Genomic DNA, 115,343 nt, shown 5'->3' with positions numbered 1-115,343 from the left:
GCCGACGGGCCGGGGAAGATCGCGAGGCCGTCGACGCGGCCGGCCGACTCCGCGACCGCGGTGGTGGTGTCGCTCCCGCGGCTGAGCATCACGGGCCGGTCGTGCGCGCGGCACTCGAGCTCGAAGCCGCGCCGGACCTCGTCGACGTAGAGCGGGAAGGCCCGGGGATCCGCCGCGATCTCGCCCGCCTCGTCCCAGGGGATGAAGGTGCGGCCGGGCGCGAACGGCTCCCGCGCGGCCGGCGCGTCGTCGGCCGCCGGCGTCGCGGGCTCGCGCTGCAGCGGCCGGTCGATGAGGAGGTCGAAGGAGTGCAGCCCCAGCGCGCCCGTGCGGCCCCGGGCCAGTCCCCGGGCGGACGCGCTCGGCACGTAGCCGAGCTCGCGCGCCGTCTCGAGCACGCGCTCGCGCGTGGCGACGCTGATCTGGTCGGGCCGGCTGAAGGCGAACGACACGGTCGCGATGGACACCTTCGCGCGTTCCGCGACGTCGTAGACCGTGGGGCGCCGGGGGCTCATGCGACCGTCCTCTCTCCTGGAAGCGTAGGCGAGCGCGACGGAGGCGGGCGAACCGGACCGCCCGGATCGCCGCGCCCGTCCGTCGGGATCAGAGGATGCGGATGCCGTGGTGCAGCGGGTAGACGGGGTCCCCGGAGTCGGAGGGCACGTCCGCGCGCGAGGCGCGCACCGCGTCCATCGACCGCGGGATCTCCACCGGCAGCCGCCCCTCGGGCGCGATGCGTCCGGTGAGCGCCGCGACGACGGCCGCGTCCGAGCTGCCGTAGGCCACGGCGAGCGCGGAGACGAACGGCACGAGCGGCGTCATGATCGCCGGCCGATCGAGGTCCACCACCACCACGAGCGGGCAGCGGTCGGCGATGCGCCGCAGCCGGTGCACGAGCCCGGGTGGGAAGTCGAGCGACCCCTGGTGGAACCACGCCTCGAGGAAGAGGTCGGAGCGCGGCTCGAAGGGCGCGCCGAGCCGCACGATCGCGAGGTCGGCGTCCTCGGGACCGGCCGCCGCATCCGCCCAGCCGTCGAGCGCCTCCGGCCGCATGCCCTCGACGTGCACGCGCAGCCGGGGCCCGTCCACCGGGAGCGGGAGCACCGGGCGCCCCTCCACCTCCCGGTTCTCGAGCACCGTGACGGACGCGGCCTGCGCGCGGAAGCCGAGCTCGCGGAAGTCGGCCCGGCCGACGATGCGCTCGGCCTGGTCCTCGTCCACGAACGGGTCGTCGAAGAGCCCGAGGCGGAACTTCACGAGCAGCAGGCGCCGCACCGACTCGTCGATGCGCGCCTCCGTCACCCGGCCGTCCGCGACGAGGTCGAGCAGCACGTCCACGCACTCCTCGCCGCCGAACTGGTCGCAGCCGGCGTCGATGATGCGCTGCATCCGCTCGTGCGGCGTCAGCTCCTCGACGCCCCAGGCGCGCGCCGGGAGCACCTGGTCGCCCACGTGGTTGTCGTTCACGAGCTCCCAGTCGGTGACCACGACGCCGTCGTAGCCGAGCTCCTCGCGGAGGATCCCCGTGATGACCTGCCGGTTGAACCCGAAGCCCACGGGCTCGATCTCCTCGCCGTCGCGCACGAGCCCCTCGGGCATGCCGTAGTAGGGCATCATCGCGGCCGTCCCGCGGGCGATCGCCTCGCGGAAGGGGCGCAGGTGGTAGTCGAACATGCCGCCCGGGTAGACCTGCTCGCGGCCGTAGGGGAAGTGCGCGTCCTCGCCGTCCTTCTGCGGTCCGCCGCCCGGGAAGTGCTTGGTGGTGCAGGCGACGCTCGCGGATCCGAGCTCCTCGCCCTGGAAGCCGCGGATGTACGCGGCCGTGAACTCGGCCACCCGGTCGGCGTCGTGCCCGAGCGACTGCGCCTGGCGCCCCCAGCGCGGCTCGGTGGCGAGGTCGATCTGCGGGTGCAGCGCCGCCCGGATCCCCACCGCGACGTACTCCTGCCGCGCGGTCTCGGCGAACGCGCGGATGGCGTCGACGTCGTCGAGCGCGGCGAGCCCCAGCGCCTCCGGCCACTGCGAGAACGGGCCCGCCGAGAACGCGACGCCGACGTTCTCGACGAAGGCGTGCCGCGGATCCGTGCTGATGGTCACCGGGATGCCGTGCGGCGTCGACTCCGCCAGCTCCTGCAGCCGGTTGCTCCAGCGCGCCGCCTGCCGGGCGGTGCGGATCTCGTGCACGTTGAAGTGGTTCATGCCCTTGCCGACCACGACCTCGGTGGTGCCGGACTTGGAGATCGCGCCCGGCTCCTCCTTCAGCTCGCCGTCGGCGCCGACCTCGATCACCGTCTGGAACATGAGGCCGGCCTTCTCGGCGAGGCTCAGGCGCCCCACCAGGTCGGCCGTGCGCTCCTCGGGGCTCCGGCGCGGATCCTCGTAGGGCGCCATCACCCCGTCGCCGTCGAGGTCGCGGAACGGCGTGCCGTCCGGGGCGGTGAGCTGCGTGCGGGGCATGGGGGTCTCCATCGGTCGGAGGCGGGAGGGGGTCACTTGAGGCCGGCGGTCGCGACGCCCTGGATGAAGTGGCGCTGCAGCACCACGAACAGGGCGAGGATCGGCGCGATCACGAGCACGGATCCCGCGAGCAGCAGGCCGTAGTCGGTCGCGTTCTGCCCGGTCGAGTACAGCGACAGCGCGATGGGCAGCGTGTACATCTGCTCGCTCTGCGCCGCGACGAGCGGCCAGAGGAAGTTGTTCCACGAGGCGAGGAACGTGAGGATGCCGAGGGTCGCGAGCGGCGGCCCGCACAGCGGCATCACGATGCGGGCGAAGATGCGGAACTCGCCCGCGCCGTCGAGCCGGGCGGCCTCGATGAGCGCCTCGGGGATCCCGAGCATGAACTGCCGCATGAGGAACACCCCGATGGGCGCCGTGATGAACGGGAGGATGAGCGCCGCGTACGTGTTCACGAGGCCGAGCCCCGAGACCATGACGAACAGCGGCACGAACGTGACGACGCCCGGCACCATGAGCGTCACCATCACGGTGAGGAACAGGAGCCGCTTGCCGGGGAACTCCATCTTCGCGAGCGCGTAGCCGACCATCGAGCAGAACACGAGGTTGCCGAGCACCGTGATGAGCGCGACGACGAGGCTGTTGGAGAAGAACGTGCCGAAGTGCAGCGGCCCGAACCACTGCGCGAAGTTGTCGGCGACGGGATCCGCCGGCCACCACGTGGGCGGGCGCTGCAGGATCTCGCCCTGCGTCTTCACGCTGCCGAGCGCCATCCAGACGAACGGGATCAGCCAGACGCAGAGCGCGGCGGCGAGGACGAGGTAGAGGATCGCGCGCGCGCGACGCCCGCGGTCGGTGCGGCGCCGGGGGCGGCGGGGCGAGGTGCCGGTCGCGGCGTCGGCGACGACGGGCGCGGCGGCGGGGGCGGATGCGGTGGTGGTCATGCGCGGGCCTTTCAGTCCTTCGACCGCAGCAGCCGGAACTGCAGCAGGCTGAGCAGGGCGATGGCGAGGAAGAGGACGTAGCTCGCCGCGGAGGCGAGGCCGTACTCGCCGAAGCCGAACTGCCGGTACGTGTAGTACGCGACGGACAGCGTGGAGTCGAGGGGGCCGCCGCGGGTCATCACGAACGCCTCCTCGAAGAACTGCAGGAAGCCGACCGAGATGAGCACGGACCCGAGCAGCAGCGTCGGGCGGAGCAGCGGCAGCGTGACGGAGATGAGGCGGCGCCACGGGCTCGCGCCGTCCATCACGGCCGCCTCCTGCACCTCCTCGGGCACGGCCTGGAGGCCGGCCAGGAAGATGATCATGAGCGTGCCGACGTTCCGCCACACCGCCATCACGACGAGCGAGGGCAGCGCCCACGTGGTGTCGCTGAGCCAGTTGGGGCCGGTGATCCCGATGCCCGCGAGCGCTGTGTTGAGCAGCCCGTCCGGCAGCAGGATGTAGCGCCACACGACCGACACCGCGACGATGCTCGTCACGACCGGCGCGTAGAACCCGACCCGGAAGAACGAGACAATGCGGCCGCGTCCCGAGTTGAGCGCGAGGGCCAGCGCGAGCGCGATGACCATCGTCACCGGGATCCCGACGACCACGAAGAAGGCCGTGACCCCGATGGAGCGGAGGAACGTGGCGTCCGTGAAGAGCTTCGCGTACTGGTCGAGGCCGACGAAGTCGATCGCGAACGGCGAGCGGATGTCGGTCGCCCGGAAGTCGGTGAACGACATCGCGAACGAGCTGACGAGCGGCACGAGCATGAAGACCGCGAACACGGCCACGAACGGGAGGCAGAAGCCCCAGGCGACGAGCGCCTGACGACGGCGCTGCCGGGCGACGAGCGGGGACCGGGTGCGGCCGGGACGGGTCCCGGCCGCACGCGTGACGGTGATGGCCAACGGCTACTCCGCCGAGCCGATGGAGTCGGCGTCCGACTGCAGCTTCGCGAGCGCGTCGGGCACGCTGGCGGTGCCGCGGCGGATGCGCTCGAGCGCGGAGTCCGCGGCGGATCCCACCTTGACCCAGTTCGTGCTCACCGGCACCGACTTGGCCGTCTTCAGCTGCTCGCCGAACGCGGCGAGGGTGGGGTCGCCCTGGAGCGCCGGGTCCTGCCACGCGGACTGCTGCGCGGGCAGGTCGCCCGTGGCCGCGTACCAGGCCGCCTGCGTCTCGGGCTGGCCGAGCCAGCGGGCGAGCTTCCACGCGGCGTCCTGGTTCTTCGCCTGGTCGAACACGACGAGGTTGGCGCCGCCGCTGAACGACGCCGAGGTCTCCTGGGACGGCAGCACCGCGGTGGTGAACTTCGAGGCGAAGTCCGCGCCGCCGACGCTCTTCAGCTGGCCGATCTCGAACGGGCCCTCGATGAGCATGGGGGTGGATCCGTCGACGAACGACGACTCCTGCGCGCCCGAGGACACGTCGACGTCGGGGTCGGCGATGCCGTCGGCGAAGAAGCTGCCGTAGTACTCGTACGCCTCGCGCATCTGGGGGGTGTCGAGGGTCCACTTCGCACCGTCGGCGATCTCGGCGCCGTTCGACCACGGCATCCAGAGCGTGCCCTGGAAGGCGTCGTTGCCGGCGGGGAGGCGGATGCCGTGCTTAGCGCCCGCCTTCGTCTGCATGTCGGACGCCATCTGCTTCAGCTCGTCCCAGGTGGTGGGGGCCTTCGTCCAGCCGGCCTTCGCCGCGAGGTCGGTGCGGTAGTAGAGCACGCGGGTGTCGACGTACCAGGGGATGCCCGCGGCGCGGTCCTTGACGGTGTTCGTGGCGAGGGATCCCGGGAAGGCGCCGCTCGCGTCGACGTCGGTCGGCACGGTGGTGAGGGCGTCGGCGAAGTCGGCCATCCACGTCGTGCCCATCATGGCGATGTCGGGCGTCGTGCCGCCGGCGATCGCCGTCTGGATCTTGTTGTGCGCCGCGTCCCACGGGATCGCGGTGACGTCGACCTCGACGCCCGGGTTGGCGTCCTCGAAGGTCTTGAGGAACGCGGGCAGGGCCTCGCCCTCGGCGCCCATCGCCCACATCGTGACCTTGCCGGTGGCGGGCGCGGAGCCGAGGGTCGTCGCCGCCGCGGCGCCCGAGCCCTCGTCGGCGGACCGGCCGCAGCCGGTCAGCGCGACGGTGGCCGCCAGCACGGTCGCGACCGCGCCGAGACGCATGGATGTCTTCACGTGTTCCTCCTTGAACGAAACGCCCGCGTCGCGAGCCGATGATCTACTTATGCGCATAAGAAGCGCAACGCGTCGAGCATCTCATGGACCCCGTGCAGGGGGCAAGCGCGGGGTGCGCGCTCCCGCGATCCGCGCAGCCGGGAGGCGGTCGGCCCGCTGTCTGTCCGCTGTCGGCCCGATGTCGGGCGGTCAGGCGGGGTCGGCGGCGCCCGGTCTGACCGCGGGCGCGACGGCCGGCGCGTCGAGCACCGGTCCGTCGCCGGCGGCCGCCTCCGCGCGCGCCGACCGCTCGCGGTGCTCCACCCACGCCATCACGCTGCTGTCGACGCGGTCGAAGAGCTGGACACCCACCTCGAGCTCGCCGACGTCCCACACCACGCGGTTCGGCTGGCCCTCGATCGGCGAGCGGGACGGGCCGAGGGCGGCGGTGAGGGCCGCGACGAGCGCGTCGTGCTCGCGGCGGACGAGCGGATCCCGCGGGCCGCCGTGGCGCGCCAGGGAGAAGTGGGTGCTCGTGACCGCGCCCTCGTGGGTGCCGAGGCACACGTGGTCGACGGTGTCGGGGCCGCCGGCCAGGGCGCGCGGCTCGGAGCCGCCCCCGTGCGCGTCCACCTCGCCCGTCGGATGCACGCCGAGGCGGGCCAGCATCCGCTCCGCCTCCGCCGCGTCATCCGGCCATGGCGGCGTCGTGAGGGCGAGGATGAACGCGACGACGGCCGCGGTCGCCCCGTGCGGATCCGGCGCCACGTCGGCCACGGGGATCAGCCGTCCGCCGGCTGCGCGCCCTGCCGCTGCACGACGACCGCGGCCGCGTCGGCCGCGACGACCAGGGCGCCCTCGCAGTCGGCGCCCGCGGCGAGCGCGGAGGCCAGCGCGCCGCAGAACGCGTCGCCCGCGCCCGTGGTGTCGACGACGCGGGAGACCCGCGACGCGGGCACCTCGACGTCGCCCCACATCGCGCCCTCGGCGCCGAGGGTGACGAGCAGCGACGCGGGCGCGCGCGTGCCCGACTCCCGCAGCAGCCCGGCCTCGTGCTCGTTGACGACCACGGGATCCGCGAGCGCGAGCACGTCCTCGGGCAGCGCGGCGAACGGCGCGAGGTTGAGCACGATGCGGGCGCCGGCGGCATGCGCCCGACGGACGCCCTCGGCGACGGTGTCGAGGGGCAGCTCGAGCGACGCGAGCAGCACGTCGCCCGCGGCGAGCGCGTCGAGCGGATGCAGGTGGGCCGACGCTACGCGCCCGTTGGCGCCGGGCGCGACGATGATCGTGTTCTCCCCGTCGTCGTCCACCGCGATGACCGCGAGGCCCGTCGTGGCGCCCTCCACGGTCACGAGGCCGGACACGTCGATGCCGCGGTCGGCGAGGCGCGCGCGGTACGCGGATCCGTCGGCGTCGTCGCCCACGGCCCCGACCATCGCGACCTCGCCGCCCGCGTCGGCCGCCGCGACGGCCTGGTTCGCGCCCTTGCCGCCCCAGAGGCGCTCGGGGTCGGATCCCATGAGGGTCTCCCCCGGCTGCGGGTGCCGCGGGACACGCACCACCTGGTCGACGTTGAGCGATCCGAGCACCACGACGCGGCCCATGGGCACCTGCCTCCCCCGGCCAGGCCGGACGCGCCCGGGTGGCGCTCCCCGCCAGGGTACCGAGCGGATCCGCCGCGCTGGCACCGCCCGGGCGCCGACGCGCCTGCCGCTACCGTGGGGAGGAGACGACGGATCGGAGGTCGCCCGTGCCCGACCCCGACCCGCGCGCGCCCGGCCCCCGCCGCCCGCTCCTGATCTCGCGCTCGTTCTCGCTGATCTGGCTCGCGCAGGCGCTCTCCGCGTTCGGCGAGTACGTGCTGGCGGCGACCGTCACGGTGTGGCTCGCCACGGGTCTCGCTCCCGGCGACCCGGCCCTGCCGCTGTACATCGGCGCCGTCGTCGCGGCGACGAGCCTGCCGCGGCTCCTGCTCGCGCCGGTGGCGGGCGTGCTCGTCGACCGTTGGCCCGCGCGCCGCGTGATGGCCGCGGCCGACCTCGCGCGCGCCGCCCTGCTCGTGCCGCTCCTGGTGATCGCCGCGACCGGACCCGTGCCCGTGGTGATCGGGACGGTCATCGCCACCCAGTTCCTCATCGGCTGCGCGTCCCAGCTCTTCGACCCGGCGCGCGCCGCCCTCGTGCAGGTGGTCGTGCCCGCGGACCGCCGCGCCGCCGCCGCCGGCCGGTCGCTGCTCGCGAGCACGGGCGTGGGGATCCTCTCGGCCATGGCGGGCCCGGCCGTCTATGCGGCACTGGGGCCGGAGCCCGCCATCGTGATGGACGCCGCCTCGTTCCTCGTGTCGGCGGCGCTGGTGCTCGCGGTGCGGGAGCGCGGGGCCGTGGCGGCGGTCGGCGATCCGGCGGGAGCGGGTGCGGGAGCGGGCGGCGGCGGCACGCACGGCGCAGTCGCGAACGCCCGCGCGCGGTTCCGCGGGGAGCTGGCCGCCGGGATCCGGATCGTGAAGGCCTCGCCGCGCCTCCGGATCCTCGTGGCCGGCCTCGCCGCGTACGGCGTGACCCTCGGGGTCAACAACGCGACCCTCGCCCTCGTCGCCCTCACCACGATGGGGCTGACGGCCGCCGAGTACGGCGTGGTGACGGGGATGTTCGCGGTCGGCGGCCTCGTCGGATCCCTCACGGCGCCCGTGCTCGTGGCCCGCCTCCGTCCCGAGCGCGCGCTGCCGGCCGCGCTCGTCGCCCTCGGCCTCACCTACGCGGCCTACTCGACCGTGCGCGCGTTCCTGCCCGCGGCGATCCTCATGGGCGTCGCGGGCCTCGTCTTCGCCGTGTTCCTCGTCTCCCAGGGCCCGATCCTCCAGGCGGAGGCGCCCGTCGGCACCATGGGCCGGGTCTCGTCGCTCACGTCGACGGTGCTGGCCGCCTCCTCGCTCCTCGCGACCGTCGTGACGGCGCAGGTGCTCGCCCTCCTCCCGCCGGACGCCCAGCCCGCCGCATACCCGGTCGCGATGGCCGCGGCGGCCGTGGTGATGGGCGGCGCCGGGCTCGGGCTGGTGGCGAGCGGCCTCAGTCGAGGAACAGGATCCGCAGCCGCCGCGTCGTGAAGACCAGGCCGATGGCGGTCATCACCGCGAAGTAGAGCACGTGGCCGACGACCGCGAACGAGATCGCGCCCGTCGTGAAGCCGCGCACGAGCTCCACCGCGTGCCAGAGCGGCAGCGCCTGGATGACCGTCTGGATCCACGCCGGGTAGACCGACAGCGGGTAGAAGGTCGCCGAGAACAGGAACATGGGCAGCAGGATGAAGTTGATCCAGTCCATCTGCTGGAACGTCTTCATGTAGCTCGTCACCGCCATGCCGAAGCTCGCGAACGCCAGCGCCACGAGCACGACCGAGGGCAGCGCGAGGATCGCCCACCACGACAGATTCAAGCCGAGCACCTGCATCACGACGAGGAAGCCCGACGAGTAGACGACGCCGCGCAGCAGCGCCAGCGAGATCTCGCCGAAGGCCACGTCGAGCGGGCCGAGCGAGGTCGCGAGCATGCCCTGGTACAGCTTCGAGTGGTTCATCTTGAAGAAGACGTTCCAGGTGGAGTCGTAGACGGCGCCGTTCATGGCCGAGACGGCGAGGAGCGCGGGCGCGATGTAGGCGGCGTACGGCACCGGCTGGCCCGTGCTCGTGGTCACGTCGCCCACGAGCGAGCCGAGGCCGATGCCCATGGCGAGCAGGTAGAAGACGGGCTCGAAGAAGCCGGAGAGGACGACGGTCCAGTTGGTGCTGCGCGTGGCGAGCAGGCCGCGGGAGAGGACCGAGCGAGCGTTGCCGGCGTAGAGCGCGCGGGGGCCGCCGCGGCTCCGGCGGGCGGCCGGTGCGGGGGCGTCCGCGGGCATCGTGGATCCGGTCATGCGCGCAGCCTCCTCGTCGCGACGCGGCGCGACAGCGCCCAGCCCACCGCGAGCCAGAGCAGCAGGTACGCGACGTGCGCGAGCGTCAGCCAGAGCGGCTCCTGCATCCCGTAGGTGGCGACCCGCCCGAGCTCGGTGCCGTGCCAGAGCGGCGAGATCCAGCCGATCCACTGCAGCCAGATCGGGAACTGCGTGAGCGGGAAGAACGTGCCCGAGAACAGCGACAGCGGCGTGATGACGAAGCGCATCACCATGGCGATCTGGCCGGTGTCCTGCGTGAGGGTCGCGACGTAGGCCATGAGCATCACGCCGATGGCCATGCCGGTGAGCACGGCGGCGCCGATCGCGAGGACGCCCGTGCCGAGCGGCACCGCGCCGAAGAGCAGCATGAACGCGAAGTAGGCGATGCACGTGGGCGCCATGCGGATCGCCACGCCGATCACCTGGCCGTCGACGATCTGGGCCGGCGTGAGCGGCGACGCGTTCATGGCGTGGAACACGGGGTTCCACTTGAAGCCGCCGAAGATCGGGTAGCTGAACTCCTCGCTCGCGACCGTCATGGCGCTCGTCGCGAGGAGCGCGGGCGCGACGAACACCAGGAAGCTGACGCCGAGCGCCTGGTTCGCGCCCGTGCCGCGGTCGACGACCGTGGCGAGGCCGACGCCGAGCGCGTAGAGGTAGACGTACGGGCTCGCGATGCCGGTGGCGAGGGCCGTGCCGAGGTAGGCGCGGATCCCGAGCAGGCGGTGCTCGGCGGCGTACCAGCCGCCGAAGCGGCGCGGGCGGACGCCGCCGGCGAGGGCGCGCGCCCGGTCGTCGGCGCCGTCGCGGGGCCCGTCGGCGGCCGCTCCCCCGGCGGCGGCGCTGCGGTCGACGACGCTCACTCGACCAGGCTCCGTCCCGTGAGGCGGAGGAAGACGTCCTCGAGGCTGGAGCGGCGCACGAGAGTGGTGATGGGCTTCAGGCCCTGCTCGAGGATCCGGCTGAGCACGGCCTCGCCGTCGGACGCGTAGACGAGCACCCGGTCGGGCAGCACCTCCACGCGGTCGCCGTACCCGGCGATCTCGCGCGACGCGGACTCGTTGCGATCGGAGCCGAAGCGCACCTCGAGCACCTCGCGGCTGGAGTGGTCGCGGATGAGGGACGCGGGCGAGCCCTCGGCCATGATCCGGCCCTCGTCGACCACGACGATCCGGTCGCACAGCTGCTCGGCCTCGTCCATGTAGTGCGTCGTGAGCACGAGCGTCGTGCCCTGCTCCTTGAGGCGGAAGAGGCGGTCCCAGAGGATGTGGCGGGCCTGCGGGTCGAGGCCCGTGGTCGGCTCGTCGAGCAGCAGGATCCGCGGGTCGCTGATGAGGGCGCGCGCGATGGTGAGGCGCCGCTTCATGCCGCCGGAGAGGTCGTCGACCTTGGCGCCCGCGCGGTCGCTCAGCTGCGCGAACTCGAGCAGCTCGTCGGCGCGCGCGGCGACCTGCTTGCGCGGAAGCCCGAAGTAGCGGCCGTAGACGATGAGGTTGTCGCGCGCCTTGAGCTCCAGGTCGAGGTTGTCGGCCTGCGGCACGACGCCCAGCTGCGAGCGGATCTCGGGGCCGTGCGTGTCGGGGTCGAGCCCGAGGATGTCGAGCGTGCCGCCCGTGCGCGAGGAGACCGCGCCGATCATGCGCATGGTCGTGGACTTGCCGGCGCCGTTCGGGCCGAGGAGCCCGAAGGACTCGCCGGGCGCGACCTCGAAGGAGAGGCCGTCGACGGCGACGTGGTCGCCGTACTTCTTCACGAGGCGGTCGGCGGTGATGACGGGGGTGGGCACGATCAGCAAGCCTAGGGAGCCGAGCGCTTTTCCACCATGGGCGGGAATGCGCGGCGCGCGTCCGCCCCCGCCCGGCGGACCCCCGGCGCCCGGCGCGTAGAGTCCTGGAGGCGGTGCGACGCGCCCGATCCCGGGCCCCCGGCCCCGCCGACGACGCCCTGCGGGAGACCGCGGCCGCCCGCCTCGACCACGCTCACCACCCCCGGAGAACACGCATGAGCACCGCCCGCCCCTCCACCGCCGCCCCGCGCGCCCGGTCCCGCAACCCGTTCGCGCGCCGCGACTCCGCCGACGACGGGCCCCGCGCGCGCTTCTCGGAGCTGCTGCCCTACATCCTCGAGCAGCGCGGGCTGATGGCCTTCGTCATCGTGCTCAGCGTGCTCGGCGCGGCCGCCAGCCTCGGCCAGCCGCTCCTCGTGCAGCGCGTGGTGGGCGTCGTGCAGGCGGGCGGCGCGCTCGGCGCCCTCGTGTGGGCGCTCGTCGGCCTCGTCGTCGTGTCCGGGCTCCTCTCCGGCTACCAGCACTACCTGCTGCAGCGGATGGGCGAGGGCATCGTCCTCTCGTCGCGCCGCACGCTCGTGCGCCGCATCCTCCGCCTCCCCATCTCCGAGTTCGACACGCGCCGCACGGGCGACCTGGTCTCCCGCGTCGGCTCCGACACCACGCTCCTCCGCGCGGTCCTCACGCAGGGACTCGTCGAGGCGATCGGCGGCGCCGTCACGTTCCTCGGCGCGATCATCGCGATGTTCATCATCGACCCGGTGCTCCTCGGCCTCACCGTGCTGGTCGTCGCCGTCTCGGTCGTCGCGGTCGTGGGCCTCTCCGGCCGGATCCGCGTCGCCAGCCAGCGCGCGCAGCGCAAGGTCGGCGACCTGGCCGCGAGCGTGGAGCGGGCCATCGGCGCGATCCGCACCGTGCGCGCGAGCAACGCCACCGACCGCGAGATCCGCACCATCGAGGCCGACGCCGAGGGCGCGTGGGAGATGGGCATCAAGGTCGCGAAGGCGTCGGCCGTGGTGGTGCCGATCGCGGGCATCGCCCTGCAGGCGTCGTTCCTCGTGGTGGTCGGCGTGGGCGGGTTCCGCGTCGCGTCGGGTGCCATCGCGGTGGGCGACCTCGTGGCGTTCATCCTCTTCCTGTTCCTCATGATCATGCCGCTCGGCCAGGCGTTCGGCGCCGTGACCGCCGTGAACCAGGCGCTCGGCGCGCTCGGCCGGATCCAGGAGATCGTGAAGCTGCCCGTCGAGACCGACGGCGACGCGGAGCTCGCCGGCCGCCTCCGCGACGACGCGCCCGCCGCGGACGACCGCGCCGACGCGCCCGCCGTGGAGCTCGTGGACGTGCGGTTCGCCTATCCGGTGGCGGCCTCGGCCGACGGCGAGGACGGCGAGGACGGCGCATCCTCCGCGAGCGGATCCGGCGCCGACGACGACGCCGCACCCGGCGCCGACCGCACCGGCGGCGGCGTCCTCCAGGGCATCAGCTTCCGTGCCGAGCGGGGCACGCGGATCGCGCTCGTCGGCCCGTCAGGCGCGGGCAAGAGCACGATCCTCGCGCTCATCGAGCGCTTCTACGACCCGACCTCCGGCGTCGTGCGCGTCGGCGGCCGCGACATCCGGGCTCTCGACCGCGAGGACCTGCGCCGCCAGATCGGCTACGTCGAGCAGGACGCCCCCGTGCTCGCCGGCACGCTGCGCGAGAACCTCACGCTCACCGCGTTCGACGCGACCGACGAGGACTGCGTGAAGGTCCTGCATGCCGTCAACCTCACGGAGGTGCTCGCCCGCAACGAGCTCGGCCTCGACGCGCCCGTCGGCGAGGACGGCATCATGCTCTCCGGCGGCGAGCGCCAGCGCCTCGCGATCGCGCGCACCCTGCTCTCCGCGCCGCCGATCCTGCTGCTCGACGAGTCGACGTCCAGCCTCGACGGCCTCAACGAGCAGCTGCTCCGCAAGGCCATCGACGCGGTCGCCGAGCACCGCACCCTCATCGTCATCGCGCACCGGCTCTCGACCGTCGTCGACAGCGACCTCATCGTCGTCGTCGAGAAGGGCCGCGTGGTCGGCACGGGCACGCACGCGGAGCTCGTCGTCTCGACGCCGCTGTACCGCGACCTCGCGAAGCACCAGCTGCTGGTGTAGCGCTCAGGTCGTCTCCGGGCGTCCCGCCGCGGCCAGGTGCATCTCCCGCGCTGCGAGGAACACCGGCAGCGCGACGGCGAACGCCACGAGCGGCGCGAGCAGCACGTAGATCCACACCCGCCGCATCCGGAGCCGGCGCCCCTCCACGATGATGAAGGTGACGCTCGCGACCGCGGCGATCAGCAGGTCCCACGACAGCGACGACACGGCCGGGCCGCCCGCGCCGAGGTCGGCGAGGAAGTCGCGGCCCTCCGTCATCACGCGGATGTTCGCCGACCAGGTGAGCACGAGGCCGGCCGCCGCGAGGACGAGGTAGACGACGGCGAGGCGCGTGGGGCGGCGGCGGCGGCGTGCGGATCGTGCGGGCATCGGGACCTCCTGGTGGCTGACGCCAGGCTAGGCGCTGGCCGGGGACGCCGTGAGCGCGTACAGCGCCACCGCGCTGGCGGCGGCGACGTTCAGCGAGTCGATGCCGTGCGCCATCGGGATCCGGACGACCGTGTCGGCCGATGCGATCGCCTCCGCCGAGAGCCCCGGCCCCTCCGAGCCGAGCACGATGGCGAGCCGCTCGTGCGCGTCGGCGCGGAAGTCCCGCAGCGAGACCGCATCCGGCGTGAGGGCGAGCGCGGCGACGTGGAAGCCGGCGTCGGCGAGCGCCTGGCGCGTCTCCGGCCACTCCCCCGCGCGGGTCCACGGCACCTGCAGCACGGTGCCCATGCTCACGCGGATGGCCCGGCGGTAGAAGGGATCCGTGCAGCGCGGCGTCACGAGCACGGCGTCCGCCCCGATCGCGCCGACCGAACGGAAGATGGCGCCGACGTTCGTGGGATCCACGACGTCCTCGAGCACGACGACCCGCCGTGCGTCCGCGAGCAGCGACGCGACCGACCGCAGGGGCGGCCGGTCGAGCGACGCGACGACCCCGCGATGGAGCACGTACCCGGTGAGCTCCGCGAGCAGCTCCCCCGGTCCCGTGAACACGGGCACGTCCCGGTCGCCCACGAGCGCCAGGGCCTCGTCGACCGTGCCGCCGAGCGCGAGCACGGACCGCGGCGCGTGCCCCGCCCGCAGCGCCCGCTCGAGCACGAGCGCCGACTCCGCCAGGTAGATCCCGTGGCCCGCGCCCTCCGCCTTCCGGAGTGCGACGTCGGTGCGGTGGCTGTAGTCGGCGAGCCGCGGATCCGCGAGGTCCGTGACCTCGACGACGTGCGCCACTAGCCGGCGAACGGGTCGGGCGTGAGCGTGTACTTCGTGTCCAGGTACTCGTGGATGCCCTCGAGCCCGCCCTCGCGGCCGAGCCCGGACTGCTTCACGCCGCCGAACGGCGCCGCCGCGTTGGAGATGACGCCCATGTTGAGGCCCGTCATGCCCGTCTCGAGCCGCTCGATCATCCGCTGGCCGCGCGCGAGGTCGCGCGTGAAGACGTACGAGACGAGGCCGAACTCGGTGTCGTTGGCGAGGCGCACGGCGTCGTCCTCGTCGTCGAACGGCACGATCGCGACGACCGGGCCGAAGATCTCCTCGCGCAGGATGTCGCTGCCCTCGACGACCCCGGTGAGGAGCGTCGGCGGGTAGAAGTGCCCGGCGCCGTCGCGGGGCTCGCCGCCCGCGCGCACGTCCGCCCCGCGCTCCACGGCGTCGCGCACGAGCCGGTCGGCCTTGTCGACGGCGCGGCCGTCGATGAGCGGCCCCACGGTCACGCCCTCCTCGGTGCCGCGCCCGATCCGCATCGCGTCGATGCGCTCCCGGAGGCGGTCGGCGAACGCGTCGGCGATCGAGGCCTGCACGATGAAGCGGTTGGCGGCGGTGCACGCCTGCCCGACGTTGCGGAACTTGGCCGCCATGGCGCCCTCCACGGCCTTGTCGAGGTCCGCGTCCTCGAACACCACGAACGGCGCGTTGCCGCCCAGCTCCAGCGACACCCGCAGCACGTTCTCGGCCGCCTGCGCGCCGAGCTGGCGCCCGACGGGCGTCGATCCCGTGAAGCTCAGCTTGCGCAGCCGCGGGTCGGCGATGAGCGGGCCGGTGACGCCCGCGGCGTCCGTGGTGGGGATCACGTTGAGCACGCCCGCCGGCAGCCCCGCCTCGGCGAGCAGCTCGGCGAAGCGCAGCGTGGTGAGCGGCGTGAGGTCGGCCGGCTTGATCACCACGGTGCAGCCCGCGGCGAGCGCCGGCGCGATCTTGCGGGTCGCCATGGCGAGCGGGAAGTTCCACGGGGTGATGAGGAGGACCGGGCCGACCGGGTGCTGCGACACGATCATGCGACCGGTGCCCTCGGGGTTGACGCCGTAGCGGCCCGTGATGCGCACGGCCTCCTCGGAGAACCAGCGGAGGAACTCGCCGCCGTACGTCACCTCGCCGAGCGACTCGGCGAGCGGCTTGCCCATCTCCAGCGTCATGAGGAGGGCGAACTCGTCCTTGCGCTCCTGCAGGAGGTCGAAGGCCCGGCGCAGGATCTCGCCCCGTACGCGCGGCGCGGTCGCGGCCCACTCCCGCGCGGCGTCCACCGCGGCGTCGAGCGCGCGCATGCCGTCGGCCGGACGGGCGTCGGCGACCCGGGCGATGACCTCGTCGGTGGCGGGATCCCGCACATCGAACCTCGCGCCGCCCTCGGCGTCGACGCGGTCGCCGCCGATCAGCAGCGCGGTGGGCGTGCCGGCCAGGAGGTCGGTCTCGGACGGGGTGGATGCGGTCATGCTGTCCTCGCTTCTGCGTCGTGCGTGTGCGTGTGCGTGTGCTGCTGCCTGTGCGTGCGGCCGCCCGTGCGTGCGTGCGTGCCCGTGCGCGCGTGCCCGTCAGTCGGCGGGACCGGACACGATCTGCGCGCCCGCATCGCGCAGGCGCTCGAGAGCCGCGGTGCTCGTGGCCGGGGCGACGCCCGCGACCAGGTCCGCGAGCACGCGCACCCGCTTCCCCTGGTGCACGGCGTCGAGCGCCGAGGCGAGCACGCAGTAGTCGGTCGCGATGCCCGCCACGTCGATGTCGGTCACGTCGTGGAGCACGAGGAGGTCCGCGAGCGGCACGCCGTCCTCCGTGGTGCCCTCGAAGATCGAGTAGGCGGGAGCCCCCTGCCCCTTGCGGAGGTGGAAGTCGACCGCCGTCACGTCGAGATCCGGGTGGTACTCCGCGCCCGTCGTGCCCTGCACGCAGTGCTCCGGCCAGGTGGTCGAGAAGTCGGGCACCATGCCCGCGGCCGCGAAGTGCCCGCCGTTGCCGCCCGTGGCCTCATGCCAGTCGCGCGACGCGAAGACGTGGTCGTACCGGTACGGCTCGTCGGCGAGGAGGCGGGTGATCCCGCGGGCGACGTCGCCGCCGCCGTCGACGCCCAGGGCGCCGCCCTCCGTGAAGTCGTTCTGCACGTCGATGATGAAGAGCGCTCGGCTCATGCGCCGCTCCTTCCCCGGGCGATGCCCGATGCCGTGGATCCGCCGCCCGGGACCGGGCCGCGCGTCACTCGTCCCCCAGGTCCGCTCCGCAGCGGTACGCGCCGGCCGCGAGCGCGTCGAGCGCGACCTTCGCGTTCCCCGTCACGTTCCCGATCGCGTAGAAGGCGAAGGTGAGCTTGGTGCCGTCGGCCGCGTCGATGATGCCCGCGAGCGTGTAGCCCGTGTCGATCCAGCCGGTCTTGGCGACGATGTGCCCGCGCGCGACGGCGCTGTCCCCGGTGAAGCGGCTGGCCAGGGTGCCCGTCTTGCCCGCGACCGGCAGCCCGTCGTGCAGGTAGCCGAGCGCCTTCTGCCGCTGGTCGACCTGGATCATGAGCTGGGCCAGCAGGGACGGGGGCACGCGGTTGTCGGGGCTGAGGCCCTGCCCGTCGACGATGGTGAGGCTCGACGTGTCGAGGCCGTACGCCTGCAGCGCCTTCGGGATGCCCTGGGCCAGCGACTGCTGCGTGCTCCCGGCGCCCACCTCGATGGACACGAGGCGCGCGAGCGACTCGGCGAGGACGTTGTCCGAGTTGATGAGGGCGGTCTGGATGAGCGACGACACCGGCTGCGACTCGACCTTGCCGAGCACCGCGGCGCCCGCGGGGGCGGTGCCCTGGGTGACCTGCGCGGATCCGCCCAGCATGGAGCGGAACGTGCTGCCGACGCGCGCCAGCGGATCCTCGCTGCGGGCGGACACCACGGCCCCCGGGTCGGCGCGGTCGGCGTCGAGCTGGAGCGGCGTCATGAAGCTGGAGTAGCCGGCCTGCCGTTCGGTCGCGGCCCACGAGGGAGCCCAGGTCTCGCCGGAGAACAGGGACGTGTCCAGCACGATGCGGGTGATGGGGGTGCCGGCGGTGGCGGGATCCGCCGCCCACGCCGTGCGGACCTGCTGCGCGAGGTCGCTGAGGCGGGGCGCGCCGGGGTAGACGGAGCTGCCGCTCGTGAGGCGCGACAGCGTGGGGTCGCCGCCGCCGACCAGCACGACGGTGCCGGGCTCGGCGCCGCGCACGACCTTGGTGGTGATGCGCCGATCCGGTCCGAGGGCGGCGAGGGCGGCGGCCGAGGTGATGACCTTCATGACGCTCGCGGTGCGCTCCGGCGTGCCGCCGTTCCGGTCGAACAGGACGCGGCCGGTCGCGGCGTCGCGGACCTGGCCTTCGAAGGTGGCGAGCCGCGGATCCTGCGCGAGGGAGGAGAGGGAGCACATGCGGAGGTCGCGGGCGGCGGGCGGGCTCGCCGGTGCCGGCCGCGCCGGGGCGACCGAGGGCGTGGGGCTCGGCGTGGGCGTGGGATCCGCGGTGGCCGCGGTGTCCGCGACGCTCGCCGAGGCGCTGCCCGCCCGGCCGGTGGCCGCTCCCGCGCCCACGGCGCCCGCCGCGAGGAGCGCGACGACGGCCACGACGGCCGTCACCCGACCGGTGCGCCGGCGGCCAGGACGGAGCGCGGCACGCCGCGAGGTGGGAGCCGTCGCGCCGCGGTCCGCGCGCGGGGCGTCGGGGCCGTCGGCTTCGGATCGCATGGGGCCATGTTAGACGGCGCCGTGGTGGGCTCCCCCTGCGTCCGTCCTGCGCCGCGGAACCGGAGGTGCGCCTCCCTGGGGAGGGACGCCGCCGGATCGCATGGACCCGGTGCACGGCAGGATGCCGGTGCGGATCGCCGCCCGGCGGACGGTGCGGATGGGGCGCGGGTGCGCGATGACGCGCGTGGAGCCGCCTGTCAGAATCGAACTGACGACCTTCTCATTACGAGTGAGATGCTCTACCGACTGAGCTAAGGCGGCCCGGCCCGGACTCAGCGAGTACCGGGCACGAATAGAGAGCATACCGGATGCCGAGGGGCCTCCCGTCCACCGAGCGGCTCCGCCGTCACCCGCAGGTGGTGCCGTCCGCGGGCGGATCGCCGCCGAGCAGGTACCCGTCCACGGCCGCCACGATGCAGGGATCGCGCTCGTCGTAGGCGATGTGCCCCTCGCCGCGGTAGGTCAGGAGCACGCCCGACGACAGCTGGCCCGCGAGCGCCTGGGCCCAGGAGTACGGCGTGGCCGGGTCCCCCGTCGTGCCGACCACGACGATGGGCGCGGCGCCCTCGGCCGTCACGGGCGCCGGCGCCTGCCGGGCCGCGTACGGCCAGTTGGCGCAGATGGGGTCCGGCTCGGCGTCGCGGGAGGTGTCGGGATCGGCGAGCTCGCCCTGCGCCGAGCGGATCTCGCGCGCCTCGGTCGCGAGCACCGACGGGTCGCGCTCGACGGGGTGGTCGACGCACTGGATGGCGAGGAAGGCCTCGAAGTAGTTGCCCCGGTAGGTGCCGTCCGGGTTCCGCCCGAAGTAGTTGTCGGCGAGCGCGAAGGCGGTCGACGGATCCCCCTGCATCGCCTGCGTGAACGCCGTCGTGAGGGCGGGCCACTGCCGCTCGCTGTACAGGGCCGAGTCGATGGCGCTGCGCATGACCGCACGGTCGAGCTGGCGCCCGTCGCGGGCGCGCACCGGGCTCTCGTCGAGCGTGGTGAGGAGCGACGCGACCATGCCGATGCCGTCGTCGACGGATCCGCTGAACGGGCAGCCGCTCCCGGCCAGGCAGGCCGCCATGTAGGCCTCGAAGGAGTCGCGGAAGCCCGTCGTCTGCGCGAGCACCACGTCGAAGGAGCTGGCGGCGGGATCCGTCGCCCCGTCGAGCACCATGCGTCCGACGTGCGCCGGGAAGTCCTGGGCGTACTGGGCGCCGATGCTCGTGCCGTACGAGTACCCGAGGTAGTTCAGCCGCGGATCGCCCACGAGCGCCCGCAGCATGTCGAGGTCGTGGGCCGTGCTGCGGGTGTCGATGAACTCGAGCAGGTCCCCGGAGCGTGACGCGCAGGAGGCGGCGAAGTCCTTCGACGCCTGGGTCAGCTCGTCGTCGGCCTGCGGGCTGCCGGGGGCGGCGTCCGTCTCCTGGTAGAGCAGGGCGTCGAGCTGGGGGTCGTCCACGCAGTCGACCGCGGTGGAGGCGCCGACGCCGCGCGGATCCCAGCCGACGATGTCGTAGCCGTCCTGCAGAGCGCGCGAGGTGGCGGAGTCGACGCCCGACTTCACGAAGTCGACGCCGGACGCGCCGGGGCCACCGGGGTTGACGAACAGCGATCCGCGTGGCTCGCCCGATCCGCGCGCCGTGTGCCGCACGAGCGCGAGCTGGATGTCCTTCGCGGGGTCGGGAGCCGACCAGTCGAGGGGCGCCGTGGCCGTCGTGCACTGGGCGCCGTCCTCGCACGGCGACCACTGCAGCGTCTGGTCGTAGTACCTCGCGAGATCGGGGGCGACCTCCTCTGCCGTGGGGCTGGAAGTGGCGCTGCGGGGCGCGGGGATGCCGAAGGCGCCGCAGCCGCTGAGGACGAGGACGCCGATCACGAGGGCGGCGACCGCGGTGGCAGCGCGACGCGCGGTCCGACGCCGACCCTGGGCGCGGGCTTCCCGGTCGCGGGGCCCGACCGGACGCGGGCGCCGCATCATGACCGGCCCGCCGTCCGCGTGCGCGTGAGGGAGACCAGCATCGCCTCCAGCGCGAGGGCCGGCGAGACGTTGCCGTCGATGCGCCGTCGGGCGACCGCGACCGCGTCGAGCACGGCGAGGGAGGCGGCGGCGGATCCGGCGGCGGCCGCCTCGGCGATGCGCGGTGCGATCGCCTCGTTCACGGCCGGCAGGTCGGCGCCGAGCTGGTGGAGCAGCACGTCGCGGTGGAGGGACATGAGGTCGACGAGGATCCGGTCGATGCCGTCGCGGAGGCTCCGCGTGGCGCGCCGCTTCTGGTCCTCCTCGAGCTGCCGGATCTGCGAGCGCAGCTGCGGGGGGATCGACCCGCCCTCCTGCACGCCGAGCGAGCGCAGCGCGCGCTCGCGCTCGTCGGCGTCGCGCTGGACGGTGAACGCCTTCGCGTCCTGACCGGCCAGCTCCAGCAGGGCGCCGGCGGCCCGCACGGCGTCGCCGACGGTGCGGATCCCCAGGGCGAGCTCCAGCGTGCGGCTGCGGCGCTCGCGCGCCTCGGCGTCGGTGGCGAGGCGGTGCGCCATCCCGATGTGGCTCTGCGCCTCGCGGGCTGCCCGGGTGGCCGTCGCCCGGTCGACGCCGTCCCGGCGCTGGATGAGCGCGGCGACGTCCTCGACGGACGGGATCCGCAGCCGCACGCTGCGCACGCGCGAGCGGATCGTGGGGATGAGGTCGGCCTCGCTGGGGGCGCAGAGGATCCAGATGGTGCGCTCCGGCGGCTCCTCGAGCGCCTTGAGCAGGAGGTTGGAGGTGCGCTCGGTCATGCGGTCGGCGTCCTCGACGACCATGACCCGGTAGCGGCCGACCGACGGCGAGTACTGCGACGACGTGACCAGGGCGCGCACCTCGTCGATGGCGATGATGACCCGCTCCGTCGCGAGGACGCCGAGGTCGGGGTGGCTGCGCGCGGCGACCTGGCGGGCCGTCGCCGCGTCGCCCTCGGGCGTGCCGTCGCTGAGCAGCGCGGTGGCGAAGGCGTAGGCGAGGTTCGACCGGCCGGACCCGGGCGGCCCGGTGATGAGCCAGGAGTGCGCCAACGCGGTGCCGGCGGCGTCGCGGGCGGTCGCGCGGGGGCTGCTCGCGGCGGCGAGGAGGGCCACCGCCTCGGACTGCCCGGTGAGGTCGGCCCAGATGGCGCGCCCGTCGGGTGCGGTGACGACGCCGCTCACGCGGGGGCCCCCGCACGGAGCAGCACGGCGACCCGTGCGCGGATGCGCTCGGCGATCTCCTCGCGAGGCGACGACGCGTCGACGACGAGGAACCGGTCGGGCTCGGCGTCGGCGAGGGCGAGGAACGCGTGGCGCACGCGCTCGTGGAAGTCCGCCCGCTCGGACTCGAGCCGGTCGAACCGCGTGCGGGCGGCATCGAGACGCGCGCGTGCGGACGCCTGGTCGAGGTCGAGGAGCACGGTCAGGTCCGGGAGGAGGCCCTCGGCCGCCCAGAGCGACAGGCTCCGGACCTCCCGGGCGTCGAGGACGCGGCCCGCGCCCTGGTAGGCCACGGACGAATCGAGGTACCGGTCCTGCAGCACCACGGCCCCGCGCTCGAGCGCTGGGCGCACGACCGCGTCGACGTGGTGCGCGCGGTCGGCCGCGTAGAGGAGCGCTTCCGCTCGCGGGGCGATGTGGCCCCGCCGATGGAGGACGATCTCCCGGATCTCGGCCCCCAGCTCCGTGCCGCCCGGCTCGCGCGTGGGGACGACCTCCTGGCCCTGCTCCTCCAGCCACGTGCGCAGGAGCGCCGACTGCGTGGACTTGCCCACGCCGTCGCCGCCCTCCAGGGTGATGAAGACGCCGGTCACGTCGCGTCGGATGCCGCCGCGGCGGCCGCGGCCCTGTTCGCGGCCCGGGTGGCAGCAGCCTTGGTGGCGGCAGCCGATCGGGTCGCCGACGTCGTCTTGGCGGCGGTGGTCGACTTCGCAGCCGTGGTCGACTTCGCAGCCGTGGTCGACTTCGCGGCTGCCGGTGCCTTGGCCTTCGCGGGAGCCTTGGCCTTCGCGGGAGCCTTCGCCTTGGCCTTGGCGGGCGCCTTGGCCTTCGCCTTGGGCTTGGCCGGCCCCTTCGCCCGCTTGTCCGCGAGCAGCTCGACCGCCCGGTCGAAGTCGATGTCCTCGACGGACTCGCTCTTCGGGATGGTGGCGTTGGTCTCGCCGTCGGTGACGTAGGGCCCGAAGCGGCCGTCCTTGACCTTGATGCCCTTGCCGCTCACCGGGTCCGCGTCGAACTCCTTCAGCGCGCTCGACGGTCGGCGTGCGCCGTACTTGGGCTGCGCGAAGACCTCGAGGGCACCCGGGAGGTCGATCTCGAAGATCTGCTCCTCGCTCGTGAGCGACCGCGAGTCCGTGCCCTTCTTGAGGTACGGGCCGTACTTCCCGTTCTGGGCGGTGATGGGCGTCGCGGTCTCCGGGTCCTCCCCGACGACGCGCGGCAGGTCGAGGAGCCGGAGCGCCGTCTCGAGGTCGACGGTCGCGAGGTCCATGGACTTGAAGATGGACGCCGTGCGCGGCTTGACCGCGGCTGCCTTCTTCGCGGCGGGCTTCTTGGTGGGCGCCTTCGTGGCGGGCGTCGCCGCGGTCGTCGCGGCAGCTGTCTCGAGCACCTCGCCCGTCGCCGGGTCGACGCCGTCGACGGGAGCCGCCGGAGTCTCCTCGGGCTCGGGATCGAGCTCGGTCACGTAGGGGCCGTAGCGACCGTCCTTCGCGACGACCTGCTTCCCGTTCGCCGGGTTGATGCCGATGACGCGGTCGTTGACGACCGGCGCGTCGATGAGCTCGCGCGCCTTGGCGGACGTGAGCTCGTCGGGAGCGAGGTCCTCGGGGAGGTTGACGCGACGAGGCGTCGCGTCGGGCGCCGCGCCCTCCTCGTGCACCTCCAGGTACGGGCCGTACTTGCCGATGCGCAGCGTGATGTCGTCGGCGATGCGCAGGGAGTTGATCTCCCGGGCGTCGATCTCGCCGAGGTTGTCGATGGTGGGACGGAGGCCCTTGTGGGAGTCGTTCCCGTAGTAGAAGCCCTTCAGCCAGTCGACGCGCTCGGCCGAGCCGTCCGCGATGCGGTCCAAGTCGCTCTCCATGCCCGCGGTGAAGTCGTACTGCACCAGCTCGGTGAAGAACTCCTCGAGCAGCCGGACCACCGAGAAGGCGATCCAGTTGGGCACGAGCGCCGTGCCGCGAGGGGTCACGTATCCGCGGTCCACGATGGTGGAGATGATGGCCGCGTACGTGGACGGGCGCCCGATGCCGAGCTCCTCGAGCGTCTTCACGAGGCTCGCCTCCGTGTAGCGCGGCGGCGGGCTGGTCTCGTGGCCCTTGGCGTCGACGTCGACGAGGCGGAGGTCCTGCCCCTTCTTCAGGTCGGGCAGCTTCGCCTCGCGCGGCTCGGCGGTGCCGTGCCGATCCTCGTCGCGACCCTCCTCGTAGGCGGCGAGGAAGCCGCGGAAGGTGATGACGGTGCCCGACGCGGCGAACTCGGCGACCTCGCCCGCGGACGTGGGGCCCGCCGCGATGACGACCGACGCGGTCGATCCCTTCGCGTCCGCCATCTGCGATGCGATGGTGCGCTTCCAGATGAGGTCGTAGAGCTTGTGGTCGTTGCCGCGGAGCGTCGACGCGAGCTGCTGCGGCGTCCGGAAGGTCTCCCCCGCCGGGCGCACGGCCTCGTGGGCCTCCTGCGCGTTCTTGCTCTTGCCCGCGTAGAGGCGCGGCTTGTCCGGCACCGTCTCGGGGCCGTAGAGCTCCGCGGCCTGCTTGCGCGCCGCATTGATCGCCTGCTGCGAGAGCGAAGGCGAGTCGGTGCGCATGTAGGTGATGTACCCGTTCTCGTAGAGCGACTGGGCGACGCTCATCGTCTGGCGAGCGGAGAAGCGGAGCTTGCGGGCCGCCTCCTGCTGGAGCGTGGACGTGGTGAAGGGCGCCGCGGGCCGTCGCGTGTACGGCTTCGACTCGACGCTCTGCACCCGCAGCGGGACGGACGGGTCGCGCAGCGCCTCGGCGAGCGCCTCCGCGGTCGCGGCATCGAGCGGCCGGGAGTCGTTCTTCAGCGCGCCCTTGTCGTCGAAGTCGCGACCGGTGGCGATGCGGGCGCCGTCGATGCGGACTAGCCGGGCGTCGAACGGGAGCTCCTGCTGGAGCGGCGACAGCGACGCGGTCAGGTCCCAGTACGCGGCGGTGACGAAGGCGAGGCGCTCGCGCTCGCGGTCGACGACGAGGCGCGTGGCCGCGGACTGCACGCGACCCGCCGACAGCCCCGGGCCGACCTTGCGCCACAGCACGGGCGACACCTCGTAGCCGTAGAGGCGATCGAGGATGCGCCGGGTCTCCTGGGCGTCGACGAGCGCCGTGTCGATGTCGCGCGTGCTGTCGCGGGCGCGCTCGATGGCCTCCTTGGTGATCTCGTGGAACACCATCCGCTTCACGGGCACCTTGGGCTTGAGGACCTGCAGGAGGTGCCAGGCGATGGCCTCCCCCTCGCGGTCCTCATCCGTCGCGAGGAAGAGCTCGTCGGCGTCCTTCAGGGCGCGCTTGAGGTCGGCCACGGTCTTCTTCTTCTGGTCGCTCACGACGTAGTACGGCTCGAAGCCGTTCTCGACGTCGACGGAGAACTTGCCGAGCGTGCCCTTCTTGAGCTCGGGCGGCAGGTTCTTCGGCTCGATGAGGTCGCGGATGTGGCCGACGGACGCCTGCACCTCGTAGCCGCTGCCCAGGTACTGGCCGATGGTCTTGGCCTTGGCCGGCGACTCGACGATGACCAACTTCTTCGTGCCGGGCACGTGACTCCTTATATATGCGTTCGCGGGGGCCGGTCTCCGGCCCGGGTTGCGGGATGCGTGCCGGCACGGGATGCGCTCCGGGCGACGTGCGGCGGGGTCCCCGACAAGGCACACCATACACACGAGCACCGACCGTGCACCTAATCCCGGAGACGGTCGGACACGGCGTCCGCCGGGCCCCGCACGGACCCTCGGGCGCTTGCCATGCAGCCGTGGGACCGGTCCTCGGGGTGTTCGCGCTGGTGCTCCTCGCGGGTGCGTTCGGCGCCGTGCTGGTGCGGCGGTTCCGTGATGGCGCGGACGGTCGCTGAGGCGCGCGGGGACGATCACGGCGTCGCCCCGGGCACGCCGGCCGCATCGCCCTCGGGCTGCCCCGCCCTCGCCCGGGCGCTGATCGGCACCCCGAACGGAGGGTGCGGGACGCGCACCCGCACGTCGGCCGTCGTCCCGTCCACCGCGCATCCGACGAGCTCGGTGCCCAGCGGGGCCATGAGCTCCCCCGCGGCGTCGCAGGGCGGGCCGCTGACGTACCCCGCGGCCGCGTCCGCCGCAGCGAGCGCGGCGGAGTCCGCCGCGCCCGATGCGATCGCCCGGTCGACCAGGAGCGCCGAGACGGACACCGCGGCGAGCGCGAGAGCCGTCACCGCCCCGAGCAGGCCGACCGCGAGCACGGAGCCGGACCCCGAGTCCTCGTCACTCCTCATCGAGGTCCTCCGACCGCGCGCACCCCCGCGCGTGCACGGCGATGCCGGCCGCGGCCGCGGGAGCGAATCGGCTGGGCGCCGACAGGTCGACGCAGACGTCGTGCCCCGGATGCTCGACCTCGAAGGAGGCGCCGGACGCGGCTCCCTCGATGCGCGCGGCCGCGGTACCCGAGGACTCGCCCCGGCCGAGGCTCCGCGCCGCCTCCTCGGCAGCCGAGGTGAGCGCCACCTGCTGACCCACCGTCTGCACCGCTCCGAGGCACAGGCCCAGGACGAGCACGACAGCGGGGAGCACCACCGCGAGCTCCGCGGCCGCGGCTCCGATGTCCCCGTCCGCGCCGGCGCGCGTCGGCCCGATCGGGTATCGAGGACACGCGACCCGGCTCATCGGTCGTACGTGAGGGCACGCCGGACGAGGTCGAGGAGCATCCCCCGCACCTCGTCGCTCTGCAGGATGACCACGAGCAGCCCGGCGAACGCGACGGCGGCCATGGTCGCGATGGCGTACTCCGCCGTCGCCGCACCGCCGTCCTCGCTGACGCACGCGCGCACGACACGCCGCGCCGCGCGCACCACGCGCATCGCCGCCCGCGACGAGGCGGAAGGGCCTGAGGCGCCCCTGCACGTGCGGCAGGCGGATGCGCCGCCAGCGCCGCCCGACGCCCGCCCCGACGGCCCCGGGCCCGTGGACAAGCCCGAGGCCGCGGACGCTGACCCCGATGCCGCCGACGTCGCCGCCAGCGGCCAGACGGCACGCTCCCCGTCCCCCGTCGCCCCCGCCTCCATGCGCTCCCCGCGCCCCACGACCACCGCTCCACCGCACTCCTCGATCCGAGACATGTCCTTCGCCCTCCCCTGCCCGAGCTCCTGCTCGCGCCGTCCTGATGACGACCGTCCGTCGGTCGCGTGGTCACCATGCCCCGGCGAGGCGGGCGCTGATCCGCGTGCCCGCGGACGGTGGAGTCCGTCACCGCCGGCCGAGTGTTGAGGACACGACCGCCATGAGCATCGGGACGACGCCCACCGCCAGGAAGGCGGGCAGGATGCAGGCTCCGAGGGGGAGCATCAGCCGTGCTCCCAACCGCGCGGCCGCCCGTTCCGCCCACGTGGACGCGTCGCGGCGCGCGCGGTCCGCCTCGCCGCGGAGGAGCACCGCGACGGGCGCTCCCGTCCGGACCGCTGCGGCCGCGACCGTGCGGACGCGCTCGATGTCCGACCCGACGGGCAGGCCGTTCCGTTCGCATGCGATGCGGACCACCGACGTGGCACGTGGGACCGACGAGCCTCCGGCCATGGCCGTCGCCACGAGGTCGAGCACCAGGCCGGGCGCGGGATCGCCGGGCACGGCCGCCCGGACCAGCTTGCCGTTCCAGCGCCAGCCCACGACCACCAGCGAAACGCCGACCACCAGGCAGGCGGCACCGGGCACGGTCGTGAAGAGGATGCGCAGGGGATCGAACCCGAGCCCGGCGGCGAGCAGGAGCCCCGCCGCCGGAAGGAGCAGCACCGTCCGCGCCGTCGCGACGGGTCCGGCGAGCGCCGTGCCCGCGTCCCGCCGCACGCGCCCGACGGCCACCAGGGCGTCCGCGAGCCGCGTGAGCGCCGCGGCGAGGGGAGCACCCGTGCGGTCCGCCACCTCGAGCGCCGTCGCGAGCGCCCGCCAGGACCGGGCGGTGTCGGCATGCCCGGCTGCCTCGTCGCGGGACGCGGCGCAGGCGATGCGCTCCGACAGGCAGAGGGACCGCGACCCGACCGCGACCTCGCGCACGACCGCCTGCACCAGGCCGTCGGACCGCCTCGGCCGTGGACCGGGCGGCGCGAGCTGCTGCCACGCGCGCTCGGGATGCAGGCCGGCGCGGAGGAGCACGGCCAGGCGACGCACCGTCGCGGCGATCTCCTCGACCTCCTCCACGGCGGCGCCGCCCGCAGCGGCCCGGCTCCGCCGCACCCGCCGCGCGAGGGCGGCCCCGATCACGGCGCGCCTCCGCCCGCCGGGTCGTGACCCGCCGCGACGGCCGGACGAGCGGCGCCGCCCTCCCAGCGGACCGGCATGACGCGGAGCCGCCCGTCATGATCCGTCGTGAGCCGACCGGCACCGACCACACGGCGTCCGGACGGCGTGCGCGCCAGGTGCACCACGAGCCCGATCGCGCTGACCGCCTGCCGGGCGATCGCGACCGCATCCATGCCGGCCAGTGCGCCGAGGGCCTCCAACCGCGACGGCACGTCGACGATGCCGTTGGCGTGCAGGGTCCCCGCCCCGCCGTCGTGCCCCGTGTTGAGGGCGCCGAGGAGCTCCCGGATCTCGCCGCCGCGGCACTCCCCCACCACGAGGCGGTCCGGCCGCATCCGCAATGCCTCCCGCACGAGGCGGGGCAGCGGGAGCTCGCCGGCACCCTCGATGTTCGCCTGGCGCGCCTCGAGCGACACCACATGGGGATGTCGGATCCGGAGCTCCGCGACGTCCTCGACGAGCACGATGCGCTCCCGCGGGTCCGCACGCGCGAGCAGCGCGCCGAGCAGCGTCGTCTTCCCGCTGCCGCCGGCACCCGTGATGAGGAGGTTGGTGCGCCGGCGCACGGCCTCCTCCAGGAGCGCGCGACAGCCGGGCGGGAACGCGTCCGCGGCGTCGAGCGCGTCCATGCTCGGGCGCGCACGGGCTGGGAGGCGGATGGACAGCAGCGTGCCGCGCGTGGACACCGGCGGCAGGACGGCGTGGACGCGCATGCCGTCGCCGATGCGCACGTCGACGCAGGGCGCCGCCTCGTCGAGGTGCCGACCGCCCTCGGAGGCGAGGCGGACGGCCAGCGCCCGCACGGCGGGCTCGCCTCCGAGGTCGACGGCCGGGAGGCGCTCGGCGCCGGAACCGCGGTCGACCCACACCTCTCCGTCCCCGTTGACGAAGACGTCGGTCGTGCAGGGGTCCCGGATGAGGCGGGCCAGCGCGCCGAAGGCGTCCGGCGCATGACGCGACCCCACCGCCGCGATCGCTCCGGGCGGGCGGTCCGGCACGAGCGCGCTCGGCCCCGCCCCGGCGTCCGGTCCGGCGTCCGCCCCGGCGTCCGGTCCGGTGCGCGCGCCCGGACGGTACAGCGCGGCACCGGGAGCGGTGCCGTCGGGCGGGACCCGCCTGGGTCGCGGGACGAAGGCCGCGGCCGTCGTCTCCCCGAGCCCGGATGCCGCCCCGCATCCGGACACCGCCTCGGCTGCCGGCCCGCCCGGCGGACCTGCACGCCGTCCCCGCCGCACCGCGACCCCGCCGACGCCCCTCGATCCCCGCTGCTCATCCATGCGCGGAGGCTAGGCACCTGCACCGCGCGGCCTGCGGCGGTCCTGCGTCCCTCGGGACACCGGCACGCGTCCGCGCCTGGGGAGGGAAAGGCCTGAGGAGGGAAGAGGAGAGGGGAGGGAGAGTAGAGAGGGGCGGCGCCCATCGGGGGAACGGGCGCCGCCACGTGACGACGGATCGGGGGAATCCTGCAGTCGTCACACGTCGGACTTGGCCCGACTTCCCCGATCATACGCCGGGCGCCTCCCGCCACGGGAGGGTTGTGCGTGTTCTGGCCGTTCCCACACCGGTCTCCCGGGCAAGGCGCTCCCCCGGAACCCGCCGGCACCGGCTCGAGCACCGCTAACGTGGTGCGCGGAGAGGATGACGATGTCCACGAACCCCGAATCGACCGAGCCCGGATACCCGGCGACCGCCGCGCGCGAACAGGACGAGGAGGGGACGAGGTCGCCCGCCCGCCCTCCTGAGGTCCCCGAGCCCGGCCCCGTGCACCCGCCCACCGAGGCGTTCCGCGCCACCCGCATCGCCGACGAGTCGCTCGCCGAGGCCGCGGCCGCGGACCGGCTCGGCTTCTGGGCCGATCGCGCCCGCGAGCTCGTGACCTGGGAGACGCCGTTCGACACGGTGCTCGACTGGTCGGACGCCCCCGTCGCGCGGTGGTTCCCCGAGGGCCGGCTCAACGTCGCCTACAACTGCCTCGACCGGCACGTGCTCGCCGGGCACGGCGACCGCGTCGCCCTGCACTGGGAGGGCGAGCCGGGCGACACCCGCGACCTCACCTACGCCGACCTCACCGCCGAGGTCAAGCGCGCGGCGAACGCCCTGCTCGGCCTCGGCGTCACGGCCGGCGACCGGGTCGCCATCTACCTCCCGATGATCCCGGAGGCCGTGGTCGCGATGCTCGCCGTGGCGCGCATCGGCGCCGTGCACTCCGTCGTCTTCGGCGGGTTCAGCGCGGAGAGCCTCCGTGCGCGCATCGACGACGCCGCCGCCCGCGTCGTCATCACGGCCGACGGCGGCTGGCGCAAGGGCAAGGTCTTCCCGCTGAAGCCCGCCGTGGACGCCGCGCTCGTGGGATCCGCCGGATCCGTGGAGCACGTCCTCGTCGTGAAGCGCGGCGAGAACGAGGTGGACTGGGACGACGCCCGCGACCTCTGGTGGCACGAGCGCGTCGCCGCCGCCGACCCGGAGCACGAGGCGGAGGCGTTCGAGGCCGAGCACCCGCTCTTCATCCTCTACACGAGCGGCACGACGGGGAAGCCGAAGGGCATCCTGCACACGTCCGGCGGCTACCTGACGCAGGCCGCCTACACGCACCGCAACGTCTTCGACCTGCACCCCGAGTCGGACGTCTACTGGTGCACGGCCGACGTCGGCTGGATCACCGGCCACAGCTACGTCGTCTACGGCCCGCTCGCGAACGGGGCCACGCAGGTCGTCTACGAGGGCACCCCCGACACCCCGGAGCCGGGTCGCTGGTGGGACATCGTGGAGAAGCACGGCGTCACGATCCTGTACGCGGCGCCCACCGCCATCCGCTCCTTCATGAAGACGGGCCGCGGCATCCCGGACGCCCGGGACCTCTCCTCCATCCGCCTGCTCGGCTCGGTGGGCGAGCCCATCAACCCGGAGGCCTGGCGCTGGTACCGCGACGTGATCGGCGGCGGCGACGTGCCCGTGGTCGACACGTGGTGGCAGACGGAGACCGGCGGGATCATGATCTCCCCGCTGCCCGGCATCACCGCGACCAAGCCCGGCTCCGCGCAGACGCCCCTCCCGGGCATCTCCATCGCCGTGGTCGACGACGCCGGCGAGCCCGTCGGCCCCGGCGAGAGCGGCCTGCTCGTGGTGACCGAGCCGTGGCCCGGCATGCTCCGCGGCATCTGGGGCGATCCGGAGCGGTACCGCGAGACGTACTGGGACCGCTTCGGCGACCGGTACTTCGCGGGCGACGGCGCCCGGCTCGACGAGGACAGCGACGTGTGGCTCCTCGGCCGGGTGGACGACGTGATGAACGTCTCGGGCCACCGCCTGTCGACCGCGGAGATCGAGTCGTCGCTGGTCGCGCACCCCTACGTGGCCGAGGCCGCGGTGGTGGGCGCCTCCGACGAGGCGACGGGACAGGCGGTCGTCGCGTTCGTGATCCTCCGCACGGCCTCGGCGAGCGCGCTCGGCGACGAGGACCCGAACGAGGTGCTCCGCACGCACGTGGCCGACCAGATCGGCGCCATCGCGAAGCCGCGGCGCGTGTTCGTGGTGCAGGAGCTGCCGAAGACGCGCTCCGGCAAGATCATGCGCCGGCTCCTCCGCGACGTGGCCGAGGGACGCGCGGTCGGCGACACGACCACGCTCGCGGACACGCAGGTGATGCAGGTCATCAGCGAGCGCATGGCAGCGGGCTGACGCCGGGACGTCGCGGGACGCGAGGAGGGCAGGGTGCGCGCACCCTGCCCTCCTCGCGTCCGTCGGCGCGGCGGCTACTCGACGAGCGCCACCACGAGCTCGACCTCGACGGGCGCTCCGAGCGGCAGCTCGGCGACGCCCACGGCGGAGCGCGCGTGGATCCCCGCGTCGCCGAGGATCTCCCCCAGCACCTCGCTCGCGCCGTTGATCACGCCCGGCTGGCCGGTGAAGCCCTCGGCCGATGCGACGAAGCCCGTGACCTTGACGACGCGCGCGATGCGGTCCAGGCCGCCGGCGGCATCGGCCGCGGCCGCGAGCCCGTTCAGCGCGCAGGTGCGGGCGTGCGCCTTCGCGTCCTCGGCCGACACCTCGGCGCCGACCTTGCCGGTCGCGGCGAGCGCGCCGTCGACGAAGGGCAGCTGGCCGCTCGTGTAGACGAGGCCGCCGTGCACGACGGCGGGGACGTACGCGGCGACGGGCGCCGCGACGGCGGGCAGCTCGATGCCGAGCTCGGCCAGCCGGTCGGCGATGGCGCCCATCAGGCGCCGTGCTCGGCGCCGGCGACCGGACGCTTCATGTACGCGACGAGGCCGCCCTCGGGGCCCGTGACGACCTGCACGAGCTCCCAGCCCTGCGAGCCCCAGGTGTTGAGGATGGCGGCGGTGTTGTGGATCATCAGCGGCGTGGTGAGGTACTCCCACTGCCCGGGCGTTGCGGTCATCTCGGCTCCTTGCCGGTCGGGTCTGGATGCATGACGGGACGGGCGCGGGCGGCCGGCGCACAGGTCTCACGGGTTCCCATACACCCTTCCCGTACTCTGGAGTCTATGTCTGCTTCCAAGAACACGCCCGGCCGCGTCGCCGCCGCGCTCACGGGCGTCCTCGGCATGAGCGTCGTCGCCGGCGTCCTGGTCGCCGCGATGGTCACCCCCGCCATCGCCGTCACGAGCCTCGCCGCCAACGACACCATCGGCATCTTCGACGACCTGCCGGACTACCTGCAGATCGACAACCTCGCCCAGAAGACCGAGCTCTACGCCACGCAGGGCGGCCAGCCGGTCAAGTTCGCCGAGTTCTACGCGCAGAACCGCCAGGAGGTGGGCTGGGACGAGGTCTCCGACAACGCCAAGGCGGCCGCGATCGACACCGAGGATCCCCGCTTCTACGAGCATGCGGGCGTCGACGTGAAGTCGACCTTCCGCGCCCTCGCCCAGAACGTGATCGGCGGCGGCGTCGAGTCGGGCGCCAGCACCATCACCATGCAGTACGTGAAGAACGTGCTCGTGCAGAAGGCGGAGGCGCTCGCCGAGACGGATCCGGACGCCGGCAAGAAGGCCTACAAGGAGGCGACCCAGGAGTCGACCGCCCGCAAGCTCAAGGAGATGCGGCTCGCGATCGGCCTGGAGAAGAAGTTCTCGAAGAACGACATCCTGCTCGGATACCTCAACATCGCCACCTTCGGCGGCAACGTCTACGGCGTCCAGTCCGCGGCGAGGTACTACTACGGCGTCGACGCCAAGGACCTGAGCATCGCCCAGGCCGCCAGCCTCATCGCCACGGTGAACTACCCGACCGCCCTCCGCATCGACAAGCCCGAGAACGTCAAGGCGAACCAGGCGCGACGCGACGTCCTGATCGACAACATGCTGAAGCACCACAGCATCACGCAAGCCCAGCACGACGAGGCGATCGCCACGCCCGTGAAGCCGGTCATCACGCCGTCGGTCAGCGGCTGCAACGCCGCCCAGCCCTCCAGCGCCGCGTACTTCTGCGACGCGGTCAAGTACACGGTCGAGAACTCGAAGGAGTTCGGCGCCAGCGCCGACGAGGCCCGCCGCAACCTCAACCGCAACGGCTACAAGATCTACACGACGCTCAACCTCGACCTGCAGGCCAAGGCCACGGACGACATGCGCAAGCAGATCCCCACCACCATGAACAGCATCAACGTCGGATCCGCCATGACCAGCGTCGAGGCCAAGACCGGCCGCGTGATCGCCATGGTGCAGAACACCGACTACGGCAACGGCGACCAGCGCGGCGTGACGAGCGTCAACTACAACACCGACAAGAACTACGGCGGCTCCGGCGGCTTCCAGGTGGGATCGACGTACAAGCTCGTCACCCTGCTCGAGTGGCTGAAGGAGGGCCACTCGGTCAACGAGGTCGTCCGCTCCTCGAACGGCACCTGGGCGGGCAAGGACTTCCGCGACTCGTGCACGGGCGGCACGCTCGGCTCGCCGCCGTTGACCGTCACCAACGACGGCGCCGCCCCCGGGTCGAACCGGACCGTCATGTCCGGCACGGCGAACTCCACCAACACGGCGTTCATGGCCATGGCCTCCGAGCTCGACATGTGCGGCATCGCGCAGACGGCGAAGGACATCGGCATCCACCAGGCCGATCCCAAGAAGCAGCTGTCGAACTTCGTCTCGGACATCATCGGCTCGGGCGGCAACAACATCGCCCCGCTCACCATGGCGTCGGCCTATGCCACGGTCGCCAACAACGGCACCACCTGCACGCCCGTGATGATCGACAAGGTCGTCCTCCCCGACGACACCGAGGTGGCCCCGCCGCCCGCGAACTGCCGTGAGACAGTGAGCCCCGACGTGGCCCACACCGCCGCGTACGCCCTCGCCGGCGTCATGAGCGCCACGGGCGCCGCGGGTAACACCAACGACGGCACGCCGCTCATCGGCAAGACGGGAACCACCGACAAGGCGAAGGACACCTGGTTCGTGGGCTCGAGCACCGAGGTCACCACGGCCATCTGGGTGGGCAGCTCCTCGGGGCAGCAGATCCAGCAGCGCAAGACCAACCTGCCGAACGGGCAGCTCATGTCCACCGCTCGCTTCGCCGTGTGGAAGCCGTTCATGCAGGCCGTCAACGGCGTCTACAAGGGCTCCGCGTTCCCCGGCCCGGCAGCGGACCTCACCCGCACGCCGACGGTGCAGGTACCGGACGTGTCGGGCATGTCGCCCGCCGACGCCCAGTCCGCCATAGAGGGCGCGGGCCTGTCCTTCGCGCAGGGCGGCGCGCGCGCCTCCGCGAACGTGCCCGCCGGTCAGGTCGCCGGGTCCGACCCCGGCGCCGGCGCCAACGCCGCGCGCGGATCCACCGTCACGGTGTTCACCAGCAGCGGGCCCGACCAGAGCCAGCCGCAGGGCACCCCGGGCACCGTCCCGGACGTGCGCGGGCAGGACGTGACGGCCGCGCGCCAGACCCTGCGTTCGGCCGGCTTCAACGTGACCGTGGCGCAGGAGCAGGTGCAGGACAGCTCGCAGATCAACAAGGCGACCCGCACGGATCCCGCGGCCGGACAGCAGAGCGGTGGTCCCGTGACGCTCTTCGTCGGGCGTACCTGATGAGCGTCGTCGGCACGATCGCCCGCACGGCTGGCGGCGTCGTCGCGGCCGGCGCCGCGGTCTTCGCCTACGCCTCGTTCTACGAGCGCCGCCGCTTCACGCTGCGGGAGGTGACGGTGCCGGTCCTGCCGGTGGGCGCCGACCCCATCCGCGTGCTGCACCTCTCGGACATGCACATGGCGCCGTGGCAGCACAAGAAGCAGCGCTGGGTGCGCGAGCTCGCGGAGCTCAAGCCCGATCTCGTCGTCGACACGGGCGACAACACGGGCCACGAGCAGGGCATCGTCGCGGTCGAGGAGACGCTCGAGGCGTTCCGCGGCGTCCCCGGTGTCTTCGTGCACGGATCGAACGACTACTACGGGCCGATGATGAAGAACCCGCTGAAGTACTTCACGGCCAACACGCACGCCACGCAGCGGCCGGCGGACCTCGACCTCCCCCGGCTCGAGCGCCTCTACGCCTCGCTCGGCTGGCTCGACCTCAACAACGCCGCGGGCGCCGTCGAGGTCAACGGCACGCTGCTCGAGTTCTTCGGCGTCGACGACCCGCACCGCGACTTCGATCGCCTGGAGGCGATCCCCGGGGCGCTCGACGAGCTCCGGGAGGACGGCGAGGCGTACCAGGGGTCCTCGGACGCTCCGGTGGTCTCCATCGGCGTCGCGCACGCGCCCTACCGCCGGGTGCTCGACTCGTTCGTCACCAACGGCGCCCGCATGGTCTTCGCCGGGCACACCCACGGCGGCCAGGTGTGCGTGCCCGGCTACGGCGCGCTCGTCACCAACTGCGACATCCCGCGCCGCCAGGTGAAGGGCCTGAGCGTCTGGCCGCACGCGGACCGGGCCTCCTTCCTGCATGTGAGCGCGGGCCTCGGCACCTCGATCTACGCGCCCGTGCGGTTCGCGTGCTTCCCCGAAGCGACTCTGCTCACACTCACGGCGGTCTGACCGCCCGCCGCGCGCTGCCCAGGCGTACGCGGGAGCCCGGAACATCGGGTATCGTAGAACCCGGCCCTCGGGCCATCGGGGTGTGGCGCAGTTTGGTAGCGCGCTTCGTTCGGGACGAAGAGGTCGCAGGTTCAAATCCTGTTACCCCGACACACCGCCTCCTCCGGAGGCACCGCATGAACAGCAGCACGACGAAGGGCCGCTCCTCCGGGAGCGGCCCTTCGTCGTCCGAGCAGGCGATGCGGTCGCGGGTCACCGCCCTCCGGGCTTCAGCCGCAGCGCCGGCCGTTCGATGGCGTAGTACGTCGCCGCCGAGAGCGCGAGCGTCACCGCCCCCACCACGAGCGTGTTCAGGGCGAAGCCGGCGAGCGTGTCCGGCAGCACGAGGCCCGCGCGACGGAGGAACCGGATCACCGGCAGGTGCCACAGGTAGACGCTGAACGAGATCGTGCCGAGCCAGGCGATCCACCGGAGCTCGAGGACCCGCGTCACCGGGCCTAGGGATCCCCCGCGCCGCGGCAGCGCCACGAGGAGCAGCAGCGTGGCGCAGGAGGCCGCCACGACGCTCTCCTCGAACGCCTCGACGGGCGCCTCGGACGCGACCACGATGAGCACCGTCGCCAGGATCCCGACCGGAACGCGCCAGCGGGCGACACGGTCGCGCAGGCTCTCGTCGGCGGACAGGGCGAGCAGGATCACGGCCGCCGCCATGCCGTAGGCGAAGAGGTCCGCGTGCACGAGGATGCTGCGGTTCACCACCGCCTCCCACGTCACTCCCCACTCGCTCGCGAGCCGGCCACGGTGCCCGAGCGGCGCCTGCGCGGCCATCGACCAGATCTTGCCGGCCACGCCGACCAGCAGGAGCGCCGCCGCCGGCGCGAGGGCGCGGATCCACGTCGCGCGTCCTCGGAGCAGCCGCGCGGCGAGGAGCGCCACCACCGGCAGGACGACGTAGAAGGACACCTCGACCGCCAGCGTCCACGCGACCTCGATGCCGCTCCGGAGCGTGCGCGGGCTGTACCCCTGGAGCAGCAGCGCGTTGAGGACCGAGTCGACCGGGCCCAGCGTGCCCAGCGAGATGCCGTCGTCGCGCGTCTCCCGCGGCAGGATCGCGACGCGCAGCACGAGGCTCACGAGCAGCAGCACGACGACGTACCCGGGGAGCACGCGGAGCGCGCGGTTGGCGGCGTAGCGGGAGAGCCGCGGCATCGGCCCGCCGTCGACGAGCGCACGTGCGAACGGCAGGAACAGCAGGAAGCCGCTCAGCACGAAGAACAGCGTCACGCCGTGGCTGAAGAAGGCGACCTCGCCGACGAGCGGCACGTCGGTCGTCGGCCGGGCCAGCTGGCGCTGCACGTGGTACAGCAGCACGGCGACCGCGGCGACGCCGCGCAGACCCTCGATGCCCGGCAGGAGCGTGCGCAGGCGTGCGGGTGCGGACGTCGGGGTCCCGGTCATGAGGGCCTTCCCGGGTCGGTGGATCGGCGGTCGTCCAGTCTACGAGGCGCTCGATCCGGGGCCGGCGGCCGCACAGCACGACGGCCGCCGCCCGGAGGCGACGGCCGTCGGCGCGCGCTCCCCATCGAGCGCGGGCTCATTCCCCCGCGGGCGGGGCGGGCGGCGCCGGAGGCGCCTCGGGCGCGGCCGACTGGGTGGGCTGGGGCTTCGGCGCGACATAGGGCCGCTTCGTCAACGTGCTGCTCGGCGAGGGGAAGCCCTCGGCCGGGTAGCGGTCGTCGATGAAGGTCTGCAGCGGCTTGAAGATCCGGTGACGCGCGCTGTCCGCGGCCGACCCGTTGAGGACGTTGCGGCGCATGGACGCGAAGCCCTCCACGTTGCCGACCCACACGGCCGTCGTGACCTCGGTCGAGGATCCGACGAACCAGGTGTCCTTCGATCGGTCGGTCGTGCCCGTCTTGCCCATGATCTCGGTGCCGTCGCGCGGGTTCGACGCCGCACCGGTGCCGCCCATCACGGCCTTGAGCGTGAAGGCGGCCGTGTTGGCGACCTCGGGGCTCATGGCCTGCGCGCACTCGCTCTTCGGGGTCACGAGCTCGGACTCGTCCGGGAGGACGACCTTGTCGATCGCGACCGGCGGGCACATGGTGCCCTGGTTCGCGACGGAGCCGAAGGCGGTCGCCATCTGGAGCGGGGCCACGTTGTTGGCGCCGGATCCCACCACGTCGGACGGGACGCTCGAGAGCTCGCGACCGTCGGCGTTGTAGATCCCCATGTCCCGCGCGGTCTGGCTGATGTCGCACAGATCGAGCTGGCTCGCCATCGCGATGAAGGCCGAGTTCACCGAGGCCACGGTCGCCGCGAGGACGGTCTGGTTCGAGGTGGGACCGGTGTTCGTGTCGTTGGTGACCTGGTAGGCCTTGCCGGCCAGCGGGCCCCCGCACGCGGTGAACTCGTTCTGCGACCAGAGCGTCTTGGACGCGTTGACCGTCTGGTAGATCGACTTGCCGCTCTTCAGCCAGTCGACGAGCGTGAAGATCTTGTAGGTCGAGCCCACCTGGAAGCCGGCGGAGCCGCCGTGGGCCTTGTCGGCCGAGTAGTTGATCTCGGTGACACCGGGCTGGTCGGCCGCGACGCCGTAGTCGGTGTTCTGCGCCATCGCGATGATGCGACCCGTCTTCACCTCGCGGGAGACCACGGATCCGCCGATCTTCGTGAAGCGCGCCGTCGCCGGCACCTGCTTGCGCATCTGCTCCGCGGCGTTGCCCTGGATGTCGAGGTCGAGCGTCGTGTAGACCTGCATGCCACCGCGCTTGAGCACCGCGTCGCGCTCGGCCGCCGTGTCGCCGAACTCCTTGTTCGTGAGGATCTCGTTCTTCACGTAGTCGCAGAAGTACGCGGCGGAGATGGGGTCGGCCTGGATGCAGCCGCTCGTGGAGGGCGTGATCTTCGGCGTGATCGGCGTGGCCTCGGCCGCGTCGTACTGCTCCTGCGTGATCTTCTGCTCCTTGAGCATGTTCCGCAGCAGGAGGTCGCGGCGGGCCTTGTTGCGCTCGAGGTTCGCCGGGTTGTCGATCTTGTAGATCTCCGGCGCGTTGACGGTCGCGATGAGGGTCGCGGCCTGGTCGAGCGTGAGGTCGGCGGCCGAGACGTCGAAGTAGTACCGCGCCGCGGACTCGATGCCGTACACGCGGCTGCCGAAGTTCGCGATGTTGAGGTAGGCGAGGAGGATCTCGTTCTTGGAGTACTTCTTCTCCACCCCGATCGCCATCCGCATCTCCTTGAGCTTGCGGGGCATGTCGGGCTGGGTGGCCTCCTGGAACGCCTTGCGGCCCGCGGCCTGCGTCGCCTTGTCGGAGGAGTCGACCATGTTCTGGGCCTTCTGGACCAGGACGTTGCGGACGTACTGCATGGTGATCGTCGAGGCGCCGGACTGCACCTCGTCGTTGAGGACGTTCTGCGCGAGCGCGCGGGCGGCCGACAGCACGTCGACGCCGCCGTGCTCGTAGTAGCGGGGGTCCTCGGTCGCGATGGCCGCGTCCTTCGCGTACGGGGAGACGGCCTCCCACGGGACCTCCTCGCGGTCCTGCGAGAAGAACTCGGCGAAGGGCACCTGCTGGTCGCCCTTCTTGGCGAACAGCACCGTCTTCTGCGCGAGGTTGTCGATCTGCAGGTTGTCCGGGATGTCCTCGAACACGCCGATGGTGCTGTTGGCGGCGATGCCCGAGACGGCGATCGCGGGGGTCACCATCGCGGCGACGAGCACCCCGGCGATCGTGCTCATGCCGACGAGTCCGAGGAACGCGCCCAACCGGGTCGAGATGGTCAGGTCAGTTTTCCTCATGCTCTGAATCTAACCTGCGCGCCGAGGCCGGACATCCGCCTCAGGTAGGGTCCCAGCTCCCCGTGGCCGAAATGTGATGAGTGCACGTACGAGCCGAATGCGACGGGGGCCGGAGGCTGCGTGCAGGCGGCGTCCCCGGCCCCAGGAGGCGTTGCTAGTCTGCCGCCACATGGATCCCGCCGCCCCCGCTCCCCCACGCCGGTCGGCGGATGGCGGAGCCACGCCGTCGCCCTGGGGCGTGGAGCGGGAACGACGGCTGATGCGCCGGCGGCACCGCCAGGCGGGCGCGCTCCTCGCGCTCTACGTGGGCCTCGTGGCGCTCGTGACGCTGACGCCGGACAGCGTCGACCGCGGGATCTACCCGCTCCTCATGCGGGGGGTGCGCTTCGTGCAATTCCACGGCGTGCCGGCCTTCCGCTACTCGATGATCGAGGAGGGCGCCAACGTCGCCCTGTTCGTGCCGCTGGGGATGCTCGGAGTGCTCGCGTTCGGGATGCGGCGCTGGTGGGCGGTCGCCCTCGCGGGCACCGCGCTGTCGGCGTGCGTCGAGCTCGCGCAGGGGGCGTTCCTCCCCGCGCGGGTGGCCTCCCTCTCGGACGTCGCCGAGAACGGGGCGGGCGCCGTCATCGGCGCGGCCCTCGCGGCGGCCATCGCGGTGCGGACGCGCCGACGCCGGCGGCCCCGGTCGTGATCGGGGCCGCCCGCATCGGGGGTCGTATGCGGTCGCGCCTCAGGAGGCGCGACCTCGGCGCGACGCGGCGATGCCGGCCGCCGCGGCGCCGGCGAGGAGCAGGCCGCCGGCCGTGACCGCGAGCCCGGTCGGCAGCGTGCCGCCCGTGATGGGGAGCGAGCCGGTCGAGGCGGTGGCGGTGCTGCCGGGGACGACCGAGACGAGTCCGCACCAGTGCGAGCCGGATGCCGCGTCCTCGTTGGCGCGCCAGGTGCCGGTCGCGGTGGCCGGGACCGTCAGGCTGCCGATGACGGAGCCGTCGGCCGCCGCGCTGACGGAGACGGCGGGGTCCCCTGCCGCGGCGGGTGCGCCGGGGGTGGCGGAGAGGCGGAGGGCGACGGTCTCGCCGGCGGCGAACGATCCGGCCGCGCCGCTGATCGTCACGGCCTCGCCGGGTGCGACGGCCGCCGGGGTGACGGACATGCCGCCGCACGAGAGCAGCGAGTCCGTGGGCACGTAGTTCTCGGCCTGGGCGGCGAGGGGAGCGGAAACGGTGATGACGAGCGCGACGAACGCGCCCGCCAGGGTCTTGGCGAGCATCTCGGGTGGCCTTCTCGGGTACGTCCGAGGCGGACGTGCGGGGGCACGACGGGTATCGCCTCGGGGCGGTGGTGTCCGCGGCGCGATTTCGGGTCGGCGCCATCAGGCAGACAGCGGGTCGGGTAAACCCACGATCGAGATGCTATCCGCGTCCGGCCCACGCGACCGCTCCCCGGGACGGGATGGGCCCCGGACTGGGGGTGGGCGCCCGGAGACGGCGGAAGGCCCCGAGGCTATGCCTCGGGGCCTTCCATCGCACTGCTCCGTGGAGTCAGGCGATGTGTGTCGTGATGTGGATCAGACCGTTCCACGCTGGCGACGGACCGTGGTCAGCACGACCACGAGCGCGGCGCCGAGGAGCAGCAGGCCGCCGCCGGTCCAGATGAGGACGACGGGGAGCTGACCGCCGGTGACGGGCAGGCCCGAGGCGGAACCGGTGCCGTTGGAGGTGCCGGTGCCGGCTGCCGCGACGACCGAGATCGACGTGGAGACGGTGTTGCCCTGGGCGTCCGTGCCGACGAGCGTGTAGGAGCCCGAGGCGGAACCGGCCGGCAGGGTGACGGTGACGCGGAGGCCGCCGGCGTTGCTCGACGTCTTGGTGATGGAGTTCGACGTGACGGCCATCGGGGCCGTGCGGAACGAGGCGAGCGTGGCGTTGGCCGCGTCCTCACCGGTGATGGTGACGGTGACGGGGCTGTTCGGCGCGAAGGAGCCGTCCGCGAAGGTGAGGACGGTGCTCTGGCCGGGAGCGACGGTCGCGTCGCTGACGGTGACGCCGCCCTCGGGCGTGTACGGGTCCGCGTTGGCAGCGGTGGAGACGGTGAACGTCGCGGCGAGCGCGATGGCCGCCCCGGCAAGGATCTTCTTGAGCATGTGTGGTTCCCCCTGGGTGAGATTGCGCGGTGCAAGGGGGCACTCGACGGACTCGGGTCCGCCGTCGGTCAATCCCCCACTCGCCACACTACCGGGATCCGTCGCAGGAGAGCGAGCGGAATTGCGTTTCCGTGGCGTCGATCACCGGCGTCGTCACGATCGAGAGCGGCGTGTCGGTCTTTTTGTCCCCCAGGGTGTCCACCGAAATGCGGACCTCCTGACCGGGCGCGAGCGTCACCTCGACCTGCGCCACGGCGCGCCCGCCCACGATCTCGGGCTGGAAGCCCGTCTCCTGGTCGTCGATGCGCACGCTCAAGGGGATCGTGCCCGGGGGCCCGTAGACGGCCACGCGCGTCTTGACGTCGCCCGGTGGGACACCGTACTGCCCGCCGCCGGTGACGACGTACGGGAGCGATGCCGCGTCCGCGGGAGCCGTGGAGCGGAGCGTGACCTCGGTGCGGTAGTTCGGGCGGCCGTCGTCGCGGCACATCGCCATGCCCTGCGACGTCGCGAGCTTGAGGAAGTAGTCCATCTTGGCGCCGGTCGCGTCGTTGAGGAACACGCCGAAGACCGTCGACTCGCTGTTGTCGGCCGGCAGCGAGCCCTGCAGCGTGGTGCCGTCCAGCGTCGCCTGCTCGTCCGGTCGCGCGTTCCAGATGAGGATGCGGCGCTCCTCGGCGGCGCGGGTGAGCGCGGAGACGAGGGCGGCCGGCTTCACGTCGCCGGAGGAGACCTTCGAGAAGACCGCCTCCGCGACGCTCGCGAACACCGCGTCCTGCACGTCGGCATTCGGATAGCGGAGGTAGACGTCGTGGAGCAGCAGGTCGACGGCGTCGTCCGAGCGCAGGACGTCCCCGGTCGGCAGCGTGATCGGCCCCGTCGCCTCGAGCAGGTAGGACAGCGCGACCGGGTCGATGCTGATGACGCCGTCGACCGGCTCGCGGTGCTTGAGGCGCCACATCTCCGCGGCGAGCGGGGCGGCCTGGGTGAAGTCGGGCGTGAGGGTGACGTCTTGCATGTACCGACCCGTGATGGTGCCGTAGAGGCCCGCGGTCTGCGTATCCAGCGGGAGCGCGGGCTCGGCGAGGCGGGGGAACGCGCGGGCGGAGTCCTGCGTGCCGAGCGAGAACGCGCCGTCTCCGGTCTTCAGGAGCGCGAGAGCCCCGGGGATGCCGCCCGTCGAGCGCACCTCCGCGTTGTTCTGGAACATGAGGAGGTAGTCGCGGTTCCCGTCCGCGCCGAGCATGGCCGGCGCCAGGTCCGCGACGTGGCGCACGATGGCGAGCGTCTCGGCGGCGGACGTCACCGTCTTGCGCAGGCGGGTCACGGCGTCGGTGACGGGCGCGACGGTCGACCCCGTGTCGATCGCCGTCACGTCCTGGAGCGCGGTGTCGAGCGCGTCGTCCGCCTGCCGCACCGGCTCCTGCGCCGCGATGATGGGGTCCAGGTCGATGCGCCCGTCCTTCGGCGTGAGGCTGCCGAGGTCGAGGGTGCCGGCGATGCCCACCACGGGCTGGAGGGCCTCGCCGCCGATGTGGTCGACGACCGCGGCGACCGACCGGAAGGCGCGGAGGTTCGGGCCCACGCCCGGGACGACCTCCGTGGCGGCCCAGACGGGATCCGACGTGAGGGCGACGGCGCGCGACGAGTGCTCGCGCAGCTTCGCCACGCCGGCCGCCGCGCCGGCGGGGTCGCCGGCCAGGAGGTCGCGCTGCACCGACGACGCGAGCGGCACCGCCTGCTCGAGCTCGGCGCGGGCGAGCAGGGCGCGGGCCGCGATCCAGGCGATCCAGAGGACGACGAGCAGAGCGAGGCCGGCGGCGACCGCCGCGAGGATCCGGCGGCGCGTCCAGGGACGTCGGGAGCGGCGGACGTGGCGGGAGCGGATCGTGGAGGAGGTCACCAGGTGCCCCCGCCGTCGGTGGAGACGCTCACGGCGTCCCCCGTCAGGAGCCACACGTCGCGCCCCGCGGCCGAGAGGGCCACCGCCCCGCTCGCGGGGACGGCGGAGGCGCAGCCGGCGACGCTGACGGCGCCGGACGCCGGCACGATGCGACCGACGCTCGTGCCGCGGCAGGAGTCGGAGGTGCCCGCCGTGAGGATGCCGTCCGGGCCGAGCGCGAGCGCGAGGACGCCGGGCGCGTCCACGCGCCGGAAGTCGCCGCCGCCCGAGCGCACGTGGACGGCGCCCGATGCGCAGAGGACCGCGGCGGCCTGTCCGCTGTCGACGACCTGGACCGGGTCGCCGCACGGGGCGTCCCGCTGGCCCTGGGCGAGGTGCACGATGCCCGGCTGGGCGGGGTCGACGTAGGCCGTCGTGGTCGTCAGCGCCGGCGCGTCGCGCCAGAACTCGCCGCCCGTGAAGCTCTGCAGCGCCGTGCGGGAGCAGGCGGCCTTCACATCGGCGACGATGCTGCCCACGTCGGGGCCCGTGACCGAGAGCGCGAGCACGCGCCGCGCGTCGAAGGTGTCCGTCGTGCGGGTGTCCCAGGTGCGACCCCGGTCGATGGTGGTCTGGATCCGCGCGGCCTCGCCGGTGCAGGAACCGGCCGTGGCACGCCAGGCGACGTCGGCGTTCCCCGCGGCGAGGAACACGGTCGGGGCGGCGACGGATGCGACGGGTGCCGCGGACGGAGAGGCGGACGGCGCGGCGGACGGCGCGGGTGCGGGAGCGGCGGGCTCCGGCGCGGACTCGGTCGTCGCGGCGGCCTCCGGGGTCGGCGCGACGGCGCCGGTGGCCGCGCCGCTGCCGCCGCCGGTGCGAGTGACGGCGGCCGAGACCAGGATCAGGTCGATGACCAGGAAGGCGACCACGGCCGTCACCCCGACCCCGGGGAGCAGGCGGGACAGCGACCGAGGGCGGCGGGAGGGACGGCCGGTGACCGCCATCGGCTTCCGGCTGTCGGACGAGGGCCTAGCCACGGACGGCTCCCTCGGATCGGCGGGCGCAGGGGTCGGAGGAGCGTCCTCCTGGGCGGCGCGTCGGCGCCTCGGCCTGAGCCGACATGGTGTCTCCCGGTGTCGCGGGCATCGAGCGGACGGCGGATGCGGCCTCGCGTGAGGCCGACCCCCGACCGCGTCCGGACGGGGATCCGCGGTCCGACCCCGGTGGGGAGCTCGGACGCGGATTCCGCGCAGCGGGAGATGCGGGATGGAGCGGTGGTGTCATGCGGATGGTACAGGCCCGCACCGGGCTGCTCCCGACGACACGGGCTCGGCCGTCGCGCCCGGAGGCGGACGGCCGGCCGGTCACGCGGGGGCGGGGGCGGTGCCGTCCGCGCCCTCGGGGCGGACGTACGAGTACCCGTACTGGCCGTAGCCGTACGCGTCCGGGCCCTTCGTGGGCAGCATGGTGAGGACGACGCCCAGCACCTCCGCGCCGACGCTGTTGAGCGACTCGATTGCGGCGTGCACCTGGCCGCGGTGCGCGCGACCCGAGGAGACGACGAGGATCGCGCCGCCGGCGCTCTTGGAGAGCACCGCGCTGTCGGTGACGGGCAGGAGCGGCGGCGCGTCGATGAGGACGGTGTCGAACTCCGCCTCGAGCTCCTTGAGCAGCGTGACCATGGTGCGCGATCCGAGCAGCTCGCTCGGGTTCGGCGGGATCTGGCCGGCGGGCAGGACGAACATGTTGCGGTTGCCCCAGGGCTGAAGCACGTCCGCGAGCGTCGCGCGGCCGATCAGCACGTCGGTGAGCCCGACCGCTCCCTCGAGCCCGAGGTAGGACGCGAGCTTCGGACGGCGGAGGTCGGCGTCGATCACGGCGACGCGGGCACCGGCGTCGCTGAGGGCGATGGCCAGGTTGGCGGTGGTCGTCGACTTGTCCTCGGACTCGACCGCGCTCGTGATCACGAAGCTGCGCGCGCGTCCGCCGAAGTCGAGGAACTGGAGGTTCGTGCGGAGGCTGCGGAAGGACTCGGCCCGGGGGCTCCGCGGGTCCGACTGCACGATGAGGGGACGCTCCTTCGCCTTCGGGTCGAAGGCGATGCCGCCGAGCACGGGCGCGTGCGTGACCAGCCGCAGGTCCCGCTCGCCGCGGATGCGCGTGTCCAGGGTGGAGCGGAGCACCGAGACGGCGATGCCGAGCGCGAGGCCCACGAGCGCGCCCAGCGCGAGGTTGAGCGGCACGCGCGGCGACACGGGGGCGGCGGGGATCCGCGCCTCCTGCAGGGTGGTGACCTTCACCTGCGACTGCCCGCCGGTGTTCTCCGCGGTGAGCTGCCCGACGACGTCGGAGAAGCTCTTCGCGACCGCGTTGGCGATGGACGCGGCGGACTCCGCCTGCTGGTCCTCGGCCGCGATCTCGATGATGACGGTGTCGGCCGCGGCGGAAGCCGAGATGCGCGGCGCCAGCGTCTCGGCGGTCTCGTCCAGCCCCAGCTGCGCGATGACCGGCTCCAGCACGACGGGCGTGGACACGACGTCGGCGTAGCTCTTCACCGCCTGCTGCGTGAACGCGTTGCCCTGGCTGAGGTCCGTCACGGAGCCCGCGGACTGCGTCGACACGAAGACCTTCGCGGATGCCCGGTACTCCGGCGTCTGCGCGAGCGAGTAGCCGGCAGCGGCCCCCACCCCCAGCAGCAGCGCCAGAAGGATGAGGATCCACGAACGTCGCAGTATCCGGATGTATTCACGCAGTTCCACAGGCGCTCCCCCTCGTCGGTGCGGTGCCCCCCGACGGCACCTCCGCCCATGCTCCCACAGCCGGGAGCCGTCGTCCGACCTCCTCGGGTGCCGATGTCGTCGATCGCCTCGTGCCCCGTCTTCTGGGGCGGGGCAGCCGCGGGGAGGGAGGCTAGCGTGGACGGCGAGGGCCGGACCACCCACCCGCGCCCCACTCGACCGAACGCTCACCCGAAGAGAAGGTCCGGATCCCGATGCCCGACGTCTGCGCTGCCCTGGTCCCGTTGGCCACCCTGTTCATCACCGGCGTGCTCACGGCATGCGGGCTGCGCTACCTGCGCGACTGACCGCGGCGCGGCGTCCAGCCGGAGCGGTCCCCGATCAGGTGAAGTCGGCGTCCGGTCCCGCCGCGTAGCCGAAGCCCGCCGGCGCGGCCTCGACCGGACGGCCGCTCGACAGCGCTCCCCCGCTCTCGGCCAGGTAGCACGCGCCGCAGAGCGACATGTAGGTCACGTCCTCGCCGTCGATCGCGACCTGGTCGCCGGCGAAGATGAAGCGCTCGCCCACCTGGCGGGCGTTGAACACGGCCTTGCGTCCGCAGCGGCAGATGGTCTTCATCTCCTCCAGGCTGTGCGCGATCTCCAGCAGGCGACGGCTCCCCGGGAACGCGACGGTCTGGAAGTCGGTGCGGATCCCGTAGGCGATGACCGGCACGTCCTGCAGGATCGCGATGCGCAGCAGGTCGTCGACCTGCGACTCGCGGAGGAACTGGGCCTCGTCGACGAGCAGGCACGCGGTGGGGCCGCCGAGCTCCTGCAGCACGCGATCGCGGTGGATCCCGAACTCCTGCCAGACGTCCGCGTCGGGCTCGAGCAGGAAGTCGACCGGACGCCGGACGCCGAGGCGGGAGACGATGTCGCGGTCGCCCTTGGTGTCGATGACGGGCTTCGTGAGCAGGACGTGCTGTCCGCGCTCCTCGTAGTTGTACGCGGCCTGCAGCATCGAGGTGCTCTTGCCGCTGTTCATCGCGCCGAATCGGAAGTAGAGCTTGGCCATCTACCGAAGGTAGCCGTCCTCGGCGGCCCGTTCGATCAGGTCCGCCCGGCGCCCGGCAGCGCGGCCCACGAGGCGGTACTTGGCCCGGGCCCGCCGGAGGTAGGTCTTCGCGGTCTCGTACTGCACGTTCATCTGGGCGGCCACGTCGAGCGTCGAACGGCCCGTGACGTAGAGGCGGAGCGCCTGCTCCTCCCCCTGACTGAGGCGCGGGCTCGTGAACGCGGGCGCCGGCTCCGGCGCGGGGACGGCGGTGCGGGCGGCCGCGACCACGGAGCGCACGGCGGCGACGATGTCCCGGGCGGGCACGGGGCCGGCGAGGAGCGCCGCGGCGCCGGAGTCGAGCACCCGGCGACGCACCTCCGGGCTCCCGGAACGGGAGAGGACGACGACGCTCGCCCCGGCGGCCCGGCAGGACCGCACGCGCCCCTCGAGGCTGACCGCGTCGGCGAGCTCGTAGTCGAGCACGACCACCTCGGTCGGGAAGCGCGGCGACTGGACGAGCTGCAGCCAGCCCGTGGTGCCGACGACCACGTCGACCTCGGGGGCGCGCTCGCGGAGGATCGAGCACACCTCGTCGAGCGCCGGCACCTGGCCCATGAGCACGGCGACGCGGACGGGCTGCGCGATCCCCCGCCCGTCGGCGGACATCGGCCCCGCCCCGGGGAGCCGCAGGGTGGTCATGGGAGAACTGTAGCCAGCGCGCACGGCTCGGCGGCCGCCCGGACCCTCCGCGGACACCGCTGCCGCCGCCCGCCCCTGCCGCGGATGCCGCCGCTCAGAAGAGGGTGGCCTGCGTGCCCGCGGGACCGGCGGGGAGCGCGGCCGCGACCAGGGGCCCCGGCGCCGGCGCGAGGGCGGCTCCGGTCGCCCAGCTCCCGCGCCCTCGGGACGTGGTGGCACGGCTGTCCGCGCCCTCCTGGCTCCACCCCGGTCGCGCGGCTCCGGGCCGGGCGACCTGGCCCTCGATGCCGGGGACGTCGGCCCGGGAGAGCACGCCGCCCGTGCGCGGGTCCACCCGGCCGCCGCCGAGCCCGTGCCGCCGGACCAGCGGGTCCATGCGGGCCTTCAGCCACGACCGGTACGCCTGCGGGGCGTAGGCGCCGCGCGCGTACAGGTCCAGGTAGCGGCCCACCAGGTCCGGGCGCTCGCGCTCGAGCCACTCCAGGTACCACTCCTTCACGCCGGGCTTGAGGTACAGCGCCGAGTAGAGGACGCGCGTGCCGCCGGCCTCGCGGATGCGCGTGAGCGCGTGGTCGAGGTGCTCGACCGAGTCGGTGAGCATCGGCAGGATCGGCATCATGAAGACCGTGCAATCGAGACCCGCCTCGCGGATCGCGGTGACGGTCGCGAGACGCGCCGCGGTCGTGGGCGTGCCCGGCTCGACGGACTGCTGCAGGTCGTCGTCGAGCACGGCGATGCTCATCGCCAGGTCGACGGGCACGGTCGCCGACGCCTCGGCCAGCAGCGGGAGGTCACGACGGAGGAGCGTGCCCTTGGTGAGGATCGACAGCGGCGTGCCGGAGGACGCGAGCGCCGCGATGATGCCGGGCATGAGCGCGTAGCGGCCCTCGGCGCGCTGGTACGGGTCGGTGTTGGTGCCGAGCGCGACGGCGTCACGGGTCCAGGTGGGCTTCGCGAGCTCGCGGGCGAGGACCTCCGCGACGTTGACCTTCACGACGATCTGGTCGTCGAAGTCGCGGCCGCCGTCGAGGTCGAGGTAGGCGTGCGTCGGGCGCGCGAAGCAGTAGACGCAGGCGTGGGTGCAGCCGCGGTACGGGTTGATGGTCCACCCGTACGGCATGACCTTCGACTCCCCCGGCACGCGGTTCAACGCCGACTTGGCGAGCACCTCGTGGAACGTCACGCCCTGGAACTCCGGGGTGCGGACGCTCTGCACGAAATTGCTCAACCGCACGAGGCCGGGCAGTGCATCCGCGCTCGCGTCCGACAGCTTCTGCGCGCTCCATCTCATGCGCCCATTCGAACACACTTTCGAACGCGATGCGGACGGAGGCGGGAGAGGGCGGCCGCACGCGGCGCGACCGCCCCCTGCTCAGTGCTGGAGCTCGAGGACCTCGGTGGTCTCCTGGATGATCTTCGGCGTCTTCTTCGGGTCTGACGCGACGAGCGTGCCGTAGTTCGGGATCATGCGCTTCAGCGGCTTGCGCCACCCGTCCATGCGCTCCGGGAAGCAGCGCTCCAGCACGTCGAGCATGATCGGGACCGCCGTGGAGGCGCCGGGCGACGCGCCGAGGAGGCCCGCGATGCTGCCGTCGGCCGCCGCCACGACCTCGGTGCCGAACTGGAGCACGCCGCCCTTCTGCGCGTCCTTCTTCATGACCTGCACGCGCTGGCCGGCCGTGACCTGGTACCAGTCCTTCGGGTCGGCCGTGGGCATGAACTCCCGGAGCGCGTCGAACTTCGTCTCCTTCGAGGCGATGAGCTGGCTCACGAGGTACTTGATGAGGCCCAGGTTGTCCTTAGCGACGGCGAGCATCGGGATGATGTTGTGCGGCCGGATGGAGGCGAAGAGGTCGAGCAGCGAGCCCTTCTTGAGGAAGCGCGGGCTGAAGCCGGCGTATGGCCCGAAGAGGAGCGAGGTCTCGCCTCCCACGACGCGCGTGTCGAGGTGCGGGACCGACATGGGCGGGGAGCCGATGGCGGCCTTGCCGTAGACCTTGGCCCGGTGCTTGGCGACGATCTCCGGGTCGTCCGTGCGGTACCACTCGCCGCTGATGGGGAAGCCGCCGAAGCCCTTGATCTCGGGGATGCCCGACTTCTGCAGGAGGGGCAGCGCTCCCCCGCCCGCGCCGATGAAGACGAACTTGGCGTGCACCTGCACGGTCGACCGGCCGACGTCGTTGCGGATGCGGAGGCGCCAGCTGCCGTCCGGGTCCTGCGACAGGCTGCGGACCTCGTGGTTGAGGTGCAGGGCCGCGCCGTGCTCGGTGAGGTAGTCGACGAGCTTGTTCGTGAGGGCGCCGAAGTCGACGTCGGTTCCGCCCTCGAAGCGCGTGGCCGCGATGACCTCGTCCTTGTCGCGCTGCAGCACGAGGAGCGGGGCCCAGGAGTGGATGACGGCCGGGTCCTCGGTGTACTCCATGGCCTCGAAGAGGGGGTGCGCGCGCAGGGCGTCGAAGCGGCGGCGCAGGTACTCCGCGTTCTCCTTGCCGCGCACGAAGGTCATGTGCGGGGTGGGGTTGATGAACTCCTTGGGCTCCGGCACGGCGCCCGCGGTGACGAGGTGGGCCCAGAACTGGCGGGAGAGCTGGAACTGCTCGTTGATGCGGGTCGCCGCCCCGATCTCGATCTTCCCGTCCTTCTCCGGCGTGTAGTTCAGCTCGCAGAGCGCCGCGTGGCCGGTGCCCGCGTTGTTCCACGGGTTGCTGGACTCCATGGCGACCTCGCCGAGGCGCTCGAAGATCTGGATGGTCCAGTCCGGTTCGAGCTGCTTGATGAGGGTGCCGAGCGTGGCGCTCATGATGCCCCCGCCGACGAGGACGACGTCTACCGGTTCCGCTGTATCGCTCACCGGATCAGTGTACGCCCGCCTTCTCGGGCCCCCTCGGGGGCCCCGGGGAGTGGTACGGCGACCCTCACGAGCGCGGCTGGGGAGGGATCAGCGGTGTGCCGCGACGACCTCGGCGATCTGGACGGCGTTGAGCGCGGCGCCCTTGCGGAGGTTGTCGTTGCTGATGAAGAGGGCGAGTCCACGGCCCTCGGGCGCGCCCTCGTCCGCGCGGATCCGGCCGACGTAGCTGGGGTCGGTGCCGGCGGCCTGGAGAGGCGTGGGGATGTCGGACAGCTCGACGCCGGGCGCCGTCGACAGCAGCTCGGTGGCGCGCGCGACGCTGAGGGGCGACGAGAACTCGGCGTTGACCGACAGCGAGTGGCCGGTGAAGACGGGGACGCGCACGCACGTGCCGCTGACGAGCAGGTCGGGGAGCCCCAGGATCTTGCGGCTCTCATTGCGGAGCTTCTTCTCCTCGTCGGTCTCGAACAGGCCGTCGTCGACGATGCTGCCGGCGAGCGGGATGACGTCGAAGGCGATGGGGCGCTGGTAGACGGCGGGCTCGGGCAGCTCGACCGCACGGCCGTCGTGGACGAGGCGGCGGAGCGCATCCGGGCCGGCGGCGACCGCGGCTTCGGCCTGGCCCGCGAGCTCCTCGGCGCCGACGAGGCCGGATCCGGAGACGGCCTGGTAGGTGCTCACCACGAGGCGGGTGAGGCCGGCCTCCTCGTGCAGGACCTTGAGGACGGGCATCGCGGCCATGGTGGTGCAGTTGGGGTTCGCGATGATGCCGCGGCGCGCGTCCGCGATGGCCTCCGGGTTGACCTCGGAGACGACGAGCGGGACGTCCGGGTCCATGCGCCAGGCGCTCGAGTTGTCGATGACGAGCACGCCCGCCTCGGCGAAGCGCGGCGCCTGCGCCCGGGACGTGGTGGCGCCCGCGGAGAACAGCGCGATGTCGAGGCCCGTGGGATCCGCGGTCGCCGCGTCCTCCACGACCACCTCGCGGCCCGCGAACGGGAGCGTGGTGCCCGCCGAGCGCGCCGAGGCGAAGAACCGGATCTCCGCGATCGGGAACGCGCGCTCCTCGAGCAGGCGCCGCATCACGGCGCCGACCTGGCCGGTGGCGCCGACGACGCCGACGCGGAGGCCGGCGGTCTCGGGGGCGGGGGCGGATCCGATGGGGGTGGCGTCGGTCACGGGTGTCTCCTCCTGCAGTGCGCGGGCGTGCGGGTCAGCGGCCGGTGCCGGCGTGGACGACGGCGACGTCGTCCGCGTCGAGCCCGAAGGCGTGGTGGACCACGCGCACGGCCTCGTCGATGGTGTCGGCGCGCGTGACGACCGAGATGCGGATCTCGCTGGTGGAGATCATCTCGATGTTGATGCCCGCGTCGGACAGCGCCGTGAAGAGCTGCGCGGAGACGCCGGCGTTGGTGCGCATGCCGGCGCCGACGAGCGCGAGCTTGCCGATCTGGTCGTCGTGCTGGAGGCCCGTGAACCCGACGGCGTCCTTCTCGGCCGCGAGCACCGTCAGCACGCGCTGGGCGTCGGACTTCGGGAGGGTGAACGAGATGTCCGTGAGGCTCGTGGCGGCGGCCGACACGTTCTGCACGATCATGTCGATGTTGGCGCCGGTCTTGGCGACGATGGTGAAGATCTGCGCGGCCTTGCCCGGTACGTCGGGGACGCCGACCACCGTGACCTTGGCCTCGCTGAGGTCGGCGGCGACGCCGACGATGACGGGCTCTTCCACATTCTCTCCATCCGTGGGGTTGTAGACGATGGTGCCCTCGTTGTGCGTGAACGAGGAGCGGACGTGCAGCAGGACGCCGTGCCGGCGGGCGTACTCGACGGCGCGGATGTAGAGGACCTTCGCGCCGGACGCCGCGAGCTCGAGCATCTCCTCGCTCGTGATGCGGTCGATCTTGCGGGCGAGCGGCACCACGCGCGGGTCGGCCGTGAAGATGCCGTCGACGTCGGTGTAGATCTCGCAGACGTCGGCGCCGAGGGCCGCCGCGAGCGCGACCGCCGTGGTGTCGGATCCGCCGCGGCCCAGGGTGGTGATGTCGCCCGTGCCGCGGTTGAAGCCCTGGAAGCCCGCGACGATGGCGATGGCGCCCTCGCCGAGCGCGTCGCGGACGCGGCCGGGCGTGACGTCGACGATGCGGGCGGCCCCGTGCTGCGCGTCGGTGATCATGCCCGCCTGGCTGCCCGTGAAGGAGCGCGCGTCGTAGCCCATGCTCTTGATGGCCATCGCGAGGAGCGCCATGGAGATGCGCTCGCCCGCGGTGAGGAGCATGTCGAGCTCGCGCGGAGCGGGGATGGGGGTGACCTCGTGGGCCAGGTCGAGCAGCTCGTCCGTCGAGTCGCCCATCGCGGAGACGGCGACGACCACGTCGTTGCCGGCCTTCCGCGCGGCGACGATGCGCTTCGCGACGCGCTTGATGCTCTCGGCATCGGCGACCGACGATCCGCCGAACTTCTGCACGATGAGGCTCACGGGCGACTCCTGGGGCTCGGGTGGGCGCGGGCGGCCCGGATCACGATCATATGGGGGCGGCATCGGCGGATCCGCCGCATGACGCAGGGGCGCCGGGTCACTCCCCCACGAGGCGCCGGCCCTCGAAGGCACGGCCGAGGGTGACCTCGTCGGCGTACTCGAGGTCGCCGCCGACAGGGAGGCCGGAGGCGAGGCGGGTGACGCGGATGTCGAAGGTGGAGAGCAGCCGCGAGAGGTAGGTGGCGGTCGCCTCGCCCTCCAGGTTCGGGTCGGTGGCGATGATGACCTCGGTGACGGTGGCGTCGGCGAGGCGCTGCATGAGCTGGCGGATGCGGAGGTCGTCCGGTCCGATGCCGTCGATGGGGCTGATGGCCCCGCCGAGGACATGGTAGAGCCCGCGGAACTCGCGCGTGCGCTCGATGGCGACCACGTCCTTGGCCTCCTCCACCACGCAGATGGTGGCGGGGCTGCGGCGGGGGTCGCGGCAGATGCCGCACGTCTCCTCCTCGCTGACGTTGCCGCAGATGGCGCAGAAGCGCACCTTGTCGCGGACCACCGTGAGCACCTCGGCCAGGCGCGACACGTCGAACGTCTCCGTCTGGAGGATGTGGAACGCGATGCGCTGGGCGGACTTCGGGCCGATGCCCGGCAGGCGGCCGAGCTCGTCGATCAGCTCCTGGACGATTCCCTCGTACATGCGGCGCTAGTCCTGACCTGTGGGGCGGATGGTGGGGCGGGCCTTGCGCTCGACGGGCTTCTCCTCGATGAAGCTCGCCTGGAGGATCTCGCGGACGACGGACTCGCCGTAGCGCTGCGGGGCGGTCTTCGCGGCGGGGGCGGATGCGGGACCGGTGGACTCCCTCGCGTCCGGCGCCGTCGTCGATGCGGACGGCGCTCGCGTCTGCGCGGGCGCCGACGGCGCGGCGACCGCCGGGGCCGGGCGCGACACCGGCGGGGCCGAGTCGGGCGAGCCGTCGCCGGTGGCCCAGCCGGGCTCCGCGGGGCCGAACTCGTCCGGCTCCGGCTCCTCGAAGTCGGGCACGTGCGCGTCCGGGACGACCGCGGATCCGCGACGAACAGGACCGGTCGTGGTCGCGGCGGCCGGGGAGGGGGGCGCGGGGGTCGCGGCGGCGGGTGCCGACGGCGGCGTGGACGGCGTGGACTGCGTGGACGGCGCGGGCGGCACGGGGCGCTCCGGACGCGCCGCGGGGGCACGCCGGTCGGGAGCGGGATCGCTCGCGCCGGGGTCGGACGTGGGGATGGCGACGGTGGCCCATCCGCCGCCGGCCGGCGTGGTCTTCGCGGGAGGCGACGTCCTGGCGCGAGGGGCGTTGGCGGCTGCCGGCGGCGCCGACCTCGCCGCGGGGGTGGCCTCGCCGTCGCGCGCGGACGGTGCGGATGCGGCCGCCGCGGACCGGGGACCGGCTGCCGGCGCGGGTGCCGGGGTCGGTGCCGTGGGCCCGGCGGCCCCACCCGTCGGCGCCGGGGTGCCGGTCGGCGCCGGGGTGCCGGACGGTGCCGGGGTGCCGCCGTGGGGCTCGACGCGGGCGATGAACTTCACGCGGAGGCCGAGCACCTCGAGGATGGCGGTGCGGAGGATGTCGCTGACGCCCTGCCCCGGGACGCCGCGCTCCTTGAAGCGCTCGGCGTCGTTGGCGCTGACGAAGGACAGGGTGAGGACGTCGCCCGCCAGGGCACGGGGCGTGGCCGTGACGGCGACGAGCCACGCGCTGCGCTTCGCCTTCTCCACCGCCTCGACGACCGACGGCCACGCGTCGCGGAGCTGCTCGAACGTGACGGGGCCGACGGGCGCGGGCGTCGCGGGAGCGGATGCCGGCGGCGTGGTCGCGGGCGTCGCGGAAGAAGATGCCGGCGGCGTGGAGGCGGCCGGCGCGGCGACGGCCTCGGTGGTCTCCCGGACCTGCGGGGTCGCGGGCGCCTCGGTCGCGGACGCCTCGTCCGCGGACGCCTCGTCCGCGGGCGTGACGGGCTGCGCCGGGGCGTTGTCGACCGCCGGCACGGGATCCGCCGAGTGCGCCGGAGCCGGCGCCGGAGCTGGCACTGGAGCGGCAGCGGGAGCGGAGGCGACAGCGCGTGCGGGCGCAGCGGCAGCGGCAGCGGCAGCGGCAGCGGCCGGAGCCGGATCCGCCCCCGAGTCCGCGACGCCCACCCGGCGCTCGAGGCGCTCGACGCGGGCCAGGGCGCCGCGGTGCGTGTCGTCGCTGGCGGGGACGAGCACGCGCGCGACCAGCAGCTCGAGGTGCAGGCGCGGCGAGGTGGCGCCCGTCATCTCGGTGAGGGCGGCGTTGACCACGTCCGCGGCGCGCGACAGCTCGACGGCGCCGAACGCGACAGCCTGGGCGCGCATGCGCTCGAGCTCGTCCTCCGGGGTGCCGCGGAGCACCGCGGCCGCGCCCTCGACGGACGAGGCGCCCACGATGATGAGGTCGCGCAGGCGCTCGAGGAGGTCCTCGACGAAGCGGCGCGGATCCTGCCCGGTCTGGATGACCCGGTCGACTCCCGCGAAGGCGCCGGCCGCGTCGTGCCGGGCGACCGCGTCGATGACCTCGTCGAGCAGGGCCGCGTGCGTGTATCCGAGGAGCGCGACGGCGCGCTCGTACTCGACGCTCTCGTCCTCCGACCCCGCGATGAGCTGGTCGAGCAGGGACAGGGTGTCGCGCACCGATCCCCCGCCGGCGCGGACGACGAGCGGCAGCACGCCGGGCGCCACCTGCACGCTCTCCTCGCGGGACAGGTGCTCCACGTAGTCGAGCATCTGCGCGGGCGGCACGAGCCGGAACGGGTAGTGGTGCGTGCGGGAGCGGATGGTGCCGATGACCTTGTCGGGCTCCGTGGTGGCGAAGATGAACTTCACGTGCTCCGGCGGCTCCTCCACGATCTTCAGCAGCGCGTTGAAGCCCTGCGGCGTGACCATGTGCGCCTCGTCGAGGATGAAGATCTTGTAGCGGTCGCGCGCCGGCGCGAAGACCGCGCGCTCGCGGATGTCGCGTGCGTCGTCGACGCCGTTGTGGCTCGCGGCGTCGATCTCGACCACGTCGAGCGAGCCGCTGCCATCGCGGCTGAGCTCGACGCAGCTCGGGCAGACGCCGCACGGGGTGTCGGTGGGCCCCTCGGCGCAGTTGAGGCAGCGCGCCAGGATGCGGGCCGACGTGGTCTTGCCGCAGCCGCGCGGCCCGCTGAACAGGTACGCGTGGTTGACGCGGTTGGTGCGGAGGGCCGTGCGCAGCGGATCCGTCACCTGCGTCTGGCCGATGAGCTCGACGAAGTTCTCTGGCCGGTAACGGCGATACAGGGCGGTGACCACGGTCCCGAGGATACCGGGCACCCCCGGCCGTCCCGCCGCCCGCCGGTCAGGCCTCGGCCGGGGCCTCGACGGACGCGGCTGGGGAGGGAGCGGAGGCGCGGCGCCCGTGCACGCCCCCGCGCTCGCGCATCCGCCGGGGCGTCCGCGACCGCCAGCGCCCGAGGAGCGCGAACCCCTCCCGCCAGGTCGCGTCGCGCACGAAGAGGAAGTCGAGCGCGATCATCGCGAGGGAGAACGGCCACAGGCCGAGCAGCACGCCGATCATCACGTGCATGCCCGTGATGACCACGAGCGCCACGATGCGCGTCGGCCGCCAGAGGATCAGCAGCGGGAACAGGCCCTGGAACGCCACCGCGGCGAGGCTCGCCAGCGCGATGCCGATGCTCGACTGCACGAGGAGGTCGTTGATCCACGGCCACGGACGGTACCCGTCGATGACGAGCGAGTAGTAGGTGGCCGAGCCGTCCCGCCACTCCTCCCCCTGCAGCTTGAGGAACGCGGAGTTCACGTAGATGAGCATGATCTGGTACGCCGACAGCACCAGCGCGGTGTTGTGCAGGAGCACCGGCACGAGCCGCGGGATCCGCGCCACGAGGCGACGCGTCGCGACCACGGCGGACGACGGGCGCCGGGCGCCCGGCTCGGCCTCGCGGCGGCGGCGCAGGGCGTCGAGCGAGAAGTGCCGCGACAGGTCGGCGAAGAGGGCGAAGAACAGCGTGAGCCGCAGCACGGTGTCGCCGCCGTTGCTGAGCAGCGTGCTGTTGGTGGAGAGGCTGATCCACAGCAGCAGGAGGAACGGCGTCACGATCCGCGAACGCCAGCCGAGGGTGAACAGCACCGCGAGCGCCGCCAGGGCGAGGTAGGCGAGGTCGAACAGCGTCGCGTCGGTCTTGGAGAAGATGCCCTCGAAGAACGGGGGCCACCCGCGGCGGCTCGCCTCGGGGTCGATGAACCGGGATCCGACGCCCCAGAGGTAGTGCCGGTCGGCGAAGCAGGTGACGAGCACCAGCAGGATCACGGAGCCGAGCGTGATGCGGAGCGCGGCGAAGCTGTACGTCGCGTGCTCCCGCTCGGTCATCCACATGGCGACGCCGCGGGGCCAGCCGCGCGGGTCGCGGAGCGCGCGCAGCAGCTCGCGGTCCTGCATCACCTGGCGGAACCGAGCGGCCGCCTGGGCGCGCGGGCCGGTGCGAGGGGCCGCGGGGACGGGACGGTCGGCGGGACGGGTGTCGTCCGTGCGGGTGCTCATCGTGCGTACCTCTCCACCACTGCCTGGTAGGCGCCGAGCGCCCGGGGGTCGATGACGTCGTCGACGTGGCGCCATCCGAAGGTGCGGACCGAGGGCGCGAACTGGCGCTCCTGGTCGAGCCGGTGCTCGAAGTCGTTGGGGCGCGTCGTGACGATGCGCCAGCGGACGCGCTCCACGTCGCGGCCGAAGTAGGCCGTCCCCCAGTAGGTCGCGAACTCCTTCAACACGTAGTCGTAGCGGAGGAACGAGACGACGCGACCGCTCGTGCCCTCGGTGAGGCCCGTGAGCTGCTGGACGAGCGAGGTCGGCGTCTTGGCCGCGAAGCCGTCGTCGGTGCGCCGGATGAAGGTGTCCCGCGCGACGGCCCGCTGCTCCTCGCTGAGGGCGAGGTAGCGGGCGCTGTAGGTCTTGAGGAGGTTCGCGCTCTGCTTGTTGGCGCGCGACGCCTGGACGTGCCCGTCGCCCGACTCGTACTCGGCGTCCGTGATGTCCACCCACTCGCTCTTCACCAGCGCGCCCGAGCCGTCGCGCCACTGCGCCTGCATCTGGAGGTAGCGGTTCGTCTTCTGGATGGAGGGGGCGAACACGTTCCACTGCTGGCCGAAGTAGGGGCGGGCCGGGGCGGTGAGCGCGCGGGTCGTGGAGGTCTGCGGGACGACCATGAGGATCGTGGTCGCCACGTAGACGGCGACGACGAGCGCGGCGATCGCGGTGCCGATGCGGGCGCCGCGGGTCAGCGGCCGGCGGTCCCGGGCGTGCGCTCCGGGTGGGTCCGCGGCCGGCGGCGACGCGGTCGCGTCGGTGGCGGGGTCGGCCTCGGCGTCGGCCTCGAGGCCGTCCGCGTCCCGGGCGTCGTCGGTGCCGGTGTCGTGGTGGTGGGTCGTGTCGGTCATGCGCCGTCCCCCTCGTGCGTCGGGTGGGTCCTGTCGGCGGCGGGAGCGGGTGGATCCTGCCGAGCCGTCGTGCTGGTCCTGCGGTTCGTGCTGCGCCGGTCTCTCCGCGGGGCGGACGGCGGGAGCGGGAGGGCGGGCGACCCGGCTGTCGTGCCGGATCACCCGCCCGCCTGCGTCAGCGGTGCGTCACACCTGGCGGCTGCGACGGCCGCGGTGCAGGGCACCGGCGCCCGTCAGCATCATCAGGAGCGCGATGCCGCCGAGGAAGAGCATCCCGTCGGCGTCGCCGCCCGTGACCGGGAGGATCCCGCCGCCGTAGCCGCCGGTCCCTCCGCGGATCGGGGTGCTCGGCAGACCGGCCGGGACCGTCTGGCCGATGACCGAGAACCGCGTGTTCGGCACGTCCACCGGGCCGGTCACGCTGCCCGAGATGGTGACCGAGTGCTGGCCGATCTCGAAGTCCTCGTGGATCGGGAAGGTGAAGGTCACCTGCCCGTTCGCGGGGGCGATCTGGTCCGGCAGCGGCATGGGCGTGGAGTTGACCGTGGCGGAGACCGTCTCACCGGGCATGAACCCGACGGCGGTCACCTCCTGGTCGATGCCCATGCCGCGCATGACCTCGAAGAAGCGGACCGAGGCGAGGGTGCGGAGCTCGCTGCCGTCGGGGCCGCCGTCGGCGGCGTCCGTGGCGTCCGTGGCGTCGGCGGCGTCAGCGGCATCCGTCGCGTCAGCGGCATCCGTCGCGTCAGCAGCATCCGTCGCGTCAGCAGCATCCGTCGCGTCGACCGCGTCGGCCACATCGCTGCCGCCGTCGTTGTCGGCGTCGTTGTCACCGTCGGCGTCGTTGTCGCCGTCGGCGTCGTTGTCACCGTCAGCGTCGTTGTCGGCGTCGTTGTCACCATCGGCTGCGTCGACCGCGTCGGTTTCGTCAGCGTCGACCACGTCGGCGACGTCCGCGGTGTCCGCGTCCGCCACGTCGAGGTCGAACGAGATGTCCGTCGAGTCGTCCGAGTCGTTGGCGTCGGAGTCGACGCCCTCGAGGTCGAGCACGTCACCGGCGTCGATCACGTCCGCGCTGTCCAGGTCGGCGTCGATCGTGTCGGCGTCCGTCCCGTCGAGGTCCGTCGTGTCCACATCCAGGGCATCCACGACATCGACCACGTCGAGGTCCAGCGCGTCCAAGTCAGCAGCGTCCGTGTCGAGCACGTCCAGACCGCCGTCGGCGTCGAGGACGTCACCGGCGTCCACGATCACGTCCGCGGTGTCCGCGTCCGCCACGTCGAGGTCGGCGACCACGTCGGCGACGTCCGCGGTGTCCGCGTCCGCCACGTCGAGGTCGAACGAGATGTCCGTCGAATCGTCCGAGTCGTTGGCGTCGGAGTCGACGCCCTCGAGGTCGAGCACGTCACCGGCGTCGATCACGTCCGCGCTGTCCAGGTCGGCATCGACCCTGTCGGCATCCGTCCCGTCGAGGTCCGTCGTGTCCACATCCAGCGCATCCACGACATCGACCACGTCGAGGTCCAGCGCGTCCAGGTCAGCAGCGTCCGTGTCGAGCACGTCCAGGCCGCCGTCGGCGTCGAGGACGTCACCGGCATCCAGGACATCGTCGCCGGCATCCACGATCACGTCCACCGTGTCGGCGTCCGTCCCGTCCAGGTCGGTCGTGTCCACGTCCAGGGCGTCGACCACGTCGACAACATCGAGGTCCACGGCGTCGAGGTCAGCGGCATCCGTGTCGAGCACGTCCAGGCCGCCGTCCACGTCGAGCACGTCGCCCGCATCCACGATCACGTCCACCGTGTCGGCGTCCGTCCCGTCGAGGTCCGTCGTGTCGACATCCAGCGCGTCCACGACATCGACCACGTCGACGTCGAGGGCGTCGAGGTCAGCGGCATCCGTGTCGAGCACGTCCAGGCCGCCGTCGACATCGAGCACGTCGCCCGCGTCCACGATCACGTCCACCGTGTCGGCGTCCGTCCCGTCGAGGTCGGTCGTGTCCACGTCCAGCGCGTCCACGACATCGACAACGTCGAGGTCCAGCGCGTCCAGGTCAGCGGCATCCGTGTCGAGCACGTCCAGACCGCCGTCCACGTCGAGCACGTCGCCCGCGTCGAGGACGTCCGCACCCGCATCGACGACGACATCGGCGACGTCGACGACATCGAGGACGTCAGCATCGGTGTCGACCGTGTCCGCGTCGGTCCCGTCGAGGTCCGTCGTGTCCACATCCAGGGCATCCACGACATCGACCACGTCGAGGTCCAGCGCGTCCAAGTCAGCGGCGTCCGTGTCGAGCACGTCCAGGCCGCCGTCTACATCGAGCACATCGCCCGCGTCCACGATCACGTCCACCGTGTCGGCGTCCGTCCCGTCGAGGTCCGTCGTGTCCACGTCCAGCGCGTCCACCACATCGACCACGTCGAGGTCCAGCGCGTCCAGGTCAGCAGCATCCGTGTCGAGGACATCGAGGCCGCCGTCGACGTCGAGCACATCGCCCGCGTCGATCACATCAGCACCCGCATCCACGACCACATCCGCCACGTCGACGACATCCAACACGTCAGCATCCGTATCGACCGTGTCGACGTCCGTGCCGTCCAGGTCCGTCGTGTCCACGTCCAGCGCGTCCACCACATCGACCACGTCGACATCCAGGGCGTCGAGGTCAGCGGCATCCGTGTCGAGGACGTCCAGGCCGCCGTCGACATCGAGCACATCGCCCGCGTCGATCACGTCAGCACCCGCATCCACGACCACATCCGCCACGTCCACGACATCCAACACGTCAGCATCCGTATCGACCGTGTCGACGTCCGTGCCGTCCAGGTCCGTCGTGTCCACGTCCAGCGCGTCCACCACATCGACCACGTCGACATCCAGGGCGTCGAGGTCAGCGGCATCCGTGTCGAGCACGTCCAGACCGCCGTCGACATCGAGCACATCGCCCGCGTCGATCACATCCGCACCCGCATCCACGACCACGTCCGCCACGTCCACGACATCCAGGACATCGGCATCGGTGTCGACCGTGTCCGCGTCCGTCCCGTCCAGGTCCGTCGTGTCCACGTCCAGCGCGTCCACCACATCGACCACGTCGAGGTCCAGCGCGTCCAGGTCAGCAGCATCCGTGTCGAGCACGTCCAGGCCGCCGTCGACATCGAGCACATCGCCCGCGTCGATCACATCCGCACCCGCATCCACGACCACATCCGCCACGTCCACGACATCCAGGACATCGGCATCGGTGTCGATCGTGTCCGCGTCGGTGCCGTCGAGGTCCGTCGTGTCGACATCCAGGGCGTCCACGGCGTCGACCACGTCGAGGTCGAGCGCATCCAGGTCAGCGGCGTCCGCGTCGAGGAGGTCGAGGCCGTCGAGGTCGAGCACGTCGGCGTCCGCGGCATCCGCGTCGGCCGCGGGGGCCGCGATCGCGAAGGTCACCGACGTCGGGAGGCCCGTCTGCTCGCCGCCGACGCGCTGACGCGCGCTGGCGGTGAAGGTCCCGGAGGGCAGGTTCGCGAACAGCACGCGGTACCGCCCGGCTGTGGTAGCCGTGGTGGTCAGCGTCTGGTTCCCGACCGTCACGTCGACCTCGGCACCCGGCTCCGCCGTCCCCTCGACCGCGACCGTGGTGGTCCCGGCGGGGAAGGCCTGCGCGGGGTCCGGCGATGTGATGGCCACGGGCTGGACGGGTCCGACGACCGCGGCGTCCGCGCGGACGGTGGCCGACGCGAGGCTGACGGTCGGGCCGCCCGCGGTGGGCAGCAGCCCGATCCGCAGGGCGCTCACCGTGAACGAGCCGGCGTCGAGGCCGTCCGCGTCCGCGAAGTCGCCCGGCCGGTCCTGCGCGTTGACGGTCAGGCGGACTACGGAGTCGACCGCCGCGAGGACGGGGGCGACGGCGGTGAGCACGGCGCCGGTGGCGTCCGTCAGGCCGGTGACCACGCTCGTGCGGCTGACCGCGCCGCCGAGATCCGTGGCGAGCGCCGGGAGGAGCCCGGTCGTCAGGCCGGAGACGAGCGACTCCGTGAGCGCGGTCGTGAGGGTGAGGGGCGGCAGGAGGGCCGTGCCCGCGGTGCTGATGACCGGCGCCGAGTTGCCGGGACCGGTGGGGTTCACCAGGTTCGCGAGCGTGGTGTTCGTCGTGATCACGACGTCGCCGAGGTCCACGGCGGGCACGAGGACGCTGAGCCGCGGCGTCCCGATGTCGGTGCGGATCGTCAGCGCCACGGCGGTGGAGTCGAGCACCGCCTCGAGGAGGCGGTCGGGCAGCTGCCGCGTGAGGATGTCCGTCAGCGCGGCGTTCACGGCCTGCGTGAGCACCGCCGTAGTCAGCACGCGCGTGTCCGCCGGCTGGCCGTCGAGGGTCTGGATCGCGTCCAGGTCGAGCGTGAGCGTGCCCGTCCGGATGTCGATGGTCACCGCGCCGCTCGTGAGCGGCTGCGAGAGGACCGCGTCCACGGCCGCTTGCGCGTTGACCGTCGTGCGGAGGTCGGCCGTCGCGTTGGTCGTGTCGAGCAGCGGGACGCCGAGCGCCCGGGTGAGGATCCCGTCGAGCAGGCCCAGCGTCGCGGGCGAGACGACGGCGCGGGTCGAGAGGCCCGCGCTGACGCCGTCGACGGCGCCGACGAGGTTCGCGCGGAGGCCCTGGATGACCGGGCTGGTGATCGTCGCGTCCGCGGAGGCGATGCCGTACGAGCTCGTCGGCGCGGCGGCCCCGGTGTCCGTCGCGGTGGCGCCGAGCGCCCCGATCCGGAGGTCGAGGTCCGAGAGGACGCCGGCGACGCCCGCGGCCTGCAGCGTCGGCTGGAGGTCCAGCCGCGCCGCCTGGCCGGTGCCGCCGTTGACGGCGACGGCGCCCGAGTCCGTGACGGCGCCCGCGGCGGCGGTCGCGCCCGCGGTGCCGCTGGTGGACACCTGCCGGTCGGCGCCGGCGCGCACGCCGCTGAGGTCGAGGACGGAGCCGAGCGTGACGCCTGCCGAGACCTGCACCGCGGCGAGCTGCTGGAGGACGGATGCCGAGACCGGCCCGTCGAGGCTGGCGGGGTCGTTCGTCCCGCCGGGCGCGTACGCGGTGTACGCGCCGTCCAGGGCGACGGCCTGCGCGAGGCCGGTGAGCGTCACGAGACGCGCCTCCGCCTCGGACTGATCCCCCGCCGCGGCGCCAGCGGGCAGGACGCCCCCGAACGCGACGAGTGCCGCGGTGACCCCGAAGGCCGTCGCGGTCGCCAGCCTGCTTCTGCGGCTGGGCATGTGTAGAGCCATGTGCGTTCCCCTCGATTGCATGGCCGGCCGCGCTCGTGGGGCGCAGCCGTGCGTCCCGCGGGGCGGCCCCCACCACACCCACGGTCATCGAAGGTTCGCATCCGCCCCGGAGGGCGACAACACTGCTGTCTACTGATCTGCCCGGGGCCGGATGCGGTGCCGCTCCAGTAGTCGCCCCAGTGGCGCTACGGGGTGGCCGCCTGCGGGCGGGACGACGACGGGGCCCGTGATCCGGGCGGATCACGGGCCCCGTCGGGTGCCGGTGGGGAGGGCGGCGGGTCAGCCCGCGGTCGCCGCGAGCGACTGCCGGGCGATCTCGAGCTCCTCGTCGGTGGGGATCACGAGCACGGCGACGGGCGAGCCCTCGGGGCTCACGAAGCGGGCTTCCGAGCTGATGAGCTCGTTGCGGTCGTCGTCGATCCCGATGCCCATGAACTCCAGCCCCGCGAGCGACCGGCGGCGCACGAGCGGGTTGTTCTCGCCCACGCCCGCCGTGAAGACGACCGCGTCGACGCCGCCGAGCTGCGCCGCGTACGCGCCGACGTAGTGGCGGATCCGGTGCCGGTACACCCCGAGCGCCGTCTGCGCGGCCTCGTCGCCGTCGGCCGCGGCGCGCTGCACGTCGCGCATGTCGCCGAGCCCGGTGAGCCCGAGCAGGCCGCTCCTGCGGTTGAGCAGCGTCTCGAGGTCGTCGAGCCCGAGGTCGGTGTGGCGGGCGAGGTGGAAGAGGATCGCGGGGTCGAGGTCGCCGGAGCGCGTGCCCATCACGAGCCCCTCGAGCGGCGTGAGGCCCATGGACGTGTCGATGGAGCGGCCGCCCTGAACGGCGGCGGCGGAGGCGCCGTTGCCGAGGTGCAGCACGATGATCCGCGTCTCCTCGAGCGGCTTCCCGAGCAGCCGGGCGGCCGCCTCGGACACGTACTTGTGGCTCGTGCCGTGGAACCCGTAGCGGCGGATGCGGTGGGCGGCCGCGAGCTCCCGGTCGATCGCGTACGTGTACGCCTCGGCCGGCAGCGTCTGGTGGAACGCGGTGTCGAAGACGGCCACGTGCGGCACGTCCGGGAACGCGGTCTGCGCCGCCTCGATCCCCTGGAGCGCGCCCGGGTTGTGCAGGGGCGCGAGCGCCGAGAGGTCGTCGATGTCGGCCTTCACCCGGTCGGTGACCACGGTCGGCTCGACGAACACGTCGCCGCCGTGCACCACCCGGTGGCCCACCGCGACGGGCGGGCCCTCCTCGAGCGACGGGCCGTGCTCGCCGAACGCGTCCAGCATCGCCTGGAACCCGGCCGTGTGGTCGGCGATGGGCAGCTCGCGCTCCCACGAGTCGCCGCCGGCCTTGTGCCGAGTGGATCCGGTCCCCTCGCCGATGCGCTCCACCAGGCCGGACGCGAGCACGGTCTCGGAGCCCATCTCGATGAGCTGGTACTTGAAGGACGACGATCCGGAGTTGACGACGAGGACGACGGGCACGGGTTCTCCTGGGGTGCGGGCGGGACGGGAGGTCGGACGGAGCTGGCGGGACGGACGGGCGCTCAGCCCGCCTCGATCCCCTCGGCCTGGATGGCGGTGATGGCGACGGTGTTGACGATGTCCTGCACGAGCGCACCGCGGGACAGGTCGTTGATGGGCTTGCGGAGGCCCTGCAGCACGGGCCCGATGGCCACCGCGCCGGCCGAGCGCTGCACGGCCTTGTACGTGTTGTTGCCGGTGTTGAGGTCCGGGAAGATGAACACCGTCGCGCGGCCGGCGACCGCCGATCCCGGCATCTTCGTGGCGGCGACCGCCGCGTCCGCCGCCGCGTCGTACTGGATCGGGCCCTCGACCGCGAGGTCGGGCCGCAGCTCCCGCACGCGCGCGGTCGCCTGGCGCACCTTCTCCACGTCGGCACCGGCGCCCGACTCCCCCGTCGAGTACGAGAGCATCGCGATGCGCGGCTCGATGCCGAACTGCGCCGCGGTCGCGGCCGACGAGATGGCGATGTCGGCGAGCTGGTCGGCCGTCGGATCCGGGTTCACGGCGCAGTCGCCGTAGACGAGAACGCGGTCGGCGAGCGCCATGAGGAACACGGACGAGACGACGGAGACGCCGGCGGTGGTCTTGATGATCTCGAAGCCCGGCCGGATCGTGTGCGCCGTCGTGTGCGCGGCCCCGGACACCATGCCGTCGGCGAGGCCGAGCTGCACCATCATCGTGCCGAAGTAGGAGACGTCGGTGACGGTCTCGCGCGCGATGTCGAGCACCATCCCCTTGTGCGCGCGGAGCTTCACGTACTCCTCGGCGAACCGCTCGCGGAGCACCGCGTCGAAGGGGCTGAGCACGGTCGCGCGCCCGATGTCGATGCCGAGGCCGATGGCGCGCGAGCGCACCTCGATCTCCTCGCCGAGGATCGTGACGTCGGCGATGCCGCGACTGAGGATCGTGCCGGCGGCCCGCAGCACGCGGTCGTCGGTGCCCTCGGGCAGCACGATGCGCTTGCCTGCCTTCCGAGCGCGCTCGATGAGGCCGAACTCGAACATGAGCGGCGTGACGACGTCGGAGCGGCTGACGTCGAGGAGCTCGAGCAGCCGGGACGTGTCGACGTGCTGCTCGAACGCGGCGAGCGCCGTGTCCATCTTCCGGGCGGACTCGGGCGAGAGCCGGCCGCGGGTCTGCGTGATGCGCTTCGCCGTCTCGTAGGTGCCGAGCTCGGTGGAGATGATGGGCAGGGTCTGGTCGAGGCCGGAGACGAGCGTCTCGATGGTGGGCGACAGCGCGAACCCTCCGTTGAGCACGATGCCCGCGACGGTGGGGAAGGTCTCGGAGGCGTGCGCGGTGAGCACGCCGAGGAGGACCTCGCTGCGGTCGCCGGGGATCACGACGATGGCGCCCTCGGTGAGGCGCGCGAGCACGTTCTCCATCGACATGGCCGAGACCACGACCCCGAGGGCCTCGCGGCGGAGGAGCGCGGGATCGCCCTTGACGAGCTCGCCGTCGACGGCGTCGAGGAGCTCGGCGACGGTGGGCGCCACGAGGAACGCGTCCTCGGGGATGGCCCACACGGGCACGTGCGGGGCCTGCGCGTGGAGGGAGGCGGGGATCGCCGCGGGGATGGCGGCCGTGATGGCGTCGAGCGCCTCCGGGTCGGCGCGGTTGACCACGATGCCGAGCAGCCCCGCGTGCGCGGTGACCAGCTCGGGGATCGCGAGGTCGGCGATCTGGCGCATCTCGTCGGGGCTGCGGCCACCCGACTCGTCCGTGCGGCGGCCCGTGAGCACGAGCAGGACGGGCGCGCCGAGGTTCGCGGCGATGCGCGCGTTGAAGGACAGCTCGGTGGGGCTGCCGACGTCGGTGTAGTCGCTGCCGACGATGACGACCGCGTCGCACTTCGCCTCGACGGCCTTGTAGCGCTCGACGATGCGGGAGAGGGCGGCCTCGGGATCCGCGTGCACGTCGTCGTAGGTGACGCCCACGCACTCGTCGTACTCGAGGTCGACGCCGTCGTGCGCGAGCAGCGCCTCGAGCACGTAGTCGCGCTCGACGATGGAGCGCGCGATGGGCCGGAACACGCCCACCCGCTGGATCTGGTGGGTCAGGGTGTCGAGCACGCCCAGCGCGACCGTCGACTTGCCCGAGTGCCCTTCGGCGGACGTGATGTAGATGCTCCGAGCCATGCGGCAAGCCTATGGGCGTCGCCTGCGCGGACGCCCGCCCGTGTTAAAGGAGAAGACCCCTCGCGCACCTGCCAGAGCCCGGCTGCCCTTGCTGCGTCTCCGCCCTGGGGGAGTTCACCTGGATGGCACCACGCGAGGAGCCGACACCGAGTGTACCCGACCCGGGGCGCCCGTCGGTCGGCGGCGGCCCGCCCAGGAGCCGGTCACGATCCGCGCGTAGCGTGGAGCGCATGCGCATAGTCATCGCCGGAGGACACGGCCAGATCGCCCGACTGCTCGAACGACGCCTCGCCGATGCGGGCCACCAGCCCGTCGGCATCGTCCGCAACCCGGATCACGCGTCCGACCTCGCCGACGCGGGCGCCGAGGCGCTCGTGCTCGACCTCGAGAAGAGCGACGTCGACCAGGTCGCCGAGGCGCTCCGGGGCGCCGACGCCGTGGTCTTCGCGGCCGGCGGCGGCCCCGACTCCGGCCCCGAGCGCAAGCTCACCATCGACCGCGACGGCGCGATCCTGCTCGCCGACGCCGCCGAGCGCGCGGGCGTCACCCGCTACGTCATGATCTCGGCCATGGCCGTCGACGGCTTCGACCCCGACAGCGACGACACCTACGAGATCTACCAGCGCGCGAAGTCCGAGGCCGACGCCGACCTCCGGGCGCGCGACATCGACTGGACCATCGTCCGCCCCGGCGGCCTCACCGACGACGCCGGCACCGGCCGCGTGCAGGTCGGAACGTCCACGGGGCGCGGCTCGATCCCCCGCGCGGACGTCGCCGAGATCGTCGCGACCGCGCTCATCGACGGCACGGGCGTCCGCGTCCAGTTCGAGGCGATCTCGGGCGAGGAGCCCGTCGCCGAGGCCATCGCGGGCCTCCGCTACTAGCGCGACCCGCACGGGCGCCCGGCGCCCATCCGGATGACGGCCCCCTCCTCCCCGGAGGGGGCCGTCATCCGCTTCCGGGCTTGCTGAGGCACCCGGGTCGTGCCGCACGCGACGCCACGGGTCGACGGCACCCGAAGCCGTCGTCCTCCCGCTGATCGCGCGCATGGTGCGCCGTGGCGCACCGTCCGGAGCATCCCCATGCCCGGACATGTGGAACACGTTAGGCACGCCGGACCGGGTCCCCCACAGTGCGGACTACTTATTTCCGCGGTCCGATCCATCAGTAAGGGCCGGTGTCCCTGGTCCGACCGCCGAGAACGGCGCAAGATGGGGGTCACACGGCCCGCTCCGCCTCGGGGGATGCAGCGCGGGCCACGCTTTCCGCGACGGGGGTCACATGAAGCAGATGACGCACAGCTACGGCAGGTCGGGCGCCCGCCCGGCGACGACGACGCCCGGGAAGGGAGGCCGCGCGCGCGACCTGGAGACGCTGGAGCGCTGGCTCGCCGCCGGCACCAGCGCCATCGTCACGGGCGCGGTCGGGTCCGGCCGCAGCCACGTCGCCGGCCGGGTCGCCGACGCCCTCACCCGCAACGGCCTCACGGTGATCCGGGCCCACGCCTCCACACCCGACCTCGCCGACGTCCTGCGCCGGGTCATCGAGCAGCTCCCCGGCCTCCGGGCGCCGCGGCCGCTGCCCGCCGCGCGTCCCGTGGTCGTGCTCGACGACGCCCACCTCCTCTCCCCGGAGATGCGCCAGGCGCTGGTGGAGGCGCGCGCCTCGGAGCGCTGCACGCTGCTCGTCACGATCGACGACACCGGCAGCGACGCGCGCCACCTCCGCGGATCCGCCGACGGCACCGATCCGCTCGTCCGCACGGCGCAGGCCGCGCACGAGATCCTCGGCCTGTGGCGCACCGGATACGCCGAGCGGCTCGACCTCGCGCCCCTCGATGCGGCGGAGGTCGACGCGATGATCGACTCCCTCGCCGGCTCCGTCGCGCTCGACCAGGCGACGCGCGTGCAGATCCAGCGCCGCAGCGGCGGCCGCCCGTTCCTCGTGCGCGAGCTGACGTTCGAGGCTCTGGAGACGGGCGCCAGCGCGCGCTCCGTGAGCGGCTACGCGTTCCCGAGCGCGAACGCGCCCCGGGCGCGGATCCTCGAGCTCGTCTCCTCGAGGGTGGCCCCGCTCGGCGACGACGAGCGCGCGACGCTCGTGCTCCTGGCGCGCCTCGACGGCGTGCCCTACCAGCGCGCCGCGCGGCTGTTCGGCGAGACCGTCCTCCGCGTCCTCGGCGCGCGCGGCCTCGCCCGCGTGCAGGCGCAGGGCGACATGATCCTCCGCGCCGACCTGCTGGAGGCGGAGGCGGCGCTCGCCCGCACCGACCCCGGTGCGGTCGACGGCCTCACGCGCCGCGTCGTGCGGTCCCTCCTCCAGGAGGCCGCGCACGGCGTGCCGCTCAGCCCCAAGGAGAGCCTGCTCATCGCGCGCACGCTCTCCGAGGAGGACCGGGCCGCCGCGGTCGACCGCTTCGGCGCCGCCACGCTCGCGGCCGTGCACCTCGTCGCCGCGCGCCTGGCCAACGACGTGGGCATGACCCACGACGCGCTGGCCTTCGCGGCGATCGCGGCCGACGGCGGATCCGCCGCCTACGCCGCCTGCGAGACCTCGCGCGCCCTCACCGTCCTCGGGAACCCTGTGCGCGCCGTCGAGGTTCTCGACGCCGTGGGCACCGCGGGGCTGACCGCGCGCGAGGGAGTCGAGCTGCTGCACGTGCGCATCGTCGCCACGCACGCGGTGCTGCCGGGCACCGACCGGATGCGCTCCATCCTCGAGGCCGCCCACGCGGATCCCGACGCCGACGCCGACGTCCGCGCCGAGGCCGACGCCATCGCCGCCGCGATGGCGCTCGGCCTCATGGACTGGGAGGGCGCGCTCGCGCAGGCCCGCGCGGCGGCGGAGCGCGCCACGAGCACGCTCGTCCGCCTCCGGGCGCACCGCACCGTGGTCCTCGCGCTCGGGCACCTCGGACGCGGCGCCGATCTCGGGGAGGCCATCGACGCCGGCCTCGCCCTCCTGTCCGACCGGGAGGACCGGCGCGGCACGTACGACGACATCCTGCTCGAGGAGGCCCGACTGGAGCTGCTCTCGGCGAGCGCGTTCAGCCGCCGGCTCTGCCGCCTCGACCTGCCCGACCTCGAGCGCGAGCTCGACACGTGGGTCGAGTCGGCCATCGCGCAGGACGCGCAGTGGTTCATCCCCGTCCTCGGCGCGATCACGGGCGGCGTGGCCCTCGACCTCGGCCGGCTCGACCGCGCCGAGGCGGAGCTGACGCTCGCCGACGACCGCCTCATCGGCCCGGACATCGGCACGTGGCGGCTCTGGATCGGCATGCAGCGCGCCCGCGTGCTGGCGCTCCGCGGCCGCGCCGACGAGGCCGAGCGCATCGCCACGGACATCGCGCACCGGGCGGATCCGCGCTACCCGTACCAGCGCATGCTCGCGGAGGGCGTGCGCGTGGAGATCCTCGCCGCCCGCGGCCGGTCGGACGAGGCGGCGACGCTGCTCCTCGACGTCGGCGACCTCAGCGGCGAGGCGCACGCGCTCCGAGCGGGCATGCTCTTCCGGGCCTGGGCGCTCGGATCCGAGGATCCGCGCCTGGTCGAGGGCGCGCGCCGCGTCCGCGACCGCACCGACGTGCCCGCCCTGCACGGCATGGCCGAGGTCGTCGAGGGATCCCGCACGGGCGACCCGGAGCTGCTCGAGCAGGGCATGCGCACGCTCGAGGCGGCCGGCCTCGCGGTGCAGGCGCGGGCGGCGTGCGAGGACCTCGTGCGGATGCTCGCCGACGACGTGCCCGCCCTCTCCCACGCGCGCGCGGCGCTCGGCCGGATCCAGTCGCGCATCGACCGGGGCTCCCCCGCGGCGTCCGCGACGGCCGTCGCGCCCGTGCTCGACGTGAGCATGCTCACTCGGCGGGAGCTGGAGATCGGGGTGCTCGCGGCGCAGGGCCTCAGCAACCGGGAGATCGCGGGACGCCTGTTCCTGTCGGTGCGCACGGTCGAGTCGCACCTCTACCAGGCGCGCGCGAAGCTCGGCGCGCCCTCGCGTCGGGCGCTCGCCGGGCTGCTCGACACCCCGGGTGCATCGACCCTGCTCGCGGGCAGGTAGTATCGACGGGTGCCGCGACGTTCCTGACGCCTGCGGCACGCGTCCTGGAGGATTCGCCTAGTGGCCTATGGCGCACGCTTGGAAAGCGTGTTGGGTGAAAGCCCTCAGGGGTTCGAATCCCCTATCCTCCGCCAGACACACGAGAGCCCCGACGGACCAGCGGTCCGGCGGGGCTCTCGTCGTACGGGAGCCTCCTCGAGGTCCTCGCTCGGCCAGCTACCGCTGGCCGTCCCCCCGCGCCCGACGCCTGCGTCGCGCGAACCAGGCCACCCACGACGCGGCCAGCACGACCTGCACGAAGAAGATCACCGGAGCGTCGCCGCTCGCGGTGGCGAGCGGGATGAACACGGCGACCGGCAGGATCACCAGCACCGCGAGCCCGATTCGGAAAATCCAGGTATCGCGCGTCATCTTGTCATCGGCCATTACCTCATCCACCTTTCAGGTCAATTGCACTGTTCACCGTCGTAAACGAACGGATTGAACGTACCGAAGTTCGAGAATAGAAATCCGACGCACTGGTTGTGATTGTCAGCGTACACAGCAGTCGCGCCGATGGCCGCTGCGGCGATACCACATGCAGCGATAGCCTCGGGCCCCGCGAGACCGCAAGCGCCCGTTGCACCACCGAGAGCGATGATTCCCGCCGTCGCAAGGTCATGAGTCTCGCTGTGGTTGAAGTAGATGGAGCAGTACCCGATACCGCAACCGGTTGACGGGTCCGCGACCACCGGGAACATCGCGTCACCTGTCTCGACATGCTGGATGAGCACGTTGCCCGAGATCGAGTAGGAGGTCTTAAGGGACCTTCCGGAGGCGTCTCGAGCCCAGGGTGCCTCCAGGAAGTTCAGGAAACGACCGGATGCGTCCGTGACGGCCACTCCTCCGTCGGGCTGGATTATGAGCCGATCGCCTCGCCCACCGATCTGAAAAGCAAAATCCTGGGGTGCGGCCGCGTCGCCTATAGCGATGAAGGCTGCCGCCGTTCCTCGCGTGTTCGCTCCGACGACCACTCCAAAGTCGTCTGCATCGAATGCCTTCGTATCGCCATCCATCACAGAGGGCGCACTGAGGCCGTTCATCTTGGGCACTATCGCGACCGGTTCTGCGCTCGCGGCCACAGTACCTGCCTGGCGTTGGACGCCCACGCCATGAAATTGCTCGTCAGCGTGACCGAGGACTCCGCGCCCGTCAACCACGGAGAATGCGTCGAACCTTTCTTCCGCATGTGCAGGAACACTCCCCGCGCTGAACATCGCGATCGCCGCGACGATCGCGAGAGCCGCCTTGGGCCCATTCCATTTAGACAAGCGCATAAATCCTCCACGAGAACTCGAGCGATGGCCGCCGCCGCCGCTGGCCGACGATTTTTCACAAAGTTAGCTCCCGCATGTCACACTTTGGGGGGACTTGCGAAGAGCTGGCACTGATGATGGGCGTATCGCACTCGTGGCCATCCGGAGCGCATGGGTGAGAGATCTCGGGGCTGACACCCGTTGTTCTCCGCCACCCCGCACGACGTAGGAGCCGGTTGGCAAAGCCACGTGCGCCTCTCCTTTGTGCGCCGTGCGCGGCGCCTGCGTCGCGAACCAGGCGAACCATGACGCGACCAGCACCATCGGCAGGAAGGAGAACGCCGCGGCGTCGCCGGTCGAGGAAGACAGCGGCAGGAACACGACGAACGGGAGGAGGAGCACGAGCACCACCACTCCCGTCCGGAAGATCCGGGTGTCACGCCTCATCTCGTCCCCCGCCATGCGCCACCCGTCTTCCGTCCTCTCGCAGTCTCTCTCGTCGCGGATGAGCGGGTCACTCGCGCTCCCCAGCCGTCGGCGTGGGCGCCGCTCCCGGATCGCGCCCGCGCCGCGCCACACGCCGCAGCCGCCGCGTGCACCCCAGCAGGCCGCCCGTGTCCCCCATAGGGCCGATGCCCGGCGCAGGCGCGCGCGCCTAGGCTTGACGGGACGCCCCGTCCGCGCATCCGCGGTCGCCCGCCCGCCGCGCGGCCGGGCACGGGGCGGGCGGACGCGGGGACGGCGTCGGACCAGGACCGGAGGCGACGTGCAGCACCGCGGGACGGACGAGGGCGAGCGCACCCTCACGCTCATCCGACCGCGTCGCGACCTGCTCCGGCAGCTCGGCTCCGCGACCCTCGCGCTGGTGGTGCCGCTCGGCGCCGCGCTCCTCGTGCTCGCCATCCGGTCGGGCAACGCCGCGGCCGTGCTCATCGGGATGGGCGCCGTGGCGCTGGTCGCGTCGGTGCTCGCGATCCTCTACCGGTCCTCCTACCTGCGCATCGACCCCGCGTCGGGCGACGTCGAGGCGCGATTCCTCGGACGACGCACGAGCGTGCGCGGGCGCGACGTGCACGAGGTCGTGGTGGTGCACGTCTACCAGGGCCTGACCCTCGACACGCAGCCGCGGCTCTTCGCCCTCGACGCGGACGGGCGCCTCCTCCTCCGGCTGGACGGGCGCGTGTACGACCTCTGCATGATGCACGCGATGGCCGCCGAGCTCGACCGGCCCCTCGTCGAGCAGACCAAGGTGGTGACCATGGCGCAGCTGCGCGCGACCCGGCGCGGGATCCTGCCCTGGTACGAGCGGTCGCGCGTCGCCCTCGCGGGGGCGCTCGTGCTGCTCGGCCTCGGCGTCGTCGCCGCGGTCGTCGGGATCATGGCGCTGACGGGCGTGCCCGTCGCCCTGCGGCTGTGACCGGCGCCGGGGAGCGCGCGTCCGCGGAGAGCGCGCTCGCGCCGTACCGCGCGCGGTGGCGGCTGGATCCGGACGGCGCGGTCGTCGTCACGCCGAGCAGCGTCCTCGCGCCCGTCCGCCGCGACGGCGCGCGCCTGATGCTCAAGGTGCCCCTCGTGGACGAGGAGCGCCGCGGCAGCCGGCTCCTCGCGGCGTGGTCGGGACGCGGGGCCGTGCGCGTTCACGCGGCGGACGACGGGGGTGCGGTGCTCATGTCGCGCGCCGAGGATCCCGGCCTGCTGGTGCGCGAGGCGTCGGCCGTCGGGCCGGACGCGGAGGCGCGCGACGAGCGGGCCACGCGGATCCTCGTGCGCACCGCCCGGCGCCTCCATTCCGTGGCCGTGCCCGACGGGGTGCGCGCGGAGGCGGTGCCGCTCGCGACGTGGGCGCGCGAGCTGCTCGAGCCCGAGCGCCCGCTCCCCCGCGCGTTCGACCGGGGACGCGACGTGCTGCGCGAGCTGCTCGGCGGATCGCCCGGGGAGGCGGTGCTCCACGGCGACGTGCACCACGGGAACGTCTTGCGCTTCGGCGACGGCGACGGCGACGGCGCGGACGGCGCGGACGGCTCGGATGGCGACGCGGCCGATGACGCCTGGCGCGCCATCGACCCGAAGGCCCTCCGCGGGGATCCCGGCTTCGACACCGCGAACGTCCTCTGCAATCCGACGCTCGCGATCGCCCTGCGCCCGGGGCGGCTCGCCCGACGGGCCGCCGTCATCGCCGAGGAGACGGGCCGCGACCTCGACGACGTGCTCGCGTGGGCAGAGGCCTGGTGCGCGCTGTCGGCGGCGTGGGACGTCGGCGATCCGTCGCGTCGCGAGCGCGTCGCGGCGCTGGGCCGGCTGGGCGCGGCCGCCCGGGCGCTGCGGCCCGCGCGCTCCTAGGCGGCCGGGTCGCGCTCGGCCGGCGACGGGACCCGGTCCGCCCCGGGCGTCGTCCGCCCGACCGCGTCGGAGGTCCGACCGGCGACCGCGCCGAGCGCGCGCTCGAGCGGCCCGCGGCCGAGGATCCGGGTCCACAGCAGGCAGAGCACGAGCGTCACGACGACGAACGCCAGGTAGGCGCCGTCGTCCGCGATGAGGTCGCCCTCCGGCGCCACGAGGTCGATGACGACGATGTGCACGGCGTACACCGTGAGCGCGAGCTGCCCCACCGCCTCCAGGGGCACGAGCACGACGGGCAGGAGGGCGGCGGCGCGCAGGCACAGGCCGATGACCGCGACGGCGACGCCGCCGGATCCCACGACCTCGAACGGCGACCCCTCGTGCGGCAGCGTCGAGAGGATGAACTCCCACCCCGGCGGCGGCGCGGGGAGCGCGGCCTCGAGGAGCGCCGACCCGCCGTAGGCCAGCACCGCGAGGCCCGCGCCGACCGTGACGAGCAGCAGCTGCACGCGCGGCGACCCGAGGGCCAGCCGGCCGATCCCGAGCCCCGCGATCGCGAACGCCACCCACGTGAGCGCCGGGTAGTGGCCGGTGACGAGCAGGATCACGAACGGGTCCGGCCGCATGAGGGCGGCGTCGAAGTGGATGGCGAGGGCCGTCGTCGCCACCGGCAGCACGACGGCGGCGCCCGCCGCGAGCGCGAGCAGCCGGGACGCGCGCCAGCGCAGGAGCGGCAGCAGCGCGACGAAGAGCACCGCGTACACCTCGAGGATCACGGCGACGTAGGTCTGCAGCGCGGCCAGCAGCCCGCCGAGCAGGAAGAGGCACGCGGCGCGCACGAGGATCCGCAGCCGCACCCGCGCGAGGCCGGCCCCGTCGACGGGGCGGTCGCGTCCGGACATGAGCGCGATGGAGACGCCCGCGAGCGTCGCGAAGAGGATGGACGAGCGGCCGTCCGCGATCGCCAGCCACGACGCCGGGTCGTCGAGCGCGAGCGTGCGCGGCAGGGCGACGTGCGCCGCCATCATCCCGAGCACGGCGAGACCCCGCGCCGCGTCGACCCCGCGGAGGCGGGCCGGATCGCGGGCGGCGCTCATGGCCTCACCCTACCCAGCGCTCCCGCCGACGCCCGGGCCTCAGTTCGTGAGCGCCGGCACCGTGCGCGGCTGCACGATGAGCCACATCGAGAGGATCGAGACCAGCGCGCACGCGCCCATCACCGACGCCATGGGCACGCCCGAGGTGATGCCGAGCACGCCGACGATGGGCGAGATCGCGCCCGCCAGGCCGAAGTTCACGGCGCCGAGCAGCGACGCCGCCGTGCCCGCCTCGTGCCCGTGGTTGACGAGCCCCAGCACCTGCACGCACGGGAAGCCGAAGCCGCAGGCGAGGATGAAGAAGAACAGCGGGATCAGCGTCCCGAGGAGCCCCGCGTCGGTGAAGGTGCCGAGCAGCACGATGGCCGCCGACGCCGCGAACTGCACGACGACCACGCCCGCGAGGATCCACTGCGGCCCCACGCGCTTCGTCATGCGCGCCGCCACCTGGTTGCCGATCACGATGCCGAGCGAGTTGACGCCGAAGAGGATCCCGAACTGCTGCGCGTCGAACCCGTACACGTCCTGGAACAGGAACGACGAGCTGGAGAGGTAGGAGAAGAGGCCGGCGAACTGCATGCCGCCGATGATCGCGACGCCCACGAACACGCGGTCCCTGAGCACGTTCCGGTAGCGGCGGAGCAGCGCGCCCTTCTCCTCGACCACGAGGTCCTCCCGCGGCAGCGTCTCGACGATGAGGAACACCACGGCGACCACGACGGCGATGCCGTAGGCGGCGAGCGCGTAGAAGACGCCGCGCCAGTCGACGATGCGGAGCAGCTGCGACCCGATGACCGGCGCGAGGATGGGCGCGAGCCCCGTCACGAGCGCCAGGCGCGACAGCATCCGGACGAGCGGGCGCCCGCCGAAGAGGTCGCGGACCATGGCCATGGCCACGACCGCGCCCGCCGCGGCGCCCGCGCCCTGGAGCACGCGGAAGACGAGCAGCATCGAGACGTCGGTGGACAGCGCCGCGCCGAGCGACGCGAGGATGTGGCCGATCGAGGCGACGATGAGCGGCAGGCGGCGTCCGACCCGGTCGCTCCAGGGGCCGACCACGAGCTGGCCGAGCGCGAAGCCGACGGTCGTGCCCGTCAGGGTGAGCTGGATCGCCGCGTCGGTGACGCCGAACTCGTCCTTCAGCACCGGGAAGGCCGGCAGGTAGAGGTCGATCGTGAAGGGCCCGAGGCCGACGAGGGCACCCAGCACGATGATGTAGACGATGCGCTCGCGGCGGGAGAGCGCGTCGCCGGGGTGGATGGCGGCAGACGACACGGGGCGTTCCTTCGGGAGGAGAGGGGGCGCGGGGCGCCGAGGACGGGGCGTGCGGCGTGGACCGCCTCGAGGTCCAACGGACCCCCGCCCGGCTTATTCCCAGCCGGAAGAATTGCGTTCCCGCTCCCGCCAGCCGCTCCCGCCGGCCGCCTCCCGCCGGCCGCCTCCCGCCGGCCGCCTCCCGCCGTCCCCGTCAGCGCCGCAGCGCCCGGACCACCCGCTCCACGTCGTCCTCGTCGTTCCAGAGGTGGAACGCGATGCGCGCCCGGCCCGCACGACCGGAGGCGACGATCCCCGCAGCGCCCAGCCGCGAGAGGTCGGTCCCGTCCGCGTCCGGCCACGTCACGATCGCCTGCCCGCGCGGCTCGATGCCGAGGCCCGCGCTCACGAGGTCGCCGAGCTCGGCGTTCCTGCGGTGCACGGCGTCGAGGTCGAGGCGCGCGAAGAGGGCGATCGCCGGCGCCGCGCCCACCCACGCGCCGAACGCGGGCGACAGGTCGAACGCGCGCGCGTCCTCGGCGAGCGCCATGGCCGGTCCGTAGCAGGACGCCCACACGTCGGCGCCCGCGTACCAGTTGGCCTGCACGGGCACGAGGGTCCGGCGGTAGCGGTCGGACAGCGTGAGGAACGCGGCGCCGCGGGGAGCGCAGAGCCACTTGTAGGCGTGGCAGGCGGTCGCGTCGAAGAGGCTCGCGTCGACGGGCATCGCGCCGGCCGCCTGGGTGGTGTCGCACAGCGTGAAGGCGTCGTGGATGCGCGCGGCCTCCCGGATCGCGGCGACGTCGGCGACCCGGCCGTCCGCGGACTGCACGAGCGAGAAGGCCACGAGGTGCGTGCGCGGCCCGATCTCCCCGGCCAGCTCCTCGAGCGGCACGTGCCGGAGGACGACGCCGCGCGCCTCCGCCACCACGAACGGGTAGGTGAGCGAGCTGAAGTCGCCCGCGACGCACAGCACCTCGGCGCCCGCGGGGACGGCCGCCGCGAGCACGCTCACGAAGGCGGCGGTCTGCGAGCCGATGGCGACGGATCCGACGGGCGTGCCCACGAGCCCCGCGTACGACGCGCGCACGCCCTCGACGACGCCGCCGTAGCCGTGCGCGGTAGATCCGCCGGCCGACCACTGCGTGAGGTCGTCGCGGAGGCGGGCGACCGTCTCCCGCGTGGGCAGGCCCATGGTGCAGGCGGAGAGGTAGCCGGGGCCGGCCTCGAACAGGTCGCGGTGGTCCGCGAGGTCCGGCATGGCGGCGGGGGCGGGGATGGCGGTCGGCATGCCTCCAGCGTGACGACCGCGCATCCGCCGAGCAAGCCCTCTGACGGCATGAGACGCATAAGCGCCGGTTATGCTCCCCGCATGACGGATGCCCCACCCACCGGTCGCGACCTCGACTCGGCCTCGCTGCAGGCCGTGCACGCGCTCGCGGTCCGCGGAACCGTGACCGCCGCCGCCGCGTCGCTCGGCGTGAGCCAGCCCGCCCTCTCGCAGACCCTCCGGCGGCTGGAGGCCCGCATCGGCACGGCCGTGACGGCCCGCTCCGGCCGCGGCGTCGTGCTCACCGAGGCGGGGCGCGTCCTCGCCCGGCACGCCGCGACCGTCGTGCACGCGATGGAGCGGGCCGCCGACGAGCTCGACGACCTGCGGGGGCTCCGCGCCGGCACCGTGCGCGTGGCCGCCTTCCCCTCCGCCTCCTCGACGGTCGTGCCGCGGCTGCTCGGCGGGCTCGCCGCCGCGCACCCCGGCCTCTCGTTCGGCTACCTCGAGGCCGAGCCGCCCGAGGCCGTCCAGGCCGTGCGGGCGCGCGAGGCCGACGTCGCCGTGACCTTCGCCTACCCGGACGACCCCGACGACCCGGCGGCCGGCGCCCTCGACGGGCTCGACGTGCGGCCGCTCTGGCGCGAGACGCTGTGGGCGGTGCTGCCCGAGGCGCGCGCCCTGCGGCACCGCGGGCCGCTCGCGCTCCGCGACCTCGCCGACGACCGGTGGATCGCCGGCTGCGTCCGCTGCCGCCGCCACCTCGTGAGCGCGTGCGCCCGCAGCGGCTTCGCGCCGGCGACGTCGTTCGAGACCGACAACGCGGCCGCCGCCGTCGGCATGGTGCACGCGGGCCTCGGGGTCGCGCTGCTGCCGTCGCTCGCGCTCGCCACCGCGCCGCTCCCCCGCGGCGTCGTGCGGCGGCGGATCTCGGGGGTCGGCGAGCGCACGACGCACGCGGTCACGGCGCCCGGCGGCCTCGGATCCACGGCCGTGCGCGCCGCCGTCGACGCGCTGGCCCGGCTCCGCGTGGGCGACTGGGAGCTCCGCCGAGCCTGATCCGGCCGGCTGCCACCACGGCCGCGCGAGCCCCGCCACTGGCGCGATGTCGGAGGGTGTCCGTAGTGTTCGTCGGGTATGCCTCCGGCGCCCGCCGGCGGCACCACGACATGAGGGACGAGAGCGCATGCCGGTCGAGCCGGGCGACGAGATGCAGGACGAGGTCCAGGCCTCCGGCGGATCCACGGAGCGGCCCAACCGTCACCTGCAGCGCAGCCACTCGGAGCAGGCCCGGTACCTCTCGGCGTACTTCGGCTGGAGCCTGCACGGCGACGCCATCCGCTGGCACGGCCTGCTCGTGTCCATGTACGTGGAGGACCTGGCCGACACCATGGTCGCGCTCGGCTGGCTCGACCCCTCCGGCATCCTCTGGGATGCGGTGCCGGTCGACGCCGACCGGGCCGTCGCCGCGGTGCGCGAGCACCAGACCGCGCAGGGCTGGGTGCCGCCCGGCGCCCCCTGATGACGTCACCCTCCGTGCGCGCTGTGCGTGCGCCGACCCGCCGGGTCGCTCCTCCAGGACGCGAGTAGCGTCCGAGGGGATCAGGCCGTCGGGGGACGAGCTCCCGCGGGCGGCCAGGAGGACACATGACGGACCACGATGGAGCGCTGCTCGACCGCGACATGGGCCTGCTGCTCGCAGCGGCGTCCCGAGCGGTGATCTCGCTCTATCGGCCGCTCCTCAAGCCCTACCACCTCACGCATCCGCAGTACCTCGTGATGCTCGCCCTCCACGAGGAGGACCCCCGCCGCGCGGGCGACCTCAGCGAGGCCGTGCAGCTCACCCCGGGCACCCTGTCCCCGCTGTTCAAGCGGCTGGAGCTGCTCGGCTACATCACCCGCCAGCGCGATCAGGCCGACGAGCGCCGCCTCCTCATCGGGCTCACCGACCGGGGCCGCGAGATCCTGCCCGACCTGCTGCGCGTCGCCGCGACCGTGCACGACGTGGTGGTCGACCGCAGCGGCGCCGACTCGAGCGCCCAGGCGCGCCTGCGCAGCATGACGGACCTGCTGCTCGACGCCTGAAGGCCCGCGCGGCGGCCTCGGCGCGAGCGCTACCGGAGCGGTCAGCGCGCCCCGTCGACCACCCGCTGCCAGAGCGTGTGGTCGCTCCAGGTGCCGTCGACCCGCAGGTACCCGGCCGCCACCCCGATCGCGGCGAAGCCCGCGCGCCGCAGCACGTGCTCGGAGCCGACGTTGCCGACGAGCGTCGACGCCTCCACCCGGTGCAGCCCCGCCGCCCGGGCGATGCGCACGGCCTGCTCGGCCGCCGCGGTCGCGAGGCCCGCGCCCTGCCGGTCCCGGTGGATCCAGTAGCCCAGGCTCGCGCTCTGCGCGGCTCCGCGCTTCACGGCGAAGAGGTCGCAGCGGCCGATGACGCGGTCACCCTCCACGACGAGGTACGGCAGGCCGGATCCAGCGGCCCGCTCCGCCACCCGGCCCGCCAGCTGCGCGCGCTGGCCCGCGGCCGTGAAGAAGGCGTCCGTGCGGGCGGGTTCGAAGGGGCGGAGGTGCTCGCGGTTCTCCCGGTAGGCCTCGGCGAGCGCAGCGGCGTCGCCGATCCGCGCGGGCCGCATCACGATCCCGGGGGCCAGCGTCACGCGCTCGTCGGCGCCCGGCAGGGGCGCGCTCACGGGGCCGGTCGCACGTCCCGCTGCGGACGCGCGTCGGCAGCGGGGATGCGCCGGTCGGCGATCATCCGCGCGTACCAGAGCGCGCTGTCCTTGGGCGTCCGCTCCTGCGTGGCGTAGTCGACGTGCACGATCCCGAACCGCTTCGAGTACCCGAATGCCCACTCGAAGTTGTCGAGGAGCGACCACACCTGGTATCCGCGGAGGTCGACGCCGCGGGCCATGGCGCGGTGCGCGGCCGCGAAGTGGCGCGTGAGGTAGTCGATGCGCTCGGGGTCGTGCACGGCGCGCACGCCGTCGTCGCCCACGGTCACCTCGTCGTCGAACGCGGCCCCGTTCTCCGTGACCATGAGCGGCAGGTCCGGGAACTCCTGGTGCAGCGACACGAGCAGGTCCTCGAGGCCCTGCGGCTCGATGTTCCAGCCCATCGCCGTGTACGGCCCGGGCTGCTCGAGGAAGTCGACGTCGTCGGTGCCGGGGAACGGCGACGCGGCGACGTCGCCGTGGATGGAGGTGCCGCCCGCCGCGGACGAGCCGTCGCGCATCCGCACCCGGCTGGTGTTGTAGTAGTTGACGCCCAGCAGGTCGAGCGGCTGGCGGATCAGCTCCGTGTCGCCCGGCCGCACGAACGACCAGTCGGTGATGGCCGCGGTGTCCGCCATCACGTCGGCCGGGTAGACCCCGTTCAGCAGCGGGTCGAGGAAGACGCGGTTGCCGACGCCGTCGACCCGGCGCACGGCCTCCGGGCCCGTGTCGCCCTCGCCGCGGATCACGTGCAGGTTGAGCGTGATGGAGAACCGGGCGTCGACCGGCACGACCTCCTTCAGCGCCGCGACCGCGAGCCCGTGCGCGAGGTTGAGGTGGTGCACGGCCCGGAACGACGCCTCCGCGTCGGTGCGCCCCGGCGCGTGGACGCCGGCCGCGTAGCCGAGGTACGCCGAGCACCACGGCTCGTTGAGCGTCGTCCAGGTGCCGATGCGGTCGCCCAGCGCCTCGCCCATGATCCGGGCGTAGTCGGCGAAGGCGTACGCGGTCTCGCGGTTCGTCCAGCCGCCCTCGTCCTCGAGCGCCTGCGGGAGGTCCCAGTGGTAGAGCGTGGCGATGGGCGTGATCCCGCGCGCGACGAGCCCGTCCACGAGCCGCCCGTAGAACGCGAGCCCCTCCGGGTTCGCCGGCCCGCGGCCGGTGGGCTGGATGCGCGGCCACGCGATCGAGAACCGGTACGCCTCGAGGCCCAGCTCCTGCATCAGGTCGAGGTCGGACTCGAGCCGGTGGTAGTGGTCGTCGGCCACGTCGCCGGTGTCGCCGCCGAGCACCTTGCCGGGCGTGCGGCTGAAGACGTCCCAGATGGAGTCGCCGCGGCCGCCCTCGCGGACGGCGCCCTCGATCTGGTACGCGGCGGTGGCGGATCCGAACAGGAACTCGGGCGGGAAGTCGAGGCCGGTGCCCCGGTCGTCGGGAGCCGGGGTGCCGGTCGCGGCGGGCGATGCGTCGGTCATGGGCTGCGGACCTCTCCGTCGGGGCGATGGGGCCGGCGGATGCGCGTGCGCGCGGTCGACGACGACCTCCCGCCATCCTGCCGGGACGCCTCCCGCGCGTCCACCCGACCCGCCCGCGCCGCTCCCCCGGCTCCGCGTGCGCCCCACCCTCGACCCCGTGTCGACGTTGCGCGGCGCCCGCCCGCCGATTAGGTTGTAGCTAGCAACAAATCATCGACGACGCTGACAGGAGACACCATGGCGCTCACCCCCACCCGCGAGGACAAGTTCTCGTTCGGACTCTGGACCATCGGATACACCGGGGCCGACCCGTTCGGCGGCCCGACCCGCTCCGACCTCGACGTGGTCGAGGGCGTCGAGCGCATCTCGGAGCTGGGCGCCTACGGCCTCACCTTCCACGACGACGACCTCTTCGCCTTCGGGTCCACCGACGCCGAGCGCCAGAAGCAGATCGACCGCCTGAAGGGCGCCCTCAGCGACACCGGCATCGTCGTCCCGATGGTCACCACCAACCTCTTCTCCGCGCCCGTCTTCAAGGACGGCGGCTTCACCTCGAACGACCGCGCCGTCCGCCGGTTCGCGATCCGCAAGGTCCTCCGCAACATCGACCTCGCCGCCGAGCTCGGCGCGCAGACCTTCGTGATGTGGGGCGGCCGCGAGGGCGCCGAGTACGACTCCGCCAAGGACGTCCGCGGCGCGCTCGAGCGCTACCGCGAGGCCGTCAACCTGCTCGGCGACTACGTCACCGACAAGGGCTACGACATCCGCTTCGCGATCGAGCCGAAGCCCAACGAGCCCCGCGGCGACATCCTGCTGCCGACGCTCGGCCACGCGCTCGCCTTCATCGAGACCCTCGAGCGCCCCGAGCTCGTCGGCGTGAACCCCGAGGTCGGCCACGAGCAGATGGCGGGCCTCAACTTCACCGCCGGCATCATGCAGGCGCTGTACCAGGGCAAGCTCTTCCACATCGACCTCAACGGCCAGCGCGGCATCAAGTACGACCAGGACCTCGTCTTCGGCCACGGCGACCTGCAGAACGCGTTCTCGCTCGTCGACCTGCTGGAGAACGGCGGCGTGGGTGGCGGCCGCTCCTACGACGGCCCCCGTCACTTCGACTACAAGCCCAGCCGCACCGAGGACATCACGGGCGTGTGGGACTCCGCCGCGGCGAACATGCGCATGTACCTGCTCCTCAAGGAGCGCGCGCAGGCCTTCCGCGCCGACCCCGAGGTGCAGGAGGCGCTCGCCGCCGCCAAGGTCCAGGACATCTACACGCCGACGCTGAACGAGGGCGAGTCCTACGACGACATCCTCGCGGACCGCTCCTCCTACGAGGACTTCGCGGCCGACGAGTACTTCGACGCGAAGGGCTTCGGCTTCGTCCGCCTCAACCAGCTGGCGCTGGAGCACCTGATGGGCGCGCGCTCCTAGCTCGCCCCTTCACCTGCACGACCGGAGGGCCCGGCATCCACGTGGATGCCGGGCCCTCGGCCGTGGCGGGTCGGGCGGACCGGGCTCGGAACCCGCCCCTCAGCCGCGCGTCGCGGGCGGAGGGAAGAGCCGCTCGACCGGCGCCTCCACCTCCCGGGCGAGCGCCACCGCCAGGTCGACGGCCGGACGAGCGCCGGAACCCCTCGTCCACGAGCGCGGCGGGGAGCACCACGAGCAGGTCCCGGAAGACCGCGGCCGCGGCCCGGGCGGCGACGGCCCGCTCGACGCCGCCCGCAGCGTCGAGGACCTCGAGCCGGCGGGCATCACATAGTGCGAGTCTCCATCAGACCCAGGGTGCCTCGCAGATCGGCATCCGCGAGGAGATGCACGTCCCCGATGACCGCGAAGCCGCCAGCGAGCTCGGCAGGTGCGGTCGGGTTCTCCCCGCGATGCGCCGCACCGATGCGGTCTTCACGCCGATCCACGGACCCGCCCTGCTCACAGGCCGCACGCCCGCACATCATGAGGAGACGCATCTCAGGTGACGACACGCCACGACTGACGCCGACCGAGCGCGTCGAAGAAGGGCCGCTGGCGCAGCCGGGACGTGGCCGTCAGCGGTGGCTCTGCGACGTCCTCCACATGTCGCTCGAGCTGGCACGCCCACTGCCTGTAGGGTGCAACGTCAACACGGCTATCCGGAGAGAGGCTGCTTTGCGATGGAGCTGGCAGAAGGACAGTGAACCCGATCACGTCTCGTCGAACGGGCGACGCACCGGAGCCGATCATCTCGGCCGTCTCGGCACGTGGGATCACCGCCCAGGAGTCGGCGGAGAGACACTCGGAGAGCGCCGACGGAACCCGTGGCGTGTGGTCGGCTCCCGGACGCGTGAACCTCATCGGGGAGCACGTCGACTACGCCGGCGGGATGCGCGTGCCCGTGCTCCGCTCCGTGCAGGAGCGCGAGGTCAGGCGAGTCTCATCAGCGGCCCTCGCTCCCACTTCGTCGATCGAGACGATCGCGACCGCGGTCCGGGCCCGGTTCGGTGAGGAGACCGACTGGGCATCGCCGGATCTCTCCATCGGGACCCCGTCCGACGGCGCCGGGCGGCACCTGTGACGCTCCTCGAGAGCCGCGAAGACGGCGTGCTGACATGCGAGCCGATCGAATGTCTAGAGATCACGGTCACTGCCGGTCAGCATCAGGTGACGCGAGTGCTCGATCTGGTCCGACGAGGCGGGCTGCTCACCGCGGAGTCCCCGCACGATCCCGACGAGGACGTCACGATCGCCGTCCGCAGCGGAGAGCCGGACGAATTGATCTTCGAGGTGACGACGATCTCGGACATGTCGGACCTCCGAATCTCCTACGTCACGCTCCTGGACAACTTCGACCGGGTGGTCTTCCCCGATACCGGGCGGTGGTTCATGAACAGCCTCAGCCCGATATCGGCATGGCGTTTCCGCGAGACGACAGCGATCCGCATCAACTCGTTCGCCACCCCGGCGTTCGTCTTCGAGAACCTCGGCGGCAACGCTGCGTTCGCCATCGGCCTGCTCACCGGCACGCGAGAGATGGATGTCCGCGTGCACGAGCCCGCGTCGAACCGAGCACTCAACGTCCAACACCGTCGCTTCCGAGTCGAATACGAGCTCGGGGCCGTCGGGCCAGCGCTCGGCACCACCCAGCGTTTCGGGTGGGTGAGCACCCGTGAAGAGGGACACACCGCGTGGTTCGACGCGCTGAGGAGGTTCAGCCGTCTCGAACAGGACCGGCTGGCGGTCGCATATCAGCCAGATGCAGCCGCGCTCGCGACGTACTGGTGCAGTTGGGTGGATTGGAGCTCCGATCAAATGGACCGGAGGACCTTCACCGACAACGTCGCAGCGGGACTGGAACTCGGAGTGCGGCACTTCATCCTCGACGACGGCTGGTTCGGGCCAGGTCTCGACTCCGACTACGGCACCCCACTGAACATCGGCGATTGGCAGCCTGATCCCATCCGCTTCCCGGACATGCCGGAGATGCTCCGTGAGCTTCGCGCCGATGGAGCGAAGGTGCTCCTCTGGTGCGCCCCGCACGCGGTCGGGCCGGCTTCCCACTCATTCGGCGAGAACGCCTCCCTGCTCGTCGAGGACGACCGAGGCACGCCGATCGTCAACCCGACGTTGTTCTACTCCCTCTGCTTCCGGTCTCCGGAAGCACGCGCGAGGATGCTCGGCGTGGTCACCTCGCTGATCGACGCCTATGAGATCGACGGCTTCAAGTTCGACTTGTTCAACTGGCTCCCGGCAGAGGAGTGCGCCGGCGTCCACCACCTGCACGACACGGAGTCAGCGATGGAAGGACTCGTGCTGCACCTCGCCGAAGCCCGGCGCGCGATCGACGCCGTCGGACGACCGATGATCGTCGAACTCAAGCAGGACTACGCGTCACCTCAAGCCGCAGCGACGGGCACCGTGGTGCGGGCCGGTGATGCGCCGTACGCCTCGAAGACGAACCTCGAGCGCATGGTCTACATGCAAGCCCGCAACCTCCCCGCGTTGAACGACTACCAGACCTTCAGCCCGTCGGCCAGCGCGCAGGACGTCGCGCTGATCGGCTTGCGGATGATCGCCGGAGGCATCCCGTCATGGGGAAAGGACCTCAGGACGCTGACCTCTCCGCAACGCGCGACCATGAGTGCACTCCATCGTTGGTACGACTCCTTGCTAGCCCGTGGCCTCGGACACGGCCGCAGCTTCACGACCGACGGGACGGCGTCGATGGAGCTGGAAGACGGAACAGTCGTGATCCAGACCGAATCAGGCAGGGTCACCAGGTTGCCGCCGACGTGCGTCGCCCTGGTCAACTCGACGACCGACCACACCATCACGCTGTCCGCGGACACAGAACGGACGATCATCACCAGAATCGACGTGACCGACGGCTCGACCCGCTCCGTGGTCGAGGTGCTCCCAGCAGGCACGAGCGAGATCCCGCTGGCCACCGGCGAGGTCGCAGTGCTACGAGCACCCGAGGAACGATGAGGAAGCGACGACAGGCAATGCGGAACAGACGACTCCTGCGGGTACTGGCGATCTCCATCGGCATCGTGCTCGGCGCGACCACGATGACAGGGTGCTCCGACGACGACGGGACGGTCGAGGTGACCGTCGGCTACCAGAGCAAGACGATCAACACCGTCACGGCAGGGACGCTCCTCAAGGCGCGCGGCTACTTCGAGAAGGCGCTCGCCGCCGAGACGGAGAAGACCGGAGTGCGCTACGACGTGAGATGGGAGGACTACGACACCGGCGCCCCCATCACCGCGCAGATGCTCGCCGGCAAGATCGACATCGGCTCGATGGGTGACTTCCCGCTGGTCCTGAACGCTTCGCGGACCTACCCGCAAGCCGATGCCCGCACCGAACTCATTGCGACGACCGCGTTCAACATGGCCGGAGGCTTGAACGGCATCGTCGTGCCGTCGGAAAGCACGATCGAGGACGTCGCGGGGCTCCGCGGAGCGACCGTCTCGACCTCGGTCGGATCAGCCGGCGACGGCTTGCTCGCTCAGACCATCGATGCAGCAGGCCTCCAGCCGACGGACATCGACAGACAGAACCAAGCGCCGAGCGTCGGAGCGACCTCCTTGAAGGCCGGCAGCGTGGCGGCCTACTCCCAGTTCGCGCCATGGCCCGCACAAGAGGTGTGGAACGGCGACGGGCGCCTCCTCGTCGACGGGGCCACGACCGCGAACCCCACCTTCCACGGCGTCGTCGTCGGCGAGCAGTTCGCGAGAACGCAGCCCGCGGTCGTCCAAGCCTTCCTCCAGGGCATGAGCGAAGCGACGGACTACCTCCACGCCCAGCCGCTCGACGCGGCGAAAGAGGTCGCCGAAGCGACCGGCCTCCCGCTCGAGGTCGTCTACCTGTACAACGGACCCTTCGGCATCGCGAACTTCAACATGGCCCTCAAACCCGCATTGGTGACCGCACTGCAGAAGGATTCCGATTACCTGCGCAAGACCGACGGCACGATCGACCCGCACCTCACGTCCTTCGCCGACGATTCCCATCTGAAGCGCTTGTTCGGTGAGGACTACGCGCAGATGCTCGACTCCGACATCAACCAAGCAGCACCTGGAACGGTCCAGGAGGGCTGCGGCGATTCGGCCGGTGAGAACGGTCCGCCGAGTGCGATCCTCTGGAAGGGCGAAGCGGGAGCATCGTTCTACGGCACTCCGGGATGCCTGCTCGCTGCCGCGACGAAGGCGGACGCGGAGATCCGCGCCGCCTACGTGTCAGATGGATTGACCGGGACGCGCTGGTTCGCGGAGAAGAGCATCTGGACATACGACCCAGCTGCACCGACGGACAAGCGATGGGCTGCGTTCGCGACTGCCGAGAACGCCTCGAAGTACGCAGCCGACAAGCCCGAGAGCCGTCAATACACTTTCGCCGGCGCCGAGGATTTCTCGAGGGCGAGCGGATGAAGGCAGCATCACGAACGGCGATGATGCGACTGCCCGGCCGCACCGTTCCCACCCGTTCCCGCGCACGGTCGTCCAAGGACCTGCTGATCAGGGCCGCGACCGTCGTCGCCGCGCTGCTCATCTGGCAACTGCTGTCGGCTTCTGGCGTCAGGCTCTGGTTGTCGTTCGACAAACTGCCGACGCCGCTGACCGTCGCGGACGTACTGATCCGTCAACTCGGGACAGCGCTGTTCTACCAGGACGTGGCCGCGAGCTTGGCCCGGATCACGGTCGGATTCCTGCTCGCATGCGCAGTCGGCGTCCCGCTCGGGATCATGCAGGGCCGCAGTTCGACCGCCGACCGGACCCTCGGCACCCTCGTCGAGATCGCGCGTCCCATTCCCGCGATCGCATTGGTGCCGATCGCGCTCCTGCTGTTCCCGACCAATGAGCAGGGGATCGTCGCGATCACCTTCGCAGCCGCCGTCTTCCCGATCGTCATCAGCGCACGAGCCGCAGTGCGAACGCTGCCGCTCTCCTGGGAGGAGGCAGTCCAGACCATGGGCGGCGGGCGGGCGACCGTGATCCTGCGAGTCGTGCTTCCCGGCGCATTGCCGGGGATCTTCGCCGGATTCTCCGTCGGGCTGGGCGTGTCCTGGGTCTGCGTCATCTCAGCCGAGATGATCTCCGGTCAATTCGGCGTCGGGTACCGGACCTGGCAGGCGTACACGCTCGTCGACTACCCAGCGGTCGTCGCCGGCATGGTCGTCATCGGCGCACTCGGCATGATCACCACCGGATTGGTCGCTTTCGCCGGCCGACGATTGACCCATTGGGCAGAGCGCGAGGTCACATCATGAACGGAGCTGCGATCGAGCTGGAAGGGGCCACCGTCCGACTCGGTGGTCGGACCGTCCTCGACGACCTGTCAGCGACCTTCGAAGCCGGCCGCATCTCCATCGTCCTGGGGCCGTCTGGCTCGGGGAAGTCGACGATCCTGCGCGTCCTCGCGGGGCTGCAGCGTCTCACATCCGGCGACGTCAGGGTCGCCGACGAGCCGATCCTCGGACCGTCCGCAAGTCGGGGACTCGTCTTCCAACAGGACGGGTTGCTGCCATGGCTGAACGTCCGGCAGAACGTCGAGCTCCCGCTCAAGATCGCACGAGTGCCCAAGGCCCAGCGCACGGAACGCGTCACCGAGATGCTCGCGGAGGTCGAACTGTCGGCGCACGGAGACCTGCTCCCCGGCTCGCTCTCGGGTGGGATGAGGCAGCGGGCGCAGATCGCGCGCACCCTCGTGACGCGTCCCAGTGTGCTGCTGCTCGACGAGCCCTTCAGCGCTCTCGACATCAGGACCCGGGCGGCCTGCCAACAGCTGCTTCTCCGAGTGCACGACGAACACCGTCCGACGGTCGTCTTCGTCACTCACGACCTGGAGGAGGCCGACGCCCTCGGCGGGAGGCAGCTCGTACTCACCGGGAAGCCGGCGAACGGGCTGGTCGAGATCCCGGACTCGCCGAGTCGTGCGACCGAGACGGGAGCCGACGCGAACAGCGCCCATGTGCACCGTCTCAAGCTGCTCGCCCTCTTCGCTTCCGAGACAGGGGCCTCACGATGACCGACGCCGAATCGGAGAATCGAAGCGCGCAGCCCACCGCAGGGCTGCTCAGTGTCGTCGTCCCCGTCTTCGATGTGGAGTCGTACCTCCAGCAATGTCTCGAGTCGCTGGCCCGGCAGCGCGTTCCCCTGCAGGTGATCTTGGTCGACGACGGCTCCACGGATCGGAGCCAGGACATCGCCCGCCGATTCATCGCCGAGGACGACCGCTTCGAACTCGTGGTGAGCGACCACCGCGGTCTCAGCCGAGCCCGCAACCTCGGTATCACGGCGGCGGCGGGCGAGTACCTCGCGTTCTGCGACGCCGACGATGTCGTACCCGAAGGGGCCTACGAACGCGCCATCTCACTCCTCGAGGGATCGGCGGCCGACTTCGTCTCCGGGAACGTGCTGCGATTCGACTCCCAGAAGGTGTGGCCGCACCCCCGGTACCGGGAGGTCTTCGGGACCGACCGACAGGCGGCCCACATCACCTCGGTCAGAGACCTCATCCTCGACAGGATGGCGTGGAACAAGGTCTTCCGGCGTAGCTTCTGGAACTCAGCCGGTCTCGCCTTCGAACTGTCGGAATACGAGGACGCGCCGGTGATGCTCGCGGCGCACCTCAAGGCGCGAGCAGTCGTCGTGACGACACAGGTCGCCTACCACTGGCGCGTGCGTGATCGCGGTCCGCGATCCATCACGCAACGTCTCCACGAACCGGGGAACGTCGAAGCACGAATGCGGATGGCCGTGGAGAGCGCTGCAGTCGTCCGCGAATACAGTCCGAGCCTGCTGCGCGAACTCGGACACGATATGACGCTCGGCGACTTCACCGTGCTGCTCGACGCGATCAGACAGGCGCCCGAGGCCGACTTCAGCGCCGCCTCGACGCTCGCCGCCGAGTTCGTCGCCGAGCTCGACGCCGAGACGATGCTCTCGATGCCCGCGGCGAACCGAGCTGTCCTCGACGGGTTGCGTGAACGAGGGGTCCTGACACGATCCGCCGACCCGGCCCCGTCTCGACCAGAGGCGCAGTGAGAGCCGCCGCCCCGCCGACGACGACCTGGGGCCTGCTCCGGCACAACGTCGACTATCGCCGTGTCTTCTTCGCGCAGGTCATCTGCCAGGGCGGTGACTGGTTCACGATGATCCCGCTCATCCTGCTGATGCAGAGGCTGACGGGCAGCGGCGCTCTCGGCGCCGTCCTCCTCAGCGTCGAGACCTTCGTCATCGCCGGTTTGTCGTTGGTGGCCGGCTCGCTGCTGGACCGGTTCGACCGCCGGAAGATCCTGATCGTCTGCCTTCTCGGGTCGTCTCTGGCAATCGGGCTGCTCTTCCTCATCTCCTCTGCGGCGACAGCGCTGTTCGGGGTCGCCACCTATGCACTTCTCGCGGTCGGCAAGGCGTTCTTCACCCCGGCCGTGAACACGATCGTGCCCGACCTCGTCGAACGACACGGCCTGCTCGCAGCGACGACCGGTCTCGGATCCGTCTGGGGGGTGATGCTCGTGCTCGGCTCCACCCTCGGCGGCCTGGTCTCGAGCTTCGCTTCCCCGTACGTGTGCTTCGGCGTGACCTTCCTCGGCTACCTCATCGCCGGGTTGTCGTTGCTCAGGCTCCCGAAGCTCGGGCGCGCGGCGACCGACGTCCCTCGACTGCGCCTCTCCGCGTTCGTCAGCGACAGCCGTTCCGTGTTCCGGGCGGCGAAGACGAGTCGCATGATCGGTGCGCTGATCCTCGCCAAGCCCGGGACGAACATCGGCAACGGGATCCTCGCCGTCTTCCCCTCCATCGCCCTGATGCTCTCCAGCGGTGAGCCGGCTCTCATAGCGAGCTTCCTGTTCGCCGCCCGAGGCATCGGCGCTCTGATCGGTCCGATGCTCGCAAGACCGATCGTCCGCGCCGGCGTCCAGCCCAGGAGAGCGCTCTTGGCGACGATCACGCTCTTCGGCGTGGCCTACGCGCTCATGGCGATGCAGACGTTCGCCCCTCTCGCGATCATCCTCGTCATCGTCGCCCATGTCGGGGGCAGTGCCACCGCATCCCTGAGCAACTACGGTCTGCAGCAGGAATCACCCGCTGCTCTGCGGGGTCGGATCTTCGCCTTCGACAACATGTTCTCGATGCTCGCGATCGGGATCAGCCAACTCGTCGCCGCCGTCCTCATCGGAGTCCTTCCCGCCCCGACTCTCGTGCAGCTCTTCGGAGGCATCACCGTCGTGTACGGAATCGTCTGGTTCCTCTGCAGTCGGCGGGCCGAGAGCGAAGGAGGCGTCCGCGGCGCCGAGCCCGACCTGTCGCGGTCGCGAACCCGACCGACGTAGCTCCGCGATAGCGCTGAGCGAGACGACGCTCCGACTCGTCGGGGAGGGTATTGGCGAACCGGCGGCGAAGCCGTGTGAACGGAGCCCGGACGGCCGTGACCCACCTCGCCGAGTTCGAGGGCACGTTCCATGCTGGCCACGCAGCCGTCGATCAGCTGGCGGGAATCACATCGCGCGATGTCTCCATCGAATGCAGGGCGCTTCACGACCGCGAGGAGACCGCCCCACCCCGTGGACACCCGTCGATGACCCGGCTCATGTTCCATGGGGCTCTCGCGAGCACTCGCACGCGCTCCGAGGTGACAAGGCGCACTCGTCTCGAGCGATCCGCCGCCATCTCCGGACCGAGGCATCCGCGCGGTCATCCCCGAGCCGGCCGATCGCAAGGCCACCGACGTCGACGCGGCGCCAGAGGTGGGCGCCCATCCGCGTTCGACGCGGTCGACCACCGCGGCCGGAATGTCGCCGAACCCCGCTTCTGCCACATCACGCGATGGCGCGGCCTCGCCACCCGCTACGACGAGCACGCACTCCACCACCGAGCCGCGACCGTCCTGCACGGCATCATCGCCTGGACCCACGGATGGAGAGACACGCCCTAGGACGCGCACCGAGCACGACCGGGGGGCCCGGCATCCACGTGGATGCCGGGCCCTCCGTCTGCCTGTGCGCGGCGGTCAGGCCCTCGGCGGATGCGCCGGGAACAGGTCCTCCACGCGGACGCCGAGCTCGCGGGCGAGAGCCAGCGCGAGGTCGACGCCCGGCTCATGGCGGCCGTTCTCGATCGCGACGATCGTGCGATCGCTGACCCCCGTGGCCAGCGCGAGGTCCTCCGGCGCGAGCCCGGCCGCGGCCCGGTGGACAGCGAGGTCGTTCGTGCCCGGGCCGGGCCTCCCGCAGGCCCGAAGGCGTGCGATGTTCCGGAGGCCGTGGTCCGCGAGCGTGGCCACCAGCAGCAGGAGGAAGGTCGTGATCGGCGGCCGCTCGGGCTGCACCAGCTGGAGGAGCATGGCCGCCGGGATCCCGACGAGGAGGTCGCGGAAGACCGCCGCCTGGGTGGCGGACGCGATCGCCCGCTCCACGCCGCCGGGCGCGGCCGACCGCGAGCCCATCTCGCGCCGGCGGCGGATGACGAGGCCCACCGGACCGCTCGAGAGCACCACGAGGGCCGGGAGCACGGCGGCGACGGGGTCACGGCCATGCTGGACGGCGAGCACCACGGCGATCGTCGACACCCCCACGGCTGCCGCGATCCAGGGGATGACGCTCCTCGGCATGCTCCGCTCCCTCGCGCCTCGACGGGCCGCGCGACACGGCAGACGACGCGGCGGCGGGTGAGCAGGATGCTACGCGGACGCCGCCGCGCGCGAACGCCCTTCCCCCAGCCCGCGGCGCCGGACGACGGAGGGCCCGGCATCCATGCGGATGCCGGGCCCCTCCGTGCGCGTCAGCGCGGGTGATGCGGGCGGATCAGGTCGCGGACTTGGACCCGCGGCTCTTGTTGAACACGTCGAACGCGACAGCCAGCAGGAGCACGAGGCCCTTGATGAGCTGCTGGTACTCCGTGCCGAGGCCGAGCAGCGACATGCCGTTGTTGAGCACGCCCATGATCAGACCACCGACCATCGCACCCGTCACGGTGCCGATGCCGCCCGTGACGGCCGCCCCGCCGATGAACACCGCGGCGATCGCGTCGAGCTCGAAGCCGTTGCCGGCCGCGGGGAGCGCCGAGTTGCTGCGCGCCGTGAAGGCGATGCCGGCGAGCGCCGCCAGGAAGCCCATGTTCACGAAGAGCAGGAAGTCCACGCGCTTCGTGTTGATGCCGGACAGCTGCGCCGCGTTGAGGTTGCCACCGCGGGCGTAGATGTGACGGCCGAAGATGCTCCGGCCCATCACCGCCGTGTACACGAGCACCAGCACCGCGAGGATCACGAGGACGATCGGCGTGCCGTTGTAGCTCGCGAGCAGGTACGTGATGCCGAGCACGAGCACCGCGATGGTGGCGAGCTTGGTGAGGAACCAGGCGAGCGGCTCGTCCTCGAGGTTGAGCTTCACGCGGGCACGACGCTCGCGCACCGCGGACAGCACGAGGAACAGCGCCGCGATGACGCCGAGCGCCACGGTGATCGGCTCCAGGATGGCCGCGCGGTTCGTGGGGTCGGGCAGGAAGCCGGAGCCGACGGCCACGTACTCGTCCGGGAACGGCGTGATCGGCCGGTTCTCCAGCACGATCTGGGCGAGGCCGCGGAACGTGAGCATGCCCGCCAGGGTCACGATGAACGCGGGGATGCCGACGTACGCCACCCAGAAGCCCTGCCAGGCGCCGATGAGGCCGCCGATCACGAGGCTGGCGAGGATGGACGCCCACCAGGGCCAGCCCCAGTTGACGGCGAACACGCCCGAGACGGCGCCGATGAGCGCCACCACGGACCCGACCGACAGGTCGATGTGCCCGGCGATGATGATCATCACCATGCCGATCGCGAGGATCAGGATGTAGGCGTTCTGGACGACGATGCTCGTGACGTTGCGGGGCTCGAGGAGCGTCCCGTCGGTGAGGATCTGGAACAGCACCACGATCGCGATCAGCGCGATGAAGATGCCGATCTGCCTGAGGCGGCTGACGAGGAAACCCGCCACATTGCTGAGACTGGACATGCTGACTATTCCTTTTCCTTGGTCATGTAGGTCATGAGGGTCTCGGGCGTCGCCTCGGAGATCGGCAGCTGGCCCGTGATGCGCCCGGCGGAGAGGGCGTAGATCCGGTCGCAGATGCCGAGGAGCTCGGGGAGCTCGCTGGAGATGACGATGACCGCCTTCCCCTGCGCGGCGAGCGCGTTGATGATCGTGTAGATCTCGTACTTGGCGCCCACGTCGATGCCGCGGGTGGGCTCGTCGAGGATGAGCACGTCCGGGTCGGAGAACATCCACTTCGAGAGGACGACCTTCTGCTGGTTCCCCCCGGAGAGCTTCCCGGTGATGGACCCGACGCTCGGCGCCTTGATGTTCATGGAGGTGCGGTAGCCGTCGGCCACCACGTACTCCCGGTTCGCGTCGACCCATCCCGCCTTCGACAGCTTCTCGAGCGCGGCGCCGGAGACGTTGCGCTTGATGTCGTCGATGAGGTTCAGGCCGTAGTGCTTGCGGTCCTCCGTGGCGTACGCGAGGCCGTTCTTGATCGCCTCGCCCACCGTGCGCGCCGTGATCTCCTTGCCGCGCTTGTAGAGCTTGCCGGAGATGTTGGCGCCGTAGGAGCGGCCGAAGACGCTCATCGCGAGCTCGGTGCGGCCCGCGCCCATGAGGCCGGCGATGCCGACCACCTCGCCCGCGCGGACGTTCAGGTTCGCGTGGTCGACGACCACGCGGGAGTGCTCCTGCGGGTGGTGGACCGTCCAGTCCTCGATGCGCAGCACCTCCTCGCCGATGTCGGGGGTGCGGTCGGGGTAGCGGCTCTGGAGGTCGCGGCCCACCATGCCCTTGATGATGCGCTCCTCGCTGATGGAGTCGCGCCCGAGGTCGAGGGTCTCGATCGTCTTGCCGTCGCGGATGATCGTGACGGCGTCGGCGATCGCCTTGATCTCGTTCAGCTTGTGGCTGATGATGATGCTCGTGATGCCCTGGCCCTTGAGGTGCTTGATCAGGTCGAGCAGGTGGGCGGAGTCCTCGTCGTTGAGCGCGGCGGTGGGCTCGTCGAGGATGAGGAGCTTCACCTCCTTGGACAGCGCCTTCGCGATCTCCACGAGCTGCTGCTTGCCCACGCCGATGTCGGCGATCTTCGTGGCCGGGTTGTCGCTCAGCCCGACGCGGGCGAGGAGCTTCGAGGCCTCCACGTTGGTGGCGTTCCAGTCGATGAAGCCGCCCTTGCTGATCTCGTTGCCGAGGAAGATGTTCTCCGCGATGGAGAGGTAGGGGCTCAGCGCGAGCTCCTGGTGGATGATCACCACGCCCGACTTCTCGCTGTCGCGGATGCTGGAGAACTTGACGACCTTGTCCTCGAGCACGATGTCGCCGTCGTAGGAGCCGGCCGGGTAGACGCCCGACAGCACCTTCATCAGGGTCGACTTGCCCGCGCCGTTCTCGCCGCAGATCGCGTGGCACGTGCCGCGCGTGACCTCGAGGGTGACGTCCTGCAGCGCCTTGACGCCGGGGAACGTCTTGGTGATGCCGCGCATCTCGAGAATGTGGTTGGCCATGGCCTGCCTCACTTGTGTGGATGGTGGTGCCGGGTGCCCGGCGGTAGTGCGGGGCGGCGCGCGATGCGCCACCCGGAGGCGGGCCGGCCGCGGTGCGCGGCCGGCCCGACCCGGTGGTGGCCGGTCGACGCGGGAGTCGACCGGCCCGTGCGCCGCCGGGGCGACGCGGGTGGGCTACTCGCCCTTGTCGATCTCGTCCTGCGTGTAGTACCCGCTGTCGACGATGACCTCGATGAGGTTGTCCTTCGTCACGGTCACGGCCTTGAACTGCTTCGTGGCGACGTCCTTCACCTTGTTGTTGTAGGTGTCGGGCGCATCCGGCTTGTCGCCCTTGAGCAGGTCGTCGACCATCGTGACGGCCTCCTTGCCGAGCAGGCGCGTGTCCTTGAAGATCGTCGAGTACTGGACGCCGTCGAGGATGAGCTTGTCGGACGCCTTCTCGCCGTCCTGGCCGGTGATGATCGGCATGGGGCTCGTGGAGCCGAGGGCCTGGATGATGCCGCGCGACAGGCCGTCGTACGGCGAGAGCACGCCGTTCAGGACCTTGCCGCCGCCGTAGTTGCCCGACAGCAGGTTCTCCATGCGGGCCTGCGCGCCCTCCTGCTTCCACTGCTGGATCGCGACCTGGCTGAAGTCCTTCTGGCCGGAGCCGATGGTGACCTGGCCGGAGTCGAGGAAGGGCTTGAGGACGCTCATCGCGCCGTTGTAGAAGAACTGCGCGTTGTTGTCGTCCGGGCTGCCGGCGAAGATCTCGATGGTCTTCTTCTCGGTGCTGCCGGTGGGCTTGCCGTCGGCGTCGACGAGGCCCATGCCCTGCAGGAGCGAGTTGCCCTGCTGCACGCCGACCTGCTGGTTGTCGAACGTCGTGTAGTAGTCGACGTTCTCGGTGCCGTTGATGAGGCGGTCGTACGCGATGACCTTGACGCCGTCGTCGGCCGCGGTCTTGAGGACCTGGGTCAGCGCGGTGCCGTCGATCGACGCGACGATGAGCGCCTTGGCGCCCTTGTTGAGCATCGTCTCGATCTGCGAGATCTGGTCCTGCACCTTGTCGTTGGCGTACTGCAGGTCGACCTTGTAGCCGAGCTTGGTGAGCTGGTCGCTGACGTTGTTGCCGTCGTCGACCCAGCGCTCGCTCGTCTTGGTGGGCATGGCGACGCCGACGAGGGCGCCCTTGTTGTCCTCGGTGCCGCCGGCGCTGCCGCCGCGGCCGCCGCCGCCGGAGCAGGCGGCGAGCGAGAGGGCGATGCTCGTGGCGGCGATGCCGACGAGGACCTTCTTCATCTTCACGGTCGTGTCCTTTCGTACTGCTGCTGTGAGACGCGCGTCCGGCATCTGCGCCGGACCCGCACCCCTGGTGTGGGTGTTACAGGCCCTGGGCCAGGCGGTGGTACGCCTGGTTCCAGCGGACTTCCTTGGTGAACCCCTTGAGGGTCGTGTCCTCGTCGATGACGAGGAGCTCGGTGCGCGCGATCTCGGCGAAGTCCTCGAAGACCTCGACGCCGACCTGCGTGCTCATGACCGTGTGGTGGGCGGCCCCGGCGGTGAGCCAGGCCGCGGCGCTCGTCGCGAGGTCGGGCGCGGGCTTCCACACGGCGCGGGCGACGGGCAGGTTCGGGAGCGGCTCGTCGAGCGGCACGACCTCCACGACGTTCGCGACGATGCGGAAGCGGTCGCGCATGTCCGACATGGCGACGACGACCGCGGGGCCGGGGTCGGTGTCGAAGACGAGGCGCACCGGGTCCTCGCGACCGCCGATGCCGAGCGGGTGGATCTCGAGGCTCGGCCGGCCCGTGGTGAGCGTGGGGCAGATCTCGAGCATGTGCGCGCCCAGGATCTTCTCCTCGCCAGGGACGAGGTGGTACGTGTAGTCCTCCATGAGGCTCGCGCCCCCGGGGAGGCCGGCGCCCATGACCTTCGCCGCGCGGATCAGCACGGCCGTCTTCCAATCGCCCTCGGCGCCGAAGCCGTAGCCCTCGGCCATGAGGCGCTGCACCGCGAGTCCGGGCAGCTGGCGGAGGCCGCCGAGGTCCTCGAAGCTCGTGGTGAAGGCGCCGAAGCCGCCCTCCTCGAGGAAGGAGCGCAAGCCCACCTCGATGGCGGCGCCGTAGCGGAGCGACGCGTGGCGCTCGGCGCCGCGCTGCAGCTCGGGGGCGATGTCGTAGAGACGCTCGTACTCGTCGACCAGCGCGTCGATCTCGGCGTCGGTCGCGGCGTCGACCCGCTCGACGAGGTCGTTGACGCCCCAGGTGTTGACCGAGACGCCGAACTTGAGCTCGGCCTCCGTCTTGTCTCCCTCGGTGACGGCGACGTTCCGCATGTTGTCGCCGAAGCGGGCGACCTTGAGCTCGTGCACGGCGGCCCAGCCGGCGGCGGCGCGCATCCACGTGCCGATGCTCTGGCGGACCGACTCCGTGCTCACGTGGCCGACGACCGTCTTGCGCGTGACGCCGAGGCGCGACTGGATGTAGCCGAACTCCCGGTCGCCGTGCGCGGCCTGGTTGAGGTTCATGAAGTCCATGTCGATGGTGCTCCACGGGAGCGCGACGTTGGCCTGGGTGTGCAGGTGCAGGAACGGCTTCTGCAGGGCGTCGAGGCCCTGGATCCACATCTTCGCGGGGCTGAAAGTGTGCATCCACGCGATGAGGCCGATGGTCTGGTCGCTCGCGTTGGCCTCGAGGGCCATGCGGCGGATGCTGTCGGAGTCCTTGAGCACGGGCTTCCAGACGACGCGCACGGGCACGTCCGACGCCTCCTCGAGCTGTCGGGCGATCTCCTGCGACTGCTCGGCGACCTGCTGCAGCGTCTCCTCGCCGTAGAGGTTCTGGCTGCCCGTGAGGAACCAGACCTCGTAGTGGGCGAGGGACGTGGTGATGCGGGTCACTTCAGGGCTCCTTGGGGTGCTTGTCCGTAGACGTTCTGGTAGCGGTCGAACAGGGAGTCGACGGCCTCGACGGGGAGGGGGGTCGGCTCGCCGAGCTGGCGGGAGATGTGGACGGTTCGGGCCACGTCCTCGACCATGACGGCCGCCTTCACGGCGTCCTTCGCGTCCTTGCCGATGGTGAAGGGGCCGTGGCCGGCCATCAGGACGGCGCGCGAACGGTGCCCCGTGAGCGTCTCGACGATGCCGCGGCCGATCGAGTCGTCGCCGATGATGGCGAACGGGCCGACGGGGATCTCCCCGCCGAACTCGTCGGCCATGGCGGTGATGACGCACGGGATGGGCTCGCGGCGGGCCGCCCAGGCGACCGCGTAGGTGGAGTGCGTGTGGACCACGCCGCCCACCTCGGGCATGTTGCGGTACACGTAGGCGTGCGCCGCGGTGTCGCTCGACGGGGCGTTGCGGGAGCCGGGGGTGTCCGGGATCACGTTGCCGTCGAGGTCGCAGAGGATCATGTTCTCGGGGCTCAGGTCGTCGTAGCTCACGCCCGACGGCTTGATGACGAACAGGTCGGCGCCGGGGACGCGGCCGGAGACGTTGCCGCCGGTCCAGACCACGAGGCCGTAGCGCACGAGCTCGCCGTGCAGTCGGGATACCTCGGAGCGGACACGGGCGACCGCGACCTCGATCTCGGGTGCGTAGGTGCTCACGCGCGGGCCTCCCTCTTCAGCGACTTGAGCCGCTTCATGACGTCGTTGGCGCCGCGGCCGAAGTGGTCGTGCAGCGTCGAGTACTCCTCGTAGAGGCGGTCGTACGCGAGCGCGCGCTCCTCGTCCGGCTGGTAGCGGCCGCGCTCGACCTTGCCCATGGCCTCGCCCGCGACGCGCACGTCGGGGTAGGCGCCGGCGGCGACGGCGGCGTGGATCGCCGATCCCAGCGCCGGGCCCTGCTCGCTCGTGATGACCGAGATGGGGAGGCGGAGGATGTCGCTGTAGGCCTGCATGAGGAACGCGTTCTTCAGCAGGCCGCCCGCGACGATGAACTCGGTGACCGGGACCCCGGACGCGTTGAAGGTCTCCACGATCTTGCGCGTGCCGAACGCGGTGGCCTCGAGCAGCGCCCGGTAGACCTCCTCGGTACGGGTCGTGAGCGTGGTGCCGATGACGAGGCCCGACAGCTCGTGGTCGACGAGCACCGAGCGGTTGCCGGAGTGCCAGTCGAGCGCGACGAGGCCGTGGCCGCCGACGGGCTGGTCGGCTGCGAGGTCGGTGAGGTGCTGGTGAACGCTCGTGCCGGCGGCCGCGGCCTCCTCGGCGTAGCGGGCGGGCACCTGGTTCTTGACGTACCAGGCGAAGATGTCGCCGACGCCGGACTGGCCGGCCTCGTAGCCGTAGAGCCCCGAGACGATGCCGCCGTCGACGACGCCGCACATGCCGGGGACCTCGGTGAGCACGTCGCTGTTCATGACGTGGCAGGTGCTCGTGCCCATGATCGCGACCATCTGGCCGGGCTCGACGGCGCGGGCGACGGGCGCGGTGACGTGCGCGTCGACGTTGCCGACCGCGACGGCGATGCCCTCCGGCAGGCCCGTCCAGGCGGCGGCCTCGGCCGAGAGCGTGCCGGCGGCGGATCCGAGCTGGCCGATCTCGTGCGCGACCTTGTCCTCGGCGAAGGAGGCGAAGTCGGGGTTGAGGGCGCCGAGGAACTCCCGGGTGGGGTACTCGCCGTCCTGGAGGATGCCCTTGTAGCCGGCGGTGCAGGCGTTCCGGACGTAGCTGCCGGTGAGCTGCCAGACGATCCAGTCGGCCGCTTCGACCCAGTGCTCCATGAGGCCGTAGAGCTCCGGGTCCTCCTCGAGCAGCTGGAGGCCCTTGGCGAACTCCCACTCGCTCGAGATGAGGCCGCCGTAGCGGGCCAGCCACTTCTCGCCGCGCTCCTCGGCCAGCGCGTTGATGCGGTCGGCGTGCGACTGCGCGGCGTGGTGCTTCCAGAGCTTGACGTACGCGTGGGGGCGGTCGGCGTATCCCTCGACCTCGTTGAGCGGCGTGCCGTCGCCGAGCGTGGGGACCATGGTGCACGCGGTGAAGTCGGTGCCGATGCCGATGACCCGCGCGGGGTCGATGCCGGCCTCGCGGATGGCGGCGGGGACGGCCTGCTTGAGCACGTCGACGTAGTCGCTCGGGACCTGGAGGGCCCACTCGGGCGGCAGCTGCGCGCCGGTCGCGGCGAGCGTGTCGTCCATGACCGCGTGCGGGTAGTCGAGGACGCCGGAGCCGAGCTCGACGCCGTCCGAGACGCGCACCACGACGGCGCGGCCGGAGAGCGTGCCGTAGTCGACCCCGATGACGTAGCTCTCGGCGTCCGTTCCCGGCTCGCTGGCCTGGGGCTCGGTGCTCATGGGGGCGCTGGGCACGGGATCGACTCCTTCGTCTGATGCACCGCGGCCCGGGGACCGCGTGGGATGTGAACGGTCACATCGGCGGATGTCACTCTACACACGCGTGGGATCGCCCTGTCAAGCGGAGATGCCCCGACCCCTCGAAGTGGGGTGGCGGCGGCTGGGGAGGGCGCGCCGAGCGGTTCAGGACGAGGGCGGGCCCGTGGAGGCGCGCACGACGAGCTCGGGCTCGATCGTGCCCCGGTAGCGCTCCCCCGATCCGCCCATGCCGTCGAGCAGGAGCGCCACCGAGCGCCGGCCGACCTCGGCGAAGTCCTGCCGCACCGTGGTGAGCGGCGGCCAGAAGTGGGCGGCCTCCGGGATGTCGTCGAAGCCGACGATGCTGACGTCGCGCGGCACGTCGAGGCCCGCGTCGCGCACCGCGTGGATGAGGCCGAGCGCCATCTGGTCGTTGCTGGAGAAGATCGCCGTGAAGTCGCGGAGCCGCAGCATCTCGCGGCCGGCGTAGAACCCGAACTCCGCCGTCCAGTCGCCGAGGATGGGCGCCGTGGTGGGGACCTCGGCGGCGGACATGGCGTCGAGGAAGCCGCGCATGCGCGCCTCGGCCTCGATCCAGTCCTGGGGACCCGCGAGGTGGTAGATGTCGCGGTGGCCGAGCTCGAGGAGGTGCCGGGTCGCCAGCCGGGCGCCCGCCATCTGGTCGACCGAGAGGTCGTGCGCGTCGCCGCGGCCGTCGCTCTGCATGGTGACGTACGGCACGTCGAGCGACATGCTGGCGAGCACCTCGCGCACGCGCACCTGCGGCGCGACGACCACCAGGCCCTCGACCGCCTGGTCGACCAGGTGCCCGAGCGCGACCTGGATCGCCGCTCCGTCGGAGGACGCGAGGTTCGTGGTCGTCACGAGGTAGCCGGCCTCGCGCGCCGCCGCCTCGATGGCCGCGATGGACGACGCCGGCCCGTACTGCGAGCTCTGCGACGTGAGCACGCCGATGGTGCGCGAGCGGCTCGTGACGAGCGCTCGGGCGGCGCGGTTCGGCCGGTACTGCACCTGCTCCATCACGTCGAGCACGCGCTGGCGGGTCTCGGCGCGGAGCGAGGGCGAGTCGTTGAGGACGCGGGAGACCGTCTGATGCGAGACGCCCGCGAGGCGCGCGACGTCGCGGATGCTGGGCGCCCGCCCCCGTGGCGTCTCCGTGGTCATCGTCGGCCCCGTCCTGGTACGGGGCACCGCCCCGGTCGCGCCGTGCGGCGCAGGTGTCACATTGTCACATGTGACAGTCACACGGGAGACCGCCGGGGATGCGGCGACCGGGAGGCCGGACACGCGGGCCGGACGGCTGCGGCAGACTGGTCGTCCACCCGACGAGAGGCACCACCTGTGACGATCACCGCCGCGGCAGACGGATCCGCGCTCGGCAACCCGGGGCCCGCCGGCTGGGCCTGGTACGTCGACGACGAGCGCTGGGCCGCGGGCGGCTGGCCGCACGCCACGAACAACCAGGGCGAGCTGAAGGCCGTGCTCGAGCTGTTCCGCGCGACCGCGCACCTCGACGACGACCTGCTCGTGCTGTGCGACAGCCAGTACGTCATCAACTCGGTCACCAAGTGGATGCCCGGGTGGAAGCGCAAGGGCTGGCGCAAGGGCGACGGCAAGCCGGTGCTCAACGTCGAGCTGCTCAAGGAGATCGACGCCGAGATCCAGGGCCGCCGCTACCGCTTCGAGTGGGTCAAGGGGCACGCGAACCACCCGCTCAACGAGGCCGCCGACGTGCGGGCGCGCGCCGTCGCGACGGCGTTCCAGAGCCGGAGCCCGATCCCCGGGGGGCCGGGCTGGGCCGGACACGCGAGCGCCGGATCCGCGGCGCAGGCGACCGAGGAGGCGGCGGCCGTGGAGGACGACGCCGACCTCGCGGCCGATCCCGTCGTCGCCGAGGCGGAGGCCGTCGAGGCCGATGCCCCCGCCCAGCCGGGCCTGTTCGACTTCGACGCGTTCGACGAGGAGGTCGCGCCGGAGCCCGCCGACACCACGCTCACGATCGCGCTCGACCACGACGCCATGGCCCGCCTCAGCGCCCACGCGCGCGACCGCGGGGTCAGCGTCGACGAGGCCGTGCGGCTGCTCCTGCCCTGATCCGCGCGGCGGGGCGGCGCCGACGCGCGCCGCACCCGTCCCCCGCTAGTGCTTGCCCTGCTTGAGCGCCTTGCCGAGCGCGCGCTCGAGGTCGACGACGAGGTCCTCGACGGACTCGATGCCGACCGAGAGGCGCACGAGGTCGTCCGGGACCTCGAGCGGCGTGCCCTTCACGGACGCGTGCGTCATCTCGGACGGGTAGCTGATGAGCGACTCGACGCCGCCGAGCGACTCCGCGAGCTGGAAGACGCGCGTGCCCTCGACCACGCGGCGCGCGGCCTTCGCTCCCCCGCGCACCTGGAACGAGATCATGCCGCCGAAGCCCGACATCTGCGCCTTCGCGATCTCGTGGCCCGGGTGCTCGGGGAGCCCCGGGTAGTGCACGGCCGTCACATCGGCGTGCTGCTGGAGGAACGACGCGATCTCCTCGGCGTTCGAGGAGTGGCGCTCCACGCGCACCGCGAGCGTCTTGATGCCGCGGGTGGTGAGCCACGCGTCCATGGGGCCCGAGACGGCGCCGACCGCGAACTGCAGGAAGCCGACCTTCTCGGCGAGGGCGTCGTCGTTCAGGATGACCGCGCCGCCGAGCACGTCGGAGTGGCCGCCGAGGTACTTCGTGGTCGAGTGCACCACCACGTCGGCGCCGAGCGCGAGCGGCTGCTGGAGGTACGGCGAGGCGAAGGTGTTGTCGACGACGACCGTGGCGCCGGCCGCATGGCCGAGGTCGGCGAGCGCGCGGATGTCGCTGATCTTCATCAGCGGGTTGCTCGGGGTCTCGACCCAGAGGACCTTCGCGGGGCCGGATCCGAGGACCCGCTCGACCGCGGCGAGGTCGCTCATGTCGACCGTCTCCACGACGATCCCCCAGTCGCCGAGCACGCGCGTGAGGAGGCGGTAGGTGCCCCCGTACACGTCGTCGCTCAGGACGATCCGATCGCCCGGGCGCGTGATGGCACGGAGCAGCGTGTCCTCGGCGGCCAACCCCGACGCGAACGAGAAGGCGTGCTTCCCGCGCTCGAGCGAGGCGAGCAGCTCCTGCAGGCCGGTGCGCGTGGGGTTGGCGCTGCGCGCGTACTCGTAGCCGCCGCGGAGCCCGCCGATGCCGTCCTGCACGAACGTGCTCGTGAGGTAGAGGGGCGGGATGACGGCGCCGGTGGTGGGATCCGGGTCCTGGCCGGCGTGGATGGCGCGGGTGTCGAAGTCGTGCTTGTCGCTCACGGTGCTCGTCTCTGTGGTCGGGATGTGCGCGGGCCGGGCCTGCGGTTCAGTCGGTGAGGTAGGTGAGGAGGTCGTGCCGGGTGAGGACGCCGACCGGCTTGCCGCCGTCGCTCACCATGAGCGCGTCGGCGGATCCGAGCGCGCTCCACGCCTCGGGCACGGTCTCGTTCACGCCGATGAGCCCGAAGGGCGCTCCCGTGAACGCGCCGACCCGGTCGGTGAGCTGCGCGCGCCCGCTGAAGACGAGCTCCAGGAGGCTGCGCTCGTCCACGGCCCCTGCGACCTCGCCCATGACGACGGGCGGCTCGGCCGAGAGGACCGGGAGCTGCGAGACGTCGTACTCGGTCATGATGCGGATGGCGTCGCGGATGGTGTCGCTCGGGTGCGCGTGCACGAGGTCGGGGAGGCTACCGGTCTTGGCGCTCATGACGTCGGCGACCGTGCGCTGGCCGTTGACGCGGGCGAAGCCGTAGGACTGCATCCACTTCTCGTTGAAGATCTTGCCGAGGTAGCCGCGGCCGCCGTCGGGCAGCAGGATCACCATCACGTCGTCGGGGCCGAGGTGCTTCGCGGCCTTGAGGGCGGAGACCACGGCCATGCCGCTGGATCCGCCGACGAGCAAGCCCTCCTCGCGGGCGAGCCGCAGCGTCATGTCGAACGACTCCTGGTCGCTCGAGGCGATGACCTCGTCGACCACGTCGGGGTCGTAGGCCGCCGGCCAGAAGTCCTCGCCCACGCCCTCGACGAGGTACGGGCGGCCGGTGCCGCCGGAGTAGACGGATCCCTCGGGATCGGCGCCGATGATGCGCACCCGTCCCTCGGACACCTCCTTGAGGTACCGGCCGACGCCCGAGATGGTGCCGCCGGTGCCGACGCCCGCGACGAAGTGCGTGATCTCGCCCTCCGTGTCGCGCCAGATCTCGGGCCCCGTGGTCTCGTAGTGGCTGAGCGGCCCGTTCGGGTTCGAGTACTGGTCGGGCTTGAAGGCGCCGGGGATCTCGCGCGCGAGCCGGTCGCTCACCGAGTAGTAGGAGTCGGGGTGGTCGGGCGCGACCGAGGTGGGCGTGACGACGATCTCGGCGCCGTACGCCGTGAGCACGTTCCGCTTGTCCTCGCCGACCTTGTCGGGGAGCACGAAGACGCAGCGGTAGCCGCGCTGCTGGGCGACGAGCGCGAGGCCGACGCCCGTGTTGCCGGAGGTGGGCTCGACGATCGTGCCGCCGGGCTGCAGCCTGCCGTCGCGCTCGGCGGCGTCGATGATGCGCGTCGCGATGCGGTCCTTCGCGCTGCCGCCGGGGTTCAGGTACTCGACCTTCACCAGCACGGTCGCCGAGATGCCCTCGACCACCCTGTTGAGCTTCACGAGCGGGGTGTTCCCGATGAGGTCGAGGATCGTGTCGGCGTACTTCACGTGAGGTGGCGCTCCCGGTGTCAGGTGTGCGGTCCGGTGGGCCCGCCCATCCAGCATAGGCGCGCCCGTCCCGCGTGTTACGGGCGCTCGGCGAGCCGATCGGGCAGGGTGCGCCCAGGCCGACCGGGTACCCTGATCGCACATTCCCCCAGCAGAGAAGGACCCTCCGTGGCGCGACGCGACGACACCACGCCCTCCGGCGACGAGAGCGGACGGCCCGTCCCGCCGACCGCCAAGCAGGCCCAGAAGGACCTCACGGTCAAGCAGCAGCGCGAGGCCCGCCGCGCCGAGAAGGTCGCGGCGCTGAAGAAGCAGCAGGAGCGCGCGCGCCGCAACCGGCTCATCGGCATCATCACGGGATCCGTGGCGGCCGTCGCGGTCGTGGCCGTGGTCATCGGCGTGGTCGTCTCCAGCGGCACGCCGAAGCAGGATCCGGCCGACATCTCCATCGAGGGCCTCCGCACCTGGGACTCGCTCCCCAGCACGCACGTGCAGGGCACGGTCGACTACGCGGCGAAGTACGACGGCATGAACCCGCCCGCCGGCGGCGAGCACAACGCCATGTGGCTCAACTGCGGCATCTACGACCAGCCGCAGCCCAACGAGAACGCGGTGCACGACCTCGAGCACGGCGCCGTCTGGATCACCTACGACGCCGCGAAGATCACCGGCGACGACCTCGCGAACCTGCAGAAGTACGCGAAGTCGTTCGGCGGGTACGTCACCATGTCCCCGTACGAGGGCCTCCCGACGCCCATCGCCATGTCGGCGTGGGGCGCGCAGATCACGGTCGATTCGGTCGACGACCCGCGCATCAAGGACTTCATGTCCAAGTACTGGAAGAGCCCCAACGCTCCCGAGGCCGGCGCCGCGTGCACCGGCGCCCTCGAGGGCCAGGGCCGGGTCGACTGACCATGACCGACCGCGACCGCGCCGGGTCCGACCCGCGTCCGGGCGACGACCTCGTCGCCGACCACGTGCCCGACGACGACCTCCGCGAGGAGGAGCTCTCTGGGCTCGTCGCGCACGGCGAGGCGTCACGCGCCCGCGGACGGCGGCTCCGCGTGGGCCTCGCCGCCGGCGTCGTCGCGGTGGCCCTCGTGGTCGCCGGGCTCCTCGTCGGCCGCGTCACCGCGCCCGTCTCGGCGCTCACGCCCAGCACGAACAGCGCGGAGGCGGGCTTCTCGCGCGACATGCAGGTGCACCACGAGCAGGCCGTGCAGATGTCGCTCATGATCATCGACCGCACGGACGACCCCGAGGTCAAGCTCATCGCGCAGGACATCGCCCAGGCGCAGTCCCAGCAGGCCGGCCAGATGTACGCGTTCCTCACCTCCTGGGGCCTCGACCAGGCGCCGTCGCAGCCGCGCATGACGTGGATGACGCTCCCGACGCTCGACGGGAAGACCGACCACTCCGCCATGGACATGACGCCCGGCGGGACGATGCCGGGCCTCGCGTCGCAGGCCGACCTCGAGGAGCTGCAGGGCCTCACGGGCGTCGCGGCGGAGCGGAAGTTCCTGACGCTGATGATCGCCCACCACCGCGGTGGCGTCGAGATGGCCCAGGCCCTCCTCGACCGATCGCGGAACCCGCTCATCGCGAACCTCGCGAACGGCATGGTGATGATCCAGGACAAGGAGATCCTCTACATGCAGCAGCTGCTCGACGCCCGGTCCTGAGCCACAGCGCGGATCAGGCCGCCGCGCTGCGCTGGTCGCTGTAGAGGCGCGCGTACTCGCCGCCACGAGCGAGCAACTCGACGTGCGTGCCCTGCTCGACGATGCGGCCGGCGACGACCACGAAGATCACGTCGGCGTCCACCACGGTCGAGAGCCGGTGCGCGATCGCGATGGTGGTGCGCCCGCGCGACGCCGTGTCGAGCGCCTGCTGCACGACGCGCTCCGAGATGGCGTCGAGCGCGCTGGTGGCCTCGTCGAGGATCAGCACGGCGGGGTCCTTCAGCAGCACGCGCGCGATCGCGATGCGCTGCTTCTCGCCGCCGGAGAGCCGGTAGCCGCGCTCCCCCACGAGCGTCTCGTAGCCGTCGGGGAAGGACTCGATGGTCTGGTGGATGTTCGCCGCCCGGGCCGCCCGCTCGATCTGCTCCTGCGTGGCATCGGGCCGCGCGTAGCGGAGGTTCTCGCCGATGGACGCGTGGAAGAGGTACGTCTCCTGGCTCACGATGCCGATGTTCTCCAGCAGCGACTCCTGCTCGAGCTCGCGCACGTCGGCGTCCGCGAAGAGCACGCGCCCGCCGGTCACGTCGTGGAAGCGCGGGATGAGGTACGACACCGTGGTCTTGCCGGCGCCCGACGGGCCCACGAACGCGGCGAACTGCCCCGGCTCGATCGCGAACGACATTCCGTCGAGCGTCGGCCGCTCGCCCGGTCGCGTGTCGGGGTAGGAGAACCGCACGTCGTCGAACGCGACGCGGCCGATCGCCGGCCCGTCGGCCACGGGACGCGCATCGTGCCGGTCGCGGATCGCGGGCTCGAGGTCGAGGTACTCGAAGATGCGGGCGAACAGCGCGCCGGAGGTCTGCAGGTCGAGCGCCACGCGCATCAGCCCGATGAGCGGCCACATGAGCCGGGCCTGCACGGTCGTGAACGCCACGATCGTGCCGGCGGTGACGCTGACGCCGCCCGTGATGAGGAAGCCCGCGACCACGTAGACGATGGCGGGGATGATCGACAGGAAGATCTGCACGAGCGCGAAGAACCACTGCCCGCTCATCTGCTGGCTCACCTGCAGCCGGATCTGCGTGCGGTTCTCGGCCTCGTAGCGCGCGGTCTCCGCGGCCTGCCGGTTGAAGCTCTTGGAGAGCATGATGCCGGACACCGAGAGCGTCTCCTGCGTGATGGCCGTCATGTCGGAGAGCGACTCCTGCGTCTTCGACGCGATCCGCGCCCGCACCTGGCCGACGCGGCGCTGCGCGATCACCAGCACGGGCATGAGCACGACGGCCACGAGGGTCAGCTGCCAGTTGAGCACGAGCATCGCGACGAGCGCCGCGATCACGGTCACGGTGTTGCCGAGCACGCTCGACACGGTGTTGGTGAGGACGGCCGCGACGCCGCCCACGTCGTTCTGCAGGCGCGACTGGATCACGCCGGTCTTGGTGCGCGTGAAGAAGCCGAGCTCCATGCTCTGCAGGTGGCGGAACAGGTCGACGCGCATGGATCCCATGACCCGGTTGCCGACCGTGGCCGTGAGGTACGTCTGCCAGACACCGAGGCCCGCTCCCGCGACCCAGATGGCGATCATGATGCCGACCAGCTCGACCAGCACGGGGATGTCGGGGCCGCCGGTGGGCGGGAAGAGCCCGCGGTCGAAGGCCTGCTGCGTGAGGAGCGGCGGCACGACCGTGAGGCCGGCGCCGACGAGCACGAGGGCGATCGTGAGGATCAGCGCCCGCCGGTGCGGGCGGAACAGCTCCGCGATCCGGCCCAGCAGGTCCTCCACGCGCGGCGCCTCGGCGTTGGCCTTCCGCTGGGCCTCGGCGTCGGCCGCGCTGACCCGCCCGCGGCGTCCGCCGCCTCCGCGCATCCCGCCGCCCGCGGCGATGTCGCCCATCCTCGTCATTCCGGCGATTTTACGCCGGTGGGGGATCTCCCCCGACCACCGTGCGTCCGGGGGACGACGACGGCCCGGGCGCCCGCGCGTGCGGACGACCGGGCCGGGATCGGCGGACGCGGATCAGCCCTTCGTGGACCCCGCCAGGAGGCCGCGCACGAAGTAGCGCTGCAGGCTGAAGAACACGATGAGCGGCACGATGAGCGACACGAACGCCGCGGCCGTGAGCCGCTGCCAGTCCTGCCCGCGCGTGCCCGTGAGCTCGGCGAGACGCTGGGTGAGCGGTGCCACGTCGGGGGTGCCGCCGGAGAAGATCAGCGCCACCAGCAGGTCGTTCCAGACCCAGAGGAACTGGAAGATCGCGAACGACGCGATGGCCGGGAGCGCCAGCGGCAGCACGATGCGGAAGAAGACCTGGCCGTGGCTCGCGCCGTCGACCCGGGCCGCCTCGATGACCTCGCCCGGGATCTCCGAGATGAAGTTGTGCAGCAGGAAGATCGCGAGCGGCAGCGCGAAGATCGTGTGCGCCACCCACACCGGCAGGTAGCCCTGCTCCGGGATCAACGGGATCACGCCGTGGACCGCCTCCTGGAGCGGGCGGAGCGTGCGCGTGAACATCTGCAGCAGCGGGATGAGCGCCATCTGCAGCGGCACGATCTGCAGCGCGAAGATCACGACGAAGAGCACGTTGGAGCCCTTGAACTTGATCCACGCGAACGCGTACGCGGCCATGGACGCGATCACGAGCGGGAACAGCGTCGCCGGGATCGCGATGGCGAGCGAGTTCACGAAGTAGGAGCCCAGCTGCGGCGACGACTGCGACGTCGAGAGCAGCACGTCCTGGTAGTTGTCGAGCGTGAATCCGGGGTTCTGGAAGATGGTCCACCAGCCGGTGGTCTGGATGAGCCCGGCCGGCCGGAACGACGAGATGAACAGGCCGAAGGTGGGTAGCGTCCAGAGCACCGCGATGATCAGCGCGGCGACCGTGGCCCGCCGGGAGGTGAGGCGGTTCTTGACGCGCCGGCTCTTCGCGCCGACGGAGGCCGCCTGCTCGATGGCGCCGCGGCGGGTCCCCCGGTCGGCGACGGGCAGGTCGGCGGGTGCGACGCTCATCGGATCTCCCTCTGCTTGCTCATGACGCGGACGTTGTAGATGACGATCGGCAGCACCATGAGGAACAGCACGATCGCGAGCGCGGAGCCGCGGCCCTGCTCGCCGGCGCGGAACGCCTGCGTGTACATCTCGTTGGCGATGACGCTCGTCTCGAAGTTGCCCGCCGTCATGGTGCGGACGATGTCGAAGACCTTGAGCGTCGCGATGGAGATGGTGGTGACGACCACGACGAGCGACCCGCGGATGCCCGGCAGCGTCACGTTGAGGAACCTCTCCCACGCGTTGGTGCCGTCGAGCTGCGCGGCCTCGATCTGCTCGGTCGGCACGCCCTTGATGCTCGCGGAGAGCACGACCATGGCGAAGCCCGTCTGGATCCAGATCATGACGACGATGAGCAGGGCCGTGTTGATGGGCGAGGTCTGCAGCCACTGCACGGGCTGCTGCCCGAGCCAGACGAGGATCTGGTTGAGGAGGCCGATCTGCTCGCTGTCGCCCGACTTGTAGTCGTAGACGAAGCGCCAGATGATGCCGGCGCCGACGAACGAGATGGCCATCGGCATGAACACCAGGGCCTTGAAGTACTTCTCGCCGCGGGACTTGTCGATGAAGACCGCGTACGCGAGGCCGATGGCCGTCGACAGCAGCGGGACGAAGACCACCCAGATGACGGTGTTGAGGAGCGTCCGGAGCGCGGACGGCTGGGTGAACATCCAGACGAAGTTGTCCAGGCCGGCCCAGTCGCCGTCGTTGTCGCGGAACGCGAGGAGCGTGGTGCGGAAGGCGGGGTAGATGAGGCCGACGGCCAGGAGGATCAGCGCGGGCAGCACGAACGCGCCGAGCTGGATCCAGTCGCGACCGCGCTTCGGCGCCTTGTCGATGAGGAAGAGGATCAGCCCGATCACCAGCGCGAAGACGGCCAGCGCCGCCACCACCTGGAGGATCTTGCCGATCAGGTCAGCGGTCGTCATGGACGTCTCGCCCTTCGGGTCGGGGTGGATGCGGGGCGGGGCCGCCGCGTGCGCGGCGGCCCCGGGTGTCCGGCGCGGAGGCCGGGTGCCGGTCGGTCAGGACCGGCGGTCGATCAGGACGCGGGCCAGCTCGACTCGATGGCGTCGACCGTCTTCTGGGTCGAGTCGCCGCTCAGCCAGCCGACGATGCCCTTCCAGAAGGAGTCGGTGCCGACCGCGCCGGGCATGAGGTCCGAGCCGTCGAAGCGGAACGTCGCGTTCGGGTCCTGGAGGATCTCGATGCTCTGCTTCAGGATGTCGCTCGACGCGTTCGCCGGGTCGAGCCCCTTGTTCGCGCTGATGACGCCACCCAGCTTCACGCGGTTGTTCGCCCAGGTGTCGCTCGAGAGGTAGGAGAGCACCGCGGTGATCTCGTCGCTCGTCCGGAAGGCGCCGACGAGCTCGCCGCCGCCGGTGACGGTCGTCGCGTCGCCCTCGTTCGTGGGCGGCAGGAGGAAGGCGTAGACGTCGCCGTCGGGCGAGACCTTCGCGTCGGTGCCGTCGGCCTTCTTCCAGAAGCCCTCGTAGAACGAGGCCTGGTGGTGCAGCGAGCACTCGCCCTTCAGGATCGGGAGGCCGGCGTCGCCGAACTCCGTGGAGATGATGGACGAGACGTCGCCCAGTCCGCCGTTGACGTAGTCGGGGTTCTTGATGATGTCGCCGACGCCGTCGAAGGCCTTCACGATCGCGGGGTCGTTGAACGGGATCTGGTGCGTGACCCACTTGTCGTAGGTCTCCGCGCCGGCCTGGCGGATCACGAAGCTCTCGACCCAGTCGGTGCCCGGCCAGCCCGTGGCGTCGCCGGATCCGATGCCGACGCACCAGGGCTTGTGGTCGCCCTCGTCGGCGATCTTCTTGGTGAGGTCCATGAGCTGCGCGGTGGACTTCGGGATCTCGTAGCCCTTCTCCTTGAACTCGCTCGGCGAGTACCAGACGTAGCCCTTGACGCTCGCCATGAGCGGCGCGCCGTAGAAGGTGCCGTCGACGGTGCCGTAGCCCTTCCAGTCGGCGGACCAGTTCTCGTCGACGTTCTCCTCGACCGCCTCGGGGGCCGCCTGGAGGTAGCCCTTCGACGCGAGCACGTTGAACAGGCCGACCTGCGGGATGATCCCGATGTCCGGCGCCGAATTGCCCTCCGCGAGGACCGCGATCTGCGCCTCGAACTCCTTGGTGCCCTGGTAGTTCACGGTGATGCCCGTGCAGGTCTCGAAGTCCTTCCAGGACTCGACGAGGCGGTCGGCCTCGTCGTCCTGGATCGTGCCGCCGATGCTCACGTTGGCTCCGTCGAACGTGCCGTACGACGAGTACGGCGTGCAGTCGGTGTCCGCCTTGTCCTCGGCGGCGATGTCGCCCGTGCAGCCCGTGAGCGCGAGGCCGGCGATGCCGACCGCTGCGAGGGGTGCCGCGAAGCGACGTCGGAATAGGGCGTGGCCCATGTGCGTCTCCTCTTCATCGAGGGATGCGGGCTGACCCGCCGTCCCGTGGTGCAGGCGCCGGCAGGTGGGGCGCCGTCGCCGGAACTCCTTTCCCCCGTATGGGGAACCGGTTCCACAGGTCAACGTAGGGGAGCTCGCAGGTGGCGGCAAGGTGCATCCGATAACGAAACGGTCTACTTCTCGTCCGGCGCGCTGGGCGGAGGACGCCCCGATGGTCCATCATCGGAAGGCGACCCCCCTCCGTCCTGGAACCGCTTCCCGCTCACGCGCGAGGCGGCGGGTCCCTGCGGGACCCGATGGAGGGAGGGCGATGAGCGCCATCATCGACGTCGCCCGGCTGGCCGGGGTCTCCAAGGCCACGGCGTCCCGCGCGCTCAGCGGCCGCGGCTACGTCTCCCCCGCGACGCGCGCCCGCGTCGCGCAGGCCGCCTCCGACATCGGGTACGTCGTCTCCTCGAACGCCTCGAGCCTCGTCACGGGCCAGTCGAAGAACGTCGGCGTCGTGCTGCCCTTCATCAACCGGTGGTTCTTCGCCGAGCTCCTCGAGGGCATCGAGGAGGCGCTGATCGAGGCCGACTACGACCTCACGCTCTACCGCCTCACCGACGACCCGGAGCAGCGCCGCAAGGTGTTCGAGTACTTCCTCGTGCGCAAGCGCGTCGATGCCGTCATCGCGGTGAGCGTCGCCCTCACCGCCGCCGAGGTCGTGCGGCTCCGGTGCCTCGACAAGCCGCTCGTGGGGATCGGCGGACCGGTCGAGGGCATGA

Annotated in this window: 92 protein-coding genes, 3 tRNA genes and 1 other RNA gene (2 of these 96 only partly in view); 27 read left to right on the top strand and 69 right to left on the bottom strand. The window is 72.3% G+C overall.

What is annotated here, in order from left to right; genetic code table 11:
- From ACU4ZT_RS04850 to ACU4ZT_RS04820, 7 genes are all read right to left on the bottom strand, one after another.
- Positions 1-515: the 5' portion of a LacI family DNA-binding transcriptional regulator gene (locus ACU4ZT_RS04850; protein ID WP_063072048.1), read on the bottom strand. The gene continues 622 nt to the left of window position 1, outside the view; 515 of the gene's 1,137 nt are visible here — the first part of the coding sequence; its start codon is at positions 513-515; its stop codon lies beyond the left edge, outside the window.
- Between the two features lie 88 nt (positions 516-603).
- A complete protein-coding gene (locus ACU4ZT_RS04845) occupies positions 604-2,457 on the bottom strand; it encodes a glycoside hydrolase family 3 protein (protein ID WP_270979064.1) in 1,854 nt (617 codons plus the stop codon).
- 32 nt (positions 2,458-2,489) lie between these two features.
- The gene (locus ACU4ZT_RS04840; RefSeq protein ID WP_414748222.1) at positions 2,490-3,401 is read right to left on the bottom strand and encodes a carbohydrate ABC transporter permease; all 912 of its coding nucleotides are present in this window, start codon (positions 3,399-3,401) and stop codon (positions 2,490-2,492) included.
- Between the two features lie 11 nt (positions 3,402-3,412).
- A complete protein-coding gene (locus tag ACU4ZT_RS04835) occupies positions 3,413-4,354 on the bottom strand; it encodes a carbohydrate ABC transporter permease (protein ID WP_107490193.1) in 942 nt (313 codons plus the stop codon).
- 3 nt (positions 4,355-4,357) lie between these two features.
- The gene (locus ACU4ZT_RS04830; protein WP_270979061.1) at positions 4,358-5,626 is read right to left on the bottom strand and encodes an extracellular solute-binding protein; all 1,269 of its coding nucleotides are present in this window, start codon (positions 5,624-5,626) and stop codon (positions 4,358-4,360) included.
- Between the two features lie 189 nt (positions 5,627-5,815).
- Positions 5,816-6,382, bottom strand: coding sequence for a DUF6301 family protein (locus tag ACU4ZT_RS04825; protein ID WP_445338168.1), 567 nt, complete (start codon positions 6,380-6,382; stop codon positions 5,816-5,818).
- Between the two features lie 5 nt (positions 6,383-6,387).
- Positions 6,388-7,212, bottom strand: a complete 825-nt coding sequence (locus ACU4ZT_RS04820) for a ribokinase (RefSeq protein WP_445338166.1) — start codon at positions 7,210-7,212, stop codon at positions 6,388-6,390.
- A 146-nt stretch (positions 7,213-7,358) separates the two neighbouring features.
- Between ACU4ZT_RS04820 and ACU4ZT_RS04815 the strand changes: the two genes are divergently transcribed.
- Entirely contained in the window at positions 7,359-8,711 is a 1,353-nt protein-coding gene (locus ACU4ZT_RS04815) for an MFS transporter (protein WP_445338165.1), read from the top strand.
- Here ACU4ZT_RS04815 and ACU4ZT_RS04810 read toward each other — a convergent pair.
- The 3 genes from ACU4ZT_RS04810 to ACU4ZT_RS04800 are packed head-to-tail and all read right to left on the bottom strand — an operon-like array spanning position 8,674 to position 11,323.
- On the bottom strand, positions 8,674-9,516 hold the full coding sequence (locus ACU4ZT_RS04810; protein ID WP_081235051.1) for an ABC transporter permease: 843 nt from the start codon (positions 9,514-9,516) through the stop codon (positions 8,674-8,676). The two genes, ACU4ZT_RS04815 and ACU4ZT_RS04810, sit on opposite strands and share 38 nt — an antisense overlap.
- A complete protein-coding gene (locus ACU4ZT_RS04805) occupies positions 9,513-10,400 on the bottom strand; it encodes an ABC transporter permease (protein WP_445338163.1) in 888 nt (295 codons plus the stop codon). Before ACU4ZT_RS04805 ends, ACU4ZT_RS04810 begins: the two co-directional genes overlap by 4 nt.
- Positions 10,397-11,323: an ABC transporter ATP-binding protein gene (locus ACU4ZT_RS04800; RefSeq protein WP_063072062.1), complete on the bottom strand. Its 927-nt coding sequence runs from the start codon at positions 11,321-11,323 to the stop codon at positions 10,397-10,399. The genes ACU4ZT_RS04805 and ACU4ZT_RS04800 overlap by 4 nt, the downstream gene beginning before the upstream one ends.
- Before the next feature lie 215 nt (positions 11,324-11,538).
- On the opposite strand from ACU4ZT_RS04800, the gene ACU4ZT_RS04795 reads away from it, so the two are divergent.
- Positions 11,539-13,464, top strand: a complete 1,926-nt coding sequence (locus ACU4ZT_RS04795) for an ABC transporter ATP-binding protein (RefSeq protein WP_445338161.1) — start codon at positions 11,539-11,541, stop codon at positions 13,462-13,464.
- Positions 13,465-13,467: 3 nt separating this feature from the next.
- On the opposite strand, the gene ACU4ZT_RS04790 is transcribed toward ACU4ZT_RS04795, so the two are convergent.
- From ACU4ZT_RS04790 to ACU4ZT_RS04720, 15 genes are all read right to left on the bottom strand, one after another.
- Entirely contained in the window at positions 13,468-13,833 is a 366-nt protein-coding gene (locus tag ACU4ZT_RS04790; protein WP_445338160.1) for a DUF2834 domain-containing protein, read from the bottom strand.
- A 27-nt stretch (positions 13,834-13,860) separates the two neighbouring features.
- The gene (locus ACU4ZT_RS04785; RefSeq protein ID WP_063072037.1) at positions 13,861-14,679 is read right to left on the bottom strand and encodes a TrmH family RNA methyltransferase; all 819 of its coding nucleotides are present in this window, start codon (positions 14,677-14,679) and stop codon (positions 13,861-13,863) included.
- Entirely contained in the window at positions 14,679-16,160 is a 1,482-nt protein-coding gene (locus tag ACU4ZT_RS04780) for an NAD-dependent succinate-semialdehyde dehydrogenase (protein ID WP_270979043.1), read from the bottom strand. The genes ACU4ZT_RS04785 and ACU4ZT_RS04780 overlap by 1 nt, the downstream gene beginning before the upstream one ends.
- A 99-nt stretch (positions 16,161-16,259) precedes the next feature.
- Positions 16,260-16,850 (bottom strand): isochorismatase family protein, encoded by a 591-nt coding sequence (locus ACU4ZT_RS04775; RefSeq protein ID WP_445338158.1) that lies wholly within the window; start codon positions 16,848-16,850, stop codon positions 16,260-16,262.
- A gap of 64 nt (positions 16,851-16,914) precedes the next feature.
- Positions 16,915-18,411, bottom strand: a complete 1,497-nt coding sequence (gene dacB / locus ACU4ZT_RS04770) for a D-alanyl-D-alanine carboxypeptidase/D-alanyl-D-alanine endopeptidase (protein ID WP_414763125.1) — start codon at positions 18,409-18,411, stop codon at positions 16,915-16,917.
- 185 nt (positions 18,412-18,596) lie between these two features.
- Positions 18,597-18,672 (bottom strand) — tRNA-Thr (locus tag ACU4ZT_RS04765).
- Between the two features lie 85 nt (positions 18,673-18,757).
- Positions 18,758-20,272: an alpha/beta hydrolase gene (locus ACU4ZT_RS04760; RefSeq protein WP_254654540.1), complete on the bottom strand. Its 1,515-nt coding sequence runs from the start codon at positions 20,270-20,272 to the stop codon at positions 18,758-18,760.
- Positions 20,273-20,370: 98 nt separating this feature from the next.
- Complete coding sequence (locus tag ACU4ZT_RS04755; RefSeq protein ID WP_445338155.1) at positions 20,371-21,576, bottom strand: DNA polymerase III subunit delta'; 1,206 nt, start codon at positions 21,574-21,576, stop codon at positions 20,371-20,373.
- A complete protein-coding gene (tmk, locus tag ACU4ZT_RS04750; protein WP_445338153.1) occupies positions 21,573-22,208 on the bottom strand; it encodes a dTMP kinase in 636 nt (211 codons plus the stop codon). Before tmk ends, ACU4ZT_RS04755 begins: the two co-directional genes overlap by 4 nt.
- Positions 22,205-25,174: a type I DNA topoisomerase gene (gene topA, locus ACU4ZT_RS04745; protein WP_445338151.1), complete on the bottom strand. Its 2,970-nt coding sequence runs from the start codon at positions 25,172-25,174 to the stop codon at positions 22,205-22,207. Before topA ends, tmk begins: the two co-directional genes overlap by 4 nt.
- Before the next feature lie 326 nt (positions 25,175-25,500).
- Positions 25,501-25,878 carry an Rv3654c family TadE-like protein gene (locus ACU4ZT_RS04740; RefSeq protein WP_445338149.1) on the bottom strand — a complete coding sequence of 126 codons (378 nt, stop codon included), beginning with the start codon at positions 25,876-25,878 and terminating at the stop codon, positions 25,501-25,503.
- Positions 25,868-26,266: a TadE family type IV pilus minor pilin gene (locus ACU4ZT_RS04735; RefSeq protein WP_063072030.1), complete on the bottom strand. Its 399-nt coding sequence runs from the start codon at positions 26,264-26,266 to the stop codon at positions 25,868-25,870. The genes ACU4ZT_RS04740 and ACU4ZT_RS04735 overlap by 11 nt, the downstream gene beginning before the upstream one ends.
- Positions 26,263-26,454: a DUF4244 domain-containing protein gene (locus tag ACU4ZT_RS04730; RefSeq protein WP_414763122.1), complete on the bottom strand. Its 192-nt coding sequence runs from the start codon at positions 26,452-26,454 to the stop codon at positions 26,263-26,265. Before ACU4ZT_RS04730 ends, ACU4ZT_RS04735 begins: the two co-directional genes overlap by 4 nt.
- Before the next feature lie 391 nt (positions 26,455-26,845).
- Positions 26,846-27,853 carry a type II secretion system F family protein gene (locus ACU4ZT_RS04725; protein ID WP_445338146.1) on the bottom strand — a complete coding sequence of 336 codons (1,008 nt, stop codon included), beginning with the start codon at positions 27,851-27,853 and terminating at the stop codon, positions 26,846-26,848.
- The gene (locus ACU4ZT_RS04720) at positions 27,850-28,857 is read right to left on the bottom strand and encodes a TadA family conjugal transfer-associated ATPase (RefSeq protein WP_445338144.1); all 1,008 of its coding nucleotides are present in this window, start codon (positions 28,855-28,857) and stop codon (positions 27,850-27,852) included. Before ACU4ZT_RS04720 ends, ACU4ZT_RS04725 begins: the two co-directional genes overlap by 4 nt.
- A 673-nt stretch (positions 28,858-29,530) precedes the next feature.
- Between ACU4ZT_RS04720 and acs the strand changes: the two genes are divergently transcribed.
- Positions 29,531-31,570 carry an acetate--CoA ligase gene (gene acs, locus ACU4ZT_RS04715; RefSeq protein WP_445338142.1) on the top strand — a complete coding sequence of 680 codons (2,040 nt, stop codon included), beginning with the start codon at positions 29,531-29,533 and terminating at the stop codon, positions 31,568-31,570.
- Between the two features lie 74 nt (positions 31,571-31,644).
- On the opposite strand, the gene ACU4ZT_RS04710 is transcribed toward acs, so the two are convergent.
- Together ACU4ZT_RS04710 and ACU4ZT_RS04705 are read right to left on the bottom strand one after the other, a co-directional pair.
- The gene (locus tag ACU4ZT_RS04710; RefSeq protein WP_063072028.1) at positions 31,645-32,109 is read right to left on the bottom strand and encodes a RidA family protein; all 465 of its coding nucleotides are present in this window, start codon (positions 32,107-32,109) and stop codon (positions 31,645-31,647) included.
- Positions 32,109-32,291: a Sp36 family protein gene (locus ACU4ZT_RS04705; protein WP_063072027.1), complete on the bottom strand. Its 183-nt coding sequence runs from the start codon at positions 32,289-32,291 to the stop codon at positions 32,109-32,111. The genes ACU4ZT_RS04710 and ACU4ZT_RS04705 overlap by 1 nt, the downstream gene beginning before the upstream one ends.
- Positions 32,292-32,396: 105 nt before the next feature.
- Here ACU4ZT_RS04705 and ACU4ZT_RS04700 point away from each other — a divergent pair, with 105 nt between their 5' ends.
- From ACU4ZT_RS04700 to ACU4ZT_RS04690, 3 genes are all read left to right on the top strand, one after another.
- On the top strand, positions 32,397-34,937 hold the full coding sequence (locus tag ACU4ZT_RS04700) for a transglycosylase domain-containing protein (protein ID WP_445338140.1): 2,541 nt from the start codon (positions 32,397-32,399) through the stop codon (positions 34,935-34,937).
- Positions 34,937-35,881, top strand: a complete 945-nt coding sequence (locus ACU4ZT_RS04695) for a metallophosphoesterase (RefSeq protein ID WP_445338138.1) — start codon at positions 34,937-34,939, stop codon at positions 35,879-35,881. The genes ACU4ZT_RS04700 and ACU4ZT_RS04695 overlap by 1 nt, the downstream gene beginning before the upstream one ends.
- Before the next feature lie 76 nt (positions 35,882-35,957).
- Positions 35,958-36,031: transfer RNA gene (locus tag ACU4ZT_RS04690), tRNA-Pro, on the top strand.
- Between the two features lie 102 nt (positions 36,032-36,133).
- Here ACU4ZT_RS04690 and ACU4ZT_RS04685 read toward each other — a convergent pair.
- Positions 36,134-37,339 carry an acyltransferase family protein gene (locus ACU4ZT_RS04685; protein ID WP_445338137.1) on the bottom strand — a complete coding sequence of 402 codons (1,206 nt, stop codon included), beginning with the start codon at positions 37,337-37,339 and terminating at the stop codon, positions 36,134-36,136.
- A gap of 136 nt (positions 37,340-37,475) precedes the next feature.
- Positions 37,476-39,683, bottom strand: a complete 2,208-nt coding sequence (locus tag ACU4ZT_RS04680; protein WP_063072023.1) for a transglycosylase domain-containing protein — start codon at positions 39,681-39,683, stop codon at positions 37,476-37,478.
- Between the two features lie 259 nt (positions 39,684-39,942).
- Between ACU4ZT_RS04680 and ACU4ZT_RS04675 the strand changes: the two genes are divergently transcribed.
- Entirely contained in the window at positions 39,943-40,374 is a 432-nt protein-coding gene (locus tag ACU4ZT_RS04675) for a VanZ family protein (protein WP_445338136.1), read from the top strand.
- A gap of 39 nt (positions 40,375-40,413) precedes the next feature.
- Here ACU4ZT_RS04675 and ACU4ZT_RS04670 read toward each other — a convergent pair whose 3' ends face one another.
- The 19 genes from ACU4ZT_RS04670 to ffs form a co-directional block, all read right to left on the bottom strand.
- Complete coding sequence (locus ACU4ZT_RS04670; protein WP_063072021.1) at positions 40,414-40,953, bottom strand: hypothetical protein; 540 nt, start codon at positions 40,951-40,953, stop codon at positions 40,414-40,416.
- 297 nt (positions 40,954-41,250) lie between these two features.
- Positions 41,251-41,826 carry a hypothetical protein gene (locus ACU4ZT_RS04665; RefSeq protein ID WP_063072020.1) on the bottom strand — a complete coding sequence of 192 codons (576 nt, stop codon included), beginning with the start codon at positions 41,824-41,826 and terminating at the stop codon, positions 41,251-41,253.
- A gap of 88 nt (positions 41,827-41,914) precedes the next feature.
- Entirely contained in the window at positions 41,915-43,729 is a 1,815-nt protein-coding gene (locus ACU4ZT_RS04660; protein WP_063072019.1) for a DUF4012 domain-containing protein, read from the bottom strand.
- Positions 43,726-44,748, bottom strand: a complete 1,023-nt coding sequence (locus ACU4ZT_RS04655; protein WP_445338133.1) for a hypothetical protein — start codon at positions 44,746-44,748, stop codon at positions 43,726-43,728. Before ACU4ZT_RS04655 ends, ACU4ZT_RS04660 begins: the two co-directional genes overlap by 4 nt.
- 327 nt (positions 44,749-45,075) lie before the next feature.
- Positions 45,076-46,470 carry a tyrosine-protein kinase domain-containing protein gene (locus tag ACU4ZT_RS04650; protein WP_414763114.1) on the bottom strand — a complete coding sequence of 465 codons (1,395 nt, stop codon included), beginning with the start codon at positions 46,468-46,470 and terminating at the stop codon, positions 45,076-45,078.
- A 360-nt stretch (positions 46,471-46,830) separates the two neighbouring features.
- Positions 46,831-47,505, bottom strand: a complete 675-nt coding sequence (locus ACU4ZT_RS04645; protein WP_063072016.1) for a thymidine kinase — start codon at positions 47,503-47,505, stop codon at positions 46,831-46,833.
- Entirely contained in the window at positions 47,506-48,186 is a 681-nt protein-coding gene (locus ACU4ZT_RS04640; protein ID WP_414748235.1) for a helix-turn-helix transcriptional regulator, read from the bottom strand. It abuts the gene before it with no gap.
- 94 nt (positions 48,187-48,280) lie between these two features.
- A complete protein-coding gene (locus ACU4ZT_RS04635; RefSeq protein WP_063072015.1) occupies positions 48,281-49,477 on the bottom strand; it encodes an Rv2578c family radical SAM protein in 1,197 nt (398 codons plus the stop codon).
- An 81-nt stretch (positions 49,478-49,558) separates the two neighbouring features.
- A complete protein-coding gene (locus tag ACU4ZT_RS04630) occupies positions 49,559-51,037 on the bottom strand; it encodes a malate:quinone oxidoreductase (RefSeq protein WP_081235049.1) in 1,479 nt (492 codons plus the stop codon).
- Between the two features lie 87 nt (positions 51,038-51,124).
- Positions 51,125-52,216, bottom strand: coding sequence for an aspartate-semialdehyde dehydrogenase (locus ACU4ZT_RS04625; RefSeq protein WP_081235047.1), 1,092 nt, complete (start codon positions 52,214-52,216; stop codon positions 51,125-51,127).
- A 34-nt stretch (positions 52,217-52,250) separates the two neighbouring features.
- Positions 52,251-53,516 (bottom strand): aspartate kinase, encoded by a 1,266-nt coding sequence (locus ACU4ZT_RS04620; protein WP_063072013.1) that lies wholly within the window; start codon positions 53,514-53,516, stop codon positions 52,251-52,253.
- Positions 53,517-53,613: 97 nt separating this feature from the next.
- A complete protein-coding gene (gene recR / locus ACU4ZT_RS04615) occupies positions 53,614-54,213 on the bottom strand; it encodes a recombination mediator RecR (RefSeq protein WP_012297640.1) in 600 nt (199 codons plus the stop codon).
- Positions 54,214-54,219: 6 nt separating this feature from the next.
- Positions 54,220-56,841, bottom strand: a complete 2,622-nt coding sequence (locus ACU4ZT_RS04610) for a DNA polymerase III subunit gamma and tau (protein WP_445338129.1) — start codon at positions 56,839-56,841, stop codon at positions 54,220-54,222.
- Positions 56,842-56,887: 46 nt separating this feature from the next.
- Positions 56,888-58,090: an HTTM domain-containing protein gene (locus ACU4ZT_RS04605; RefSeq protein WP_063072012.1), complete on the bottom strand. Its 1,203-nt coding sequence runs from the start codon at positions 58,088-58,090 to the stop codon at positions 56,888-56,890.
- The gene (locus ACU4ZT_RS04600; protein WP_445338127.1) at positions 58,087-58,983 is read right to left on the bottom strand and encodes a DUF5819 family protein; all 897 of its coding nucleotides are present in this window, start codon (positions 58,981-58,983) and stop codon (positions 58,087-58,089) included. Before ACU4ZT_RS04600 ends, ACU4ZT_RS04605 begins: the two co-directional genes overlap by 4 nt.
- A 186-nt stretch (positions 58,984-59,169) precedes the next feature.
- On the bottom strand, positions 59,170-64,239 hold the full coding sequence (locus ACU4ZT_RS04595; protein ID WP_445338125.1) for a hypothetical protein: 5,070 nt from the start codon (positions 64,237-64,239) through the stop codon (positions 59,170-59,172).
- A gap of 291 nt (positions 64,240-64,530) precedes the next feature.
- On the bottom strand, positions 64,531-65,721 hold the full coding sequence (locus ACU4ZT_RS04590) for an acetate/propionate family kinase (RefSeq protein ID WP_063072005.1): 1,191 nt from the start codon (positions 65,719-65,721) through the stop codon (positions 64,531-64,533).
- A gap of 62 nt (positions 65,722-65,783) precedes the next feature.
- The gene (gene pta / locus ACU4ZT_RS04585) at positions 65,784-67,901 is read right to left on the bottom strand and encodes a phosphate acetyltransferase (protein WP_063072004.1); all 2,118 of its coding nucleotides are present in this window, start codon (positions 67,899-67,901) and stop codon (positions 65,784-65,786) included.
- A gap of 48 nt (positions 67,902-67,949) precedes the next feature.
- Positions 67,950-68,046: signal recognition particle sRNA small type (gene ffs, locus ACU4ZT_RS04580), an RNA gene on the bottom strand.
- Between the two features lie 85 nt (positions 68,047-68,131).
- Here ffs and ACU4ZT_RS04575 point away from each other — a divergent pair.
- The 3 genes from ACU4ZT_RS04575 (at position 68,132) to ACU4ZT_RS04565 (ending at position 72,091) form a co-directional block, all read left to right on the top strand.
- A complete protein-coding gene (locus ACU4ZT_RS04575; protein WP_063072010.1) occupies positions 68,132-68,785 on the top strand; it encodes an SDR family oxidoreductase in 654 nt (217 codons plus the stop codon).
- Between the two features lie 397 nt (positions 68,786-69,182).
- Entirely contained in the window at positions 69,183-71,957 is a 2,775-nt protein-coding gene (locus tag ACU4ZT_RS04570; RefSeq protein WP_445338122.1) for a helix-turn-helix transcriptional regulator, read from the top strand.
- A 46-nt stretch (positions 71,958-72,003) separates the two neighbouring features.
- A tRNA-Ser gene (locus ACU4ZT_RS04565) sits at positions 72,004-72,091 on the top strand.
- Positions 72,092-72,173: 82 nt separating this feature from the next.
- Here ACU4ZT_RS04565 and ACU4ZT_RS04560 read toward each other — a convergent pair.
- Together ACU4ZT_RS04560 and ACU4ZT_RS04555 are read right to left on the bottom strand one after the other, a co-directional pair.
- Positions 72,174-72,383, bottom strand: coding sequence for a hypothetical protein (locus ACU4ZT_RS04560; protein WP_063072002.1), 210 nt, complete (start codon positions 72,381-72,383; stop codon positions 72,174-72,176).
- A 20-nt stretch (positions 72,384-72,403) separates the two neighbouring features.
- Positions 72,404-73,267, bottom strand: a complete 864-nt coding sequence (locus ACU4ZT_RS04555; protein ID WP_270978999.1) for a hypothetical protein — start codon at positions 73,265-73,267, stop codon at positions 72,404-72,406.
- A 751-nt stretch (positions 73,268-74,018) separates the two neighbouring features.
- Between ACU4ZT_RS04555 and ACU4ZT_RS04550 the strand changes: the two genes are divergently transcribed.
- Together ACU4ZT_RS04550 and ACU4ZT_RS04545 are read left to right on the top strand one after the other, a co-directional pair.
- Positions 74,019-74,669, top strand: a complete 651-nt coding sequence (locus ACU4ZT_RS04550) for a hypothetical protein (protein ID WP_063072000.1) — start codon at positions 74,019-74,021, stop codon at positions 74,667-74,669.
- Entirely contained in the window at positions 74,666-75,592 is a 927-nt protein-coding gene (locus ACU4ZT_RS04545) for an aminoglycoside phosphotransferase family protein (protein WP_063071999.1), read from the top strand. Before ACU4ZT_RS04550 ends, ACU4ZT_RS04545 begins: the two co-directional genes overlap by 4 nt.
- On the opposite strand, the gene ACU4ZT_RS04540 is transcribed toward ACU4ZT_RS04545, so the two are convergent.
- From ACU4ZT_RS04540 to ACU4ZT_RS04530, 3 genes are all read right to left on the bottom strand, one after another.
- Entirely contained in the window at positions 75,589-76,689 is a 1,101-nt protein-coding gene (locus ACU4ZT_RS04540) for a heparan-alpha-glucosaminide N-acetyltransferase domain-containing protein (RefSeq protein WP_270978998.1), read from the bottom strand. The two genes, ACU4ZT_RS04545 and ACU4ZT_RS04540, sit on opposite strands and share 4 nt — an antisense overlap.
- Before the next feature lie 39 nt (positions 76,690-76,728).
- Positions 76,729-77,964: a multidrug effflux MFS transporter gene (locus ACU4ZT_RS04535; protein WP_063071997.1), complete on the bottom strand. Its 1,236-nt coding sequence runs from the start codon at positions 77,962-77,964 to the stop codon at positions 76,729-76,731.
- A gap of 193 nt (positions 77,965-78,157) precedes the next feature.
- Positions 78,158-79,234: an aminotransferase class V-fold PLP-dependent enzyme gene (locus tag ACU4ZT_RS04530; protein ID WP_445338119.1), complete on the bottom strand. Its 1,077-nt coding sequence runs from the start codon at positions 79,232-79,234 to the stop codon at positions 78,158-78,160.
- A gap of 81 nt (positions 79,235-79,315) precedes the next feature.
- On the opposite strand from ACU4ZT_RS04530, the gene ACU4ZT_RS04525 reads away from it, so the two are divergent.
- The 3 genes from ACU4ZT_RS04525 to ACU4ZT_RS04515 all read left to right on the top strand — a co-directional run bounded on the left by ACU4ZT_RS04525 (position 79,316) and on the right by ACU4ZT_RS04515 (position 81,298).
- Positions 79,316-80,272 (top strand): LysR family transcriptional regulator, encoded by a 957-nt coding sequence (locus ACU4ZT_RS04525; RefSeq protein WP_445338117.1) that lies wholly within the window; start codon positions 79,316-79,318, stop codon positions 80,270-80,272.
- A 127-nt stretch (positions 80,273-80,399) separates the two neighbouring features.
- Entirely contained in the window at positions 80,400-80,735 is a 336-nt protein-coding gene (locus ACU4ZT_RS04520) for a hypothetical protein (RefSeq protein ID WP_445338115.1), read from the top strand.
- A 125-nt stretch (positions 80,736-80,860) separates the two neighbouring features.
- The gene (locus tag ACU4ZT_RS04515; RefSeq protein ID WP_063071994.1) at positions 80,861-81,298 is read left to right on the top strand and encodes a MarR family winged helix-turn-helix transcriptional regulator; all 438 of its coding nucleotides are present in this window, start codon (positions 80,861-80,863) and stop codon (positions 81,296-81,298) included.
- 41 nt (positions 81,299-81,339) lie between these two features.
- On the opposite strand, the gene ACU4ZT_RS04510 is transcribed toward ACU4ZT_RS04515, so the two are convergent.
- Together ACU4ZT_RS04510 and ACU4ZT_RS04505 are read right to left on the bottom strand one after the other, a co-directional pair.
- Complete coding sequence (locus tag ACU4ZT_RS04510; protein ID WP_270978994.1) at positions 81,340-81,906, bottom strand: GNAT family N-acetyltransferase; 567 nt, start codon at positions 81,904-81,906, stop codon at positions 81,340-81,342.
- Complete coding sequence (locus ACU4ZT_RS04505) at positions 81,903-83,402, bottom strand: GH1 family beta-glucosidase (protein WP_445338113.1); 1,500 nt, start codon at positions 83,400-83,402, stop codon at positions 81,903-81,905. The genes ACU4ZT_RS04510 and ACU4ZT_RS04505 overlap by 4 nt, the downstream gene beginning before the upstream one ends.
- Positions 83,403-83,639: 237 nt before the next feature.
- Here ACU4ZT_RS04505 and xylA point away from each other — a divergent pair, with 237 nt between their 5' ends.
- The 8 genes from xylA (at position 83,640) to ACU4ZT_RS04465 (ending at position 93,213) form a co-directional block, all read left to right on the top strand.
- Entirely contained in the window at positions 83,640-84,833 is a 1,194-nt protein-coding gene (xylA, locus tag ACU4ZT_RS04500) for a xylose isomerase (RefSeq protein ID WP_053773879.1), read from the top strand.
- A 739-nt stretch (positions 84,834-85,572) separates the two neighbouring features.
- The gene (locus ACU4ZT_RS04495) at positions 85,573-85,953 is read left to right on the top strand and encodes a galactokinase family protein (RefSeq protein WP_445338111.1); all 381 of its coding nucleotides are present in this window, start codon (positions 85,573-85,575) and stop codon (positions 85,951-85,953) included.
- The gene (locus ACU4ZT_RS04490) at positions 85,950-87,863 is read left to right on the top strand and encodes an alpha-galactosidase (protein WP_445338109.1); all 1,914 of its coding nucleotides are present in this window, start codon (positions 85,950-85,952) and stop codon (positions 87,861-87,863) included. The genes ACU4ZT_RS04495 and ACU4ZT_RS04490 overlap by 4 nt, the downstream gene beginning before the upstream one ends.
- 17 nt (positions 87,864-87,880) lie before the next feature.
- Positions 87,881-89,311, top strand: a complete 1,431-nt coding sequence (locus tag ACU4ZT_RS04485) for an ABC transporter substrate-binding protein (RefSeq protein ID WP_445338107.1) — start codon at positions 87,881-87,883, stop codon at positions 89,309-89,311.
- Complete coding sequence (locus tag ACU4ZT_RS04480; RefSeq protein WP_445338105.1) at positions 89,308-90,150, top strand: ABC transporter permease; 843 nt, start codon at positions 89,308-89,310, stop codon at positions 90,148-90,150. The genes ACU4ZT_RS04485 and ACU4ZT_RS04480 overlap by 4 nt, the downstream gene beginning before the upstream one ends.
- Positions 90,147-90,908 (top strand): ABC transporter ATP-binding protein, encoded by a 762-nt coding sequence (locus ACU4ZT_RS04475; protein WP_445338103.1) that lies wholly within the window; start codon positions 90,147-90,149, stop codon positions 90,906-90,908. The genes ACU4ZT_RS04480 and ACU4ZT_RS04475 overlap by 4 nt, the downstream gene beginning before the upstream one ends.
- A complete protein-coding gene (locus ACU4ZT_RS04470) occupies positions 90,905-91,927 on the top strand; it encodes a glycosyltransferase family 2 protein (protein WP_445338101.1) in 1,023 nt (340 codons plus the stop codon). The genes ACU4ZT_RS04475 and ACU4ZT_RS04470 overlap by 4 nt, the downstream gene beginning before the upstream one ends.
- Positions 91,924-93,213, top strand: a complete 1,290-nt coding sequence (locus ACU4ZT_RS04465; protein ID WP_445338099.1) for an MFS transporter — start codon at positions 91,924-91,926, stop codon at positions 93,211-93,213. Before ACU4ZT_RS04470 ends, ACU4ZT_RS04465 begins: the two co-directional genes overlap by 4 nt.
- 677 nt (positions 93,214-93,890) lie before the next feature.
- Here the strand turns inward: ACU4ZT_RS04465 and ACU4ZT_RS04460 are convergent.
- The 8 genes from ACU4ZT_RS04460 to ACU4ZT_RS04425 form a co-directional block, all read right to left on the bottom strand.
- The gene (locus ACU4ZT_RS04460; protein ID WP_445338097.1) at positions 93,891-94,490 is read right to left on the bottom strand and encodes a helix-turn-helix transcriptional regulator; all 600 of its coding nucleotides are present in this window, start codon (positions 94,488-94,490) and stop codon (positions 93,891-93,893) included.
- A gap of 193 nt (positions 94,491-94,683) precedes the next feature.
- Complete coding sequence (gene mmsB / locus ACU4ZT_RS04455) at positions 94,684-95,871, bottom strand: multiple monosaccharide ABC transporter permease (RefSeq protein ID WP_063071982.1); 1,188 nt, start codon at positions 95,869-95,871, stop codon at positions 94,684-94,686.
- 5 nt (positions 95,872-95,876) lie between these two features.
- Complete coding sequence (gene mmsA, locus ACU4ZT_RS04450; protein WP_063071981.1) at positions 95,877-97,406, bottom strand: multiple monosaccharide ABC transporter ATP-binding protein; 1,530 nt, start codon at positions 97,404-97,406, stop codon at positions 95,877-95,879.
- Positions 97,407-97,580: 174 nt separating this feature from the next.
- Positions 97,581-98,693, bottom strand: coding sequence for a substrate-binding domain-containing protein (locus tag ACU4ZT_RS04445; RefSeq protein ID WP_081235039.1), 1,113 nt, complete (start codon positions 98,691-98,693; stop codon positions 97,581-97,583).
- Between the two features lie 76 nt (positions 98,694-98,769).
- On the bottom strand, positions 98,770-100,287 hold the full coding sequence (gene araA / locus ACU4ZT_RS04440) for an L-arabinose isomerase (RefSeq protein WP_445338094.1): 1,518 nt from the start codon (positions 100,285-100,287) through the stop codon (positions 98,770-98,772).
- Entirely contained in the window at positions 100,284-100,994 is a 711-nt protein-coding gene (locus ACU4ZT_RS04435; RefSeq protein ID WP_063071979.1) for an L-ribulose-5-phosphate 4-epimerase, read from the bottom strand. The genes araA and ACU4ZT_RS04435 overlap by 4 nt, the downstream gene beginning before the upstream one ends.
- The gene (gene araB / locus ACU4ZT_RS04430) at positions 100,991-102,682 is read right to left on the bottom strand and encodes a ribulokinase (protein WP_414763480.1); all 1,692 of its coding nucleotides are present in this window, start codon (positions 102,680-102,682) and stop codon (positions 100,991-100,993) included. Before araB ends, ACU4ZT_RS04435 begins: the two co-directional genes overlap by 4 nt.
- A gap of 183 nt (positions 102,683-102,865) precedes the next feature.
- Positions 102,866-103,885, bottom strand: coding sequence for a LacI family DNA-binding transcriptional regulator (locus ACU4ZT_RS04425; RefSeq protein ID WP_063071977.1), 1,020 nt, complete (start codon positions 103,883-103,885; stop codon positions 102,866-102,868).
- 177 nt (positions 103,886-104,062) lie between these two features.
- Here ACU4ZT_RS04425 and ACU4ZT_RS04420 point away from each other — a divergent pair, with 177 nt between their 5' ends.
- A complete protein-coding gene (locus tag ACU4ZT_RS04420) occupies positions 104,063-104,815 on the top strand; it encodes an RNase H family protein (RefSeq protein WP_445338092.1) in 753 nt (250 codons plus the stop codon).
- 45 nt (positions 104,816-104,860) lie between these two features.
- Here the strand turns inward: ACU4ZT_RS04420 and ACU4ZT_RS04415 are convergent, their stop codons facing one another.
- Both ACU4ZT_RS04415 and ACU4ZT_RS04410 read right to left on the bottom strand, forming a co-directional pair.
- Complete coding sequence (locus ACU4ZT_RS04415) at positions 104,861-106,033, bottom strand: cystathionine gamma-synthase (protein ID WP_063071975.1); 1,173 nt, start codon at positions 106,031-106,033, stop codon at positions 104,861-104,863.
- Positions 106,034-106,079: 46 nt separating this feature from the next.
- Complete coding sequence (locus ACU4ZT_RS04410; protein ID WP_063071974.1) at positions 106,080-107,444, bottom strand: cystathionine beta-synthase; 1,365 nt, start codon at positions 107,442-107,444, stop codon at positions 106,080-106,082.
- A 168-nt stretch (positions 107,445-107,612) separates the two neighbouring features.
- Here ACU4ZT_RS04410 and ACU4ZT_RS04405 point away from each other — a divergent pair, with 168 nt between their 5' ends.
- Both ACU4ZT_RS04405 and ACU4ZT_RS04400 read left to right on the top strand, forming a co-directional pair.
- Complete coding sequence (locus tag ACU4ZT_RS04405; protein ID WP_414748262.1) at positions 107,613-108,356, top strand: thioredoxin-like domain-containing protein; 744 nt, start codon at positions 107,613-107,615, stop codon at positions 108,354-108,356.
- Positions 108,357-108,358: 2 nt separating this feature from the next.
- Positions 108,359-109,126: a DUF305 domain-containing protein gene (locus ACU4ZT_RS04400; protein ID WP_063071972.1), complete on the top strand. Its 768-nt coding sequence runs from the start codon at positions 108,359-108,361 to the stop codon at positions 109,124-109,126.
- Positions 109,127-109,139: 13 nt separating this feature from the next.
- On the opposite strand, the gene ACU4ZT_RS04395 is transcribed toward ACU4ZT_RS04400, so the two are convergent.
- The 4 genes from ACU4ZT_RS04395 to ACU4ZT_RS04380 all read right to left on the bottom strand — a co-directional run bounded on the left by ACU4ZT_RS04395 (position 109,140) and on the right by ACU4ZT_RS04380 (position 114,576).
- A complete protein-coding gene (locus tag ACU4ZT_RS04395; RefSeq protein ID WP_063071971.1) occupies positions 109,140-111,020 on the bottom strand; it encodes an ABC transporter ATP-binding protein in 1,881 nt (626 codons plus the stop codon).
- A 123-nt stretch (positions 111,021-111,143) separates the two neighbouring features.
- Positions 111,144-112,133, bottom strand: a complete 990-nt coding sequence (locus ACU4ZT_RS04390; protein ID WP_063071970.1) for a carbohydrate ABC transporter permease — start codon at positions 112,131-112,133, stop codon at positions 111,144-111,146.
- Complete coding sequence (locus tag ACU4ZT_RS04385; RefSeq protein ID WP_063071969.1) at positions 112,130-113,101, bottom strand: carbohydrate ABC transporter permease; 972 nt, start codon at positions 113,099-113,101, stop codon at positions 112,130-112,132. The genes ACU4ZT_RS04390 and ACU4ZT_RS04385 overlap by 4 nt, the downstream gene beginning before the upstream one ends.
- Positions 113,102-113,214: 113 nt before the next feature.
- Positions 113,215-114,576: an ABC transporter substrate-binding protein gene (locus ACU4ZT_RS04380; RefSeq protein ID WP_414748263.1), complete on the bottom strand. Its 1,362-nt coding sequence runs from the start codon at positions 114,574-114,576 to the stop codon at positions 113,215-113,217.
- A 310-nt stretch (positions 114,577-114,886) separates the two neighbouring features.
- Here ACU4ZT_RS04380 and ACU4ZT_RS04375 point away from each other — a divergent pair, with 310 nt between their 5' ends.
- A protein-coding gene (locus ACU4ZT_RS04375) for a LacI family DNA-binding transcriptional regulator (protein ID WP_445338087.1) crosses the window boundary here: on the top strand, positions 114,887-115,343 show its beginning. Its footprint extends 563 nt past the window's final position; the window shows 457 of its 1,020 coding nt (coding positions 1-457); it begins with the start codon at positions 114,887-114,889; its stop codon lies beyond the right edge, outside the window.

The organism is Clavibacter davisi, assembly GCF_052751415.1.
The sequence above is the reverse complement of the archived record's forward strand: the minus strand, read 5'-3'. Positions and strand labels throughout refer to the sequence as shown.

Excerpts from the sequence above, each read along its gene's own strand:
- ACU4ZT_RS04845 (WP_270979064.1), bottom strand. The coding sequence starts at position 2,457 with ATGCCCCGCACGCAGCTCACCGCCCCGGACGGCACGCCGTTCCGCGAC.
- ACU4ZT_RS04840 (WP_414748222.1), bottom strand. The coding sequence starts at position 3,401 with ATGACCACCACCGCATCCGCCCCCGCCGCCGCGCCCGTCGTCGCCGAC.
- ACU4ZT_RS04820 (WP_445338166.1), bottom strand. The coding sequence starts at position 7,212 with ATGGGCCGCGTCGTGGTGCTCGGATCGCTCAACGTCGACCAGGTGGTG.
- ACU4ZT_RS04810 (WP_081235051.1), bottom strand. The coding sequence starts at position 9,516 with ATGACCGGATCCACGATGCCCGCGGACGCCCCCGCACCGGCCGCCCGC.
- ACU4ZT_RS04795 (WP_445338161.1), top strand. The coding sequence starts at position 11,539 with ATGAGCACCGCCCGCCCCTCCACCGCCGCCCCGCGCGCCCGGTCCCGC.
- ACU4ZT_RS04790 (WP_445338160.1), bottom strand. The coding sequence starts at position 13,833 with ATGCCCGCACGATCCGCACGCCGCCGCCGCCGCCCCACGCGCCTCGCC.
- ACU4ZT_RS04780 (WP_270979043.1), bottom strand. The coding sequence starts at position 16,160 with ATGACCGCATCCACCCCGTCCGAGACCGACCTCCTGGCCGGCACGCCC.
- ACU4ZT_RS04775 (WP_445338158.1), bottom strand. The coding sequence starts at position 16,850 with ATGAGCCGAGCGCTCTTCATCATCGACGTGCAGAACGACTTCACGGAG.
- dacB (WP_414763125.1), bottom strand. The coding sequence starts at position 18,411 with ATGCGATCCGAAGCCGACGGCCCCGACGCCCCGCGCGCGGACCGCGGC.
- ACU4ZT_RS04740 (WP_445338149.1), bottom strand. The coding sequence starts at position 25,878 with ATGAGGAGTGACGAGGACTCGGGGTCCGGCTCCGTGCTCGCGGTCGGC.
- ACU4ZT_RS04735 (WP_063072030.1), bottom strand. The coding sequence starts at position 26,266 with ATGAGCCGGGTCGCGTGTCCTCGATACCCGATCGGGCCGACGCGCGCC.
- acs (WP_445338142.1), top strand. The coding sequence starts at position 29,531 with ATGACGATGTCCACGAACCCCGAATCGACCGAGCCCGGATACCCGGCG.
- ACU4ZT_RS04710 (WP_063072028.1), bottom strand. The coding sequence starts at position 32,109 with ATGGGCGCCATCGCCGACCGGCTGGCCGAGCTCGGCATCGAGCTGCCC.
- ACU4ZT_RS04705 (WP_063072027.1), bottom strand. The coding sequence starts at position 32,291 with ATGACCGCAACGCCCGGGCAGTGGGAGTACCTCACCACGCCGCTGATG.
- ACU4ZT_RS04700 (WP_445338140.1), top strand. The coding sequence starts at position 32,397 with ATGTCTGCTTCCAAGAACACGCCCGGCCGCGTCGCCGCCGCGCTCACG.
- ACU4ZT_RS04695 (WP_445338138.1), top strand. The coding sequence starts at position 34,937 with ATGAGCGTCGTCGGCACGATCGCCCGCACGGCTGGCGGCGTCGTCGCG.
- ACU4ZT_RS04685 (WP_445338137.1), bottom strand. The coding sequence starts at position 37,339 with ATGACCGGGACCCCGACGTCCGCACCCGCACGCCTGCGCACGCTCCTG.
- ACU4ZT_RS04680 (WP_063072023.1), bottom strand. The coding sequence starts at position 39,683 with ATGAGGAAAACTGACCTGACCATCTCGACCCGGTTGGGCGCGTTCCTC.
- ACU4ZT_RS04675 (WP_445338136.1), top strand. The coding sequence starts at position 39,943 with ATGCGCCGGCGGCACCGCCAGGCGGGCGCGCTCCTCGCGCTCTACGTG.
- ACU4ZT_RS04670 (WP_063072021.1), bottom strand. The coding sequence starts at position 40,953 with ATGCTCGCCAAGACCCTGGCGGGCGCGTTCGTCGCGCTCGTCATCACC.
- ACU4ZT_RS04665 (WP_063072020.1), bottom strand. The coding sequence starts at position 41,826 with ATGCTCAAGAAGATCCTTGCCGGGGCGGCCATCGCGCTCGCCGCGACG.
- ACU4ZT_RS04645 (WP_063072016.1), bottom strand. The coding sequence starts at position 47,505 with ATGGCCAAGCTCTACTTCCGATTCGGCGCGATGAACAGCGGCAAGAGC.
- ACU4ZT_RS04640 (WP_414748235.1), bottom strand. The coding sequence starts at position 48,186 with ATGACCACCCTGCGGCTCCCCGGGGCGGGGCCGATGTCCGCCGACGGG.
- ACU4ZT_RS04635 (WP_063072015.1), bottom strand. The coding sequence starts at position 49,477 with ATGAGATGGAGCGCGCAGAAGCTGTCGGACGCGAGCGCGGATGCACTG.
- recR (WP_012297640.1), bottom strand. The coding sequence starts at position 54,213 with ATGTACGAGGGAATCGTCCAGGAGCTGATCGACGAGCTCGGCCGCCTG.
- ACU4ZT_RS04605 (WP_063072012.1), bottom strand. The coding sequence starts at position 58,090 with ATGAGCACCCGCACGGACGACACCCGTCCCGCCGACCGTCCCGTCCCC.
- ACU4ZT_RS04600 (WP_445338127.1), bottom strand. The coding sequence starts at position 58,983 with ATGACCGACACGACCCACCACCACGACACCGGCACCGACGACGCCCGG.
- ACU4ZT_RS04595 (WP_445338125.1), bottom strand. The coding sequence starts at position 64,239 with ATGCCCAGCCGCAGAAGCAGGCTGGCGACCGCGACGGCCTTCGGGGTC.
- pta (WP_063072004.1), bottom strand. The coding sequence starts at position 67,901 with ATGGCTCGGAGCATCTACATCACGTCCGCCGAAGGGCACTCGGGCAAG.
- ACU4ZT_RS04575 (WP_063072010.1), top strand. The coding sequence starts at position 68,132 with ATGCGCATAGTCATCGCCGGAGGACACGGCCAGATCGCCCGACTGCTC.
- ACU4ZT_RS04570 (WP_445338122.1), top strand. The coding sequence starts at position 69,183 with ATGAAGCAGATGACGCACAGCTACGGCAGGTCGGGCGCCCGCCCGGCG.
- ACU4ZT_RS04560 (WP_063072002.1), bottom strand. The coding sequence starts at position 72,383 with ATGGCCGATGACAAGATGACGCGCGATACCTGGATTTTCCGAATCGGG.
- ACU4ZT_RS04540 (WP_270978998.1), bottom strand. The coding sequence starts at position 76,689 with ATGAGCGCCGCCCGCGATCCGGCCCGCCTCCGCGGGGTCGACGCGGCG.
- ACU4ZT_RS04530 (WP_445338119.1), bottom strand. The coding sequence starts at position 79,234 with ATGCCGACCGCCATCCCCGCCCCCGCCGCCATGCCGGACCTCGCGGAC.
- ACU4ZT_RS04525 (WP_445338117.1), top strand. The coding sequence starts at position 79,316 with ATGACGGATGCCCCACCCACCGGTCGCGACCTCGACTCGGCCTCGCTG.
- ACU4ZT_RS04520 (WP_445338115.1), top strand. The coding sequence starts at position 80,400 with ATGCCGGTCGAGCCGGGCGACGAGATGCAGGACGAGGTCCAGGCCTCC.
- ACU4ZT_RS04515 (WP_063071994.1), top strand. The coding sequence starts at position 80,861 with ATGACGGACCACGATGGAGCGCTGCTCGACCGCGACATGGGCCTGCTG.
- ACU4ZT_RS04505 (WP_445338113.1), bottom strand. The coding sequence starts at position 83,402 with ATGACCGACGCATCGCCCGCCGCGACCGGCACCCCGGCTCCCGACGAC.
- xylA (WP_053773879.1), top strand. The coding sequence starts at position 83,640 with ATGGCGCTCACCCCCACCCGCGAGGACAAGTTCTCGTTCGGACTCTGG.
- ACU4ZT_RS04485 (WP_445338107.1), top strand. The coding sequence starts at position 87,881 with ATGCGGAACAGACGACTCCTGCGGGTACTGGCGATCTCCATCGGCATC.
- ACU4ZT_RS04480 (WP_445338105.1), top strand. The coding sequence starts at position 89,308 with ATGAAGGCAGCATCACGAACGGCGATGATGCGACTGCCCGGCCGCACC.
- ACU4ZT_RS04475 (WP_445338103.1), top strand. The coding sequence starts at position 90,147 with ATGAACGGAGCTGCGATCGAGCTGGAAGGGGCCACCGTCCGACTCGGT.
- ACU4ZT_RS04470 (WP_445338101.1), top strand. The coding sequence starts at position 90,905 with ATGACCGACGCCGAATCGGAGAATCGAAGCGCGCAGCCCACCGCAGGG.
- ACU4ZT_RS04460 (WP_445338097.1), bottom strand. The coding sequence starts at position 94,490 with ATGCCGAGGAGCGTCATCCCCTGGATCGCGGCAGCCGTGGGGGTGTCG.
- mmsB (WP_063071982.1), bottom strand. The coding sequence starts at position 95,871 with ATGTCCAGTCTCAGCAATGTGGCGGGTTTCCTCGTCAGCCGCCTCAGG.
- mmsA (WP_063071981.1), bottom strand. The coding sequence starts at position 97,406 with ATGGCCAACCACATTCTCGAGATGCGCGGCATCACCAAGACGTTCCCC.
- araB (WP_414763480.1), bottom strand. The coding sequence starts at position 102,682 with ATGAGCACCGAGCCCCAGGCCAGCGAGCCGGGAACGGACGCCGAGAGC.
- ACU4ZT_RS04425 (WP_063071977.1), bottom strand. The coding sequence starts at position 103,885 with ATGACCACGGAGACGCCACGGGGGCGGGCGCCCAGCATCCGCGACGTC.
- ACU4ZT_RS04400 (WP_063071972.1), top strand. The coding sequence starts at position 108,359 with ATGACCGACCGCGACCGCGCCGGGTCCGACCCGCGTCCGGGCGACGAC.
- ACU4ZT_RS04395 (WP_063071971.1), bottom strand. The coding sequence starts at position 111,020 with ATGGGCGACATCGCCGCGGGCGGCGGGATGCGCGGAGGCGGCGGACGC.
- ACU4ZT_RS04390 (WP_063071970.1), bottom strand. The coding sequence starts at position 112,133 with ATGAGCGTCGCACCCGCCGACCTGCCCGTCGCCGACCGGGGGACCCGC.
- ACU4ZT_RS04385 (WP_063071969.1), bottom strand. The coding sequence starts at position 113,101 with ATGACGACCGCTGACCTGATCGGCAAGATCCTCCAGGTGGTGGCGGCG.
- ACU4ZT_RS04380 (WP_414748263.1), bottom strand. The coding sequence starts at position 114,576 with ATGGGCCACGCCCTATTCCGACGTCGCTTCGCGGCACCCCTCGCAGCG.